The organism is Weissella tructae, assembly GCF_000732905.1.
GTDB classification, from domain to species: domain Bacteria; phylum Bacillota; class Bacilli; order Lactobacillales; family Lactobacillaceae; genus Weissella; species Weissella tructae.
Map to the genome: position 1 here is coordinate 980415 of NZ_CP007588.1, position 115343 is coordinate 1095757.

The 115343-nt window shown below is 41.5% G+C and carries 111 protein-coding genes, 9 tRNA genes, 3 rRNA genes and 1 pseudogene (2 of these 124 cut by a window edge); 11 read left to right on the forward strand and 113 right to left on the reverse strand.

Features of this window, described 5'->3' with window-relative positions; genetic code table 11:
• Positions 1-129: the final stretch of a YfhO family protein gene (locus tag WS08_RS04735; protein WP_009496233.1), read on the forward strand. The gene continues 2679 nt to the left of window position 1, outside the view; only the last 129 of its 2808 coding nucleotides appear in the window; its start codon lies beyond the left edge, outside the window; the stop codon is at positions 127-129.
• Between the two features lie 46 nt (positions 130-175).
• On the opposite strand, the gene WS08_RS04740 is transcribed toward WS08_RS04735, so the two are convergent.
• The 13 genes from WS08_RS04740 to WS08_RS04800 all read right to left on the reverse strand — a co-directional run bounded on the left by WS08_RS04740 (position 176) and on the right by WS08_RS04800 (position 7967).
• The gene (locus tag WS08_RS04740) at positions 176-478 is read right to left on the reverse strand and encodes a hypothetical protein (protein WP_009496226.1); all 303 of its coding nucleotides are present in this window, start codon (positions 476-478) and stop codon (positions 176-178) included.
• A gap of 82 nt (positions 479-560) precedes the next feature.
• A tRNA-Pro gene (locus WS08_RS04745) sits at positions 561-634 on the reverse strand.
• 45 nt (positions 635-679) lie between these two features.
• Positions 680-763: transfer RNA gene (locus tag WS08_RS04750), tRNA-Leu, on the reverse strand.
• Positions 764-789: 26 nt separating this feature from the next.
• A tRNA-His gene (locus tag WS08_RS04755) sits at positions 790-863 on the reverse strand.
• Between the two features lie 2 nt (positions 864-865).
• Positions 866-939, reverse strand: a tRNA-Trp gene (locus WS08_RS04760).
• 22 nt (positions 940-961) lie between these two features.
• Positions 962-1035, reverse strand: a tRNA-Asp gene (locus WS08_RS04765).
• 4 nt (positions 1036-1039) lie between these two features.
• A tRNA-Val gene (locus tag WS08_RS04770) sits at positions 1040-1112 on the reverse strand.
• Between the two features lie 6 nt (positions 1113-1118).
• Positions 1119-1235, reverse strand: a 5S ribosomal RNA gene (gene rrf, locus WS08_RS04775).
• Positions 1236-1328: 93 nt separating this feature from the next.
• Positions 1329-4232: ribosomal RNA gene (locus tag WS08_RS04780) — 23S ribosomal RNA — on the reverse strand.
• Between the two features lie 268 nt (positions 4233-4500).
• Positions 4501-6075, reverse strand: a 16S ribosomal RNA gene (locus tag WS08_RS04785).
• The 16S, 23S and 5S rRNA genes sit together here with 6 tRNA genes alongside, the layout of an rRNA operon.
• A 396-nt stretch (positions 6076-6471) precedes the next feature.
• A complete protein-coding gene (locus WS08_RS04790) occupies positions 6472-6855 on the reverse strand; it encodes a hypothetical protein (RefSeq protein ID WP_009496075.1) in 384 nt (127 codons plus the stop codon).
• A gap of 19 nt (positions 6856-6874) precedes the next feature.
• Complete coding sequence (locus WS08_RS04795) at positions 6875-7261, reverse strand: CvfD/Ygs/GSP13 family RNA-binding post-transcriptional regulator (RefSeq protein WP_009496076.1); 387 nt, start codon at positions 7259-7261, stop codon at positions 6875-6877.
• A 118-nt stretch (positions 7262-7379) separates the two neighbouring features.
• Positions 7380-7967 carry a peptidylprolyl isomerase gene (locus WS08_RS04800; RefSeq protein ID WP_009496077.1) on the reverse strand — a complete coding sequence of 196 codons (588 nt, stop codon included), beginning with the start codon at positions 7965-7967 and terminating at the stop codon, positions 7380-7382.
• Between the two features lie 134 nt (positions 7968-8101).
• Here WS08_RS04800 and WS08_RS04805 point away from each other — a divergent pair, with 134 nt between their 5' ends.
• Positions 8102-8770 (forward strand): VTT domain-containing protein, encoded by a 669-nt coding sequence (locus WS08_RS04805; RefSeq protein ID WP_009496078.1) that lies wholly within the window; start codon positions 8102-8104, stop codon positions 8768-8770.
• A 54-nt stretch (positions 8771-8824) separates the two neighbouring features.
• Here WS08_RS04805 and rpoZ read toward each other — a convergent pair whose 3' ends face one another.
• The 54 genes from rpoZ to WS08_RS05075 form a co-directional block, all read right to left on the reverse strand.
• Positions 8825-9046: a DNA-directed RNA polymerase subunit omega gene (gene rpoZ / locus WS08_RS04810; protein WP_009496079.1), complete on the reverse strand. Its 222-nt coding sequence runs from the start codon at positions 9044-9046 to the stop codon at positions 8825-8827.
• A gap of 2 nt (positions 9047-9048) precedes the next feature.
• Positions 9049-9660, reverse strand: coding sequence for a guanylate kinase (gene gmk, locus WS08_RS04815; RefSeq protein WP_009496080.1), 612 nt, complete (start codon positions 9658-9660; stop codon positions 9049-9051).
• 80 nt (positions 9661-9740) lie between these two features.
• On the reverse strand, positions 9741-11435 hold the full coding sequence (gene recN, locus WS08_RS04820) for a DNA repair protein RecN (protein ID WP_009496081.1): 1695 nt from the start codon (positions 11433-11435) through the stop codon (positions 9741-9743).
• 18 nt (positions 11436-11453) lie between these two features.
• Positions 11454-11906 carry an arginine repressor gene (locus WS08_RS04825; protein WP_009496082.1) on the reverse strand — a complete coding sequence of 151 codons (453 nt, stop codon included), beginning with the start codon at positions 11904-11906 and terminating at the stop codon, positions 11454-11456.
• On the reverse strand, positions 11893-12741 hold the full coding sequence (locus WS08_RS04830) for a TlyA family RNA methyltransferase (RefSeq protein WP_009496083.1): 849 nt from the start codon (positions 12739-12741) through the stop codon (positions 11893-11895). The genes WS08_RS04825 and WS08_RS04830 overlap by 14 nt, the downstream gene beginning before the upstream one ends.
• On the reverse strand, positions 12732-13604 hold the full coding sequence (locus WS08_RS04835; protein WP_009496084.1) for a polyprenyl synthetase family protein: 873 nt from the start codon (positions 13602-13604) through the stop codon (positions 12732-12734). Before WS08_RS04835 ends, WS08_RS04830 begins: the two co-directional genes overlap by 10 nt.
• Positions 13604-13825, reverse strand: coding sequence for an exodeoxyribonuclease VII small subunit (locus WS08_RS04840; protein WP_009496085.1), 222 nt, complete (start codon positions 13823-13825; stop codon positions 13604-13606). Before WS08_RS04840 ends, WS08_RS04835 begins: the two co-directional genes overlap by 1 nt.
• Positions 13826-13827: 2 nt before the next feature.
• Complete coding sequence (xseA, locus tag WS08_RS04845) at positions 13828-15081, reverse strand: exodeoxyribonuclease VII large subunit (RefSeq protein WP_009496086.1); 1254 nt, start codon at positions 15079-15081, stop codon at positions 13828-13830.
• The gene (locus WS08_RS04850) at positions 15066-15956 is read right to left on the reverse strand and encodes a bifunctional 5,10-methylenetetrahydrofolate dehydrogenase/5,10-methenyltetrahydrofolate cyclohydrolase (RefSeq protein ID WP_009496087.1); all 891 of its coding nucleotides are present in this window, start codon (positions 15954-15956) and stop codon (positions 15066-15068) included. Before WS08_RS04850 ends, xseA begins: the two co-directional genes overlap by 16 nt.
• Before the next feature lie 127 nt (positions 15957-16083).
• Positions 16084-16605 carry an ECF-type riboflavin transporter substrate-binding protein gene (locus WS08_RS04855; protein ID WP_009496088.1) on the reverse strand — a complete coding sequence of 174 codons (522 nt, stop codon included), beginning with the start codon at positions 16603-16605 and terminating at the stop codon, positions 16084-16086.
• Positions 16605-17084 (reverse strand): hypothetical protein, encoded by a 480-nt coding sequence (locus tag WS08_RS04860; RefSeq protein ID WP_009496089.1) that lies wholly within the window; start codon positions 17082-17084, stop codon positions 16605-16607. The genes WS08_RS04855 and WS08_RS04860 overlap by 1 nt, the downstream gene beginning before the upstream one ends.
• A gap of 153 nt (positions 17085-17237) precedes the next feature.
• Positions 17238-18485, reverse strand: coding sequence for a peptidoglycan bridge formation glycyltransferase FemA/FemB family protein (locus tag WS08_RS04865; protein WP_009496090.1), 1248 nt, complete (start codon positions 18483-18485; stop codon positions 17238-17240).
• 242 nt (positions 18486-18727) lie between these two features.
• Positions 18728-19456, reverse strand: a complete 729-nt coding sequence (locus WS08_RS04870) for a glucosamine-6-phosphate deaminase (protein ID WP_009496091.1) — start codon at positions 19454-19456, stop codon at positions 18728-18730.
• A gap of 170 nt (positions 19457-19626) precedes the next feature.
• Positions 19627-21603: a threonine--tRNA ligase gene (gene thrS, locus WS08_RS04875; RefSeq protein ID WP_009496092.1), complete on the reverse strand. Its 1977-nt coding sequence runs from the start codon at positions 21601-21603 to the stop codon at positions 19627-19629.
• A 315-nt stretch (positions 21604-21918) separates the two neighbouring features.
• Entirely contained in the window at positions 21919-22368 is a 450-nt protein-coding gene (locus tag WS08_RS04880) for a flavodoxin domain-containing protein (RefSeq protein WP_009496093.1), read from the reverse strand.
• A 25-nt stretch (positions 22369-22393) separates the two neighbouring features.
• A complete protein-coding gene (gene mutL / locus WS08_RS04885; RefSeq protein ID WP_009496094.1) occupies positions 22394-24370 on the reverse strand; it encodes a DNA mismatch repair endonuclease MutL in 1977 nt (658 codons plus the stop codon).
• 30 nt (positions 24371-24400) lie between these two features.
• Positions 24401-27037 (reverse strand): DNA mismatch repair protein MutS, encoded by a 2637-nt coding sequence (mutS, locus tag WS08_RS04890; RefSeq protein ID WP_009496095.1) that lies wholly within the window; start codon positions 27035-27037, stop codon positions 24401-24403.
• A gap of 82 nt (positions 27038-27119) precedes the next feature.
• Positions 27120-27662: a YceD family protein gene (locus WS08_RS04895; protein ID WP_009496096.1), complete on the reverse strand. Its 543-nt coding sequence runs from the start codon at positions 27660-27662 to the stop codon at positions 27120-27122.
• Positions 27659-28834, reverse strand: a complete 1176-nt coding sequence (locus WS08_RS04900) for a nucleotidyltransferase (protein ID WP_009496097.1) — start codon at positions 28832-28834, stop codon at positions 27659-27661. Before WS08_RS04900 ends, WS08_RS04895 begins: the two co-directional genes overlap by 4 nt.
• A gap of 18 nt (positions 28835-28852) precedes the next feature.
• The gene (locus WS08_RS04905) at positions 28853-29599 is read right to left on the reverse strand and encodes a class I SAM-dependent DNA methyltransferase (RefSeq protein ID WP_009496098.1); all 747 of its coding nucleotides are present in this window, start codon (positions 29597-29599) and stop codon (positions 28853-28855) included.
• Position 29600: 1 nt separating this feature from the next.
• Positions 29601-29969, reverse strand: a complete 369-nt coding sequence (rsfS, locus tag WS08_RS04910) for a ribosome silencing factor (protein WP_009496099.1) — start codon at positions 29967-29969, stop codon at positions 29601-29603.
• Positions 29962-30558 (reverse strand): bis(5'-nucleosyl)-tetraphosphatase (symmetrical) YqeK, encoded by a 597-nt coding sequence (yqeK, locus tag WS08_RS04915; RefSeq protein WP_009496100.1) that lies wholly within the window; start codon positions 30556-30558, stop codon positions 29962-29964. Before yqeK ends, rsfS begins: the two co-directional genes overlap by 8 nt.
• Positions 30545-31168, reverse strand: coding sequence for a nicotinate-nucleotide adenylyltransferase (locus WS08_RS04920; protein WP_009496101.1), 624 nt, complete (start codon positions 31166-31168; stop codon positions 30545-30547). Before WS08_RS04920 ends, yqeK begins: the two co-directional genes overlap by 14 nt.
• Positions 31169-31188: 20 nt before the next feature.
• Entirely contained in the window at positions 31189-31506 is a 318-nt protein-coding gene (locus tag WS08_RS04925) for a YhbY family RNA-binding protein (protein ID WP_009496102.1), read from the reverse strand.
• 2 nt (positions 31507-31508) lie between these two features.
• Positions 31509-32651: a ribosome biogenesis GTPase YqeH gene (yqeH, locus tag WS08_RS04930; protein ID WP_009496103.1), complete on the reverse strand. Its 1143-nt coding sequence runs from the start codon at positions 32649-32651 to the stop codon at positions 31509-31511.
• The gene (locus WS08_RS04935; protein ID WP_009496104.1) at positions 32644-33171 is read right to left on the reverse strand and encodes a YqeG family HAD IIIA-type phosphatase; all 528 of its coding nucleotides are present in this window, start codon (positions 33169-33171) and stop codon (positions 32644-32646) included. Before WS08_RS04935 ends, yqeH begins: the two co-directional genes overlap by 8 nt.
• Before the next feature lie 120 nt (positions 33172-33291).
• Positions 33292-34449 (reverse strand): D-alanine--D-alanine ligase family protein, encoded by a 1158-nt coding sequence (locus WS08_RS04940; RefSeq protein WP_009496105.1) that lies wholly within the window; start codon positions 34447-34449, stop codon positions 33292-33294.
• A gap of 68 nt (positions 34450-34517) precedes the next feature.
• The gene (locus tag WS08_RS04945; RefSeq protein WP_009496106.1) at positions 34518-35501 is read right to left on the reverse strand and encodes a DUF2785 domain-containing protein; all 984 of its coding nucleotides are present in this window, start codon (positions 35499-35501) and stop codon (positions 34518-34520) included.
• Between the two features lie 119 nt (positions 35502-35620).
• Positions 35621-37453 (reverse strand): APC family permease, encoded by a 1833-nt coding sequence (locus tag WS08_RS04950; RefSeq protein WP_009496107.1) that lies wholly within the window; start codon positions 37451-37453, stop codon positions 35621-35623.
• A gap of 175 nt (positions 37454-37628) precedes the next feature.
• Positions 37629-39257 (reverse strand): chaperonin GroEL, encoded by a 1629-nt coding sequence (gene groL, locus WS08_RS04955; protein ID WP_009496108.1) that lies wholly within the window; start codon positions 39255-39257, stop codon positions 37629-37631.
• A 75-nt stretch (positions 39258-39332) separates the two neighbouring features.
• Positions 39333-39608, reverse strand: a complete 276-nt coding sequence (locus tag WS08_RS04960; RefSeq protein WP_009496109.1) for a co-chaperone GroES — start codon at positions 39606-39608, stop codon at positions 39333-39335.
• 131 nt (positions 39609-39739) lie between these two features.
• Positions 39740-41659 (reverse strand): ABC-F family ATP-binding cassette domain-containing protein, encoded by a 1920-nt coding sequence (locus WS08_RS04965; protein ID WP_009496110.1) that lies wholly within the window; start codon positions 41657-41659, stop codon positions 39740-39742.
• Positions 41660-41720: 61 nt separating this feature from the next.
• Positions 41721-42989, reverse strand: a complete 1269-nt coding sequence (locus tag WS08_RS04970; RefSeq protein WP_038566683.1) for a bifunctional folylpolyglutamate synthase/dihydrofolate synthase — start codon at positions 42987-42989, stop codon at positions 41721-41723.
• Between the two features lie 151 nt (positions 42990-43140).
• Positions 43141-45810 carry a valine--tRNA ligase gene (locus WS08_RS04975; RefSeq protein WP_009496112.1) on the reverse strand — a complete coding sequence of 890 codons (2670 nt, stop codon included), beginning with the start codon at positions 45808-45810 and terminating at the stop codon, positions 43141-43143.
• A gap of 325 nt (positions 45811-46135) precedes the next feature.
• The gene (locus WS08_RS04980) at positions 46136-46753 is read right to left on the reverse strand and encodes a LysE/ArgO family amino acid transporter (protein ID WP_009496113.1); all 618 of its coding nucleotides are present in this window, start codon (positions 46751-46753) and stop codon (positions 46136-46138) included.
• A gap of 141 nt (positions 46754-46894) precedes the next feature.
• Positions 46895-47350, reverse strand: a complete 456-nt coding sequence (locus tag WS08_RS04985; RefSeq protein ID WP_009496114.1) for a universal stress protein — start codon at positions 47348-47350, stop codon at positions 46895-46897.
• 76 nt (positions 47351-47426) lie between these two features.
• Positions 47427-47705 (reverse strand): hypothetical protein, encoded by a 279-nt coding sequence (locus WS08_RS04990; protein ID WP_009496115.1) that lies wholly within the window; start codon positions 47703-47705, stop codon positions 47427-47429.
• A 15-nt stretch (positions 47706-47720) separates the two neighbouring features.
• Complete coding sequence (locus WS08_RS04995; protein WP_009496116.1) at positions 47721-47918, reverse strand: hypothetical protein; 198 nt, start codon at positions 47916-47918, stop codon at positions 47721-47723.
• 22 nt (positions 47919-47940) lie between these two features.
• Entirely contained in the window at positions 47941-49227 is a 1287-nt protein-coding gene (locus tag WS08_RS05000) for a replication-associated recombination protein A (protein ID WP_009496117.1), read from the reverse strand.
• Positions 49228-49250: 23 nt separating this feature from the next.
• On the reverse strand, positions 49251-49697 hold the full coding sequence (locus WS08_RS05005) for a YueI family protein (RefSeq protein WP_009496118.1): 447 nt from the start codon (positions 49695-49697) through the stop codon (positions 49251-49253).
• Positions 49698-49837: 140 nt separating this feature from the next.
• Complete coding sequence (locus tag WS08_RS05010; protein ID WP_009496119.1) at positions 49838-50047, reverse strand: hypothetical protein; 210 nt, start codon at positions 50045-50047, stop codon at positions 49838-49840.
• On the reverse strand, positions 50044-51609 hold the full coding sequence (locus WS08_RS05015) for a peptide chain release factor 3 (protein ID WP_009496120.1): 1566 nt from the start codon (positions 51607-51609) through the stop codon (positions 50044-50046). Before WS08_RS05015 ends, WS08_RS05010 begins: the two co-directional genes overlap by 4 nt.
• A gap of 111 nt (positions 51610-51720) precedes the next feature.
• Positions 51721-52467 (reverse strand): hypothetical protein, encoded by a 747-nt coding sequence (locus WS08_RS05020; RefSeq protein WP_009496121.1) that lies wholly within the window; start codon positions 52465-52467, stop codon positions 51721-51723.
• A gap of 97 nt (positions 52468-52564) precedes the next feature.
• On the reverse strand, positions 52565-53116 hold the full coding sequence (gene ntdP / locus WS08_RS05025) for a nucleoside tri-diphosphate phosphatase (RefSeq protein WP_009496122.1): 552 nt from the start codon (positions 53114-53116) through the stop codon (positions 52565-52567).
• Positions 53117-53203: 87 nt separating this feature from the next.
• A complete protein-coding gene (locus WS08_RS05030; RefSeq protein WP_009496123.1) occupies positions 53204-54016 on the reverse strand; it encodes a RecX family transcriptional regulator in 813 nt (270 codons plus the stop codon).
• 60 nt (positions 54017-54076) lie between these two features.
• Entirely contained in the window at positions 54077-54751 is a 675-nt protein-coding gene (phoU, locus tag WS08_RS05035) for a phosphate signaling complex protein PhoU (RefSeq protein WP_009496124.1), read from the reverse strand.
• Between the two features lie 52 nt (positions 54752-54803).
• Positions 54804-55562, reverse strand: a complete 759-nt coding sequence (pstB, locus tag WS08_RS05040) for a phosphate ABC transporter ATP-binding protein PstB (RefSeq protein ID WP_009496125.1) — start codon at positions 55560-55562, stop codon at positions 54804-54806.
• A 10-nt stretch (positions 55563-55572) separates the two neighbouring features.
• Complete coding sequence (gene pstB, locus WS08_RS05045) at positions 55573-56400, reverse strand: phosphate ABC transporter ATP-binding protein PstB (protein ID WP_009496126.1); 828 nt, start codon at positions 56398-56400, stop codon at positions 55573-55575.
• A 14-nt stretch (positions 56401-56414) separates the two neighbouring features.
• Positions 56415-57305, reverse strand: a complete 891-nt coding sequence (gene pstA, locus WS08_RS05050) for a phosphate ABC transporter permease PstA (protein WP_009496127.1) — start codon at positions 57303-57305, stop codon at positions 56415-56417.
• A 5-nt stretch (positions 57306-57310) separates the two neighbouring features.
• Entirely contained in the window at positions 57311-58228 is a 918-nt protein-coding gene (gene pstC, locus WS08_RS05055) for a phosphate ABC transporter permease subunit PstC (protein ID WP_009496128.1), read from the reverse strand.
• Positions 58229-58230: 2 nt separating this feature from the next.
• On the reverse strand, positions 58231-59109 hold the full coding sequence (locus WS08_RS05060) for a phosphate ABC transporter substrate-binding protein PstS family protein (RefSeq protein WP_009496129.1): 879 nt from the start codon (positions 59107-59109) through the stop codon (positions 58231-58233).
• Between the two features lie 108 nt (positions 59110-59217).
• Entirely contained in the window at positions 59218-59493 is a 276-nt protein-coding gene (locus WS08_RS05065) for a hypothetical protein (protein WP_009496130.1), read from the reverse strand.
• A 50-nt stretch (positions 59494-59543) separates the two neighbouring features.
• Complete coding sequence (locus tag WS08_RS05070; RefSeq protein ID WP_009496131.1) at positions 59544-59804, reverse strand: hypothetical protein; 261 nt, start codon at positions 59802-59804, stop codon at positions 59544-59546.
• A 17-nt stretch (positions 59805-59821) separates the two neighbouring features.
• Positions 59822-60088, reverse strand: a complete 267-nt coding sequence (locus WS08_RS05075) for a hypothetical protein (protein ID WP_009496132.1) — start codon at positions 60086-60088, stop codon at positions 59822-59824.
• 184 nt (positions 60089-60272) lie between these two features.
• Here WS08_RS05075 and WS08_RS05080 point away from each other — a divergent pair, with 184 nt between their 5' ends.
• Entirely contained in the window at positions 60273-60605 is a 333-nt protein-coding gene (locus tag WS08_RS05080) for a heavy metal-binding domain-containing protein (protein WP_009496133.1), read from the forward strand.
• A gap of 62 nt (positions 60606-60667) precedes the next feature.
• Here WS08_RS05080 and WS08_RS05085 read toward each other — a convergent pair whose 3' ends face one another.
• The 16 genes from WS08_RS05085 to WS08_RS05160 all read right to left on the reverse strand — a co-directional run bounded on the left by WS08_RS05085 (position 60668) and on the right by WS08_RS05160 (position 77505).
• The gene (locus WS08_RS05085; RefSeq protein WP_009496134.1) at positions 60668-61435 is read right to left on the reverse strand and encodes a TIGR01457 family HAD-type hydrolase; all 768 of its coding nucleotides are present in this window, start codon (positions 61433-61435) and stop codon (positions 60668-60670) included.
• A gap of 2 nt (positions 61436-61437) precedes the next feature.
• On the reverse strand, positions 61438-62046 hold the full coding sequence (locus WS08_RS05090; RefSeq protein ID WP_009496135.1) for a YutD family protein: 609 nt from the start codon (positions 62044-62046) through the stop codon (positions 61438-61440).
• Positions 62047-62051: 5 nt separating this feature from the next.
• Positions 62052-63425 carry a bifunctional metallophosphatase/5'-nucleotidase gene (locus WS08_RS05095; protein WP_009496136.1) on the reverse strand — a complete coding sequence of 458 codons (1374 nt, stop codon included), beginning with the start codon at positions 63423-63425 and terminating at the stop codon, positions 62052-62054.
• Positions 63426-63456: 31 nt separating this feature from the next.
• A complete protein-coding gene (locus WS08_RS05100; RefSeq protein ID WP_009496137.1) occupies positions 63457-63912 on the reverse strand; it encodes a hypothetical protein in 456 nt (151 codons plus the stop codon).
• Positions 63913-63915: 3 nt separating this feature from the next.
• Positions 63916-65004 carry an aminopeptidase P family protein gene (locus WS08_RS05105; protein WP_009496138.1) on the reverse strand — a complete coding sequence of 363 codons (1089 nt, stop codon included), beginning with the start codon at positions 65002-65004 and terminating at the stop codon, positions 63916-63918.
• 71 nt (positions 65005-65075) lie between these two features.
• Positions 65076-66185: an enolase C-terminal domain-like protein gene (locus WS08_RS05110; protein WP_009496139.1), complete on the reverse strand. Its 1110-nt coding sequence runs from the start codon at positions 66183-66185 to the stop codon at positions 65076-65078.
• An 89-nt stretch (positions 66186-66274) separates the two neighbouring features.
• A tRNA-Ile gene (locus WS08_RS05115) sits at positions 66275-66348 on the reverse strand.
• Between the two features lie 31 nt (positions 66349-66379).
• Positions 66380-66452: transfer RNA gene (locus tag WS08_RS05120), tRNA-Lys, on the reverse strand.
• Between the two features lie 65 nt (positions 66453-66517).
• Entirely contained in the window at positions 66518-67315 is a 798-nt protein-coding gene (menH, locus tag WS08_RS05125) for a 2-succinyl-6-hydroxy-2,4-cyclohexadiene-1-carboxylate synthase (RefSeq protein ID WP_009496140.1), read from the reverse strand.
• Entirely contained in the window at positions 67308-68981 is a 1674-nt protein-coding gene (gene menD / locus WS08_RS05130; RefSeq protein WP_009496141.1) for a 2-succinyl-5-enolpyruvyl-6-hydroxy-3-cyclohexene-1-carboxylic-acid synthase, read from the reverse strand. Before menD ends, menH begins: the two co-directional genes overlap by 8 nt.
• On the reverse strand, positions 68971-70137 hold the full coding sequence (locus WS08_RS05135) for an isochorismate synthase (RefSeq protein WP_009496142.1): 1167 nt from the start codon (positions 70135-70137) through the stop codon (positions 68971-68973). The genes menD and WS08_RS05135 overlap by 11 nt, the downstream gene beginning before the upstream one ends.
• A 15-nt stretch (positions 70138-70152) precedes the next feature.
• A complete protein-coding gene (locus WS08_RS05140; RefSeq protein ID WP_009496143.1) occupies positions 70153-71343 on the reverse strand; it encodes a DUF2075 domain-containing protein in 1191 nt (396 codons plus the stop codon).
• A 105-nt stretch (positions 71344-71448) separates the two neighbouring features.
• Positions 71449-73329: an LTA synthase family protein gene (locus tag WS08_RS05145; protein ID WP_081855550.1), complete on the reverse strand. Its 1881-nt coding sequence runs from the start codon at positions 73327-73329 to the stop codon at positions 71449-71451.
• 197 nt (positions 73330-73526) lie between these two features.
• Complete coding sequence (locus WS08_RS05150) at positions 73527-74855, reverse strand: APC family permease (protein WP_009496145.1); 1329 nt, start codon at positions 74853-74855, stop codon at positions 73527-73529.
• Positions 74856-75000: 145 nt separating this feature from the next.
• Complete coding sequence (locus WS08_RS05155) at positions 75001-76296, reverse strand: 2-hydroxycarboxylate transporter family protein (RefSeq protein ID WP_009496146.1); 1296 nt, start codon at positions 76294-76296, stop codon at positions 75001-75003.
• 36 nt (positions 76297-76332) lie between these two features.
• Complete coding sequence (locus tag WS08_RS05160; protein WP_009496147.1) at positions 76333-77505, reverse strand: multidrug effflux MFS transporter; 1173 nt, start codon at positions 77503-77505, stop codon at positions 76333-76335.
• Positions 77506-77687: 182 nt separating this feature from the next.
• Between WS08_RS05160 and WS08_RS05165 the strand changes: the two genes are divergently transcribed.
• A complete protein-coding gene (locus WS08_RS05165; protein WP_009496148.1) occupies positions 77688-78101 on the forward strand; it encodes a GtrA family protein in 414 nt (137 codons plus the stop codon).
• A gap of 85 nt (positions 78102-78186) precedes the next feature.
• Here the strand turns inward: WS08_RS05165 and WS08_RS05170 are convergent, their stop codons facing one another.
• The 4 genes from WS08_RS05170 to deoC form a co-directional block, all read right to left on the reverse strand.
• Positions 78187-79233 (reverse strand): 2,3-butanediol dehydrogenase, encoded by a 1047-nt coding sequence (locus WS08_RS05170; RefSeq protein WP_009496149.1) that lies wholly within the window; start codon positions 79231-79233, stop codon positions 78187-78189.
• 317 nt (positions 79234-79550) lie between these two features.
• Positions 79551-80258, reverse strand: coding sequence for a purine-nucleoside phosphorylase (gene deoD / locus WS08_RS05175; RefSeq protein WP_009496150.1), 708 nt, complete (start codon positions 80256-80258; stop codon positions 79551-79553).
• Between the two features lie 16 nt (positions 80259-80274).
• Positions 80275-81474: a phosphopentomutase gene (locus tag WS08_RS05180; protein ID WP_009496151.1), complete on the reverse strand. Its 1200-nt coding sequence runs from the start codon at positions 81472-81474 to the stop codon at positions 80275-80277.
• A gap of 101 nt (positions 81475-81575) precedes the next feature.
• A complete protein-coding gene (deoC, locus tag WS08_RS05185) occupies positions 81576-82259 on the reverse strand; it encodes a deoxyribose-phosphate aldolase (protein ID WP_009496152.1) in 684 nt (227 codons plus the stop codon).
• 435 nt (positions 82260-82694) lie between these two features.
• Between deoC and celB the strand changes: the two genes are divergently transcribed.
• Genes celB through WS08_RS05205 form a run of 4 tightly spaced genes read left to right on the forward strand, consistent with a single transcriptional unit; the run spans position 82695 to position 85752 of the window.
• Positions 82695-83996: a PTS cellobiose transporter subunit IIC gene (gene celB, locus WS08_RS05190; protein WP_038528529.1), complete on the forward strand. Its 1302-nt coding sequence runs from the start codon at positions 82695-82697 to the stop codon at positions 83994-83996.
• 18 nt (positions 83997-84014) lie between these two features.
• Positions 84015-85139: a DUF871 domain-containing protein gene (locus tag WS08_RS05195; protein ID WP_051747849.1), complete on the forward strand. Its 1125-nt coding sequence runs from the start codon at positions 84015-84017 to the stop codon at positions 85137-85139.
• A complete protein-coding gene (locus WS08_RS05200) occupies positions 85115-85438 on the forward strand; it encodes a PTS sugar transporter subunit IIB (RefSeq protein WP_009496155.1) in 324 nt (107 codons plus the stop codon). Before WS08_RS05195 ends, WS08_RS05200 begins: the two co-directional genes overlap by 25 nt.
• 2 nt (positions 85439-85440) lie before the next feature.
• Complete coding sequence (locus tag WS08_RS05205) at positions 85441-85752, forward strand: PTS sugar transporter subunit IIA (protein ID WP_009496156.1); 312 nt, start codon at positions 85441-85443, stop codon at positions 85750-85752.
• Between the two features lie 62 nt (positions 85753-85814).
• On the opposite strand, the gene WS08_RS05210 is transcribed toward WS08_RS05205, so the two are convergent.
• The 18 genes from WS08_RS05210 to miaA form a co-directional block, all read right to left on the reverse strand.
• Positions 85815-86498 (reverse strand): ABC transporter ATP-binding protein, encoded by a 684-nt coding sequence (locus WS08_RS05210; protein WP_009496157.1) that lies wholly within the window; start codon positions 86496-86498, stop codon positions 85815-85817.
• A 1-nt stretch (position 86499) separates the two neighbouring features.
• A complete protein-coding gene (locus WS08_RS05215; protein ID WP_009496158.1) occupies positions 86500-87429 on the reverse strand; it encodes a FecCD family ABC transporter permease in 930 nt (309 codons plus the stop codon).
• 15 nt (positions 87430-87444) lie between these two features.
• Positions 87445-88335, reverse strand: a complete 891-nt coding sequence (locus WS08_RS05220; RefSeq protein ID WP_009496159.1) for an ABC transporter substrate-binding protein — start codon at positions 88333-88335, stop codon at positions 87445-87447.
• Position 88336: 1 nt separating this feature from the next.
• Positions 88337-89077: an NEAT domain-containing protein gene (locus WS08_RS05225; RefSeq protein ID WP_009496160.1), complete on the reverse strand. Its 741-nt coding sequence runs from the start codon at positions 89075-89077 to the stop codon at positions 88337-88339.
• An 8-nt stretch (positions 89078-89085) separates the two neighbouring features.
• Positions 89086-92214: a leucine-rich repeat domain-containing protein gene (locus tag WS08_RS05230; protein ID WP_038566689.1), complete on the reverse strand. Its 3129-nt coding sequence runs from the start codon at positions 92212-92214 to the stop codon at positions 89086-89088.
• Positions 92215-92800: 586 nt separating this feature from the next.
• Positions 92801-93250 (reverse strand): hypothetical protein, encoded by a 450-nt coding sequence (locus WS08_RS05235; RefSeq protein WP_009496162.1) that lies wholly within the window; start codon positions 93248-93250, stop codon positions 92801-92803.
• Positions 93251-93472: 222 nt separating this feature from the next.
• Positions 93473-94690 carry a D-alanyl-D-alanine carboxypeptidase family protein gene (locus tag WS08_RS05240; RefSeq protein ID WP_100223542.1) on the reverse strand — a complete coding sequence of 406 codons (1218 nt, stop codon included), beginning with the start codon at positions 94688-94690 and terminating at the stop codon, positions 93473-93475.
• A 304-nt stretch (positions 94691-94994) separates the two neighbouring features.
• A complete protein-coding gene (rpmA, locus tag WS08_RS05245; RefSeq protein WP_009496164.1) occupies positions 94995-95306 on the reverse strand; it encodes a 50S ribosomal protein L27 in 312 nt (103 codons plus the stop codon).
• A 28-nt stretch (positions 95307-95334) separates the two neighbouring features.
• Complete coding sequence (gene rplU, locus WS08_RS05250; protein WP_009496165.1) at positions 95335-95637, reverse strand: 50S ribosomal protein L21; 303 nt, start codon at positions 95635-95637, stop codon at positions 95335-95337.
• A gap of 245 nt (positions 95638-95882) precedes the next feature.
• The gene (locus tag WS08_RS05255) at positions 95883-97235 is read right to left on the reverse strand and encodes an MFS transporter (RefSeq protein ID WP_009496166.1); all 1353 of its coding nucleotides are present in this window, start codon (positions 97233-97235) and stop codon (positions 95883-95885) included.
• Positions 97236-97459: 224 nt separating this feature from the next.
• On the reverse strand, positions 97460-98029 hold the full coding sequence (locus tag WS08_RS05260) for a YdeI/OmpD-associated family protein (protein ID WP_009496167.1): 570 nt from the start codon (positions 98027-98029) through the stop codon (positions 97460-97462).
• 108 nt (positions 98030-98137) lie between these two features.
• Positions 98138-98211, reverse strand: a tRNA-Arg gene (locus WS08_RS05265).
• A gap of 64 nt (positions 98212-98275) precedes the next feature.
• Positions 98276-98794 (reverse strand): hypothetical protein, encoded by a 519-nt coding sequence (locus WS08_RS05270; protein ID WP_009496168.1) that lies wholly within the window; start codon positions 98792-98794, stop codon positions 98276-98278.
• Between the two features lie 3 nt (positions 98795-98797).
• Complete coding sequence (locus WS08_RS05275; RefSeq protein ID WP_009496169.1) at positions 98798-99823, reverse strand: hypothetical protein; 1026 nt, start codon at positions 99821-99823, stop codon at positions 98798-98800.
• Position 99824: 1 nt separating this feature from the next.
• Complete coding sequence (locus tag WS08_RS05280; RefSeq protein ID WP_009496170.1) at positions 99825-100694, reverse strand: hypothetical protein; 870 nt, start codon at positions 100692-100694, stop codon at positions 99825-99827.
• A 138-nt stretch (positions 100695-100832) separates the two neighbouring features.
• Complete coding sequence (glnA, locus tag WS08_RS05285) at positions 100833-102179, reverse strand: type I glutamate--ammonia ligase (RefSeq protein WP_009496171.1); 1347 nt, start codon at positions 102177-102179, stop codon at positions 100833-100835.
• Positions 102180-102225: 46 nt separating this feature from the next.
• Positions 102226-102567 (reverse strand): MerR family transcriptional regulator, encoded by a 342-nt coding sequence (locus WS08_RS05290; RefSeq protein ID WP_009496172.1) that lies wholly within the window; start codon positions 102565-102567, stop codon positions 102226-102228.
• Between the two features lie 65 nt (positions 102568-102632).
• Complete coding sequence (gene miaA, locus WS08_RS05295; protein WP_009496173.1) at positions 102633-103556, reverse strand: tRNA (adenosine(37)-N6)-dimethylallyltransferase MiaA; 924 nt, start codon at positions 103554-103556, stop codon at positions 102633-102635.
• A gap of 85 nt (positions 103557-103641) precedes the next feature.
• Here miaA and WS08_RS05300 point away from each other — a divergent pair, with 85 nt between their 5' ends.
• A complete protein-coding gene (locus WS08_RS05300; RefSeq protein WP_009496174.1) occupies positions 103642-103824 on the forward strand; it encodes a DUF3042 family protein in 183 nt (60 codons plus the stop codon).
• 109 nt (positions 103825-103933) lie between these two features.
• On the opposite strand, the gene WS08_RS05305 is transcribed toward WS08_RS05300, so the two are convergent.
• From WS08_RS05305 to WS08_RS05330, 6 genes and pseudogenes are all read right to left on the reverse strand, one after another.
• Positions 103934-104329, reverse strand: coding sequence for a rhodanese-like domain-containing protein (locus WS08_RS05305; protein ID WP_009496175.1), 396 nt, complete (start codon positions 104327-104329; stop codon positions 103934-103936).
• Between the two features lie 78 nt (positions 104330-104407).
• The gene (locus WS08_RS05310; RefSeq protein WP_009496176.1) at positions 104408-105394 is read right to left on the reverse strand and encodes an ROK family glucokinase; all 987 of its coding nucleotides are present in this window, start codon (positions 105392-105394) and stop codon (positions 104408-104410) included.
• A gap of 141 nt (positions 105395-105535) precedes the next feature.
• Positions 105536-105741 (reverse strand): annotated as a pseudogene (locus WS08_RS05315) (YqgQ family protein).
• Positions 105742-105771: 30 nt separating this feature from the next.
• Positions 105772-106482: a rhomboid family intramembrane serine protease gene (locus tag WS08_RS05320; RefSeq protein ID WP_009496178.1), complete on the reverse strand. Its 711-nt coding sequence runs from the start codon at positions 106480-106482 to the stop codon at positions 105772-105774.
• A complete protein-coding gene (locus tag WS08_RS05325) occupies positions 106475-107035 on the reverse strand; it encodes a 5-formyltetrahydrofolate cyclo-ligase (RefSeq protein ID WP_009496179.1) in 561 nt (186 codons plus the stop codon). Before WS08_RS05325 ends, WS08_RS05320 begins: the two co-directional genes overlap by 8 nt.
• Positions 107036-107135: 100 nt before the next feature.
• The gene (locus WS08_RS05330; protein ID WP_009496180.1) at positions 107136-109202 is read right to left on the reverse strand and encodes a peptidoglycan D,D-transpeptidase FtsI family protein; all 2067 of its coding nucleotides are present in this window, start codon (positions 109200-109202) and stop codon (positions 107136-107138) included.
• A gap of 152 nt (positions 109203-109354) precedes the next feature.
• Here WS08_RS05330 and WS08_RS05335 point away from each other — a divergent pair, with 152 nt between their 5' ends.
• Positions 109355-111982 (forward strand): YfhO family protein, encoded by a 2628-nt coding sequence (locus tag WS08_RS05335; protein ID WP_009496181.1) that lies wholly within the window; start codon positions 109355-109357, stop codon positions 111980-111982.
• Positions 111983-112071: 89 nt separating this feature from the next.
• Complete coding sequence (gene greA, locus WS08_RS05340) at positions 112072-112557, forward strand: transcription elongation factor GreA (protein ID WP_009496182.1); 486 nt, start codon at positions 112072-112074, stop codon at positions 112555-112557.
• Positions 112558-112696: 139 nt separating this feature from the next.
• Here the strand turns inward: greA and mltG are convergent, their stop codons facing one another.
• The gene (gene mltG / locus WS08_RS05345; RefSeq protein WP_009496183.1) at positions 112697-113818 is read right to left on the reverse strand and encodes an endolytic transglycosylase MltG; all 1122 of its coding nucleotides are present in this window, start codon (positions 113816-113818) and stop codon (positions 112697-112699) included.
• Between the two features lie 61 nt (positions 113819-113879).
• A protein-coding gene (gene pheT, locus WS08_RS05350; RefSeq protein WP_009496184.1) for a phenylalanine--tRNA ligase subunit beta crosses the window boundary here: on the reverse strand, positions 113880-115343 show its 3' portion. It continues 951 nt past the right edge of the window; only the last 1464 of its 2415 coding nucleotides appear in the window; its start codon lies off the right edge, out of view; the stop codon is at positions 113880-113882.

The following is a 115343-nucleotide window of genomic DNA, read 5'->3' on the forward strand; positions in this document are numbered from 1 at the left end:
AATAAGATTGAAATCACATATCGCACGCCTGGACAACGTATAGGACTTGTCTTATCGTTACTCGGCCTTACGATGTTTATCACACTCATTATCTATGAATATTGGTTCAAATATAAGAAACACATGTAAAGACTAAACAAAAAAAGACTAGCACTTATGTGCTAGTCTTTTTTATTTAAATGTAATCTAAAACAAACCATTCGGCCATAGTGACCCAAACGTCCGTCTTCTTCACATAAATCATATAGGCTGTGATATCTTGCAAATTATTACGTTCACCGTCTAGCGGTGACCAATAAGTATCATCTGCGCGCTTTAATACATCCCATACTTGATATGTTTGTTCCGTTCCATCACTGTCGCGGACACGGAATGGTGTTTCTAATTTGAATGTCTTTTCTCCCACTACTGGGGCAGCCACACCTAAATCTACTAATAATTGTTGGTAGGACTCATTTTGAATTGCATCTAAACTCATTGCTCACACCCCATTACGCTTTTGTACTCATTATACTCGATTTTTGAGTAATAAAAAAACACTCATTTCTGAGTGTTCATGATCGGGACGACAGGATTCGAACCTGCGACCCCCTGGTCCCAAACCAGGTGCTCTACCAAGCTGAGCTACGTCCCGAATTTTATTTAAAAGAAAATGCCCATTTCTGGACATTTCTTTAAGTGCCGTCGGTGGGAATCGAACCCACACTCCCTTGCGGGAACTGGATTTTGAGTCCAGCGCGTCTACCAGTTCCGCCACAACGGCATGTGTTGGCTTGAATATTACAAAAGGGCGATTGACGGGACTCGAACCCGCGCATGCTGGAACCACAAACCAGTGTGTTAACCAACTTCACCACAACCGCCATGGCAGGGATAGAGGGAATCGAACCCACACCGACGGTTTTGGAGACCGTTGTTCTACCGTTAAACTATATCCCTAAAATGCTTGTAATATTCAAAACGGTCACAACGGGACTCGAACCCGTGATCTCCTGCGTGACAGGCAGGCGTCCTAACCACCTAGACCATGCGACCAAAGTGGACGTTACAGGGATCGAACCTGTGACCCCCTGCTTGTAAGGCAGGTGCTCTCCCAGCTGAGCTAAACGTCCATATATGCATTGCGATGTCCTATCCTCGCAGGGGGCGATCCCCCAACTACTTTTGGCGCTATTGAGCTTAACTTCTGTGTTCGGTATGGGAACAGGTGTGGCCTCAATGCCATCATCACAACACGATATTTTCAAGACTTACGTCTCTCAAAACTGAATAATATGTAAATTTTACTTCACTCTTTAATTGAGCCTTAACACCACGTTTTGTTCAACTTGGTTAAGTCCTCGAACCATTAGTACTAGTCCGCTCCATGCGTCACCGCACTTCCACTTCTAGCCTATCTACCTCATCATCTTTGAGGGGTCTTACTTCATAAAGAATGGGAAATCTCATCTCGAGGCGAGTTTCACACTTAGATGCTTTCAGCGTTTATCTCATCCGTACATAGCTACTCAGCGATGCTCCTGGCGGAACAACTGATACACCAGAGGTACGTCCACCCCGGTCCTCTCGTACTAAGGGCAGCTCCTCTCAAATTTCCTACGCCCGCGACGGATAGGGACCGAACTGTCTCACGACGTTCTGAACCCAGCTCGCGTACCGCTTTAATGGGCGAACAGCCCAACCCTTGGGACCGACTACAGCCCCAGGATGCGATGAGCCGACATCGAGGTGCCAAACCTCCGTCGATGTGGACTCTTGGGGGAGATAAGCCTGTTATCCCCAGGGTAGCTTTTGTCCGTTGAGCGATGGCCCTTCCATGCGGAACCACCGGATCACTAAGTCCTACTTTCGTACCTGCTCGACTTGTAAGTCTCACAGTCAAGCTCTCTTGTGCCTTTACACTCTACGAATGATTTCCAACCATTCTGAGAGAACCTTTGAGCGCCTCCGTTACCTTTTAGGAGCGACCGCCCCAGTCAAACTGCCTGCCAGACACTGTCTTCCATCGCGATAAGCGATGTGAGTTAGAGTGGTCATACAACGAGGGTAGTATCCCACTGATGCCTCCATCGAAACTAGCGTTCCGATTTCAACGGCTCCTACCTATTCTGTACAAGCTGCACAAACACTCAATATCAAGCTACAGTAAAGCTCCATGGGGTCTTTCCGTCCTGTCGCGGGTAACCCGCATCTTCACGGGTCTTTAAATTTCACCGAGTCTCTCGTTGAGACAGTGCCAGATCGTTACGCCTTTCGTGCGGGTCGGAACTTACCCGACAAGGAATTTCGCTACCTTAGGACCGTTATAGTTACGGCCGCCGTTTACTGGGGCTTCAATTCGTACCTTCGCTTGCGCTAAGCACTCCTTTTAACCTTCCAGCACCGGGCAGGCGTCAGCCCTATACGTCATCTTACGATTTTGCAGAAACCTGTGTTTTTGATAAACAGTCGCCTGGGCCTATTCACTGCGGCTCAGCTTTCGCTGAGCACCCCTTCTCCCGAAGTTACGGGGTCATTTTGCCGAGTTCCTTAACGAGAGTTCACTCGCTCACCTTAGGATGCTCTCCTCGACTACCTGTGTCGGTTTGCGGTACGGCAGGTAAACACTAACTAGAAGCTTTTCTTGGCAGCGTGACATCACAGACTTCCCTACTTTATTTCGGTCCTCATCATCACTTGTCCTTGGAAGAGCAAGCATTTAACTCACTCTAAGACTTATGATTTAACCCAGCATATCCATCAGCTGGGATCTGTTAGCCTTCTGCGTCCCTCCATCGTTCAAACATGTTCACCTGGTACAGGAATCTCAACCTGTTGTCCATCGACTACGCCTCTTGGCCTCGCCTTAGGTCCCGACTAACCCTGGGAGGACGAGCCTTCCCCAGGAAACCTTAGTCATACGGTGGACAGGATTCTCACCTGTCTTTCGCTACTCATACCGGCATTCTCACTTCTATGCGCTCCACCAGTCCTCACGGTCTGACTTCATCGCCCATAGAACGCTCTCCTATCGCGCCACTTACGTGGCACCCGTAGTTTCGGTGGTGTGTTTAGCCCCGGTACATTTTCGGCGCAGAATCACTCGACTAGTGAGCTATTACGCACTCTTTAAATGGTGGCTGCTTCTAAGCCAACATCCTAGTTGTCTATGCAACTCCACATCCTTTCCACTTAACACACACTTAGGGACCTTAACTGACGATCTGGGCTGTTCCCCTTTCGACAATGGATCTTATCACTCACTGTCTGACTCCCGGACATACGTGATTGGCATTCGGAGTTTATCTTAATTTGGTAACCCGAGATGGGCCCCTCACCAAAACAGTGCTCTACCTCCAACACGCTTCATTCCGAGGCTAGCCCTAAAGCTATTTCGGAGAGAACCAGCTATCTCCAAGTTCGATTGGAATTTCACCGCTACCCACACCTCATCCCAGCATTTTTCAACATGCACGGTTCGGGCCTCCAGTGCGTTTTACCGCACCTTCACCCTGGACATGGGTAGGTCACCTGGTTTCGGGTCTACAACAACGTACTCAAGCGCCCATTTCAGACTCGCTTTCGCTACGGCTCCGGTCTTTCCACCTTAACCTTGCACGTTATCGTAACTCGCCGGTTCATTCTACAAAAGGCACGCCATCACCCATTAACGGGCTCTGACTTCTTGTAGGCACATGGTTTCAGGAACTTTTTCACTCCCTTCCGGGGTGCTTTTCACCTTTCCCTCACGGTACTGGTTCACTATCGGTCACTAGGGAGTATTTAGCCTTGCGAGATGGTCCTCGCGGATTCGACCGGATTTCACGTGTCCGGCGTACTCAGGATCCTGTACGGGAGGTTATTTGTTTTCGCATACGGGGCTATCACCCTATCCTGCTCAGCTTCCCAGCTGATTCTGCTAACAAACAACTTTGTAACTCCACAACGACAGTCCTACAACCCCAATGTGCAAGCACATTGGTTTGGGCTCTTCCGTTTTCGCTCGCCGCTACTGACGGAATCGATATTTCTTTCTCTTCCTGTTGCTAATGAGATGTTTCAGTTCACAACGTCTACCTTCAACCTGACTATGTATTCATCAGGTGATAACTTGCATACACAAGCTGGGTTCCCCCATTCGGAAACCCCCGGATCAAAGCTCACTTACAGCTCCCCGGGAATATCGGTGTTAGTCCCGTCCTTCATCGGCTCCTAGTGCCAAGCATCCACCATGCGCCCTTAATAACTTAACCTATCAACTTACGTTGATGATTCAAGTTTGAGTATGTGGCTCAAGGCCACATGCGATTTAAACTAATTTAAAAAACTCAAAAAAATTACGCGGTGTATTTTTTTCGGCTCAATTTAATTAAATAATTAATTTGAAATGAATTTAAAATTTACAATATTATTCAGTTTTCAAAGAACTAAGTCTCACAACTTACGTTGCTATTTGAGTGTAAACCACTCAAAACTAAATATCGTTTCAATGCGAATGTGTAGGTTTCCGATTTTCCTTAGAAAGGAGGTGATCCAGCCGCAGGTTCTCCTACGGCTACCTTGTTACGACTTCACCCTAATCATCTATCCCACCTTAGACGGCTGGCTCCTAAAAGGTTACCTCACCGGCTTTGGGTGTTACAAACTCTCATGGTGTGACGGGCGGTGTGTACAAGACCCGGGAACGTATTCACCGCGGCGTGCTGATCCGCGATTACTAGCGATTCCGACTTCATGTAGGCGAGTTGCAGCTACAATCCGAACTGAGACAAGCTTTAAGAGATTTGCGTACCCTCGCGGGTTAGCGACTCGTTGTACTTGCCATTGTAGCACGTGTGTAGCCCAGGTCATAAGGGGCATGATGATTTGACGTCATCCCCACCTTCCTCCGGTTTGTCACCGGCAGTCTCACTAGAGTGCCCAACTGAATGCTGGCAACTAGTAATAAGGGTTGCGCTCGTTGCGGGACTTAACCCAACATCTCACGACACGAGCTGACGACAACCATGCACCACCTGTCACTTTGTCCCCGAAGGGAAAGCGCCATTTCTGGCGTGGTCAAAGGATGTCAAGACCTGGTAAGGTTCTTCGCGTTGCTTCGAATTAAACCACATGCTCCACCGCTTGTGCGGGTCCCCGTCAATTCCTTTGAGTTTCAACCTTGCGGTCGTACTCCCCAGGCGGAGTGCTTAATGCGTTAGCTGCGACACTTAGGGCGGAAACCCCCAAACATCTAGCACTCATCGTTTACGGTGTGGACTACCAGGGTATCTAATCCTGTTTGCTACCCACACTTTCGAGCCTCAACGTCAGTTACAGTCCAGAGAGCCGCCTTCGCCACTGGTGTTCCTCCATATATCTACGCATTTCACCGCTACACATGGAATTCCACTCTCCTCTACTGCACTCAAGTCATCCAGTTTCCAAAGCACTTCCACAGTTAAGCTGTGGGCTTTCACTTCGGACTTAAAAAACCGTCTGCGCTCGCTTTACGCCCAATAAATCCGGATAACGCTTGGAACATACGTATTACCGCGGCTGCTGGCACGTATTTAGCCGTTCCTTTCTGGTAAGATACCGTCACACACCAAGCAGTTACTCTTGATGCTATTCTTCTCTTACAACAGTGTTTTACGAGCCGAAACCCTTCATCACACACGCGGCGTTGCTCCATCAGACTTTCGTCCATTGTGGAAGATTCCCTACTGCTGCCTCCCGTAGGAGTATGGCCGTGTCTCAGTCCCATTGTGGCCGATCAGTCTCTCAACTCGGCTACGCATCATCGTCTTGGTGAGCCATTACCTCACCAACTAACTAATGCGCCGCGGGACCATCTCTTAGTGATAGCAGAACCATCTTTCAAGTAGCAACCATGCGGTTGCTAGTGTTATGCGGTATTAGCATCTGTTTCCAGATGTTATCCCCCGCTAAGAGGTACGGTTCCCACGTGTTACTCACCCGTTCGCCACTCACTGCAATGTTCATCGTCATATCAGAGCAAGCTCTTCAAATCAGTTGAACCACAGTGCGTTCGACTTGCATGTATTAGGCACGCCGCCAGCGTTCATCCTGAGCCAGGATCAAACTCTCAATTTGAAGTTTGAGTATAACTCAATTTTTTTGTTGTTTAACAGATGTTAAACGAATTTACTAGCGAATTGACTTCGCAAATGTTTGGACCAACTAATAGTTGGTCGACCTACACATTTGTTACATCGAAACGATATTCAGTTTTCAATGATCTACTTCGTTGTTTCGTTTGACTGACGTCCCCCTGAGACAACTTAATTATCTTACCACCGAGAAGGTGGTAATGTCAACGCTTTTCTCAAAAGTTTTTTAAAACTTTTTTGAGAAGCGATTGAGCAAATGACTTGCGCCCCTAAGGGTTGGCTTGTCTTGCTTGCCCCTGACAACTCGTATTATATTACAGACCGTTCATTCAAATGTCAACACTATTTGGCAAATTAATTTAAAAAAAGCAAAAATTCGTTAATCTAGGCTCGTAACACCTGACATATCAACGTTTTCAAGCAAAGAATGAGCTTGTCTTGCATTCATAAATTGTAATCCAACCGCACGTAGACGTTCAAAGTCTAATACAGAAATATCAACTGGTTCGAACGTAAACAAAGAAAATGCATCTGAATTGTCATGTTGACCTTGCTCATGCCAAACCGCCAATTCGCCTAATCGTAAGTTATCGACATCAATACCTAGTTCTGATTTCATCCCCGCCAATAATGATCCTAACGCAGTGTCTCCTGCTTGACGATGTAATTTCACAGTATAGAAACGTGATTCGGGCGTATCAGTCACCAAGAAGAAAGATTGATCGCCTCGCGTAAAGATAATGGTACCCGCAACATATGACATAAGTTATTCTCCCTCTTATTTAATCCAATCGTTCTAAACTTTCCTCTATAGAAGCATTAATGTTCTTCTCAATCGTCGCAAAACCAAAGTCATTATGTTGGTTTGTCCAGAAATGATGGTATCCCTGATCATTTGGCTTATATTCTAACGTAAGTGTTTTTAAGCGTTCTTTATCCACAACACTACGTTGTGAAAGAGAGAGTTTATGATTGTACTCGTCCACGTCTAAAATCATTACTTCTATGTGTTGTCCTACAGTTAGTTCATCACTTACTTGCTTAATGAAAGCAGAACGACATTCAGATATATGAATAAGTCCCTGTTGTGCTTCATCTAATTGTACAAATGCACCATAAGGTTGAATCCCCGTCACAACCCCTTGGACAATATCTCCAATTTTATACATGTTTAGTGTTCTCCTTTCTATAAATCATAATTGTTAAGTATGTATCATTAGACGCTACCCCTAGCGTCATCCCCAATATATGTATCCAGATTCCACAATAGAATCTGGGGTATTAGCATTACGCTTCAGTAATCGTAATGTTTTCGATCTTAATATCTTCTAATGGCTTATCAGCATAGTCAGACTTGGCGTTCGCAATTTTAGATACGATGTCCATTCCTGTCATAACATGTCCAAAGACAGTATGCTTTCCATCCAACCAAGGTGTTCCACCCATTTCACCATATGCTGTGATAACTTCATCAGGGAATTGTCCCTTCATTTGCTTCAACATACGACCAGGTACACGTGTTGCTTCAACGATGAAGAATTGTGACCCGTTTGTGTTTGGTCCAGCATTCGCCATTGATAGTGCACCACGTAGGTTAAAGGCGTCTTCAGAGAATTCGTCTTCAAACTTCTTACCATAGATAGAAGTTCCACCCATTCCAGTCCCTGATGGATCTCCACCTTGAATCATGAAGTCCTTGATCACACGGTGGAAGATTGTTCCATCGTAGTAACCATCAGCAGCCAATTCCAAAAAGTTCTTTACACTCTTTGGTGCATCTTCTGGGAATAGCTTGATTTGGATATCCCCTAATGTTGTTGTCATTGTAACCACAGGACCGTTTTGTTCTTCTAAGTTTAATTGCTTTAGTGTCATGTTAGCCTCCTATAAGACTTTAAGTATTTAATAAAACGTATTGCGTTCATTATAGCATAACGCACAGTAACAAATAAGTTGTGGTACACTACTAATTAAACGTAGATATATATATACAGAGGAGAACGCACATCATGATGCAGATCATTGATATTTTCATTAACCTCGACAAGCATCTTACTGAATGGGTAAACGTATTGGGACCTTGGTCATACGCACTTCTATTTGGTGTTATCTTTGTCGAAACAGGACTAGTTATCTTTCCATTTTTACCAGGTGACTCACTATTGTTCGCCGCAGGAGCTATTTCAGCCTTGCCCGGATCTGTTTTGAATCCTTGGGTATTAATGGCCTTGTTTTGGATTGCTGCCGTTACCGGAGACAGTCTTAACTTCTTCTTAGGACGTAAAATTGGACTACCGCTTGTCCAACATCCTCTATTAGGTCGTTTCATTACTGAAGATAATCTAAACGAAGCACATGAGTTCTTCGTTAAGTATGGACCAATGGCAATCATCTTTGCTCGTTTCCTACCAATTATTCGTACACTTGCCCCATTCACTGCAGCGATGTCTAACTTCTCATACCGTAAATTCGTTATGCTAGAAATGTTAGCTGCAACAATTTGGGTCATTGTTGCTGTTGGAGCTGGATTCTTCTTTGGACAAATTCCATTTATCCAAGAACACTTCTCACTTGTTATCTTCGGTATTTTGTTTGTTACAGCACTACCAGTTATTATTACTGGTCTACGCTCATATATCGTTAAAAAGCGCGAAGCTAAGTTTGCTTCAAAAGACTAATCTTAATTAAGTAAACAAAAAACCGCCATCATCAGATGGCGGTTTTTTTATTTGTTATGCTTCAGCATCCAAATCAACAGGTGTGTTATCAATAACAACGTTTCCTGCTTCAATTTCTTCAAAAGCTTGCCCAATAGGCTTAACTGAATCGAACTTTGGCAATGTTGGCAATGCCCCTTGTTCCAATTCGTGCGCACGCTTGGCACCAAGTGCAATCAACTTGTAACGTGAATCAACTTGTTCCAACAACTTATCAACAGATGGGTATAGAATCATAATTATAGCTCCTCAATCATTGCAATATATTCTGGAACAACACGTTCAACACGCAATCGTTCCACCTTAATGATGTCTTTAATACGTTGTACCGCTGCTGGCACTTGATCGTTAACCACAGCATAGTCATAACGTTGCATCATCCCAATTTCAGCCTTCGCCGCATTAACACGGTTATTAATGACTTCCATTGATTCTGTTCCACGACCAATCAGGCGATCTTTCAATGCCTTCAAATCAGGTGGTGTTAAGAAAATGTACGCCCCTTCAGGCATCTTTTCCTTAACTTGTACAGCACCCTGCACTTCAATTTCAAGTAATACATCTTTACCTGCAGCTAGCGTTGCATCGATATATGACTTGGGTGTTCCGTAGTAATTACCAACATATTCGGCGTATTCCAACATCTCACCTTGTTCAATGCGTGCTTCAAATTCTTCACGCGTTACGAAGAAATAATCTTCGCCATCGACTTCACCTTCTCTGGGTTGACGGGTTGTCATAGAAATTGAGTATTGGAAATCAATGTCTGCTTCTTCAAACAATGCTTTCCGTACCGTTCCTTTTCCAACGCCTGATGGTCCAGACAATACAATCAAAACACCACGCTTCATGGTCAAAACTCCTCTTCCAACAAACTATATAATATCCCATTGTACTTGTTTTAAAGACGGGACACAACATACAGATTTATTTAACTCTTTACATTACGTCGTTGAACTGCTCGATCAATTAAGTCTCGGGCATTTGTTTGTGCCGCTTCCGTTAACTCATCCCCTGATAACATACGGGCCAATTCATCAACTCGAGCATCTTCGTCTAAGAAATCAACGGCTGTTTCGGTACGCCCATCAATCACATCCTTGTGGATAAAGACATGATGATGTGCCACCGCAGCAACTTGCGGCAAATGTGTAATTGTCAAAACTTGTGAATGACTTGCCATATCTGCAATTTTATCAGCCATAGCTTGGGCCACACGTCCAGATACACCAGTATCTACTTCGTCAAAGACAATTGATGTCACACCTTGTTGTCGTGAGAAAATCATCTTCATTGCTAACATCATACGAGATAACTCACCACCTGAGGCAATCTTGACCAAAGGTTTAGCTTGTTCTCCTTCATTCGTTTGAATATAGAATTCGACTTTATCTTGACCATCCCCTTGCAAATCATCAAGTGGATCAATATGGACTTCAAAACGAGCCTTACTCATGTGCAAATCTTGCAATTGCTCGTGAATAAGTGTGACTAAGGTCTCTGCTGCCTCGGTACGTGCTTTACTTAATGCTTTAGCCGCAGTACGTGCTTGCTCTTCAAGTTCTGTCACTTGTTCAGCAAGTTGATCAGCGGATTGTTGGTCACCACCCATTTCAGCTAATTCTTGTTCAACCTTATCTTGGTGGACAAGAACATCTTCAATCGTGGCCCCGTATTTTTGTTCTAGGTTATGAATCAAATTCAATCGATCATTTACGTACTGTAATTGTTCTTCATCAAATTCCAAACCATCACGGACTGAATCAATTTCACTGCTAACATCACGAAGATTATAGTACACTTCACGCATTGATTCAGCTAGCTTAGTATAGCGTGGTGATAATTCTTCAATGTCTTCCAATGAACTTAACGCAGTTCCCACACTTTCTGTTCCATTATTTTCCCAATCACCCGTCAACACCTCACTTGCTTTAGATAAAGCTTCGAGAACATCTTGGAAATTAGTCAATTCTTGGTATTCAGCATCCAGTGTTTCTTCTTCACCAGCACGTAAATCAGCCGCTTGTAATTCATTCGCTTGGAACGTCAACGTATCTAAACGTTGTGCCCAAGCCTGTTCATCACTTTGGCGTTTTTTCAGCGCACGTTTCAAACTTTGATACTCAGTAAACAAATCTTCATATCGTTTTTTCAATGGGCCAATAACATCGCTACCAAACTCATCTAACAAACTCAAATGCTTTTCGACTTGCATCAAATCCTGTGTATCGTTTTGTCCATGAATATCAACTAGATAACGGCCTAGTTCTTTTAATGTCGTCGCATTAATCAAACTACCATTCACACGGATAACATTTCGTCCACTACGATGTAGTTCACGGTGAATCAACAATTGGCCTTCATCAATTTCAATCCCATTCATCTCTAACAGGTCTAATAAGTCAGGTTGCTCGTTAATTGTAATCAATCCCTGCAGAACAGCTTTATCTGCACCTTCACGAATATACTCTTGTGAGCCACGACCACCTGTCAGCAAACCAACGGCATCGATAATAATTGACTTTCCTGCCCCTGTTTCACCAGTTAGCACAGTCATCTCAGGTTCAAAGCTAATATTTAGTTTCGGAATAATTGCAAAATTTTGAATCGATAATTCTTGTAACATCACAACTCCTCTCTAGTATTAGTCACGGTCATCCATCATTTGGTTCATAAAGTGTGATGCATCAACAGCATCCTTCAAAATCAACAAGACGCCGGTATCGTCACCAATAATACCAAACATTTCTGGCACATTTACTTCTTCAAGTGCAATCTTTAAGGCCGGTCCTGATCCAGGCGAAACCTTAATCATGACCATATTTCCTTGCACCGTATAATGAGTCGTTGCTTCATGAAGAATGTGACGCAACTGACTACGATAATCATCGTGTGACATCGTTGCATACGTAAAGCCACCTTCTGATAAAGGCACTTTTACTAATTGCATGTCTGCAATATCACGCGAAACTGTCGCTTGTGTCACCTGCCAACCAAGTTCATTTAGTTGTTGTACCAAATCTTCTTGTCGACGAATTTGTTGTTGCGTAATTAAACGAAGAATCTCTTGTTGTCGTTCTTGCTTATTTTTCGCCATCCTTAGACTCCTCACGACGAGCATTCAATTGCGCATGTGCGTCTTGTACAACTTGTTCGCGTTCTTGTTCTGTCAGCGTTGTTGCCCCATCATCCAAGACCAAATCTGCAATAAATTCAATATTTCCAGATCCACCCTTAATTGGTGAGAAGTCCAAACCAGCTAGACTAAATTCGCTTTGTTGGGCTAGATCTGCCACTTTATGAATCACAGCTAAGTGTGTTGCGGCATCTTTCACAATGCCATGCTTTCCCACTGCTTCACGACCAGCCTCAAATTGTGGCTTAATCAATGTTGCAACGTGTCCACCAGGCGTCAAGATTTCAGATAGCGGTGGCAAAATCAAGCTTAGTGAAATAAATGACACGTCAATCGTAGCCATTTCTGGTTGGCCAGACGTAAAGTCATCACGCTTTGAATAACGGAAATTTGTGTTTTCCATAACAACAACACGATCATCTGAACGTAACTTCCAAGCTAATTGGTTCGTTCCAACATCCAACGCATAAACTTGCTTCGCTCCATTTTGTAAAGCAACGTCAGTAAATCCACCTGTTGATGATCCAATGTCCAAAACAGTCTTGTCTGTTACATCCAAACCAAACACGTCAATCATCTTAGCTAGTTTAAAGCCTCCACGAGAAACATATGGCATTGGTGCACCCTTTAAGTGCAATTCTGTTGTCACTGGAATTTTTTCACCAGGCTTGTCTTTACGTTCTTCTTTATCACCCAAAACTTCACCGGCCATTACCGCACGTTTTGCTTGTTCTCGTGATTCAAACAATCCTTGTTGGACTGCTAGAATATCAACTCGTTCTTTCTCTACACCCATTGTTTCTCCAATGCTGGTTTAAAATATTCTAAAAATGATTCTAGTAGCGCGACATTCGCATGGCTATTATAACGGACTACCGCTAAGGCATCACGTGCCAAACCAACTTGTTCAGCGAGCGCATCTTGTGCCCCTTGAACCCCCAACAAAGTTGGGTATGCTTGCTTACTTTCATCATCATCTTGTGCTAAATCATCTAAGTCATCTTTAATTTGGAAAGCAAATCCAAAGGCACTTCCAAAATCATCCAATGCATTTAATGTCACTTGGTTCGCATCGACCAAGATACCACCCGCAACTAATGCATAACGAATCAAGGCACCTGTCTTCAAACGATGTACACTTTCGGCCGCTGATAAAGTAATTTCATCTTGTCCTGTGTAAATCATATCCAAAACTTGACCACCAACCATTCCGTTAGGTCCGCTGGCTTTCGTTAATCCTAATGTTAATTGATTTTTTTGAAAATCAGATAGAACTGAACTTTCATTAATCCATTCATATGCCAATGGTTGTAAAGCGTCTGCTGCTAAGATAGCCATTGCTTCACCATAGACAATATGGGTTGTTGGTTTACCACGACGCATATCATCATCATCCATCGCTGGTAGATCATCATGAATTAAACTGTATGCATGGATTAATTCTAAGACATTTGCCTCTGTTAAATAACGTTCTGGATTGCGACCAAAACTATCAATCACAGCTAATGTCAAAAGTGGGCGTAATCGTTTCCCACCGTTCATCACTGCATAATTCATGACTTCATGTAAATCTGGATTTTTAACACTCACTTTTAGGTCTTGTGTTAATTGTGCATTAATCTTGGGCACCCAGATTGACTGGAAACTCGCTAAGTTCATTAATCTTCCACCTTGAATTCCGCAACCGTACCATCATTCTCGATGATTTTTGCTAGGCTCTTATCAGCTGTTTCCAATGTCTTTTGTAACGATTGACTCAATTGGACACCAACTTCAAATTGCTTCAACGCTTCTTCCAGAGGAACATCCCCTTTTTCTAGTTGCATCACAATTTGTTCTAAGCTTGCTAAGTTTTCTTCAAAACTTTTTTGTTCAGCCATCTTTATTCTCCTGTTACCTTGGCACGAATGACACCATCCGTCACTCGAATGTTTAAGACATCATTTTCTTTCACTTGTTCGACGCTTTGCACAACAACATCTTCTTGTGTCACAACACTATATCCTCGACCTAAGACAGCCAAAGGACTTACTAAATCTAATCCCTTAAACGCTTGTTGGGCTTGGTATTGTTTACGTTGCACCAATTGTGTCATCGCTTGTGTTAAACGTGGTTCTAGCAAAGCAAAATGATGTTGATTTTCACGCAATTGTCTCTGCATATTTTGCGTTAATTGTTGATTCGCCACATCGACACGTTGTAGATATCCTTCATACAAGCGTTGTGGTTGCGTCAACACGTAACTTTGCGAAACACGTGCTAATCGATCTTGATTTTGTTTAATTTGGCGTTGCATTTGTGCAACTAATCTTTGTTGGTATTGTTGAATACCTAACCAGACGTCAGCTAACGGAACCGCCGTTGCTAATTCAGCGGCTGCTGTCGGCGTTGCTGCACGTTGGTCAGCTACAAAATCAGCAATCGTCGTATCTGTTTCGTGTCCAACAGAACTAATAATCGGCATCTTCATTTGCAACATTTTCTGTACAAGTCGTTCATCATTAAACGCCCACAAATCTTCAATTGATCCACCACCACGCCCCATGATAACCACATCGGCGCTTGCATCTGCATTAACGGCTTCTAATTGTTGTAATAGTGACGATACAGCACCATCCCCTTGCACAACAGCGGGATATAAGACAATTTCTGCAATCGGATAACGACGTTGCACCGTTGTTATGATGTCACGGATAACTGCACCACTAGGTGACGTGATCACGGCAATCTTTTTAGGAAAGCGTGGAATCGGACGTTGTAATTGTTGAAAAACACCGTCGGCTTCTAATTTACGCTTCAATTGTTCATAGGCTTGATACAAGGCACCCACACCATCTGGTTCTAGCCGGTCAATAATCAAACTATATGAACCATTGGGTGCATATAGATCCACATGCCCAATCGCATTTACTTTCATACCTGCTTCAAGTTCAAATGGTAATTTTTGTGAGACAAATTTAAACATTGTCGCATTAATAACTGCACCATCATCCTTTAATGAAAAGTATTGATGTCCTGGTCGCTTACGATAATTCGATACTTCCCCAGTAACATGTACTTCTTTCAGATGTGGATCGGCCGTAAATTTACGCTTCAAATATTTAGTTAGCGTACTGACCGTTAAATATTCTGCCATGCATCCTCCAATTCGATTGCATGATGTTGTGCTGCCAACTCAACTGTTGTTTGCATCAACGTTGCAATCGTCATTGGCCCAACACCACCAGGTACCGGTGTAATTTTACCAGCCACCGCTTCCGCTGACTCAAAATCAACATCACCAACTAATTTACCATCAGCCATACGATTAATTCCGACATCAATGACCACTGCGCCAGGCTTTAAGTCCTTTCCCGTCACAAGTCCTGGTACACCTGTCGCAACTACGACAACATCTGCCATAGCCAACAAAGCTTCACGTTCTGCCTCTGGTGTATAGCGATGCAATAGACTTACCGTAGCATCTGCATTTTCCAACAAGGCAAACATTGGACGACCAACCAAAACAGAGCGGCCAATAACTACTGCATGCTTATGCTTTAAATCAACATTTTCAAATGCCAACATCGTCATAATTCCACGAGGGGTGTTCGCAACCGGATAATAACCTTCACGGTCCGCATATAAACGTCCGACGTTAATCGGATGGAACCCATCGACATCTTTTTCAGGAGAAATGGCATCTTGGATACGCTTTTCATTCATGTGTGCAGGCAATGGACTTTGCACCAAAATGGCATCAATCGTTGCATCTGCATTTAATGCTGCAATTTGTTCAAGCAAAGCTTCTTCAGTCATATCACTGTCGTATTTAAACGTTTGCCCAGCGATACCTACCTTTTCTGCGACACGTCCTTTATTACGTACATAGATTTCACTAGCTGGATCATCACCAACTAAAATAACCGCCAAACCAGGTGTCACACCTTGTTCTTTCAAACGCTCTGTTTGCGTGGCGACTGCATCACGCAAACGAGCTGCAATTGCTTTTCCATCAATTATGGTTGCCATTTTCCACCTCACAAAATATTCATTATTATTGCATAATTTTACCACAGATTACGAGGACATACCATCAGCCACTATGCCCTAATTCAAACAAAAAACCGTCTGCCCTATCGGACACACGGTTTTTTCATTAATTCTTTTTGAAGTAGTGATACGCATAGATGAACAGTGTACCTGTAATCCCCACAACAAGGAAATTAACCCATGCTGCTGTTAACCCTTGCGTTAGAACATAGCCCCAACGTGACTTGTAGACCAAATAGTCCCCTAATGGTGCAATCAATCCCCATACTAGTAAATTAGCAATTCCTTGCCAGACATTAAATTGCATGACACGTGCTAACGTAATCGGATTCTTCAATAAATTCAAGCGTTGCGTAATCAAACCCAACATCAAACCGAATACACCATCTGCAACAATCCATGTCCACCATACCGTCGTATAGCTCAAACTATCTGATAAAAAGTGCGCCATAAAAGCCACAATCGGTGTTAATACAGCACCAAAAAATAGTGAGAATACTGTCAAAACAGCATAACCTAACGTGACTTGTGTATTCGCCACCCCAGCATCAAAGCTTAGGAATTGTCCAACGAGCACAACCGCGATGATTCCTACGATGATAGCAATACATTTTTTTACAAATGTCATTATGCTTCTCCTTCAGAATCCGTTGTGTCATCTTCTTCCGCTACTTCAGTCGTATTGATTAAGACAATCTTTTCATCAAAGTACGCAGCAATACGTGCAGCCACTGAATCAAAGTCATCTAGCGCAGCAGTAACAGACGCTGCATAATCGATACGTAGTCCTGATTGTGATACCGCAGGATGTTCCACAATCATGTATAGGTTAACATCTGCTTCTTCATTGTTAATCACAATCTTTTTTACCGCATTCGCATAACGAATCGGCAAATTAATCAAGTTTGTTTCAACACTTAATTTAATTGGTTCATCACCACTGATAATCATTTCGGCTGAAACTAGTTGATCTGCTTCTAGTGTTGTTTGAATGAATGCAAAAAAATCATCTAAATTGATTGTCGCTTCATCGGCTGCTGTAAAAGTCTTAGTTGTTACAGCTTCATTTTCTAGTGCCTCAATTAAGGCATTCCCTGTTAATTGCATGTCTGCACTCACCATCTCTTCTTTAATGCATTTAGTTTAACACAGTTCATCTATGACCACTATGAGAAAAAATATAAAAAATGGATAGCCCAAATCCAAGTCCTTGACCTGGTGCGCTATCCATTTTTCTATATGATTGGTTTTCAAATCTAATTAGGCACGTCCCAACAACTTCTTCATTAGCTTGTATAGACGATACTTCATGCGATTAATTGGATATTCAAATTCTCCAACAAGTTGGTCAGCTGTTCCATTAAATTCAGTCTTAAAACGGAAGACCCCATCTGACCCATCAAATTCACCACTGATACCATAGAAATTATGTGTCGGAATGTTCTTTGCAATGGCTTGACGCATCATTGTATCTTGAATCAAATAAGGTGCATAGTAGTCACGGTATTCATCATACATTCCTGAGAACATGTATGCCATTTCTTGTGGTTGTTCAACAAACAATGCACCCGCAACAATAATAGGTTCAGTAGGTACATCCCCATTAAACAATTCATCTACACGCTTCATACGCTTGATGTGCATGTTCTTTTGATCAGTAAATTCGTTGAATTGTCCGCGATTCTTCTTTGTTTCCTTAACCGCTAGACGTTCAGCCAATGTATTGATTTTAATGTCTAATTGGTCAATCGTTGCTTGTTCTTGAGCCAAGTAGTTCGGAAAGTCAATTTCAGCTACTGTAAAGTGAGCATCATCCCCATAAGTGTTATACAACACTTCGTAGAATGATAATTCTTTATCATCAAAACCACGACGTTCAGCGGTATCCGCTGTTAGCTTCTTAAACTTGTCTAATTCTTCAAACGGCAATTCACGGAATGTGACCCCAAATTGCGCATTTTTCTTCAAATAGTACTTAACGTCTGGTTGGTAACTTCCGACCAATGTCTCCAAGTCTAACCCACGTAGGTCCTTAGAATATTGCCATGGCATGCTACCATCAGTACTCATACCCTTTTTAAATGGCATGTGCTTAGCACCATGCTTTTCTAACACAGCAATCAAATCATCAGCCGGTTCTGTAATGGCATTACCATGGTTATCAAAACGTTGATAAACCACATTTGGAGAGAACTTGATGTACAAACCATTGAATTGCTTTGCAAATGATGCAAGTCCCTTCAAATACATGTCCAAAACAGCTGTATCTTTATAGTTTAGCAATGGACCGTGATTCACAGATGCCACAGTTCCACCATTAATCCCATCAAAAGTTACAATAGATCCTGCAACAATCGTATCATCGATATCTTTGACACCTAGGATATGCACGTTTTTGTTACGTCCCTTTAATAACTCGTATTGTTCTACTGATTGCGTCATTGACCCTAATGGGGATTGCTTTTCAAATGCTGCATATTCTTCTTTTGTTAGTTCAATAAATTTCATGCTATCTCCCATCATTAACCCTGTCGATCATTTTTAATTCGTAAATTCATTGGATTTACGCTTTGATTTTAAGTTGTTATATCTTGTTCACCATGGTGCCATGCATCATAGCTATACCCGCTATTATAGCATATCTACACCTTTCAAAACATTTTTCCAACTGCGAGTCCTATAATATCCTGATAACAAAAAAACAGCCTTAAGTTAGTCACCTAACTTAAAACTGTTTTAGATTGAATAGCTTAGGCCATTACAATGTTGTCGCGGTTCTTCAACTTAGATGAAGATGCAGCGTCAACGATAACTGTAACATCCTTGTGTGCTTGCAAAGCACTTGCTGGCATGTCTTCAGTCATTGGTCCTTCGATCATTGCGGCAACAGCATCAGCCTTAGCTTCACCGTAAGCAACCAACAAGATCTTCTTACCCTTCATGATGCTTCCGATACCCATTGAGTAAGCATCGCGTGGTACATCATTGATGTCGTCGAAGAAACGTGCGTTAGCTTCGATTGTTGATTCAGTCAAACCAACTTCGTGTGTCAATTCGTCAAATGGTGTTCCAGGTTCGTTGAAACCGATGTGTCCGTTTGCTCCCAATCCCAACAATTGTAGGTCGATTGGTTGGTTATCGATAATATCTTCGTAACGCTTAACTTCTACAGCAGCATCTTCGGCCAAACCATTTGGTACGTAGCTTTCGCGGAAAGGCTTCTTGTTAAACAAGTGTTGGTTCATGAAGAAACGGTAGCTTTGGTCGTTATCTCCTGACAATCCAACATATTCATCCAAGTTAATTGAAACCTTGTCTGAAAAGTCCAAATCTGATGCAGTGATTGCATCGTAAATGCTAATAGGTGTTGACCCAGTTGCTAGTCCGAAAACTTGTGCGTTGTTTTCCAAAGCATCCTTGAAAATGCCGAACCCAACTTGTCCACCTTGTGCTTGGTCTTTAACTTCAATAATTTGCATAATATTCGCCTCCGCGTTTTTTGGTATATACCAATTATAAACGATTGGACTAGCCCATTTCAAGACCTAAATATAAATTATTCTATCGGTAGATGAATGCATATTAAAAAGCAAGCAATCGTCACAACGATTACTTGCTTTTTTCATTCATGAATCGCGCTATATCAGGATTATTCCCCGATCATTGCCTTTTCAATCTTTTCTAATGTTTGTGAGTGACTTGCAATGTCAGCCAACAAGTTTGCTTCAAATGTATCAACATTTTCCGCAACCATGTCCTTTGATCCGAAACGACGGATTGTCACTGAGTCATTCTTCACTTCTTCATCACCGATAACCAATGTGTATGGAATCTTTGATGTTTGTGCATCACGAATCAAGTAACCCATCTTTTCGTTACGATCGTCATACGCGGCACGAATACCTTGCAAGACCAAACGTTCCTTCAAAGCTTCAGCGTATGCACCGTGAGCTTCACGGTTAACTGGAATAATACGTACTTGTTGTGGTGCCAACCATGTTGGGAAGGCTCCCTTGTACATTTCAGTTAGGTACGCAGTGAAACGTTCCATTGTTGAGATGATTCCACGGTGAATCATAACAGGACGGTGCTTTTCACCATCAGCTCCGACATAGTTAACATCGAAACGTTCTGGTAACAAGAAGTCTAGTTGGATAGTTGAAAGTGTTTCTTCTCCACCCAAAGCTGTCTTAATTTGCACGTCCAACTTAGGACCGTAGAACGCAGCTTCTCCTTCGGCTTCGAAGTAATCCAATTCCATGTCATCCATGGCTGTCTTAAGCATACGTTGTGCCTTTGACCACATTTCATCGTCATCGTAGTACTTTTCAGTATTTTCAGGGTCACGGTATGACAAACGGAAACGGTAGTCAGTGATATCGAAGTCCTTGTAGACATCAACCATCAAAGTCAAAATCTTCTTGAATTCGTCTTCAATTTGGTCAGGCATCACAAATGTGTGTCCGTCATTCAATGTCATTTCACGTACACGTGACAATCCAGTCAAAGCACCTGACTTTTCGTAACGGTGCATCATTCCAAGTTCTGCAACACGGAATGGCAATTCACGATATGAACGTGGCTTGTGCTTGTAGACTTGGATGTGTGAAGGACAGTTCATTGGACGCAATTCCAAGAATTCTCCATCTCCCATGTCCATTGGTGGGAACATGTCATCACGGTAGTGATCCCAGTGTCCTGATTGCTTGTACAAGTTCAAGTTTGAAACAACTGGTGTGTAAACGTGTTGGTATCCGTCAGCCAATTCACGATCAACGATGTAACGTTCTAGTGTACGACGAATAGCAGCCCCATTTGGCATCCAAACAGGCATTCCTGCCCCAACTTCTTGTGATGTAAAGAATAGGTCTTGATCGGCACCAATCTTACGGTGGTCACGTTCCTTAGCTTCTTCACGACGCTTCATTTCTTCATCCAAATCAGCTTGTGTCCAGAATGCAGTTCCGTAAATACGTTGCAACATTGGGTTTGAAGATTGTCCACGCCAGTAAGCACCCGCAACAGATGTCAACTTGAAGACCTTGATCCAGCTCGTTGATGGTACCAAACCACCACGGTCCAATTCAACGTGTTCTCCTTGAACAGCAATAGAGATTGCTTCGTCTTCAGGCAAGTCTTGAATCAATTCAATCTTGTATGGATCATCCTTAAACATTTCCAATGCTTCATCACGAGTAATCACGCGTGAAACGATTGGCAAGTTTTCTGCAACAATCTTCTTCATCATCTTTTCGATTTCAGGGAATTGTTCCGCAGCGATTTGTCCATCAGCCTTATCTGTGTCGTAGTAGAAACCATTGTCGATAAATGGTCCCACTCCGAAATGTACGTCTGGGTAAAGACGGTTAATTGCTTGGGCCAACAAGTGAGAGGCTGAGTGACGCAAAATATCTAGTGCTTCTGCATCTGACTTTGTAATCAATGAGAATTCACCATCCTCAGTAATCGCATCGTTCATTCCAACGTAACGTCCGTTCAACTTCGCTGAAACTGACTTCTTAGCCAATGACTTAGAAATACCTTCGGCGATTGTTAGAGGTGTTACGCCTGATTCAAATTCTTTGACCGCTCCATCAGGGAACGTCATTTTAACCATTTCTGCCATGATAATCTCCTTAAAATATTAATCAATTTTTGAATTAGAAAATAAAAAGCGCCCCGTCACAAAATGTGACGGGACGCTTACTCACGTGGTACCACCCGAATTCATCCACTAATCGTGGACCTTAAGTGCCCTTAACGCGAGCGTACGAAACTGGTTTGCCAGTTCACTTAGAAGGAGTATCTTAATTAGCATATGGCTCATTCACAACAACTAGAGCTTTCTGGACATAGCGGCTTAATTAAAACATGTCTTCATCAACGTTTTCTAATGTCATTATTATAACAAATGAAATCGTAAAAAGAAAGCGCAATGCCATTACGCTTTTGTCGCGATTAATGCCTGCACCATTTCTGCCAGATGCACAGCATCTGTTGCATCTGGATTCAAATTGACTTTGACGTTCTCAGCACCACGTTGTGCCTGTGTTTGCGCTAATTGTTTGTCAAATTCGTCAACCGCAGTACAAAAATCATCGCCATAGAAATCATCCCCTGACCCTGCAACGGCATATGTTAATCCGCTAAAGTCCAAACCGACTAGGTCTTCATAAAAATCTAAGGCTTCTTCAGGTAAAGTCCCCAAATCAAATGTATACGGTACAACAACTAAAAAGTCAGTTTCTGCTGGATTAATGCTTAACGCATCGACCAATGAAATATCCTCTTTAATTGTTTCGATATTTGCAGCGCGTAATTGCGCCACAATAATATCAGCCACAGCTTCATTATTCCCCGTAATTGTGGCAAACATAACTCGTGCCTTCATAGACAGCGCTCCTCTCTAACCCCGTTTAGAATGGGTGCTCATCATATTCCGTCCAGCTGGTGTGGCTGTCTTGAATGCGCTTAAACATTTTCTCCATATCTGTCATAGACAATGTCACAACAGTTGGTCGTCCGTGCGGACAATTATATGGATTTTGCGTTTCGGCTAATTGTACTAATAATCCACGTGCTTCAAAATCATTTAATGACCAGTTCGCTTTGATTGATCGCTTACATGCCATCATAATTGCTGTTTTCTCACGGAACTTTTCTAAGGTCAAATGTTCATCACGTAAATACCAATCTAGCATTTCACGAATCGTCGCCTCTTCATGCCCCTTGGGGAACCAACCTGGATGTTCACGTAAGACAAAGGTATTAACCCCAAATTCTTCTAACGTTAACCCAAGTGAATCTAATTCAGCCAAATGTCCTTGTAACTTTAAGGCATCCACCGCTGAAAACGATAAGACGATTGGTACCAATAATTGTTGCTTTTCCAAGCCGATTTTACCGATTTCAGTTCGGAATTGTTCATACTTAATACGTTCTTGGGCCGCATGCTGGTCAATCATATATAGACCGGCTTCACCTTGTGCAAACAAGAAAGTCCCATGCATTTGTCCAATGTAACTTAATTCTGGGAATGCGTCTTTGTCTTCTGCCTTATCAACCGCCCACAATTCTTCTTGAGCCGCAATACCAACTACCTGAGAATCATGACCAGCAAACGGACTAGCTTCATGCGTTGCGTAGGTATCCGCAAATGAGGCAACTTTATCTAAATCTTGTTCATCAGTAATCGTTACCGCAACAACATCTTCATCCGGTGTCACACTTTCAGCTACCACTTCTGGCATCACATCCGCAGTCGTTTCCACTACTTCTTCAACTGTAACACTAGGCATATCGTCTGCTGTTGTCGCGCTAACCTTAGGCGTTGCTTCTCGTAAGGTTAAATCAGCACCTAGGACAGTTTGATTCATTAAATTATCCAGACCATCTGGAATCAAATTTTCACGACTCAAACGTTCTGCAATTGCTTCTCTTACCAAATTTACAAGTTCTGTTTCTTTTGAAAGACGCACTTCATGTTTCTGTGGATGCACATTCACATCGACCAATAGCGGATCCATTTGAATATCAATAACCGCAATTGGGAATCGACCTACCATCAATTTAGAACCATATCCTTTAATGATGGCATTGGTTAATTGGTAATTCTTCACATAACGACCGTTAATCAAGACCGCCATATATGAACGATTTGCACGTGTTAATTCTGGTAATGATGTATAACCCGTAATTTTGAAATCTAAGTCTTCTGCCTCAAAATCAACCATCTTACGCGCTTGTTGTGTGCCGTAAATAGACGCAATCACTTGCTGTAAATTGCCATTCCCAACCGTACGCATAATCTCTTTATCACCATGTCGTAAACGTAATGAGACTTCTGGATGACTTAAGGCAATGTGATGTAAGACATCGGTAATTTGCGCCAATTCTGTTGACGGACTCTTCAAATACTTTAGGCGGGCGGGCGTGTTAAAGAACAAATTCTTGACTGTAATATCTGTTCCTTGACGTCCACTAGCACTCGTATGTTCTTCTAAAATCCCACCTTTATAACGTACTTGTGAACCGTGCTCACTATCAGCTTGCGCAGTTACTAAAGTCACTTCACTAACAGAGGCAATTGACGGCAATGCTTCTCCACGGAATCCTAAAGAATGCACACGGAAAAGATCATGACGTGTCGTAATTTTAGACGTCGCATGTCGTAAAAACGCTGTTTCAACATCATCATCTGCAATTCCTTGACCATCATCAATCACACGGATTAAATCTGTCCCGGCCGCTTCAACCAACACGTCAATGCGTGTCGCCTTTGCATCAATGGCGTTTTCAACTAATTCCTTTACAACAGATGCAGGTCGTTCAATAACTTCTCCCGCAGCAATCTGATTTGCCAAAACATCTGACAAGGTTGCAATCTTCCCCATGGTATTCCCTCCTTCATTTTCGTTCAGTCATTATTTTAATTTGGCTTGCCATTCATTTAGCTTGATTAAGGCTTGTAATGGCGTTAAATCTGCCAAATTAATCGCCTTAACTTCATCAACGACACCTTGTACCTCAGTATCTGGCATCGCAAACAAATCAAGTTGCGCATCAGTTTCAACTGGTGCCACATCCGCAGCTTGTTGCATCTCGGCAACGTCTGTTTCAACCGCTGCAACGATTGGTAGATCAACCACACCTTCAGATAATATTGGCGTCATGACTTTTTCGTCGGCTTCTAAGGTCGCTAAAATGTCACTTGCACGCGTAATCAATGTATCTGGTAAGCCTGCCAATTTGGCAACATTAATTCCATAACTTTGATCAGCGGGTCCAGCCAAAATTTTATGAGAGAAAATCAATTGTCCATTTTCTTCTGTCGCCCCCACATGAATATTCTTCAGATGCGGTAATTCTGTATCCAAACTTGTTAATTCATGATAGTGGGTTGAGAACAATGTTTTTGCCTTCGTATGCGCATGTACGTGCTCAATAATCGCTTGTGCCAGCGCCATTCCATCATACGTTGCAGTTCCACGACCCAGTTCATCAAACAAAATCAATGATTGTGGCGTTGCATATTGTAAGGCCGTGTTTGCTTCAGCCATTTCCACCATGAAAGTTGAATTACCTGAAATCAAATCGTCGGCCGCACCAATGCGTGTAAAGATTTGATCAAAAATGGGTAACGTTGCACTATCAGCCGGAACAAATGACCCAATTTGAGCCATCACAACTGTCAATGCCAATTGACGCATGTACGTTGATTTACCAGACATGTTAGGTCCTGTAATCAATTGAATGGTTTCGTCTTCACGCATCGTAATGTCATTCGCAACATAACTTTGGTGTCCCAAAACCTTTTCCACCACAGGATGACGTCCGTTTTTAATCGCAATCATTTGCTTATCAGCCAACGTTGGACGGACAAAATCATAACGTTCAGCGACATCAGCCAAAGCTTGCAAAACGTCTAATTCCGCTAACGCACCCGCCAACTTCTGTAGTCGCTTAATGTTTGTTTTGATTGTTTCACGCACTTCACTAAATAATTGATATTCCAATTCACTAGACTTGGCTTCGGCCTCTAGAATCAATTGTTCATGTTCCTTTAGTTCAGGCGTAATAAAACGTTCTGCGTTAACCAATGTTTGCTTACGGTTGTAACGGTCTGCTTCTAACTTGCCAACATTCGCCTTTGTCACTTCAATATAGTAACCAAAGACTTTATTGTACCCAATCTTTAATGAGTTAATCCCTGTTGCTTCACGCTCACGAGCTTCAAGATCAGCCAACCATTGCTTACCATTTTGCAAGACATCACGGTAACCGTCTAATTGTGTATTGTGGCCATCACGAATCACACCACCGTCTTTCAAACCAATGGGTGGTTCTTCCATAATGGCTTCACTAATCAAGGTTTCTAAGTCAGTAACTGGGTCTAATTGTTGCACAACAGTCCCAAAAATAGCCGTATCCATTGTGTTTAGACTGTCTAACAATAGCGGTACTTGTCGTAATGAATTACGCAGTTGCAATAAATCACGCCCATTGGCCGTTCCATATGCCACACGTCCTGCTAAACGTTCCAAGTCATAGACTTGCTTCAAACCATCTTGAATCTGGGCACGATTAAAGAAATCGGCCACAAAACCACCAATTTTATCGTAACGTAGCGTCAACGTATTTTTATCCAGCACAGGTTGTTCTAACCATTGCTTCAATAGTCGACCACCCATGGCTGTTTTCGTTTCATCCAACAACCAATATAGCGTCCCGTTACGTTGACCTGTACGTAGATTCGTCGTCAATTCTAGATTGGCACGTGAATTACGGTCTAATTTTAAATACTGCGCAAGCTCATAGCTTGTCGCAACTTTCAAATGATCTAATGCTCGCTTTTGCGTCGCAAATAAATATGCCAACAAAATTTCAGTGGCTGATTTTTCAACCTCAACTGTTAGGCCTTGTGTTAAGTATGAAATCTCAGCGTTTGCATCAGCTTTTTCTTGATGTGATGTCAAAATACCTAAGTTAGTTAAATTCGCTTGAAAGTCATCTGGCAATGTAATGTCGGTTACGACTTCCTTGGTTTCTAGACGACTTAATTCATTCAAGACATTCGTTACTGAAACAACTGTAGTAGCCTTCAGTTCACCAGTAGCCAAATCTGTATACGCCAATCCATATTGGTTTTGTGCATTCATCGTCACACTGACCAAATAATTGTTGTCCTTCGCATTATCAGCGGTATCCTTCATACGCGTTCCAGGCGTGACTAATTGCACGACATCACGTTTTACCATACCTTCTGCTTCTGCTGCGTCTTCTAACTGTTCAACAATGGCTACTTTATATCCCTTATCAACTAAGATATCAATATAGTTTGGCGCCGCATGATGCGGTACCCCTGCCATCGGAATTGGGTTATCTGATTTTTTATTACGTTGCGTCAATGTCAACTCTAGAAGTTGTGAACCCAAGACGGCATCGTCATTGAATAATTCGTAAAAATCACCTAGGCGATAAAATAAGAAAGCATCTGGGTATTGTGCCTTAATCTTATTATATTGCTCCATCATCGGTGTCGTTTTAGCTTTTGCTACCATCTTGCATTCCTCCATTCACGTACGCAAAATAACTGTGTGATTGAAAAAACGCTCATTGGGATTATCCAATCAGCGTTTAAGATTACTTGTCGTCTGTTGCTGCGAACAAGTCTGCTAATCCTGCTAATGGTGTGTTACTTTCAGCATCATCAGCTTGATTTTCGTAGTCTTTTTCAGACAATACTGCCCAGTTATTACCGGCTGGCATTTCTTGTCCTTGTGCTTCTTCTTCAGTTAGCACTTGCAAAGGAATGTTTACAACAATGTACTCAATAACCGCTTCTTGGAAATCAATTTCCTTATCAACAACCATAACTGATTGTTCTTCTTCGTAACGATCCATGTGTGTTGTATCTTGAATGTAAACTTCGTCAATATCAAATGTCAAAGGTACATCAACTAATTCCAATGAACGTGTTGATGGTGTTGTCACCGTTACGTTCACGTTGGCATGTACAATAACATCATCTCGGTCAGCTTGAATGAAACCGTTCAATTCTACAGGGGTCACATCTTTAATAACGTCACCAAAATCTGCCATCAAACGCTCTTTCACATCAAGAGTTTCAGTGAAGTTTTTTACTTCATCTGTGTAATTTTGTAAATCAGAAAAACGCCATTTCATGATTCGGTCTCCTCATAAAAAATTGGTTGCCTACGTACATCTTGTGAAAATGATTGGTAGGCTATTTGTTGTGCACAATACTGATAAAGTTGGCCAGCTCGGAAGTCCAACTGTAGTAAATCTGTTAAATCATCTTTACCAACACGATTTAACGTTGGTAACGTAATCGATTCACGTTGCTGTTTCACATACTGACGCCCTTTACCATTACTACCTAAGAGTCTTAGATAGGGGCGTGCTTGTTTCATTTCTTCTGTTGTAATTTGTAATAAGGTATAAAGCAATGTTCGTTGTAAACGTGCTTGTGTGTAACGTTTACTTTTAAAGGTCGCTTGAAAATCATCCCATGTCACCATTGGATTCGTTTCAATCAAACGCTTTAAACGATATGCCAACCCATCGTTCAATTGGTAAATCAATTCCAATTGTTCCACAGGTGTCGTCAAAACTTTATACTTCAACAAATCAAACCACTTATCTGACCAAGCGTACGTCTCGGGTCCTTCAGATAACCAGTCCGCCGCTTGTGGTGAAACATACGCTGATACATCTTCACTTGCTGATCGCAAGGCAGTTGCACTCGCAATATGCCCGCCTGGTAAGCTTGCATCATGATAACCCGCTTTTACCCGTTGAATAGGCGTCAATACCATCTCATCCGCCCAACCTAGTGCAATGGCCGCATTTGCATACGCAAAGCCTAGTAAGTCATTCGGATTTTCTAAACGAAAACCAATAATCGTTTCCAACACATCATTAAATTGCGTGGCATACGTTTGACGGTAATCTTGCTTAAAATCGGCATGATCAACCAGTTGCTTGTGGGCTACTTTTGCTAAGGCCATGAAATCTAGCTCTGCATGTTCAGCGCCAAAGACAATCTCACGAACACCTAAATCATACAAAATGGTCAATGCCCCTTCAGCAAATATATGCGCTGGTTGTACGGCAAAGGCAAATGGCAATTCATAAACTAAGTCGACACCACCAGCTAACGCAAGTTCTGTCCGACGCCATTTATTGAAAATTGCCGGTTCACCACGTTGGACGTAGTTCCCACTCATAACCGTTACCACAACATCCGCATTCGTCACCTGCCGAGCTTGTTGCGCATGATAAGCATGCCCATTATGGAAGGGATTATATTCAGTTATTAAGCCAACTGCTTTCATAATCACTCCTCCACATGTTTACGCTTTTGTTGCACTAAAGAACCAGCGTGGTGCTTGATCCAAGTCTTCACTACGACCAAAGTCACTTGTAACCTTCACATCTTTAAAGCCAGCTTCTGCAAGTAGCTTTAGATATGTTTCCAGTGGGTACGTACGTTCTGTATGAATCTCTTGGATTTGTTGGTAACCATCAATTTCTTCGTTATATACAAAGAATGTCAGTTCATGTTCCACTGTATGCTCAGCGTCTTCAACCCCAAATGATGACCACATAAAGGCCGTTTCTTCATCATGCCAGTTGTACATATATCCTGGATAAATCACATCAGTTTGTTCTGGTGTGATGACATCAAAGATAAATTGCCCATCGGTATCCAAATGTTGTGCAACTTGTTGGAAAGTTGCCAATGTTTCAGCTTCATTTGCTAGATAGTTAAATGAATCAGCGAAACATGTGATTGTCCCAAATGTACGTTCTAAAGCAGACCATTCACGCATGTCTCCTTGTACAAGTGGCAAATCAACTTCGGCCTTGCCTGCATGTTCAGAGGCAATCGTTAGCATTTCTTCTGACAAATCAAAATTCATGATGTCAGAGAAACCTGCTTGCTTCAACATAATGGCTAATCGACCAGCTCCACCAGCTAATTCTAGCAATGGGGCTTGTGGATCTTTGATTTCTTGCTTGGCATAAGCAAACCAGTCTTCGTAAGCTGTTTCATCAAATAGTTTGTCGTATAGACGGGCAAATGTTTGATAATTCATCTTAGAATTCTTCCTCAACCAACCATTCAGAGATGTTGATTTCTGGTGCTTGTCCCCACAACTTTTCAAGGTTGTAGAAGCCACGAATTTCACTCTTAAAGATGTGAACCAATAGGTCACCGAAGTCTAGCAATAGCCATTGCCCTTCTTGACGTCCTTCTTGACGTGTCAATGGCACACCAGCTTCAGCCATCTTATCGATAACTTCATCAGCAATCGCCAATACTTGACGTTCTGTTGGTGCATCTGCGATTAGGTATGTGTCAGCGATAAAGCTAATTCCACCCAAATCCAAGGCAAGGATGTCAGCTGCGCGCTTTCCATCAACAGCCTTTACGGCAACTTCTAATTGTTGTTTTGCATCAATCATGTTTAGTACTCCAGACATTGTATGTTTGTAAAGTTCCCGGATAAACCGGCAACTTCTGTGTAATTAAATAGTTAAGCGTGTGTTGTGTTTGCCACCCCACACTAGCAGCTAAATCAGTAAACGCTAATGCGCGTACTTCTTCAACTCCCGGAAAAGTACGGCCTGATTCAATATAATCGGCCATATACAGTATTTGGCTAAGTGGTGACATATAGGCACCACCTACAGTATGTTGTTGAATTGCAGTCAAGATACGCGCATCATGAATGTGCAATTCTTGTGCAACCAAATAGGCACCAACAACACCATGCCAAACATTATTCCCCCAAGCCTTTACCTCGGGATCTAAATGATGCTCAGCGATCACATTTAGAAAGTCCGTATCTGGTCTTTCTTTCGCATAATCATGCGTCAGTGCGGCAATCGACGCTAATGTTTCATCGATGTCATACTGCTTTGCCAATTCTAATGCCATTGTTTCTACACGTAACACATGCGCGAAACGTTTAGCTGACATTTGTGGTTCAACCTGCGCAATTAAATCCGCGCGGCTTCCTTCGAAGTATGGCATTAAATCATGAGTTTTCATCTAGATATAATCCTTTCTTGAAGATATACGCCGCAACCATATCCGGTACCATGTAACGAATACTGTTGTGCTTTGCCACACGTTGACGAATCTCAGTTGAACTAATTTCTAACTGAGGCACATCGACCCATTGCACAGGATAAGGTGCTTCTTTAACAACCCCAGGGCGGTTAACCCCAACGAAGTGCACCAAGTTAATCAATTCATCAATGCGGTACCAAGTTGGCAAATATGCCACCTCATCCCCACCAATGATGAAATAAAAATCCGTATCTGGATTTTGTTCACGCAAGGCAATAATACTGTCGTATGTGTAACTCTTTCCACCACGTTGAATTTCTAACATCTCCAAGGCGAAAAGGTGATTATCATGGACAGCTGCCTGTACCATCGCTGCTCTTTCGAGAGGATCAATCGCAACTTTCGTATCAACATGCGGTGGTAAAGCATTGGGCATGAAGCGTACTTCATCCAATTGTAATTGGTGAACAACTTGTTCCCCAATCATCAAATGACCCAAATGTGGTGGATTAAATGTCCCACCTAAAATACCTACGCGCTTCCGCGGTGCTGTTTGCACAGTCGTCTGTGTTTTTACTTGTACTGCCATGGTGCCCCCCTCTGAATCAATTAGATGGCGCGAACCTTTGTTGAGTAGTGACGACGGTCCTTGTCAGCTGATTCTCCAAATAGAACTAAAGTGTGTCCAATTGTTTGTACAACTTGTACGTCGTAAACATTTTCTTCGATGAATGCCTTCAATTCGTCAACAGTCACGTCTGAGTTTGATTGGATGTTAACCTTGAAAAGTTCGCGCTTGTTGATTGCGTCTTCAATTTGTTCCAACCAAGCTTCAGTCAATCCTTGCTTTCCGATACTGAATAGAGGTGTCATGTCGTGTGCTGATGCACGTAGGTAGCGCTTTTGCTTTCCGCGTAGTTCAATCATAATTAAATCATAGCCTTTCGAGTCAAAACAGATACACCCTTAGGGGCCCAACCGGCAACAACTGCATTAGCTGGTACAGTAATCCAACCAAGTCCGTCGATGACGATATCTGTCTTTTGTGTTGTTTTAAATTCATGGCGTTGCAATGGTGGCAAATCTGCCAAATGCTCAGCTGAAGGTGGTGCTAATAATTCACCAGCGTGCTTAGCGTAGAAGTCTTCTGCCTTCTCCAACTTTGTACGGTGAATCATCAAGTTGTTATCAAAGTAAGCTGTAAATCCACCCTTTGCCCCTTGCACGTAATCAAAACGTGCTAGTGCACCCATAAACAATGTTTGTTCAGGGTTCAATTGGTAAGTACGTGGCTTTAGTTCCTTTTGTGGTGTGACATACTTCAAGTCCTTTGGAGACAAGTAATGTGCCATTTGATCTTGGTGAATAATACCAGGTGTGTCGATAATCGCGCTATCGTCATCCAAAGGAATTTCGATACGGTCAAGGGTTGTTCCTGGGAAACGAGATGTTGTAATCACATCGTTTTGATCACCAGTAACGTCCTTGATGATTTGGTTAATCATTGTTGACTTACCAACATTGGTTACCCCAACCACGTATACATCACGACCTTCACGGTACTTTTCAATCAAGTCCATCAAAGCCGGCAAATCATCACCTGTACGGCCAGATGTTAGTGCAATATCAATTGGACGTAGTCCAGCGATGTTTGCTTGTTGACGCATCCAGTCCTTAATCTTGCTACGCCGCAAAGACTTTGGCAAAACGTCAATTTTGTTTCCAACCAACAAGATTGGGTTCTTACCAACAAAACGGTGAATTCCAGGAATCAATGATCCTGAGAAGTCAAAGACGTCCATTACGTACACGACCAATGAATTTGTGCTACCAATTTGGTCCAACAAACGACGGAAATCGTCATCTGTCAAACTAACTGGTTGAATTTCATTGTAGTGACGCAAACGGAAACAACGTTGGCACAAGATTTCTTCGTTTTCGAAACCTTTGCGCAAAGCTGACATTGGTGTGTAACCCAATTCTTCTGATTCAGTTGTTTGAATTAATGCCCCACAGCCGATACAACGTAGTTCGTCTGCTAGGTATTCTTGTAGTTCTGCATCACTAATCAAGTTCTTGCCTCCATATAAGCTCTGGATGTGCTGCAAGCATACGCTTCTTCACACCCTTTTCAAAAAATCGGTTAATTTTTGTATTCCATTGGTCAGTTTCCAAAATAGGCTTAACCAAAATACTACGCATACCAGCATTGTTAGATGACCAAACATCTGTTAGTAATTGGTCACCGACCATTACAACTTCATCTGCTGATAAGTTCAAATCTGTCATGGCTTCCTTTAACCCACGTGTAAGTGGCTTAAATGCACGAGAGACAAATGGTAATGATAGGGGCTCAGCCACACGTGCAACACGTGGTGCCTTGTTATTTGACACAATCACAACGGGAATTTCCGCTTCAGCCATTTCTGCTAACCAACGGTGTAGTTCGGGCGTTCCATCAGGATTATTCCACGCAATTAATGTGTTATCTAAGTCTGTTAATACCGCCTTAATCCCTTGCGTACGCAATTGTTCAGGAGTTAAGTGATAAATCGCATCCAACATCCAAGTGGGTGTAAATTTCTCAGTCATATTATTTCCTAACTTAACTTTAGTCTTATTCACTATTATACGCTAAAACACGCCCAACTGAAACCCGCAGAGAAAACAGAAAAGACGTTGCTCATTAGGGCAACGTCTTCTTCGTGTTAATTAATCAGTGGCACGTTCAGCGTTAATGTTCTTAGTTCCGACCTTTTCTTCACCAAGAGCAACGAAGTCGTATGACAACTCAGCGTTACGTTCGAATTCAGCCAATCCGTAAGCAATGATTTCATCAATCAATGCTGAGTAGCTGATTCCTGAAACTTCCCACATTTGTGGATACAAAGAAATGTTTGTAAATCCAGGCAATGTGTTTGGTTCTCCCAAGTATGGCACACCATCTTGATCAACCATGAAGTCCATACGTGTCAAACCAACAAGACCAAGCGCCTTGTAAGTTGCAAGGGCCATTTCAGTAATTTCAGCTTCCAAGTCAGCATCCAAAGTTGCTGGCAATTCAAATGTCATTCCTGAAGCGTCCACGAACTTGTTGTTGTAGTCGTACCAAACGTCTTCACCAGCATCAGGTAGGATAATTCCTCCGATACGTGATGCACGTGGGTTTTCATTACCCAAGATTGAGATAAACACTTCACGTGGTGACTTCAATCCGGCTTCAACAAGTACCTTGTAGTCGTATTGTAGGGCATCGGCCAATCCTGCAGCGTATTCTTCTGCATTCTTAACACGGTGAATACCAACAGATGAACCTTGCTTAGCAGCCTTCACAAACAATGTGCTTGTTCCTAGCTTTTCAACAAGTTCTTCGTATGTGTAGTCATCCTTAGTTTGGTCTGTAAGCAACACGTACTTTGTGTTACGAATACCAGCTTGGTTCAACACACGCTTTGTCAAATCCTTGTCAAAGGCCATGGCTGACGCCGCAGTTCCTGGACCAATGAATGGCTTTTGCAATAGACGGAACAATGATTGCAATGTTCCATCTTCACCCAAGTTACCGTGGACAACTGGGTAGAATAGATCGATTTGATCCATTGCGCCCAAGTTGGCAATTGGTGCCAATGGGTTTGTCATATCCATCTTTTCCATTGCAGCTGCAACGATTGGATCTTCATCTTCACCTTCAAAGACACGCAAAGAGTCTTCTGGGTTCATAATGATTCCTGCCTTTGAAATCAAAAAGACAGTCACATTGTACTTGTCCTTATCCATTGCTTGATAAATATTCCAAGCTGAACGCTTTGATACGTCGTGTTCTGATGAGTTCCCACCAAAGAACAATGCAATATTCAACTTTTCTGTCATGTTCGCACACTCCCTCTATAGCTGTGTAATTTGTGTTACTGGAAACTAAAGTATACCATAATTTCACATTAAGCGAGTATGTTCTTCGCTTGATTTAGGTATTCTCGGATTTCTTCAGGCAATTTTTCACGAACTAATAGGCCTTGTAAAAAATGTTTTTGATTACTTAAACGTGTCCAACTCACTTCGTCTTGCGCTGCTCGCTGTAATACCAGGCTCTTACGCCACTGCTTCAATAAATTCAACGCATAGTCGACGTAAATTTGGTCTAAATTCAGTAAATTAATCCAATACGTCACGAGACGCCAATCTTCACCAGTGACCATTGCATATGGTTGACGTTTTAGCGCCTCGACCATTAGGGTCAATAAGAAAATTTTATCCGCTCGCTGGACTTGCTCATTTAAAGCTGTCGCATCTAAAAATTGACCAACTTGCAGATATGTTTGGGCCAATCCTTTATCCGCAATCATGCCACGATTATCACGCTCTAATGCCATATACAAAGCAAAACGTTCGATAATTTGCGTCTGTAGTAAGACTGGCAAATGCTTTTGATATTGGCGTGGTCCCCAAAAGAAAATAACTGCCAATAAATTGACCGCTGCAGCACGGGTAAATACTGCATCATTTGGTGCTTCATCAATGTGGGCAAATAAATAATCATCGCGACTAATTAAAAATGCCACACGTTTCACTTGGTCCCAACCGAGTACGCCACCTTGAATTAATTCGGTTAAAAGTGTCAACGCACCCGCATCGCGAATAAAAAAATCTTTCGCATGCAAGCCTTTTACCAATAATTCCAATTCATCGTCTGTGACGTCCTTTTTTTCTTCTGTGCGCAATGCAATCATCAATTCAGTCAATTCATGTTCGTCGTCCGGGCGCATCCCCACAATACGACTTGTTTGTGTGCGATCAATTGTGTGGTCAATTTCGTCTAGCCAACGTCCCAAGACATCCCCTAATGAATTGTACAATTCACCTGTTAAGACACGTTGACGTAATCGACTAACTTCTTGCCGTAATTCACTATAGTCTGTTGCCATTATGCCCTCCTCATATGTTTTCATTACATCTATTGTACACAAGGTCGAGACACGACAAAAGCCCCACACAGATAGTATGAGGCTTTTTATGGCATCAAAATGCCGTTATCTCTTTTAGATTAGTGTTTCAAGTGGTAGTAGTAAATTGATACGGCCACATCGCGACTCGCTAATGCATTATGCAGACGCATACTATTTTGATTGTGCAACGCATTTTGCCAACCATGACGGGGCACAAAACTTGGAATCAAAATGGTCACTGAGTGATTTCGCTCTTTGGCATTCTTAGAAATTTCGTCCACAAAACGAACTGCTGGTTCAGTGATTGAACGGTATGAAGAATGGATATCAACATAGCGAACATCTGGAAATTCCTTTTTAAATTTCACACCTAAATCGCGTTCTTTTTGTGGATTAGAATCAAAGGAGACGTGCATCGCAATGACTTGGTCCCCAATTGATTTCGCATAATCCACGGCACCCACTGTCACCTTAGTCAAATTAGACACCAAAATAACAACTGTGCTTCCTGAATAACGATGACGTTCAACACGTTCCTTAGCCATGACACGTAATTCATCCGCCACATTCACATAGTGGAGATGAATACGCCAAAAGATTCCCATCAATACTGGCATCACAACTAGGTAAGGCCAGATAACATCAAAGCGTAATAAGAACAATGAAATGACTAAGATTCCAGAAATTAACGCCCCAATAAAATTGACAGTCATCTTCAAGCGCCAATGTCCTTCACGCTCACGTAACCAATGACGTAACATCCCTGATTGAGACAAAGTAAAGGGAACGAAAACCCCAATGGCATATAAGGGAATTAATTGTTCCGTTGATCCTTGGAAAATCAAAACTAGCGCTATCGCACCTAAAGCAAGGGATACGATTCCATTTGAATAGCTCAGACGGTCACCCTTATCTAGGTAAATATGTGGCATGTACTTGTCTTTCGCCAAATTGTAGGCCAATTGTGGAAAGGCAGAGAAACCTGTATTTGCGGCTACTGCTAAAATCAAGGCAGTCGCTAATTGGAATAGATAGAATAAGACACCATGGCCGAAGGTAACCATTCCAATTTGAGATAAGACTGTTACTTCTTCACGCGGTACAATTCCATACCAATATGATAAGAAGGTAATACCCGCGAAAAAGAATGCTAAGATTAGCGCCATAATTGATAATGTGGCAGCCGCATTCTTGGCTTTAGGTTCTTTAAAATTAGGCACCGCATTAGAAATGGCTTCCACTCCGGTCAAGGAAGAAGAACCACTTGAGAATGCACGCATAAACAAAACAATCGACGCACTTCCAAAGCTTGTTCCTACTGCGGCTGTCGCATTATAAGTTACTTGACCGGTCACAATGTTATACAACCCCATCCCAATCATTAACACGACCATCGCGATAAAGAAGAAAACTGGAATCGTTAGGAAACCAGCCGATTCACGAACACCACGCAGGTTCAATGCCATCAATAGCAAAATCAAGCCAATGGCAATTAACACAGAGTATGGACGCAGTCCTGGTAGCGCTGATGTAATGGCTTCGGTTCCTGATGCAACCGATACGGCCACCGTCAACGTGTAGTCAACAAGTAATGATCCTCCGGCCACTAACCCTGCTTTTTGGCCCCAATTTTTGGCCGTAACACGATACGCACCACCACCACCTGGATAAGCATGAATGATTTGTCGGTACGATAGTGTAATCGCCGCCAACAACAACAACACTAATCCGGCAATTGGTAATTGCCACCACAGTGCAACTGTTCCTGCCATCAACAAGGCAGTAATGATTTGCTCGGTTCCATATGCCACAGATGACAGTGCATCAGATGACAACAAAGCCAAAGCTTTTCCGCGACTTAATTTTTGCGATCCTTCATCGAGCGTCTTCAATGGTTTCCCAATGACAAGACGCTTAAGATAACGCCACATGGTTCTCTCCTATAATCTTCCTAAAAAATATGTGTTGCTTACTTACTAACGGTCATTTTAGAACCATTACTTCGGAAAGTCCATTGTTTTAAACATTGTTTTTTCGCTTTCTTGCAAAATAAAAGACAAAAAGGCTAGCTCAATCACTTGAACTAGCCTTTTTCGTCTATTTTTATTACATCATTCCGCCCATACCAGCCATGGCTGCTTGCGCAGCTGCATCACCGTTATCAGCCTTTGGTTGTTCAGCAACAACTGCTTCAGTCGTCAACAACAACGCTGCGACAGAAGCCGCATTTTGTAGCGCAGAACGCGTTACCTTAGTTGGGTCCACGATACCAGCTTGAATCATATCAACCCAAGTATCATCCCCAGCATTGTAACCAATTCCTGGTGTTTGTTCCTTCAACTTGTTCACAATAACTGATCCTTCCAAACCAGCATTTTCAGCAATTTGACGAACAGGTTCTTCCAAGGCACGCTTAACAATGTTAATACCCGTTTGGATGTCACCAGTCTCTGACAAGGCGTCTACGGCTGTAATGGCGTTCACCAATGCAGTTCCCCCACCGGGCACGAAACCTTCTTCAACGGCCGCACGTGTCGCATTCAAAGCATCTTCAATACGGTACTTACGTTCCTTCAATTCTGTTTCTGTAGCTGCCCCAACGTTAATCACGGCAACACCACCTGCTAGCTTAGCCAAACGTTCTTGCAACTTTTCACGATCAAAGTCAGATGTTGTTTGGCTGATTTGCTTCTTCAACATGTCAACACGTTCAGCGATCGCATCCTTTGCCCCAGCACCTTCAACAATTGTTGTTGCATCCTTGGTAACATTTACCTTAGCTGCTTGTCCCAATTGTGCCAAAGTTGCATCCTTCAAACCTAGACCAAGGTCATCTGTAATAACAGTTCCCCCAGTTAGGATGGCAATATCTGCCAACAAGTCCTTACGACGGTCACCAAAGCCAGGTGCCTTCGCCGCAACAACGTTGAATGTTCCACGCATCTTGTTCAAAACCAATGTTGGCAAGGCTTCCCCAGCAATATCATCCGCAATGATGAATAGGGCACGTCCTTGTTCAACAACACTTTGCAATAATGGCAAGATATCTTGAATGTTGTTGATTTTCTTATCAGTAATCAAGATGTATGGATTTTCAAGTGCTGCTTCCATCTTATCTTCGTCAGTAACCATGTATTGTGACAAGTAACCACGATCAAATTGCATACCTTCCACAACATCCAATGTTGTTTCGATACCCTTTGATTCTTCAATCGTAATGACACCGTCGTTACCAACCTTGTCCATTGCTTCAGCAATCAAATCACCAACTTCAGCATTAGCAGCTGAAATAGACGCAACTTGCGCCACTTCTTCCTTAGACGAAACGGTCTTAGACATTTCGTGCAATGCCTTTACAGCTGTAGCGGTTGCTGTTTCAATTCCACGACGAACGCCAACTGGATTAGCACCAGCTGTTACGTTCTTCATCCCTTCGTTCACAATGGCTTGGGCCAAAACAGTCGCAGTTGTTGTTCCATCTCCTGCAATGTCGTTTGTCTTTGATGCAACTTCGGCAACTAACTTAGCACCCATGTCTTCAAAGTGGTCTTCTAATTCAATGGCCTTCGCAATTGTAACACCATCATTTGTAATGGTTGGTGCACCATATGCTTGTTCTAAGACCACATTACGTCCCTTAGGACCAATTGTTGTCTTAACTGTGTTCGCTAACTTGTCCACACCGATTTGCATCTTTGAACGTGCATCTTCAGCAAATTTAATATCTTTAGCCATGTCTTTTCCCCTTTTATATTCTGTTTTTTATCTTTTTAAATGATTTATATTTAAGTCGCTTAATTGCTGTTTGGCTTAAAGCACACCAATGATGTCCTTAGCATGCAAGACCAATAGATCTTCGCCATCAACAACAATTTGTGTCCCAGCGTATTGATCAAACAATACTTCATCACCAACCACAATTCCTTGTGGTGCAGTCAAATCACCCATTGTGTGCTCAGATACTGCCACAACAGTTCCCACGATTGACTTTTCTTGTGCATTTGAGGCTAACAAGATACCACCCACTGATTGTTCAGTTTCTTGCGCCAAACGCAAAACAACACGATCTCCTAAAGGCTTTAACATAATGATGTCCTCCACAATTTTTTATTAGCACTCTCGTTATCTAAGTGCCAATTCAACATAACTATCATATCATATTTAGCGCAAATAAAAAAGCATCCCACTCGATTAGGATGCTTTTTTATCGGAACTGCTTAAAACTCTTCCAAGGTCATTGAAAGCTCAGTCCAACGCTCTTCTAATTCTTCATTTTCTGTGTTTAAACGGGCACTTTCTTCAGACAATTGCGTCAATTGATACACATCTTGCGCCAATTCAGGGGCATTCATTTCTGTATCGATTTCAGCTAAGCGTGTCTCAATTGCGGTCATTTGCTTTTCAACGTCTGCTAATTCACGTTCCAGCTTGCGTTGTGCTTTCTGACGTTCTTTACGTTCTTGATTACTCAAGACTGCTTCAGATGGTTCATCTACTGCCACTGCTTCTTCGGCTTGCTTATTGGCAACTCGCTTTTCTAGATAGTAGTCATAGTCCCCATCAAAGAAAGTTGTGCCATCGGCTGTCAATTCAATAATTTCAGACGCAACTGAATTAATAAAGTAACGGTCGTGCGAAACAAAGAAAATAGTTCCATTGTATTCGTTCAAAGCTGTTTCCAACACTTCACGAGAATCAATATCCAAGTGATTCGTTGGTTCGTCCAGAATCAAACAATTTGCTTTTTCTAACGACAATTTTGTCAGCAATAAACGCGCACGTTCACCACCTGATAGTGATGACACTTTTTTATCAACGGCTTCACCACTGAACATAAATGATCCTAGAATCGTACGGACGTCCTTTTCAGGCATCAATGGATGGGCATCCCAAATTGTGTTAATCACTGTCTTGTTTTCATCAAGGACTTGTTGTTCTTGATCATAGTAACCAACCGTGACACTTGAGCCAATACGCATTGTGCCACCCAACAAAGGCAAACGATCTAGCAAGGTCTTAATCAATGTTGATTTTCCAACTCCATTTGGCCCAACTAAGGCGACCGCATGTTGCTTATCAACTTCAAGGTTCACATTCTTAGCCAATATTTCCGTTGGCCCATAACCAATTTTTCCGTCAGCCATACGAATCACTTCATTACCTGAGTCTTCTTCGGCCGCAAACGTAATACGCGCAACACCCGATTCATTTTGTGGTGCTTCAATCTTTTCCATGCGCTCCAATTGCTTACGACGTGATTGCGCACGCTTCGTCGTTGAAGCACGGACAATATTCTTTTGCACAAAGTCTTCTAACTTAGCAATCTCTTCTTGTTGCTTATCGTAAGCTTTTTGTTCACCAAGAATCTTTTGGGCTTTCAATTCCATAAAGCGACTGTAGTTTCCAATGTAGTGATCCAATTGACCAGAATGCATGTCATAAATTTCGTTAACGACACGATCTAAGAAATAACGATCATGGGAAACCACCAACAAAGCCCCATTATAATTTTGCAAGTATTGTTCTAACCAAGCTAATGTTTCCATATCCAAATGGTTAGTTGGTTCGTCTAAAATCAACAAATCAGGCGTTTCTAACAATTGCTTTGCAATTGCCAAACGTGTACGTTGTCCTCCAGACAATGAATCAATTTTACGGTCATAAAACGACTCATCAAAACCAAATCCATGTAAGACACTACGAATCGTGGCTTCATAACCATAACCATTTTTCTCTTTAAAATCATATTGCATTTGGTCATAATCTGTTAACAAACGTTGATAGGCTTCACCTTCATAATCTGTCACATTAGCCATAGCCGTTTCAACTTCACGCATTTTAGTTTCTAATGCAATCACGTCGGCAAAGACTTCACGCATTTCATTGTACACAGACAATGTTGAATCTAGACCTGAATTTTGTGCCAAATAAGCCACACGTAGTCCTTTTTTACGAGATATTTCACCTTCATCCGGTGTCGTTTCACCCGTAATCATTTTCAATAGCGTTGACTTTCCAGCCCCGTTACGACCAACTAGACCGACACGCCCTTTATCTTGAATTTGCATCGAAAGGTGTTCAAAGAATGTCACACCGTTAAAGCGACGCGTTACATCACTTGCTTGTAAAATAATCATTTTTTCATCCTATATTTTTATATCTTATATGTTTCCAATTCATTAACTAACTGGTCACGCCTTATTTGAACTGTTGTCGTACTTCCGAAACGAAATACAAAGAGCCCGTTATCACCGTCATATCCGTTTGCGCTTGTAAGCTCTTCAATGCTGTTTGCCAGTCATCCCCCCATGTTAATCGTGGATGCGTAAATGGTAAGCCAGCAATCGCTTGTCGGCTTCCTGGCGCTGTAAACGGCACAACAACAATTTTCAGATTGGTTTCCGCTAATAAATGGCGTAGCATTTGTTCGAAATGTTTATCAGCTAATGCGCTAAAAACAATCCCAACGGTTTTATCACCGTATGAGCTACGCAGTGTTTGAACCAAGGCATCAATCCCAGCGACATTATGGGCCCCATCTACAATCACCAAAGGATGGTCTGCCACAGTTTCAAATCTAGCGGGCCAAATGACATGCCGTAAGCCTTCTTGAATCGCCGCATCTGCAATCGTAACCCCTAACATCGGCGCTACTGTTTGTACGGTTTTAATCGCCACAGCCGCATTACCAATTTGATACTGACCATTCAGGTTTAACTGCACCGGTAGCTTATGCTGATCTATCACATACGTTAATTGATGATCTACTGTCCTCATGCCAAATGATTGACCGTAAACATATAGATCACTATCACGCTTCTGAGCAATATCTTGCACAACCGTTAACGCCTCTTGTGGTAAATCCCCCACAATCACTGGCTTACCCGGCGCAATAATATCGGCTTTTTGCTGGGTAATTTCAGTAAGCGTATCCCCTAACACATGCATATGATCATATGACACCGAAGTGATCACAGCTGCTAGTTTATCGGCGATAATCTGGGTACTATCCCACATCCCACCAATCCCAACTTCTAAAATCACCACATCTACAGGCATCTGTTCAAAGTACATAAACATCAAGACCGTTACAATTTCAAACTCAGTTAATTCAAAACCAGGATGTGCAACATCTTGCGCACGCACTAATGGTTCTAATCTTTGCACCAAGGTTAATAATTGTGCATCTGAAATTGGCCCGTTATTATCTTGAATTGTTTCATTGAATCGTTCGATAAACGGCGAGCTGAACAAACCAACTTGTAGGTTAGCAGCACGCAAGATGCTAGCCATCATTTGACTTGTTGAGCCTTTACCATTTGTTCCGGTGACATGAATATATTTTTGTTTGTGTTCAGGATGATTCAGGGTCGCCAAAATAAACCCCAACCGATCGAAAGTTGGTGTTTTGGTCCATTTATGACGCCCATGTATAAAGGCTAAAGCTTGTTCATATGTCTCAATCATTAGCTCACTCATCCCATTTTGATACTTCAATCGTATCATGAATGTTAAGAAACCTAAATGACCAATGTCAAAGCTTTATAACGGTATACAAAAACACCCACTATCAAATGATAATGGGTGTTTCCAACTTTTTAGCAGTTGATGTTATTGATTAACCACGCGCTGCTTCAAGTTCTGTCAAACGTGCTTGTGTCGCTGCCAACTTAGTTTCCCAGTCAGCTAACTTTTCACGTTCAGCCGCAACAACGGCTTCTGGTGCTGAACCAACAAACTTGTCGTTGTTCAACTTACCAGTACTACGCTTTACTTCACCAGCAAACTTCTTTGCTTCACCTTCAAGACGTGAAATTTCTTCAGCAATGTCAATCAATTCAGCCAAAGGCACGTAGATTTGCGCCCCTGAGATAACTTGTGACATAGCCAATGCAGGCGCTTCAATTTGCGCACCAATTTCTAATGTCTTAGGCTTTACAAAACGGTTGATGTAATCAGCGTTTTCTTGGAAGATACGTTGCAAACTTTCATCTTCTGTTTGAATCAAAATATCAATTTCAGTAGACATTGGTGCATTTGCTTCTGTACGGATTGTACGTACAGCCGTAATCAAATCAACCAAGCTTTGGAAATCAGCTTCTGCCTTTTCATCAGCCAATTCAGCATGGAATTCTGGGTATGCTGCCGCTGTCAATGATTCTTCAGTTGGCACTGGCATATCCAAGTAAATTGCTTCTGTTACGAATGGCATGATTGGGTGTAGCAAACGCAATGTTTGGTCTAATACGTAAGCCAAGACTTGTTGCACAGTCTTCTTAGCGGCTGCATCATCCCCATTCAATGTTTGCTTCGTCATTTCAATGTACCAGTCAGCAAAGTCATTCCAGATGAAGTTGTACAAAGTACGTCCAGCTTCACCGAATTCAAACTTCTCAAAGTTCTTTGTCACGTTTTCAACTGTTTGGTTCAAACGTGACAAAATCCAACGATCAGCCAAAGACAATGCTGTACGGTCTTCTGGCAACTTTGCTTCTGTATCAGCATCCAAGTTCATAATAACGTAACGAGACGCATTCCAAATCTTGTTAATGAAGTTCCATGACGCATCCATCTTTGTGTATGAGAAACGAACATCAAGTCCTGGTGTAGACCCAGTTGCCAAGAACCAACGTAATGCATCGGCTCCATACTTTTCGATAACGTCCATTGGGTCAATTCCGTTACCCAATGACTTAGACATCTTACGTCCGTCTTCATCACGAATCAAACCGTGAATCAAAACATTGTTAAATGGACGACGACCTGTGAATTCCTTTGATTGGAACATCATACGTGATACCCAGAAGAAGATAATGTCGTATCCTGTTACCAATGTGTTAGTTGGGAAGTAACGGTTAAAGTCATCTGCTTCTTCATTTGGCCAACCCATTGTTGAAAATGGCCACAATGCTGATGAGAACCAAGTGTCCAAAACGTCATTGTCTTGTTCCCAGTTTTCGATGTCTTCTGGCGCATCCATACCAACATACATTTCCCCAGTTGTCTTGTGGTACCAAGCTGGGATTTGGTGTCCCCACCATAGTTGACGTGAAATAACCCAGTCATGAATATCTTCCATCCAACGTGTGAATGTGTCTTCAAAACGAGCTGGGTAGAAGTCAACACGGTCTTCACCTTGTTGCATAGCCAAAGCCTGTTCAGCCAAAGGCTTCATCTTCACGAACCATTGTGTTGATAGACGTGATTCAACCGGTACACCTGTACGTTCTGAATGTCCCACTGAGTGCGTAATTGGTTCGATTTCAAGCATGAAATCACCAGCTTGCAAATCAGCTGAAATAGCTTCACGTGCTTCAAAACGGTCCATACCTTCGTACTTACCAGCACGTTCATTCATTGATGCATCATCATTCATTGTGTTGATACGTTCAAGATCATGACGGTTACCAACAGCAAAGTCATTAGGGTCGTGGGCTGGTGTAATCTTCACCATTCCTGAACCAAATTCTGGATCAACGTATTCATCCGCAATAATTGGAATTTGACGTCCAACCAACGGTACTGTTACCAATTGACCAACCAAATTCTTGTAACGTTCGTCACTTGGGTGAACAGCAATCGCAACGTCTCCAAACATTGTTTCAGGACGTGTTGTCGCGATTTCAATGTAGTTCTTACCATCGTAAGCAACCCCTTCTTCAACGAATGGGTACTTCACATGGTAGAATGCGCCTTCATCATCTTCGTGGATAACTTCAATATCTGACAAAGCAGTACGGGCCTTTGGATCCCAGTTAATGATGTATTCACCACGGTAAATCAAATCCTTTTCGTACAATGTCACAAAGACCTTACGAACAGCATCTGACAAACCTTCATCCAACGTGAAACGTTCACGTTCGTAATCCAAAGAAAGCCCTAGCTTTCCCCATTGTTCGTGGATTGTTTCAGCGTATTCGTTCTTCCAATCCCAAACTTGTTCTACGAACTTTTCACGACCAAGGTCGTAACGTGAAATCCCTTCACCAGCTAGTCGTTGTTCAACCTTAGCTTGTGTTGCGATTCCGGCGTGGTCCATTCCTGGCAACCACAATGTGTCAAATCCTTGCATACGCTTTTGACGGATCAACATGTCTTGCAATGTTGTGTCCCAGGCGTGTCCTAAGTGCAACTTTCCAGTCACATTAGGTGGTGGGATAACGATTGAATAAGGACGAGCCTTATCGTTACTACTTGGGGCAAAGCGGTTATCAGCCAACCACTTTTCATAGCGACCCGCTTCAACGGACGTCGCGTCATATTTACCAGGCATTTCAATTTCACGCATTGGTATTCTCCTTTATGGGTTATCAATTATCAACAATATTTAAAACAAATAAAAAGCCCCAATCATGTATAAAAATATACATAATCAGGGCGATTGAATTCGCGGTACCACCTGAAATTAGGAAATCCTATCTCATTAGAACTTAACGCGTTCTCACGTCATCAACTACAAAAACTCAGTTCATCGATGAAGCCCACTAGGTACTACCATGCTATCTTAATGATGTGCTTTCACTATCCACATTCGCTGAAACATTAATTTGATAACATCGCCTCTAGTGCATTGCTATCCTTTAATTTTAAGGCTTTCACCCTAAAAAATCAAGTTAGCCCCAAATCATTTGTGCGGCTCCTACCAACAAGTAGATTCCGTAAGCCATCACGATTAATCCAGACACCATGTTCACAATGACAAAGGCCTTCTTTGTTAGCTTGTTCTTAAACAAATTAACCACCAATGTAATCACAATAAACCATGTTGCTGTCGCAATTAGCACACCAATAATAAATGGCCAAACATCTTCTGCTGGTAACTTTGCACGCGTTGCACCAAGCATCAAACTACCATCAACCAATGCTTGTGGGTTTGCCCAAGTCACGATAAAGGCCGTAATCAATGCTGACTTTGGTGATAGTGAGGTCCCTTGCACACCCATTTCAACATTGTTTGCTGAACGTAAAATTGTCCACCCAATGTAAAGTACTAACAAACCACCAACGATCATCACAATTAACTTCAACAATTCGTTTGAATTAATTAACGCACCCATTCCAAAATATGCCGCTAATGAGAAGGTTGCATCCGCAAACCACACAAATCCTACATACAAAAAGGCGCGACGCAATGTATTGTTCATTGCGTTATTAAAAACATACAAATTTTGCATACCGATTGGTGCAATAAACGCAAATCCAATCGCCATACCACTTAATAGTGCCAACATGATTAACTCCCCCTGTCCTTTTACTTTTAGTTAACAATGTTACTAATTCTACACTAATTTGATAGCTATTAGTATGATTATGTTAAATTTCGTTACGCACAAAAAAACAGCTACTGATAAATATCAGTAACTGTTTCTAAATTAAGCTTCTTCGGCACGAACAATCAATGTGTCAACCTTAGCAGTACGTACAACGTAATCTGCAACAGAACCAATCAACAAACGTTCGATTGTGTTCAAACCAGTTGCTCCCAACATAATCAAATCGATATCGTATTGCTTTGGTGCTTCTTCAGCAATAATTGCCTTTGGTGAACCATATTCGATTGTGTATTCGACATTTTCCACACCAGCTTCACGTGCTTCAACTAGGTAGCGGTCCAAAGTTTCCTTTGCTGTCTCCGCTACTTGGTCAATCATCGTTGTTTGGAAATCTGTCACACTTTGGAATGAACGAGTGTCGATAACGTGCAAAATGTGCAAGTGAGCATCTGAACCATTACGTAGTGCAACTTGTACTGACTTCTTGAATGCCGCTTCTGATTCCTTAGAACCATCAACCGGTACCAAAATGTTGTTGTATGTTAGTGCTGTCATAATAACTTCCCCCTACATCCTCTTGATATACATATTATACCACACAACGAATGTAAGCGTTTCAAATTATTTGAAATTATTTTGCAAATAATTTTTGTACTAACACCCAACCAAAAATTGGCATCAAGATTGAGCCCAGAATCAACCCAACCACTGGCCATCCAGATTCAGGACCAAAGTCCAACAACCACCACGCTGTCAGTAACCCAACTCCCGCAAATAGTGGTACGAAGATATTACTAAGACGTGTTGATGTTTCCACATCCAATGTTAGGATGCTTGTCTTTTGCAGCCATAGGTAAATTGAAATCCCTAACATCAATGCAATAAATACATAATATAAAACACTAATCATGTGACCTTAGTCTCCTTATTTCACCATTTGTACAATCAAATCAATCACGTTCACAATTGCCATCAATGAGGCAAAACATCCAAAAATAACATAGACAAATGCCCCAATTTTACGGTTACGGTGATTACGTGTATATCCTAGATAGAAACTTGTCACAGCTAGACCGACAAACAACAAGATTAACAATCCAATGACCAATAGCGAACGTTCCATATTTAAATCCTACTCTCTTTTGTTATGACTTCAATTGTTCTTTTTGCGCCTTTTTCAAGCTTTGATAACGTTGCGCATACGTTTGTTCCACTTGAGAATTCCCAGCTGGATTAAAGTATTCACGTGCCATCAAATTGGTTGGCAAATATTGTTGGGCAACCCAATCATTTGGATAGGCATGTGGATATAGATACCCAACACCATGTCCCAAATCAGCCGCACCTTTATAATGACTGTCTTTCAAATGATCTGGTACATCATACGTCTTACCAGATTGAACATCTGCTAATGCCATATCAATTGCTTCAATAGCAGACGCTGACTTAGGCGCTAAGGCTAATTCAATCGCCGCATTTGCAAGCGGAATCCTTGCTTCAGGGAAACCAACTTGTTCTGCTGTTTGAATTGCCATAATCGCCCGTTGCGCCACAACCGGCGCCGCTAACCCAACATCTTCATATGCAATGACACGCATACGACGTGCGATACTTTGCAAATCACCACCAGTTACTAACCGCGCTAAGTAATGTAATGCCGCGTCGGCGTCACTACCGCGAATAGACTTTTGTAAGGCCGAAATGACATCATAATGACCATCGCCGTCCTTATCCACTGACAACGCTTTACGACGGACTGTTTCTTCCACAACCTGTAAATCAATCTGCACGATACCATCTTGATCTGGCTGTGTAGACTTAACGGCTAATTCTAAGCCATTTAAAGCCGCCCGCAAATCACCATTCGTTGTTTCAACTAAATGCAATTTCGCTTTATCTGTAATGGATACGTTGAAATTCCCTAAGCCACGATCCTTATCAGTTAATGCACGGTCCAAAGCTTGGATCATATCATCAACAGATAATGATTCGACCTCAAAAATTTGCGTTCGAGAACGAATCGCAGGATTAATTGACAGGTATGGGTTTTCCGTCGTGGCACCAATCAAGATAATCTCACCACTCTCTAAATGTGGCAACAAAAAATCTTGTTTGGTTTTATCTAAACGATGAATTTCATCTAATAATAAGACAACGCCACCACTCATACGAGCTTCTTCCGCGACAATCTGTAAATCCTTTTTACTATCTGTCGCAGCATTCAACATGCGAAAGGCATATTGGGTTGATCCCGCAATCGCACTGGCGATACTTGTTTTCCCAGTCCCTGGTGGTCCATACAAAATCATCGATGATAGCATTTTTGCATCTACCATGCGACGCACCACTTTCCCCGGTCCGACGAGATCTTCTTGTCCGACAATTTCATCAATAGTCCGAGGACGCATACGATAAGCTAATGGTTTTTGCATAAGCGTTCCCCTTTCTTTATCCCTTAAAAGAAACGTTGGTACCATTTCTTTTGTGGTGTCTCTGTTTCATTCGTTTTTTCCTCAATTACTTGAGGGGTTTCAATCATATCGGCTAAATTAATCTCCGTTTTGTGAACAGCGTGATCTGCGACCAAAACTGCCACAACATCACTTTTTGCCGAAGCACTGTCCGTAACCATTGAAAACTCTTCATGGTGTTTCTTAGCCAATTGAATATATGGCATTAATTCATCTGTCTCTAAATGACCATTTAACTTCCAAACTGCATCTGGGTAGCGTGTCAAAATTTCATCCCATAGCGTCATCATTTCTGGATCATCAAGTGTATCCTTCAATTGCATCGCGTAAACACGTTCACGATATGCCCCCAAATAATGATTCTGTTCGTCGGGATTAATCTTTGGTGTCCCATATAATGCATTCTGTAAGTGTGGATCCATTTCCGGCATGCCAATTCTCCTCTTAATTCAATAACTCTTATTTTAACATAATCGACTTAAAACATTTTACAAAACCCGTTGATAGGTCGCGACATTGACGTCATAATCGCCAATTGAAAAGAAAAAGGTTGGCACTAAGTGCCAACCTTTTATCCCCAAATTAAAACATAAAGTCCCATAACAAACACAATCAACATGTATAGGCCAAACAGTACATGCCACACGTTAGATGCCTTTGGATGTTGGCGCATAAGCCAATGTCCGACAAAGTAAATTAATGTTGGCAAGACCATAATGATACCAAATAACTTTAAACCTGCTAACCAAGTTGTTGATGCGACCGAAAGGGTCAACATCATAGCTTAGCCTCCAATTGTACATCTGGATACTTATCACCGAACCAACGTTCAGCGAAGTGGTTTTCAAACAAGAAGACAGGCTTTTCATGACGATCACGTACCAATAGGTTACGAGATGATGCCATACGTGGGTCCAATTGTTCTGGGTTAACCCAACGCGCAATCTTGTTACCGATTGGCTCTAGGACAACTTCAGTGTTGTATTCATTTTCCATACGGAATTGGAAGACTTCGAATTGCAAAGCACCCACGGCACCCAAGATGTAATCTCCTGAATCCCATGCTGTGTACATTTGAATCGTTCCTTCTTGCACAAGTTGTTCAACACCCTTGTGGAAAGACTTTTGCTTCAAAACGTTCTTCGCATTCACTCGCATGAATTGTTCTGGTGTAAAGGTAGGTAGTTCTTCGAACTCAACCTTCTTCTTACCACCAAAAATGGTATCTCCAATTTGGAAATTACCCGTGTCATATAGACCGATAATGTCTCCTGGTACAGCATTTTCAACGTTTTCACGTGTGTCAGCCATGAATTCCGTCACATTAGACAAACGCAACTTCTTACCAGTACGTGATAATGTAACATCCATACCACGTTCAAATTCACCAGACACAATACGCACAAAGGCAATACGGTCACGGTGATTTGGGTTCATGTTCGCTTGAATCTTGAAAATAAATCCTGAGAATTGCTTATCATCTGGATCCATTTCACCACCATCGGTTGTCTTTTTTGCTTCCGGTGCTGGTGCATATTGCATGTATGTTTCAAGGAATGTTTCCACCCCGAAGTTCGTCAACGCTGATCCGAAGAATACAGGTGTTAATTCACCCTTCAAAATCGCTTCTTCAGAGAATTCATTTCCAGCATCAACCAACATTTCAACTTCATCACGTGTTTCAGCCCAGGCTGGTGTTTGTTGAATAGGGTTTGGTTCAACCAATTCTGAACCATCTTCATCCAATGCTAGGAAACGTTCTCCTTCAGGACGGTAAACTTCAACACGATTGTGGTACAAATCAAACAACCCTGACAAAATCTTACCTGATCCAATTGGCCAGTTCATTGGGTATGCTTGAATCCCCAATGTGTTCTCTAGTTCATCCAACAAATCCAAAGGTGGACGACCGTCACGGTCCAACTTGTTGAAGAATGTAAAGATTGGAATATGACGTTCCTTAACGATTTCAAACAACTTCTTTGTTTGTGGTTCGATACCCTTAGCTGAGTCAACTACCATGATAACCGAATCCACGGCCATCAATGTACGGTATGTGTCTTCAGAGAAATCTTCGTGGCCCGGCGTGTCCAAAATGTTGATACGCTTACCTTGGAAATCAAACTGCAACACAGAAGACGTTACCGAAATTCCACGCTTTTGTTCAATTTCCATCCAGTCAGACTTGGCAAAGTTTCCTTTACGTCCCTTAACCGTTCCTGCTTCACGAACAACTCCACCAAGCAACAATAGTTGTTCAGTAATCGTTGTTTTACCCGCGTCCGGATGCGAAATAATAGCAAAGGTACGGCGATTTTTTAATTGTTCTTGAAATGCTTCCATGTTTAGTTCGCCCTTTTTTAATTTAACTTTTTCTTAATTATCTTAACAATTCAGTATAACGAAAAAAACACCCTGGTTCAAGACCAGGATGCTTTTAGATTGGTGAGTAATCTACCACTTCATTGAATTGGCAACGTCTGCAAGAGACTTCGTACCATTACTTGCGTTAACGGTTTGAATCAAGTTTTGTACCTCTGTGTCCGGTACATAATCAATGTTAATCCCTTGTTCAGCCAAACGCGCACGTGCTTCTGATACTGTCATCTTACCTTCAGCGATATTAGCGGCTTTTTTATCTGCATCAACTGCATTGTTTGACTCAGTCTTATTTGATTCAGATGGTTCTGTCACTTCACCTTGAGGATTATTTGTATTGTCGTTTTGGTTACTATTTGCTTCATTTATTGCTTCTGATGATGACTTTTCTGATGTGATGTCAGATCGTGAACCATCCTTGTTTTGCTCAGCCTTCTTCTTTGCATCGTCTAATTGCTTCTGCAAATCCACTTGCATCGCCTTAATTTCTTTATCGATGACAGGAACTGTTACTTCAAGTTTCAAGGCACCCTTTAAGATATCCAGTGCACCTTTTTGATCATGACCAGCAATCTTTTCAGCGTTCATCACCGCAACTAATTGTTCATCAGCTGCGGTTGTCATATCACTTTTCTTAATTTTAGCTGCATCTTTATAAGCTGTCTGTGCATCTTTCCATTCATGTTCTTTCACATGCTTCTCAGCCATTGTGATAGCTTCATTGTATTGCTTGTCTGTATTGTTATTCATGACTGCGTAAACGCCACCAGCACCTAGAATAAGCACTAATAGCGCGCCAATAATTGTCAGTATCTTCTTCATTTTGCAGCCCTCCTTTTTGTACTTTCAGTATATCAAACATGTGAATTATTTGTTAGATAAAAAAAAGACGACCTATAGGTCGTCTTTTTTAACAACTTTATCGATTATTTCGTCGCTTAATTTCTAAATAGCGACGATACCACAAATCAACATATGCCTGTGAAAACGGCCCACGTTCTTGCTCAATCCAATCGACTAAAATTTTGACATGTTCTTTCAAAATGAAATCAATGTCCGCTGGATATTGCCAACGCGCTTTGTGTACTTCATATTCATCTGCATCTAATAAACGACGTTCACCATCTGGAAACACTTTGACATCAAGGTCGTAATCAATATATTTAAGTGCTTCTTTATCTAAGACAAACGGTGAGGCCAAGTTACAGTAATATGAGACCCCATTTTCACGTAACATTGCCACAATGTTAAACCAGTATTTTCGATGAAAGTATACAATCGCAGGTTCACGAGTAACCCAACGTCGGCCATCATCTTCAATCACCAATGTATGATCATTCAGGCCGATAATTGCATTTTCACTGGTCTTCAACACCATTGTGTCACGCCAGGTACGATGGAGGCTACCATCGTGCTTGTAGCTCTTAATCGTAATAAAGTCGCCTTCCCTTGGTAGTCGACTATCTTTCATTATCAGAGCCCGCTAAGCCTTTCTCCTATTTAAAATCTTCCTTTTTATTGTACCTGAAAGCGCCACTAATGTATATTCTTTGCCCTGCTATTCGTTGTCTTTTTCACGTTCATACGTTCTTAACCAGCGATCAATCGCATCCAATTGATACCCCTTGCGGTACAAAGCTTGTTTTACACGCTTCGTAAATTCCCAACCAGTGTATTGCATGTAGCGATTCACAACCTTTTGCGCGTCACGGTCTAACTTATCATTTTCACGTTCCATGTCTAAATCATGCTCGGCAAAATAATTCGTTAACGCTTCTTTAATCAACCGCTGATCAAAGCCGTCCTGAATTAACTTTTGTTGTGTTTTTTGTTTCGCTAAATACATAGCATAGCGATCATATTTCATCAGTAACCGTTCTACTTGTGTTTCAAGATGCATTTGTTGCGTCTCATCATCATAAGCATCCACGGCATCTAATATTGTATTTTGATCAATGCCCCATTGCTTCAACTTAAACTGCACACCTTGGGGGCCTAATTTTCCAGACCGCATCACCCCAGCCACATAACCTTCCGCAAAAGCGGTGTCATCAAGCACTTGGGCTTTTTCTAAGCGCATTAAGACTGTCTCAATCACATGCACAGGAAAATCTGCTTCCTTTAATTTCATCGCAACTTGTTGGCGTGAACGCAGCTGCCCAGTCGCGTAAATCAAGCCTTTTTGATAAGCCAATTGTTCATATTCAGCTGCTTCAACGGCTGCTAATTGTTCATCATCCAGCGTAGTTCCCTTAAACAGATTGAACTGAATTAAGATTTTTTCATCAACGGCAAAGCCATAATCATCATCCAAGTAGATATTATAACGACCCGGTCGTTTTTGTTGCGTTACCCGTGTAATTGTTCGCATCTCAGCTTCCTCTATCTTTAACTATAACAAAAAAACGCCACTTTCGTGACGTTCCGTTGCTTACAAGTATGATGATGTTCCAGGGTTCAATTCAACAATCTTTCCTGTACGCTTGTAAATAATCCATTCCGCAATATCAGTAACGTAGTCTTCTGTACGCTTCAAGTATCCGCCAACCACAATGTAATCTGTTGCTGCGGCAACAAATTCTGGGTCTTCCTTCATTGCTTGAATTGACTTGTTACGAATTTCAGCCATTTCTTCACTAACATGACCAGCTTCAGTGGCCATTGATTCTGCACCTGCGATGTCATCGTTGACATAGAAGTCCAAAACCTTACGAACCATCATGGCAACTTCCTTACCAACTTCACCAATCAATGTTTCAATTTCAGGAATACGCTTTGTACCCTTCATGTGAATTGTTGAGATGGCAATGTTACGTGAGTTGTCACCAATACGTTCAAGAACTGACACAGCCTTCAAAATCGTCACGATTTCACGTAGGTCAGTTGTAACGGGTTGGTACAAAGCAATCATTTCGAATGTCTTCTTTTCGATTGCGATTTCACGGTGATTAATGGCCTTATCACGGTCAATAATCTCTTGTGCCTTTTCACGATCGTGATCAAGGAAAACTTGCACAGATTCTTCCAAAGTTTCTGAAACAAGTAGTCCCATTTCCTTAAACGATGTATCTAAATCAGCTAATTCTTCATCAAACATGCGACGCATATTGAATCCCTCCCAAATTTCTCCTTATTGCTAAGGTGCCGTATTTTAAATATTATCCAAAACGTCCTGAAATGTAATCTTGTGTTTCTTGACGAGCTGGGTTCATAAACATCTTCTTTGTTGCATCCGCTTCAATCAAATCACCATTCATAAAGAATGCTGTACGATCTGAAATACGAGATGCTTGTGACATTGAATGTGTCACGATAATCATTGTGTAGTCATCACGCAATGACAACAATGTGTTTTCAACCTTGTGAGATGAAACTGGGTCCAAAGCGGCCGTTGGTTCATCTAGCAACAAGATATCAGGTTCAGTTGCCAATGCACGGGCAATTGACACACGTTGTTGTTGTCCACCAGACAATGACAAGGCTGACTTATGCAAGTCATCCTTAACTTCATCCCAGATAGCGGCTTGACGCAAAGACATTTCAACCTTTTCGTCTAAGATAGCCTTATCTGTTTGGCCAGAAATACGCATTCCAAATGACACGTTATCGTAAATTGAGAACGGGAATGGATTTGGTTGTTGGAAAACCATTCCGACACGCTTACGTAGTTCAACCACGTCCATGCTTGGTGCATAGATATCTTGTCCTTCAAGCGTAAATGTTCCATTAACAGTTACGTAGTCAGTCAAATCATGCATACGGTTAATCGTACGTAGGTAAGTTGACTTTCCTGAACCTGAAGGTCCGATTAAAGCGGTAATCCCATAACGATCGTAATCAAGGTTAATCCCATGAAGGGCTTCCTTTTCACCATAGTATAGGCGGACATTTTCTGTTTTTAAAATTTTATCGCTCATGCTAGTCCCCTTATCCAAAGTTTCCGTTGACGTAATCAATTGTCAATTGCACCTTAGGGCGAGTGAAGATCTTACGTGTTTCATCATATTCAACAACCTTACCCATGTGGAAGAAAGCTGTGTAGTCTGAAATACGCGCTGCTTGTTGCATGTTGTGCGTCACGATAACAATCGTGTACTTATCCTTAAGCTCAAGCAATGTATCTTCAATCTTCGCAGATGAAATTGGGTCCAACGCTGACGCAGGTTCATCCAATAGTAGGATGTCTGGCTTCATCGCAATTGCACGAGCAATTACCAAACGTTGGGCTTGACCACCTGACAAAGCCAAAGCTGACTTATCCAAGTCATCCTTAACTTCATCCCACAAAGCAGCTTGCTTTAGAGATGATTCAACAATTTCATCCAAGTATTCCTTATCGCGAATACCATGTTGCTTCAAGGCAAACGTAATGTTCTCACGAATTGACTTGGCAAATGGATTTGGACGTTGGAAAACCATTCCAATGTGACGACGCATTTCGTAAACGTCGACTTCCTTAGAATTGATGTCCAATCCACGGTACATAATCTTACCTTGCACGTCGGCAACATCGTCATTCATACGATTCAATGAACGCAAGAAAGTTGACTTTCCTGATCCTGAACCACCAATCAATGATGTAATCTTGAAACGTTCAAATTGTAGATCTGCATCTTGCAAAGCAAGCTTTGTTCCGTAGAAAACTTTTAGTCCATCAGTTGTAAGGGCGACTTCTTGATTATCATCCATGCGGTAGATGTTGCTAGTTGGTTGTTCCGCATTCAGATTTAAGTAATCTAAGTTATTTTCACTCATGTCAAAATCCTCTTTTACTTGGTTGCTGTTAGACGCTTGAATAGGTAATTACTTAGGTAACGTGCTAAGAAATTAAATAGCAAGACAGCAATGATAAGAACAGCTGAGGCACCAGCTGAAACAGCAGCAGCGTCAGGCATGATTCCTTCAGAATTAATCTTCCAGATATGCACGGCTAGTGTTTCTGCAGGACGCATAATGTTCAATGGACTTGAGATATTGAATGGGTTCCAATCTGTAAAGTCCAAAGCAGGTGCTGATTGTCCAGCTGTGTAAATCAACGCAGCGGCTTCACCGAACACACGTCCGGCTGACAAAACAAGTCCTGTCACAATTGATGGCAAGGCAGCTGGCAAAATAATGTGACCAACTGTTTCCCAACGTGACAATCCAAGGGCAGCCCCTGCTTCACGTTGAATGTTAGGCACTGTACGTAGTGAATCTTCAACGGAACGTGTCAACAATGGCAAGTTAAAGAATGTCAAAGCAATCGCTCCAGACAAAATTGAGAAACCAAGATTGAATTGGACAACGAAGACCAAGAAACCAAACAAACCAACAACAACAGATGGCAATGATGACAAGATTTCGATTGATGTACGAATCAAACCTGTCACACGACTCTTTGGGTTTGCGTATTCATTCAAGTAAATTCCAGCTCCCAAGGCAATTGGGAATGAAATCAACATTGTAATGATTAGCAAGTACATTGAGTTAAATAGTTGAATTCCAATTCCACCACCGGCTGAGAAACCAGTTGAAGGTGATGTTAGGAACTTCCATGATAGATGTGGTAATCCTTGAATCAAAATGTATCCTAGCAAAGAAGCTAGAATCACAATAACAAAACCAGAAATTCCAAACAAAACTCCAGTTGCGATTTTATCTGCACGTTTAGCATTCATAATGATTACATCGCTCCCTTCTTAGCAATTGCACGAATAACTGAGTTAAAGAATAGTGACATCAACAATAGGATTAATGCCAAACTCCACAACGCATTGTTTTGAAGTGATCCCATAACCGTGTTTCCAATTCCTTGTGTCAACACTGATGTTAGTGTTGCTGCTGGAGAAGTTAGATTATGTGGCATCAAAGCAGCGTTACCAACCACCATTTGTACGGCCAAGGCTTCACCAAAGGCACGCGCCATTCCAAAGACCATCGCAGTCAAGATACCTGGTGTTGCACCACGCAAGATAACCTTGTAAATCATTTGCCAACGTGTTGCTCCAAGAGCTAACGCTGATTCACGATAGTGACGAGGCACAGCCTTCAATGTATCAACAGTCATAGATGTAATCGTTGGTAGAATCATAACGAAAAGGACAATCGCCCCTGACAAGATTCCAAATCCTGAACCACCAAATGTATTACGCATAAATGGCACCAAAACTGATAACCCAATAAATCCGTAAACAACTGATGGAATTCCAACCAATAGTTCTGTAACAGGTCCCAAAATCTTAGCACCACGCTTAGGTGAGATTTCAGTCATGAACAAAGCTGTTCCGATGGCAAACGGTGTTGCGATCAATGCAGCAAGCAATGTAACCAAGAATGATCCAACGATCATTGGGGCAGCACCAACAAAAGGTACGCCATTAGCATCTTTTTGACCTGGGGCCCACTTAGTACCCGTTAAGAAATCCCAAAGATTAATCTTATCAACGAAGAAAGTGGCCAATCCCTTAGATGCGACGAAATAAAAGATTGAAACAACAACGGCTACAATCAACAACAAGGCTGATAGTGATACGATGCGTCCAAATTTATCACGACGGCTAGCTTTAGATTCCTTTAACAAGGACTCGCGAATTTCGTCCATCATTATTCTCCTTTAACAGCGTGTACATTTCCATTAACATCACGTTCAACTTCCATCTCGTGAATTGAAATGTATCCTAGTTGTGGTACAAGTGTTCCTTGAATTTTTTCTGAATTTAAGTGTTCAATGAACTTTTGGACACCGGCACGTGGTTGTCCCTTCGTGTACACATGTTCATATGACCAGATTGGCCATTCACTTGTCTTAACAGTGGCTTCTTCTGGCTTAACACCATCCAAAGTTGGTACTGAAATTGAGTTATCCAAGTACGCAAACGCAGCGTATGAGATTGCACCTGGTGTTGTTGCCACGATTTGACGTGTCATACCTGATGAATCTTGTTCTTGTGCGTCCATTGATTCGTGTTCCTTAAGTCCCCACTTCTCAAATGTTAGACGGGTTCCTGATCCAGACACACGGTTAACAACAACAACTGGCAAATCAGCACCGCCGATTTCCTTCCAGTTCTTGATCTTACCTGTAAAGATATCAATCAATTGTTGTTGTGTTAAATTGTCAATTTTATTTTCTTTATTAAGCATTGGAGCGATTCCTACGACAGCGACCTTGTGGTCAACTAGCGCACTCGCATCGATTCCTTCTTTTTCTTCCGCAAACACGTCAGAATTTCCCAAATCGACAGCTCCTGATTGAACCTGTGCTAACCCGGTTCCAGTTCCACCACCTTGCACGTTAACAAACGTCCCTAAATGCTCATTGGCGAAGTCTTCACCAGCAGCTTCCACAAGTGGTTGTAGCGCGGTTGAACCAACCGCAGTAATGTTCTCACCACCATTTTCGTCACGTGTGACATAACCCCACGTCAACAAACCTCCAATGGTCGCAAGAATGGCAATAATGATAAACCAACTACGTTTCATAATTGAACGTCTCCTATCAATTTTTACTACATTATTAATTATCTAAGATATATGTAAAATAGTCATCACAGTTGTGTAAAGATTTCCATTACAAAGCAACAAATAACCTTACACGGCACCGAACGTTGTTGCCCACGCTAGCATTAAGACGGTTGCAGCGTTCAAACCTAAAATCAGGCTATATAGGATACGTTGACGCTTAGTTAAATCTTGTGTCAACAATTGCACCCCGAAGAACACAAAAATCATCAACATTGCCAAGATAATCAAACTTTGGCGACGAATCATCAGTTGTGACAACATCACCACAATCAAGGCAACGTTATACCACAATGAATTTACCACTGGCGCCAAGACATTGGCCCACTTTTTTAAATTACTCACACAAAACTCCTCATTCGAATGTGTCCGTTATTCTATGAATAACGACTAAATTAACCAAAGAGAGCTACGATATGTAACCCCACAGAAAACAACACTAAAACTAACAATATGTAATAAAACACACGCATGCGCTTGCTATGATTACCTGCTACTAAATTGGTGAACACCATCATCAACACCAATAGTGATGAGATTAACACCATCGGATCCACAAATAGTTGTGCTAACACAACACCCGTCAAAAGAATTAAAAACCAGACTGAATTCACAATCGGTTCTAACGCATATGCTAATTTATTTACCCACTTCATCTATGCCCGCTCCTCGTTTAAGCAAACCATGCTGCAATTTCCAAAACAATCATCAAGGCATATAGACCTAAAATCACGTAATAGAAAGTACGTTGTTGCTTCGTTAACGTTACTGTCAATAGATTTACCATCACAAGTAGTAGTACCAATGTCATTGATAAAAAGGTTGTTAATGGCGTACGGAAAAAGAATTGTGACAAAATAACGCCACCAAAAATAATCAAAAACCAAACGGTTTGAATATATGGCTTAATCGCAAAAGCAAATTTTGTTAATAACTTCAAAATGTATTCCTCGTTTTCTTAAATGACGTCAATCATACAAGTATACTATATTTTCACAAGCAAGACGTGCTTATATCGCGCTTTATACGCTTTAATTATCCTAAATTTAAGGTTGTTTTTCGTAAAAATTGCTATAATTCAGCATTATAACAAACGATATTTATCATCCTGAAAGGACTATATTATGTCAGATATTTTAGTTGTCACAACTGAACAAGTACCAAACTTCGACATCATCGAAACTTACGGTGAGGTATTCGGGCAAACAACCCGCTCTCGTAACATGTTCTCAAGTTTCGGCCAAGCCTTTAAGTCCGCAACCATTGGTGGCGAAATTAAAGGTTATACAAAACTACAAAACAGCGCCCGTGATGAAGCCATTGAACGTATGCGTATCGCAGCCGCTGAACGTGGCGCAAACGCTGTTGTCATGTTCCGCTTTGACAGCAACTCAGGTGCTATCGGAGATTCCGTTAACGCTTATGGGACGGCTGTCAAAATTGCACCACGTGCTTAATCAATAAACCAATCGCAAAATAAAAAGGAGCTATCAGCTGATAGCTCCTTTTTTGTATATCATTAGAATTCCCATTCATCCAAAGCATTCACAACATGCGTTGGTTGAACTGGCTTTTCTGCTACTTGTTCAGGTGTTGATACCCCTGTGTAAACTAATAGCGTGTCCATTTCAGCGTTAATTCCTGCCAAAATATCTGTTTGATAATTATCACCAACCATAACAACTTGGTTTGCCTTTAAACCTGTACGCTTCAAAGCTTCTTGCATGATAATTTTTTCTGGTTTTCCGACAACAACTGGTTCTTGTTGAGTTGCTGTTTTCACAGCCGCAACAATTGTCCCCGCCCCTGGTAATAGACCACGTTCATTTGGTAAATTCGTGTCCACGTTGGTTGCAACAAAGGCAGCACCATTTTGAATTGCTAGTGTGGCATGCATGAGCTTGTCATAGTTAATATCACGATCTAACCCAACCACAACGACATCCGCAGTACCTTCAGTCACCAATGTTAGTCCTTTGTTTTCAAGCGCTGTCTTCAATCCGTGTTCACCAATCATCATGACACGTTGATAACCTTGACCTGCAACATAGTCTGCTGTGGCCATAGCACTTGTATAGATGTCTTCAGGTGTCGTGACAATCCCATGTTGTTCTGTCAAAAATGCCGCAACTTCTTCTGGCGTCTTTGTTGAGTTATTTGTCACAAATAGATATGAACTATCTGATGCCTTAAGCTTTTCCATAAAGCGCTTGGCTGCTGGAAATGATTCAGTTCCGGCATAAATGGTACCATCTAAATCAATAAAATAAGCATCATACTTTAACATAACTACTTTCCCTTCTTTGCTGCTGGCTTGTCAGTCTTACGGTCACGCACTTCAAAATGACGCTTTTTACGTGTCCCTTTGACTTTCACTTCTGGATTTTTACCTGCATTTGGTTTCTTGTTTTGCGCTGGACGTTGTGATTCCTTCACCGCCGCACCTTTATTCTTAGAAGAATTTGAACCACGACGTGAACGATGACGACGCTTCGGTCCTTCATTCGTATCGATATCTTCTTGTACCTCATGTGGTTCCAAGTTTTCTAAGACAAAGTAAGGCGCCCCAAAATTCACTTCTTCGTAAAGATAATCTTCCAAAGCTGTGATTTGTTGGTTACGTGGAATACCAGTAATCCCCTTATTGTAGAAACCACGCAAACGTAATTGATCCGCTGCAATGTCCCCAACAATAAAATTGTACTTTTCTAAAAACTCACTAAAACGCGCAGCTAATTTTTCATCATCATACGCATCGCGGTAATTCACCACTAATTTATAACTGCGTTCGTTAATTTGTAACTTATCAAAATCATCCGCGGCATGGATAATTTGCGTCGCAGCTTGGCGTTCAGCAAATTGTGCTTCAGCCAACTCCTTCATTCTTTCACGATTCATTTCTATTACTCGTTTTCTATCTTATTTTTTAGGTAGCTGCCAAATGTTTCGCGTAGAACTTGATCATACATCATTTCATTTTCACCCGCGATTTCCAATGTTGGAAAATACGGCACAAACAAGTAATGATCTAAACTACCAATTTGATACGGTCGTTCTAAGTCGATTGGTTCATCATGGACATAATAGCGATTATCATGCCATGTTAATCCATCGAATACTATTGTACCAAATTCGCCACCGCGAAAGCCCATCCCCTTTTGACGATGCATACGCAAGAAGGCTTTATTCTTATCGACTTCTTGCGCTAAGCGAATTAAGTCACGCCCTAACAAGGTCGTACGCATAGGATGAATGGCATGTGGCAACATATCATGGAGCGTTTTTTTCGTGACCATACCGGCTGGCAGATCAGTTAAAAATAGACCCGTTGATAGCATCGCAATCTCTGTTTGGGTCGCTTCTTTAATAGCAGCTAATCCTAAATCAATCACGCGATGTTCATCATGCACACCTGTTGTATACGTTCTTGGCATTTCTGCAACCACTTCATGTGATAACTTATCATCCCCAAGGGTTTGATAGGCCTTAATTTCTGAGCCGTCTTCAAACAAGCGAGCCATCTCACCAACTGGATGGACAATTGCTTTGGTTTCAAGCCCTGCATCTGAAAACGTTAGTGTCACTTCACCAACGTGATCACCATGTCGGCCAGCAGCAGCCAATAATGTCGACCCAATGCGTTCACCTTCTGGCAACACATGATGCGTATGAGCACCTAAAATCACATCGATTGCCGGAAAGGCATGGGCAATATCGCGATCCGTTGGCAAGCCCAGATGTGACAACAAGACAATGGCATCATGCGTTTCATGTAGCTGCGGTATCCATTCGTTCAAGGTCTCCATCACACCGGCTGGTTCCCAACCTAATAATGGTAATGTCCGAATAAAAGGAGCTGTTAGCGCTAATACAGCAATCTTTTGCCCTTGTTTCGTTGTCAGCGTCTTGGTTTGTTCCGCCCAAAGAGGTGTTTGACCTGTTCGTTCATCCGTCACATTCGTAATCAAGACTGGAAAGTTAGCCTTTTCATATAGTCGATTTAAGGCATCATGATTCATCCCTAAATCTTCATTGTTTCCAATCGTTACAGCCGTATAGCCACCCTCATTAAGTAATTGGACATTGGCGCGTCCCATTGTCGCATCCGTTAACGGATGTTCACGGTCTAGTGCGTCGCCAATATCAAATGTAAAAGAGGTGATACCAGCGCGCTTCGCTTTACTACGCGTCCCATTCAAGAAACGTCGGATTTGTGGCCAACGTTCCAGATGTGAATGCATGTCATTCGTGTGTAATAGCTGTACTTCTTCGCGCATACGATATCCCCCTTTCTTTTACCGTTATAGGCTAAATAAGATGTCCATGTCCCAAACTTTGTAACCAAGCTTCAAACTCAGCTAAATTATCTGGTTCTGCATTAGCCCCCATATATTGTTGCCAGGCTTGCATTTCATCATCAAAGAAACGCAATCCCCATTCATCAGTTGGACCCATACGGAGTGATTGCATTTCCGGCACCCATGTTGCCGTTAATTCATGCAGATGACGTTCGATATTCACCCATTGCAAAGACACGTCTTGACCTAAATGTGCGTAACGGCGCAACATTGGATCCGCACGCAATGTCTCTTCATTGGCTGGCATAAAGTTAATAGCCATATCCGCAATATCAAAACGTGGTGCATTTAATTCTTTATTAATTGACACAACAAACGCTTGATTATCGTCTAACTTTTTCCCATATACGTAATCAAACCCTGTTTTTAAATTCCCATGATAAAACTCAAAATATGCTAATCCCATTATTTACTTCTCAATCACAATTAATTCTGTTGAAATACCAGCAGTTAGATTTTCGTATCCATCTTCTGTAACCAAAATTTCGTCCTCAATACGAACACCACCTTGATCAGTCAAGTAAATACCCGGTTCAATCGTCAACACCATGTTGGCACGAACTGTGTCAGCTGCGTCGGCACGCGCTGATACAACTGGACCTTCGTGAACATCCAAACCGATACCATGACCAGTTGAATGACCATATGCTTCACCGTAGCCAGCAGCATTAATAATGTCACGGTCTACAGCATCTAATTCAGCTAATCCAATCCCAGCAACCGTCGCAGCAACTGCGGCACGTTGTGCTTCTAGGACAATCCCGTAAACCTTCTTCATTTCATCAGTTGGTTCACCAAAGGCAATTGTACGTGTAATGTCGGATGTGTAACCATCTACGAAGTATCCGAAGTCAATGGTTACCATGTCACCAGTTTCAATGACCTTGTCAGAGTAGATACCGTGTGGCAATGCACCACGGTATCCTGACGCAACAATTGTGTCAAATGATGGCTTGTCTGCGCCGTTTTCCTTCATAATGGCATCCAAACGGTTCGCCACTTGACGTTCAGTCATACCAACATGTAGTTCTGGCAACAATTGATTGAATGACTTTACCGCTACTTCAGCTGAGCGACGTAGCTTAGTTAATTCTGCTTCATCCTTAACTTCACGAATCAATTCCAACAAGCTAGGTACTGGTGCAATATCAACCCCATCAAAGTTTTCATCTAGGTAATCAAAATCACGGAAGGCAATGCTGTCTTCAAATCCCAACTTACCAATTTGGAAACGCTTAGCGGCTGCCATGGCAACACCCCAGTAATTACGCGTTACCAACAATTCGATACCTTTTTCTGCCAAAACAGCACGGTATTCATCTTCATAACGATCATCAGTAATCAATGCAATGTTTTCAGGTCCTACCAAAACAAGACCGTCTCCAGTCCCACCTGTAAATCCTGTTAAGTAGTTCATGTTTGTTCCATCTGTAATAATCAAACCATCTACGTTTAATGGTTCAAACATTTGGCGAACATTTTCTGTACGTGTCATCATAGCAAATCCTCCGGTCGTTTTTTTCTATTATATAGCAAAAAGCACCTTGATGTTCATCAAGGCACTTATCTTTATGGCTTTTGTAACAACTTTATCGTTTCCGTTGGTCCAACTTGGTGCGCTAAAATAGCAGGCCAATTTAATGTCACACCAATCCCAGGTCCTTTTGGAATCTGAACATGTCCTGCTTCAAAGGTTAGATCATCTGCTACAATATCAGTCACAAAATAACGATTGCCTTGTGAGATGTCAGCTGGATATTGTGGTGTTGGTATATAACTCGCCAAGGCAGCATCTACTGCCCGCCCCAGACCTGAAGCCAACATACCCCCAATCCAAGGAAGTTTTTCTTGTTCTAAAACTATATCAATTGCTTGTTTAGCCGCCTGAATGCCACCTAATTTTCCCTGCTTAATGGTATAAGCTGGTACCTGTGTTTCGGCCAACCACATCTGCACATCAGCGATACTATTGAGGTGTTCATCCAAACTCAATTTTAACGGTAATAATGCTTGAGCTTCTGCGTCATAGGTGGCAAATGATCCTTGCTTGAATGGTTCTTCAATTAAATCAATTCCTAACTTCTGCAATTGTTTTAAGTAATCTTTGGTCGTAACAGAATCATCTAAGCTCGCATTAAAATCTAAAGAAAACAATTGATCAGGATATATTGCAATAACATCCCCAATCGCCTCGAATTGTTGGTTCGCTTGCTTAAGTTTAATGCGGCGATAACCGGCTTTTTGTGCCTGGTCGATTTCTCCCATCTCATCAAGTCCTAAGGCAATCCCTACTGGTGCGGTTTCTGTATGTTCCCCTAACATATCAGCTAACGACCGGTGCTCATATTTCCCAACTGCATCCCAAAGGGCCATTTCAATCCCAGCCCGTGCAAATTGGCCATCATTAGGTAATTGCACCAACAAATCTTCAAGTTTTTCTCCTTGAATGCCCACAAGTTGCGCAACATGCGTTTTTAGCCAGCCTAACGCGTCATTTTGACTTTGCGGTGCATATTCACGATTTGCGAATGCTTGCACTTCACCATAACCAACATAAGCATCATCAATGGTTATCGCAATTAATATCAACGGGCGTTGATCGGTCACATCATGCGCTGTTTTAAAAGGATTTTGTAAGGTTAAAGCCAACTGACGATAGGTAATCTGCGTAATCTGCATGGGACGCTCCTTTCTGTGAGAAATAGAAAAAATCTAAATAAAAAGCCATCACAAAGCCGATAAATCGGATTGTGACGGCTATTCGTTAGTGTTCCTTCAGGGACTCGAACCCTGGACCGGACGGTTATGAGCCGTCTGCTCTAACCAACTGAGCTAAAGGAACGCAATAAATACATTTTAATCAAACGATTAAATGTCCCCTCAGGGGCTCGAACCCTGGACCCAAGGATTAAAAGTCCTCTGCTCTACCAACTGAGCTAAGGAGACAAACCGTATTTATTGCAAAATAACAAACTCAATTATACATGAAAGCCTAGGCAAATGCACCTTATTTACCAATCAGACTCTAGGATTTCCGTATAGGTTTCAGGCGCCTCGAGATGCACATTATGCCCCACCTCAGGCACAATTATCTGACGACTCTGTCGAATGGCTTTATCTAATCGTTGCCCCAAGTCAGTAAATTTAGTGTCCAACGCTCCTGTAATAACCGTTACTGGCATGGTTAACTGTTCTAAATCTTCCCAGTAATTTGGCATGGTTCCTGTCCCAAACGCACGTAATGAATTCGCCATATTAACTGCGACTTGGTTAAGCCGTTGTTGCCGTACCGACATCTGAATCGTTTCAGTCACCTGACTTTGCGTCGCAAACAAAGGGAGTTGCTCCCACATCGCGACAAAATCTGGTAAGCCATTTTTCTCAAGACGTTGCGCTAGCTTTTCATCTTTTTGTTGGCGTTCTACTTGTTCATCGATACTTGGCAAACCAGCTGTACCGCTTTCTAGAATCAATTGCTTGATCATTTCTGGATACGTCATCGCAAAGCTCAATGCTAAACGGGCCCCCATCGAATAACCAACCAAATGAACTTGTTCCAGATTTAATGCATCAAACAATTGTTTTAAATCACCAATCTGTTGCGAAACAGATAAGCGTTCAACGCTTACGGTTGGTGCCGCCATACCAAAGCCAAGCAAATCAATATAGACACACGTGCCTTTCGGCTTAATGGCTGAAAACTCGTGTTGGCTCCCTAGAAAACCATGGAAAAAGACCCAAGTAGGCTGCCCATCCCCTTCAATCGTGACTTGATAAGGATAGTCGTTAATTGTGACAACTTTATTCATGATGTGCCTCTTGTAATGAACGAATACGCTCACTGTGCGCAAAAACATTTTCTGCACGATCAGTTTTTATTTCAATTAGACGTAACCCATGCCATTGGGTGTCAACCAAACGGGTTAAGTCAGTCAGGTCTGTGACCAAATGATATTCAGCGTCATACAAAGCCGCAATCTTAGCAATATCCAAATCTTGTCCAGTACCAAACATCTCTTCAAAGTAGTCATCAGCTTGTGATTGCGGTAAGAATGAAAAGATTCCCCCACCGTTATTGTTGGTGACAACTAAGGTTAGATCAATGTCATTTTGACGCGCTAACATTAGCCCATTCATGTCATGGAATAAAGTTAAGTCACCGATCGGCAACCAGGTAGGTTGTCCATTCAAGGCCATCCCCACAGCTGACGCAATCGTCCCATCAATCCCATTCGCGCCACGATTAGCCATGGTTGCGACGCTGGCGGATGGTTGCCAATAGTTATCAAAATCACGAATCACCATTGAATTGGCGAGGAATAATTGTGCATCCACCGGCAATTTTGATAACGCTTGTGCCACACTCATTTCAGTCAATGTTGATGGTTCTTGAACTGCTGATAAACGCCCTTGTGTAGCTTGCCAATCAGCCAAGAACCTTTTGTCACCCACAACATCCATCGTTAATAGATCCTGCAGAATCGTCATGTCATCACCCACGATATTCATGGTTGTATGACGTGAATGGTCATGGCCTACATGTTGCGTCCCCACTTGAATTTCCAAGACATCTGCTGTGTGCAACCATGGTAATAGACGACCAGAGACTGGTGTCCCACCAAAACGAATCACCACGTCAGGCACCATATCTGTGCTAATGGCATCAGCCGCCAACAAGGCATCAATTCCAGCAATCATATGCGCTTGCCCACGCACACCACTCAAAACATCAGCGATCACTGGTACATGCCACTTCTCCGCCAATGCGGCAAAGCTTTCTGTCTGCCAAGCTGTTTCAGCCGGTCCAGCTAGAATCATCACCTGTTTGTTCGTTAATACCGGCATCAAAGCAGCGACATCAGTGTGGGTTGTCCCTGATAGAAATGTTTGGACTTGCACATCAGGCCATTCAGTACCCAAATCAGGCATCAATGGCTTACGTAAAGGCAAATTAATTTGAACTGGTCCTGCTGGTTGCGTTACTGCTTGGTGTACTAATTGTTGGACTTGATAATCAATATAGGCACTCACATCCGCATGGTCATCTTGCAAGGTCAATTGCATGGCGGCCTTCACGTGGTCACCATACATGCCCACTTGTTGCATCGTTTGTGGTGCACCCACATGTTGTAATTCTTGTGGACGATCTGTCGTCAGAACAATCAAAGGCACATGTGATAGACGCGCCTCAGCTAAGGCAGGCAAATAGTTCGCCGTCGCTGTTCCAGATGTCGCTAATAAGGCGACTGGTGCTTGTTGTGTCTTTGCCAAGCCCAAGGCCAAAAAGGCAGCATCACGTTCGTCTACCGCAATATGGACTTCCACCGATGAATTAACATGGCGGCTGTATTCAGCCAACAATAAAGCTAATGGCGTTGAACGTGAGCCTGGTGACACGATAAAGTGTTGGACACCTTGTTGAACAAGACTTTGAATTAAGTGTTGCACATGTGTTGTTAGTGTTTTATTTACCATTAATTTGCTCCTTCATGACTGACAACATTGGTGTCATTTTCAGATTGATTTCAGCCCATTCTTGCTGAGCATTAGAAGCAGCCAAAATACCAGCCCCGGCGAATAACGTTGCCGTCTGATTAGCTAATACCATGGCACGAATACCAATCACAAATTCCCCATCCCCATTCGGCCAAATCATACCAATAGGTGCGGCGAATAGACCACGGGCTTTATCTTCCACCGTCGCAATTGTCTGCATCGCCCATTGCTGTGGCACACCACCTAACGCTGGTGTTGGATGCAAGACCTTTACAACATCCAATAAATGCTTATTAGCGTGTAAGTGACCGGTAATTGGTGTGTACAAATGTTGAATTTGTGGGGTTTGTAATAAGATTGGTTCATTTGACCAAGTCACATCAGCCATCGGCGTTACTCGTTTAACAATTTCAGAGACGACCAATTCATGTTCATGTCGATTCTTCACATCTGCTAACAAATCTTCACCCAAGGTCTCATCTAACGCTGGTGTTTCACCACGTGGTGTAGATCCCGCTACTGCAGCAGTCGAAAATTGCCCATCTTTAACAGAGACTAGTCGTTCGGGTGTCGCAGATAAGAACAACGTGCCATTACGCTTAAACGCGACATGGTAGCTAGTCTTTTGTTGGTGATTCAAATCAATCAGCAATTGCGCCTCGTCTAACGGACCATCAAAAGTTAGTTCTTTTTGCGCACCCAACACCGTTTTTTCTTTCGTTGCATCTTCTTTCATGATGGTAATCACATCATCAACACGATTTACCCAGTCTGTTTCAGTTTGCTCTGACACAATCTGACGTTGTGTGAGTTCTTTCAACGTAATTTGAAGTGTACGTGCAAGGTAGCGAACATCCCCATAAAAGGTTTCTGTTTGACAATCAATCACGACTTTAGGCGCGATAAATCCTGCTAGTAGATCACGTTGATTAGCTGGTATCTGCTCATCAAAAGAAAATCCACCAAACACAGGCACATCTTGCGTAGCTTGCCAGCGCTTCAATGCATCTAAGTCTGTCGCATCACATGTGTCTGCAATCCCAAATCCCATCAGTGTCGTTTGACGGTCGGCACTTTCCCAATATACGGCATTGTCATCTTGGGCAAACCATTCAAAGTAATCTTCTAAAATCATTTCGTTCTCCTAACACTAAAGCTTCAGTAGTCGCTCTCTTAATTTTGGATCAGCGGCCGTTAAATACATGCCATGAATCCCACGCGTCACTAAGACATGCAAGGCATTCATCATGTAGGCTTGTTCTAAACGTGCAATATCAGCGGGATTCGTTACGTCATTTCGACGCTTATAAATCTCACGATGTGTCACTTTATCTGGATTAATAACAATGCTGTCTGAAACATCATCATATTCATATGCTGGACTTAATATAACCCCGACATAATTTAAATCAAACCCTTGGACTGTGTAAATAGAGCCGACTTCATGAAGGGACTCAGGTCGTTCAGCCCATGGTGTTTTTTGTGGATCATATTCATCCCAAGGCAAGTCAAAGCCATCCATATAAACATTATGCTCATCAGCATGACGTCGCACAAAACCGGTTGTGGCCACGACGCGTGACAAGCCTAGTTCAGCATCGCGTGCTTGAATCTGTTTAAATAGCTCGTCTGCGCGATTATACATGCGGACATCATAACCACCTAAGTCGTTAGGTATTGGTCGTAATTCCCCATTCCCTAACTGCGTTAACCACGTATTTAACGCCACAGAGCCTTGTACACGATGTTGGTAACCTAATTTGAATGTCTTCACGTTTGTGTCATTTAGCTGCGCACGCAACAACTCAGGGCTCCACATCATTTTGCTTTGCATAACCTGTTTAAAATCAAACACGACGACCACAACTTTAGCACGCTTCACAATTTCTGCTAATTGATTATCCTGCATAAATTTAATATATGGTTCAGACTTAGATAACAAAAGATGTCCTTCATCAATCACGACCACATCTGCGATTTCATTCGTCTTATCTAGTTGATTGATTAAACTAGTTGGTCGTACATAGTCTTTTTGGCGTAGTTCTGGAATACGCATACTCATCTCTTGGTAAACTTTTAATAATTCAGGATGATTTACCGCAAAATAGTTTTTCGTATTAGTGTATGCGCCTGCGTTTGATCGTGCACTACTTTGAAGCTTACGAAACAAAGCTGTCAATAAGACACTTTTCCCAGTTCCAGCGGCGCCTTCAACCACCGCAACATGTGTTTTCTTAGCCTTTAGACCAGTTTGAATAAAAGATTCTAGTTCCTTTAAGTCCTTCACCTGTTGGGTTGTTAACTCTGCCACATTAAATTTTTCAAAAATCGTATTTGTCATATTCCAAGTATACCGTATTCTAACTCTTTTGACTGAGGAAACAAAAAAGGAAGCAGTCGAATGACTACTTCCTTTTCTTTAAAACAATTAGTCATAACTGACCGATTACTTCTTCTTTGGCAAAATATGTCCGTAAGTATTGTTGAAGTTTTCCACTTGTGGAATCATCACGTGTGATTCGTGGCCTTCTTCTGAAACAAATTCAGTTTCGTAGAATGGGCTCTTACGTTCCATCTCACGGTTAAAGTAATCAACACCGTCACGTTCTAATAACGTTGGTGTCTTTGAACTCAAGTCAGTTCCTAATCCCAGACGATCACCCTTAATATCAACACCCATGTTTGACAGAATTGTTGGGAAATAATCAAATGAGGCATATTGACGATTTGTTGTCTTCATCTTTGTGTCTTCTTGCGTTCCATTCAAAATCAAATTGAAAGTTGTACGGTGGTAACTAGGATCAAAGTCCTTAAAGAACTTCTTATCCATACTCAAGTGATCACCAGTCAAAACAATCGTTGTATTTTCGTAGAATGGTTGGCTTTGAATCCAACGCACAAACTTTGTTACTTCAGCTTGTGAATGGAAAATAACGTTGGCATATTGTTGATCAAACGGTTCTGCCATCCCCTTTTCCTTGTAACCATTTTGGAAATGTGTATCTGCATTTTCCATCACAAAACTAAATGGTTCAGGTTGTGCGGCAAGTTCCGTTAATTCTTCTTGCGCATATTGATACAACTTCTTATCTTCAAATCCCCAGAATTCTTTATAGTTTGTTGGGATTTTACCATTCGCACGTGCGTAACTGTAATCATAAATCTTATGGTCACCGTGTGTCTTGTAGTAAGTAGTTAACCCACCAAAATCAGCATCGGCCCCAAACATCACTGTTTGGTTATAACCTTGTGCGGCTAAAATATCACCCATGTTTGTGGCACCTGGTAGGAAGCTACCTTCCTTACCATAGGCGTTTTGAGTTGAAACTTTTAGAGGCAATCCAGCAGACATGTTAACCATACCAGCAACAGACCAGCTTGATCCATATGTTTGTTCTGGTCCACCAAACTTTGTTGAATCAGAGAAATGCACCCCTTCTTCAGACAACTTTTGTAGATCTGGCATCAAATTAGTATCCATATTTCCGCCATCTTTCTTGGCTAGATATGAATTTTCATATGATTCTAGATAAATATGCACCAAATTACGCTTTTGTTCTGGGAACTTCAACTTAGTCTTGTCAGGATCAACATAGTTATCCTTAACATATTCTGAACTTGTCCAAATTGAACGATACAAACTTGTTACACGCAACTCGTGAGCAGCATAGTACAAACCAGCACCAACAATTGACACTAACAGGGCTAGAATCATTCCTTTAACCCATTTAGCGGAAACATGCCACTTAACTGCTTTAAGAGACCAGTTTCCCCACAACAAGCGAATACCTGTCATTGTAGCGATTACCAATAAGACAATCGGACCATTCCACAATGAATCTGTCACTGATGTATCTGCACCATCAGTTGTTGAATTCAATTGGAAGGCCAATTGTTCTGGTGTAATCTTTCCAAATGTTGTCAAAAACCAAACCGCACCGACTGAGATAAATAAACCAGCCGCAATAAATAGGCTAACAACCGCATAGCTGCTGATTTGCTTCTTTGACAATGCTCGTGGTTCGGCAACAAAACCAAACTTAGACTTGCGACCAATGTAACGAATCACTAAGTAGACGCACATCAAACCAAGAGCAAATAGCACGTAGTTTATTAATTTCATCATTGAAGGGTGTCCAAAAATTTGTTGAACATACTTCGTTTTGTGTAATCCAAAACGGATTACTAGTAGGGTCACACCATTTAGCATCACTGTGTACCACAGATATGCGATACCCAAACGCCAACCCTTTAATTGTGGTGAGAATTCACGCACAACTGCAAAGGTCATGGCTGCACCTAACAATAAACATAATAGTATAAACATGATTATCCTTTAGTTCCTTTATTCTTTTTACTGGTGTTATATCCAGTTATATGTATAACAATAGCCGTCTATGCGCATATTGTTCGAATCACTTTCCTAGTATATCAAAATTATGACCATTTCTATGCCTAAATCAAAATTATTTGCAAAATAAAAAACAGCTATCTCCTGAAGAAAGGAAATAGCTGTTTAAATACTTAGGCACGCTTACTCATAAAGAAGTAAACTGGCAAACCAAGTAATGTTAATGATAGTCCGATCATAGCTAGTGAGAATTGTGTAATCAATGTGATAATCACAATGAACAAACCACTCGCAATCGCAATGATTGGAATCACTGGGTATAGCGGAACCTTATATGGTCGTGGCAAATCTGGTTCAGTACGACGCAAGATGATCACGGCTACGAATACCATTGTGTAGAACATCCAGATAACGAAAATCAACATGTCTGTAAGCATGTCGAATCCACCCATGAACATCAATCCAATTGACAATGTTAGTTGGAACAAACCAGCTACAAATGGAATTTGGAAACGGTTCAACTTTGATAGTTGTGCTGAGAAAGGTAGCTTCTTAGCTTGCGCCATAACGTATGGCAAACGCATTCCAGTCAAAGTGTATCCATTCAAAGTTCCAAAGATTGAAACCAAGATACCAACTGTGATCAACTTACCACCCATTGGGCCAAAGATAACTGATGCAACGTCCATCGCCGCATTTTCATTTCCAGCCAAAGCACCAGTAGATAGCGTACGAACGAACACAAGGCTAACCAACATGTAGATAGCTGTAATTCCGATCAATCCACCCAAGATGGCACGTGGCAAGTCACGTGATGGGTTCTTCATTTCACCAGCGATGTTACCAACGTGGATCCATCCATCGTAGGCATACATCGTTGCTAGCAATCCAGCTCCAAGAGCTGTAATGAATCCACCAGTTCCTGCTCCCGCTTCAATTGGGAACAAGCTAACTTCAACATGACCAGGTTGCAACAATCCGAAGATAATGATTAATGCCAATGGCACTAACTTAAAGACCAATGTAATTGTTTGGAAGCTTCCAGCAACCTTTGATCCCAAGAAGTTAACCAATGTCACAAAAACTAACGCGGCAATTCCAACAGGCACAATCATGTTTGTTCCCAAGTGGAACAAGTTCACAACTTGTGTTCCAAAGATTACCCCTTTGGCTGCAATACTAGCTGGGAAGTAAATAATTACTTGTGCCCAACCTAGTAAGAAACTCCATAGCTTCCCATATGCACGTTCGATATAAACTAGCATTCCACCAGTTTCTGGAATTGCAGCAGCTAGTTCAGCACCCGTCAAACCGGCTGCGATACTAACTAAACCACCTAATAGCCATACCAACAATGTCATACTTGTTGACCCAGTTACTTCAGCGACGTTTGATGCTTTAAAGAAAACTCCTGCTCCGATAACAGTCCCCATGACTGTTGAAATGGCAGGAATTAGAGTCATCGTACGGTTCAATCCTTGCGGATTAGTCGTATTACTCATGTTTGTATCCTCTAATTCGTTTAAATTTATTTGTCTGATTACGCTGCTTAAACATCAGTCGTAATTTTGAGTACCGCTCATTATAGCACTTAAAAAAAACATAAATAAAATTATTTGTTAATATTCCTTACACCTTCAGTTTGCATTACGTAAACAATGCAATGTAACCCCCTGCTATAACTAGGGTTAGCGAGCCGCCTAATCGATTTCCCATCTGGGCAAATCCCATCAAATTTAATCGATTAGAGGCACTTAGGACGGCTAGATTACCTGTGCCACCCATTGAATTATTAACTAAACCTGCTACAACAGACGATTCCAACGGATATAGTCCCATTAAGTAGCCCAAGCACCCTGCCACGATGGTGATTGTCAAAACACTCACAACGACTAATAAGACTAACTTCCATGAAATAGTTGCAAAGACAACGTGTAAATCTAATTTGGTTAGTCCAACCCCTGCTAAGACAGCATGTGTTAGATTTTTGGTAATAATTTGGCTAAAGGCTACCGCCGCATCTTCATATTCTACTGACATTCGACCAGAAAATTTAATAATCATCACAACCACAATGATAAATGCATAACGATTAATCACTGGACATACGTAATGTAAAACCGTTCCAATCATATAGATGGTTAAAATAACCATCAAGCCAATTCCAAAATTTTGGGCATTCGCATTATCGACCAGCGTTTTCTCATGTAATCGATTAAAGTGGCGACGCAATAAATTACCCTGACCATCTAATTTTGTACCTTGCGCCCTGTTTGTAACCCAACCAGAAACAATAATGGCAAAAATATTTCCCAATATAACAGCCGGTAAAATTGTTGATAGATAATCACGGCTTGCACCAAAAGTTGATGCATATAGTTCAGACAAGGGAATTGCCCCAGCGCTAATACCACCGCCCATAATTGGGAAAGCAACATATAGCATGGCTTTGTTGATATCAAACCCAAGGACATAAGCCACAAAGGCTAGAATCAGTAACGTACTCATAATAGATAGAAAAGCGACTGGCAAAAAACGAATCGCAACTGGCCCAATCACATGGCGACTAATCCCTAAAATCGATCCAACAATCAATGAAATGATAAAAAAGTCGATAAATTTACTGTCACTTAACCATAGCTCAACTGAATCAACTAAATATGCCGGAATTGCGCCCGTCATCGCGAGTAACGATGTCCCTACTAACGTAAAGACCGCACCCCCACCTAGATATTGGTTAAAAAATGGAATACTTGACCCAATCGTATACAGCAAGTTTCCCGTCACAAATACCAAGAATAGATTGCCCAACAAATTAGTTGGATAAGCGCCTACATGAATCAAAAAAATCATTAAGCTAATCATAATGGCGTACATCAATAGACTAATACCATCAATTTTATAAGTTTTTAGTGTATTAGTTAATTTACTCAGTGCTACCATAGTTGCTACGACTCCTTTATTCACATCACTTATTTTTTATGGGCGAGATTTTAAGTACATCATCGTTCCCAAAACTTGGACAACTGCAATCACAATAGCTAATGGAATCAATGAGTCTGCGCCCATCAAACCAACTAATGGCGAAACTAATCCCCCCATTGCATAACGCATCAAACCTAGAATCCCAGATGCCGCTCCGGTTCCTGTTTGCACATGTTGCATCGCAATTGATGTTGTCAAACTGCTGACACCTCCAACTGGTGCCACAATTAAGAAGAATGCCAAACACATCAGTAAGACATGGTTAGATAACACGACATTCAACCAAACTAAACTACCACCCATCAATGAGATAATCACAAATACCCCTAAGGCATGATATTCGCCCATCTTAGCCGCTAATTTCGCTGAAATATGCGCCGCAATTAGAATCCCCAGCCCATTAATGGCATACACAATCGAAAATTGTAAAATGCTTAAATCATAGATGGTTTCCAAAACAAATGTTGACCCAGCAATGTAAGCGAACAAACCAGCCATCATAAATGCTTGGGTCCAGGCCATAAACATAAAGCCTTTGTTTGACCACAATGTCTTGAAGGTTTGCTTCGGTGTCATTTGTGCGTGACTATTATCAAATTCTGGGGCAGTTTCAGGTAAGCTGGTATAAATAGCAACCCATAATACTGCGCCTAAAACGGCCAACACAATAAATGTCATTTGCCAGTGTGATAACGCAATAATTACACCACCAATGACTGGTGCCACAATCGGAAAGACACCATTAATCATTTGATTTAATGCGACATTACGTGTTAATTGCAAGCCTTCAAACGAATCCGCAATCACTGCTAACGATAGAACAATCCCAGCGGATCCACCTAAACCTTGAATAAATCGGAATAAGATCACGCCATAAATATTCGGTGTCAAAATAATCCCCACCGTTGCTAAAGTGAAGATTCCCACACCAACCAAAAGGGCTCGTCGACGACCAACACGGTCAGACCATGGGCCAATAATAATTTGTCCAATTGCCAGTCCAATTAAGGATGCGGTAATCGTCAATTGAATCATCGTGGGCGTTGTATTTAGATTTTGTTGCATCTCTGGTAACCCAGGTAGATACAAATCTAAAGACAGTGGTCCAAATGCACTCAAGATTCCCAATAAAAATAATTGCAATGCTCCTAATTTTTGTCGTGCCACAAGCAGTGCCTCCTATTCCATTCTAAATGTTTACATTGTCTTTCATTATTTCACATTTACACCTTAAACAAAACCATCCATTGATTTTTCCTGTATTTCTCTTAAGCCTAGCGCCACATATTTGTTAGAAGTGTTTGACTTTGGTATACTCAACATAAATATTATAGAAACAGGAAGTCATCATGCGCCAACTTATTGATAAATATGCTCACATCATCTCATATCTTTTTTGGGGAGTCATGACGACCCTGATTAGTCTAGGTTCATACGCTCTGTTCTTGGCTGTTTGGGATATAAACTATCAAGTTAGTAATGTCCTATCTTGGATCATTTCTGTAACCTTTGCCTTCTTTGTGAATAAGTACTTTGTTTTCCACTCAAAGACTAGCGGATTCAAAACACTTCTTAAAGAAGGGATTAATTTCTACGGTGCCCGTCTAGGAACACTGGGAATGGAAATCGTGGTGCTTTGGATTGGGGTCAGCGTGTTAAACGGTGATGCTTATCTATGGAAGCTAATTGTTCAAGTCCTGATTTTGATTGCGAACTATCTGGCAAGTAAGTTAATTTTCAAAAAGAACGAAATGGACGCATAATCCTTTCGTCCCCCACGAAAAAATAAAAAGAAGGTGAACGCCTGTCGTTCACCTTCTTTTTTATGTCATTTTTATTTCGTCATGCTTATTTTGACAAATCAACCAAAATCTTAGCTTGTGACTTGTCTGTTGTTAGTGATTCGAATCCCTTAGTGACAATGTCATCCAAGACAATTTCGTCAGTAATAACTGGCGCAACATCTAGTAATCCTTGGCTAACCAAATCAACTGTTTGTTGGAATGATTCACGTGAGTAAGCAATCGTTGTTGTTAGCTTAACTCCTGAATTCATCAATTGCATTGGGTTGAATGAGATTGGCTTTGCAAAGATTGACACGATAACTGATGTTCCGCGTGGCTTTGTGCTGTCAATTGCTTGTTCAAATGTTGCTTGAACTCCGGCAACTTCGAATGATACGTCCGCACCACCTGGGATGATTTCCTTAATAGCGGCCACAGTATCTTCAACCTTGGCTGGGTTGATTACATCTGTTGCGCCCATTGCCAAGGCCTTTTCCAAACGAACATCTGATAGGTCCACAACCACAATCTTAGTGGCTCCAGCAGCCTTCGCTGCCGCAGCGACTAGTACACCAATTGGTCCTGAACCGAAGATAACAACCTTTTGTCCAAACTTCAAACCACCTTCTTTAACAGCTTGCACCGCTACGGCAGCTGGTTCGATTGTGGCGGCCAAACGAAGTGAGAAGTCTTCTGGTAATGGGTAGATGTTCACTTCAGGTACGTTAACCAATTCAGTGAATCCACCATCAGTACTCAATCCCAAGAAGCTGTAACCATCGTAAACATCAACATCATCTGCTGAATCCATGTGGGTAACAGTTGGGTTAACTGCGACATGATCTCCAACCTTAACCTTTGTCACATCTTTACCAACACGTTCTACCACACCTGAGAACTCGTGTCCCATTGTGATTGGTGCTTGTCCACCAGTCAATGCATCCATCTTTTCAACAGGAATGAAAACGGGTCCTTCCAAATATTCGTGCAAGTCACTTCCACAAATACCAGCATAGGCCACCTTAACGACAACTTCGTTGTCCTTCGTTGGCTTCAATTCTACGTCTTCTACTCGAACATCCTTTACACCATGCCATACTGCTGCTTTCATCATTAAGCCCCCCATTGACTTTGTCTTGTTTATATCTCTCTACACTTCATATTTTAAACTTTTAAAATCAAAAAGCAAGCATAAATGTTACTTTTTTCACATTCTTTTTATACGCCACCTTTTTTCACGAACAAAGCCCCTAAAAACAAAAGAACACCGTCAAACAGGACGATGTTCAGATTTTAAATTAAAAATAGATTGTTCAAAACAATATATGACGTCATCTAAATGATGATTAATTGTGTTTTAATTCACGATATAACCACCCTGATACGATCAATATTTAAAGTGATTCAACCGTTCAAAATCCCCTGCCTTTATAGCGTCAACGCCGTTTCCAAAGCAACCAACATCATATCCTTGAATGATGTTTGACGCTCTTCTGGTGATAGGGCTTCATCACGGTAAATATGGTCCGAAGCGGTTAAGACATCCAAGGCACGGAAATGTAATTTCGCACCTAGTAAGTAAAGACCAGCCGCTTCCATTTCTGTTCCCAATACGCCGTAATCCTTTAGCTTATTCATATCAATTTCATCGTTATAGAAACGATCTGCCGCAAAGATATTACCCACTTTAACTGGAACATTCAATTCCTTGGCCTTATGAAAAGCTGTGTCCAATAAGGCAAAGTCTGGCGTTGCTGACCAATAAATACCTGGTCCAAACGTTTGCGCAATGACCGCTGAATCAGTTGACGCACCAGATGCTAAAACAACATCCCCCAATTCGATATCATCAGCCATCGCACCAAATGAACCCACACGCATAATGTTCTTCACACCGTAGACGCTGACTAATTCATTCACATAAATAGACATAGATGGAATTCCCATTCCTGAACCTTGTACCGAAACGCGGTGTCCCTTGTAAGTTCCAGTGAATCCCAACATGCCACGAACATCATTCACTTGCACAACATCTTCCAAAAATGTGTCCGCAATATACTTGGCACGCAATGGATCTCCTGGCAACAAAACTGTTTCGGCGTAGTCACCTACGTTGGCGTTGATATGTGGTGTCATTTTGATATCCTCCCAATTATTTCCCGTTTGTTAGTTCCGTTAAAAATGATGTTCCGGCAGGCCCACCTGCTACACCAAAATTAGCGAGTATTGTTTGTCCCAAGTCCGCAAATGAATGCCGGACACCTAAGTCATGACCGACCACCATACTTGGTGAATAGGCCAACAAAGGTACTTGTTCACGCGTATGATCAGTCCCCTTAAAGCCAGGGTCGTTCCCATGATCAGCTGTAATCAACAACAAGTCATCCGCGTGAAGATGCTGCAAAACATCACCTAGTCGTGCATCAAACGCCATTAAGGCTTCCCCCATCCCTTGAGGGTCACGACGATGACCATACATGGCATCAAAATCAACTAAATTAGCAAAGACGAAACCACTAAAGTCCGTTGCCACCCATTTATCGACTTGATCCATCCCATCCATATTTGATTCAGTGTGTACCCCTTCAAGAATACCTTCACCAGAAAAAATATCATTTACTTTCCCAATACCAACCACTTGAACCCCTGCATCTGACAAGCGGTTCAAATCTGTTTGGCCTGTTGGCTTCAGCGTAAAGTCATGACGATTCGCTGTACGCTTAAACGATAGACTATCCGCTCCAATAAATGGTCGGGCAATAATTCGTCCAATCATATTAGGCGCTTGATTGACCAACTTTCGGGCGTATTCACAAATACGATATAACTCATCTAATGGCACCACATCTTCGTGGGCTGCAATTTGCAAGACAGAATCCCCAGACGTGTAAATAATTAACGCGCCTGTATCAACTGCTTCTTGTCCATAATCACGAATGACATCAGTCCCAGAATAGGGGCGATTAACCAATAAAGGTCGCCCTGAAAATGCGGCTAATTCATCCATAATTTCAGCTGGAAAACCATTCGGATAGGTTGCTAATTCCGTTTCAACCGGCAAGCCCATCATTTCCCAATGACCATCCATACTATCTTTTCCTGCTGATGTTTCTTGCATAACGCCAAAATCTCCAATTGGAGTCTCAACGGGTGCTACGCCCATAATTGGCGTAGGACGTGCAATATTCCCTAACCCTAATTTTTGTAAATTAGGTAATTTTAAATTTCCTTGAAAATGTGCCCCCACATGTCCAAGTGTATCTGATCCGACATCTCCATACTTCGCTGCATCGGGCGCAGCGCCAATTCCTACTGAATCTAACACAATACTAAAAACACGCTTATAAGCCATCGTTTACTCTCCCTTTTAACAGAAAACGTTCACATATAATTCTCAAGTCAGTGTAGCAACGCTACGTCTCGGCTTGCTTTTAATTTTGTTTCATTGGCTGTTTAATAATCGCCAGTATAATCTTCTTCATTCATAATCGCGACAGAAGCACTGACACCTAGACGACTTGCGCCAGCGTCAAGCATAGCTAATGCTTCTTCTCGTGTATGGATACCCCCAGAGGCTTTCACCCCTAAGTCAGGACCCACAGTTTCACGCATCACTTTAACATCCGCAATCTTAGCACCACCAGTTGAAAAACCAGTTGATGTCTTAACAAAGTCTGCACCACCATCACGTGTCGCTTGACTTGCCAACACAATTTCTTCTGGTGTTAACAAGGCTGTTTCAATGATGACCTTTAGAATAGCGTGACGGGCATGAGCTGCTTCAGCTAATTGATGAATTTCATCAGTTACCATGGCCACATTACCGGCCTTTAATTCACCAACATTAATCACCATGTCAACTTCAGTTGCGCCGTTTTCAATCGCATCAATTGTTTCCGCTACTTTAATTGCTGTTGTATTTGCTCCCAAAGGGAAACCAATCACTGTACAGGTGGCGACATCAGTTCCCTTTAATGCCTCCGCGACAGTTGCTACCCAATAAGGATTAATACAAACAGAAGCAAAACCATAGGTCTTTGCTTCTGCTGCAATTTCTAACACTTGTTCTCGTGTTGCATTGGCCTTCAATAGGGTGTGATCCATTGTGCCTGCTAGGTCAGTTAGTGTCATTGTCATAACGCAATCTCCTCATAAAATATTAAGTTATTTTGAGATTGCCCTAGCCCTCAAATTATCGACAGTCTCCGCGCCACACCACTGTCACCCGCTGCGGTATTTGCAACCGCTTACAACATTGATTTTAAAGACATGTTGGCTGTTTGTCAATTAAAAATAAAAACGCTTTCATTTCATCGACGAACCGGCAAACCATTGAAAAAATATCAGCTAGTCCAACCTAAATGGTATAGCAGAAAAAACAACTGAATATAAGTAATCTCCCCACCAACGTAAATCGTTTTTTCACAATATCAAACACCCTATTCTGGTATATCTATACCATTAAAAAAACCATAAAATAACACTATCTTTTTGTTTTGAAAGCGATTACATTAAGTGTGTATCAAATAGGAAAATATGTCTTGGTTCATTGTTTTTGCGGAGGAAACAGATATGAATGATAAAGTTACGCAGTTTTTAGAAAAGTATTTACAGCCTGTTGGGGTTAAGTTAGCGGCCAACAAACCATTAAATGCGATTCGTGATGGTATTGCCTTGAGCATGCCCCTGGTTATCGTTGGATCAATGGCTTTGTTGATTGCCAACGGATTCTCAATTGAACCCTTTAAAGAATGGTTAATTAGTACCGGTATCTTTGATTGGCTAGTTAAGATTGTGAATTCTAGTTTCGGTTTGATTGGTTTAGTCGCCTCATTTGGTATTGCTTACCGCTATGCTGAATCACATGGTACAGATGCCTTGTCAGCCGGAGTCTTGTCATTGGCAAGCTTCTTCTTGATTACACCTGATTTGATGGGTGGCGCTGAAGGCTTGCAGACAGGAATCGCCTACAGTTACCTAGGTGCTGGTGGTTTGTTCGCTGCTATCTTAGTCGCCTTAATCAGTACAGCCATCTTTAACTGGTTCGTGAGCCATAATATTCGAATTAAGATGCCTGACGGTGTGCCACCTGCTGTCTCAAACTCATTTGCGGCGTTGATTCCAGGTTTCGCTATCTTGGTCTTCTGGGGACTTGTTTATGCCGGAATGCAAATGACACCATTTGAAAACGTACACCAAATTCTACAAGTTTTGTTAGGACAACCATTGAGTGCCTTTGGTGGTTCATTGGCCGGTGCGATTGTCGTGACTATTTTGACATCACTACTATGGTTCATCGGAATCCACGGTGGTAACATCACTGGTGCTGTTATGAGTCCCATTTGGCTAGCCTTGATGGCTGAAAACTTGAGTGCTTACCAAGCAGATGCAAATGCAGTTATGCCACATATCGTGACACAACCATTTATGGACTTCTTCGTTTACCTTGGTGGTGGAGGTGCCACATTAGGATTAGTTTTGGCTATGTGGATCGTCGCTAAGTCTGCCCGTTACAAGACGCTTGAAAAATTGATTACACCACCTGGAATGTTCAATATTAATGAACCAACAATGTTCGGTGTGCCAGTTGTTTTGAATGTTAGCCTAATTATTCCATTCGTGATGGTACCGGTTGTAAATGCCATCATCACCTATACTGCAATGGCAACCGGTCTTGTCCATGCGACTGTCGGAGTGGTTGTTCCTTGGGTAACACCACCAATCATTTCTGGTTTCTTGGCTACTGGATCACACATCTCAGGAGCCCTACTACAAGTTGTTTTGATTATCATCGACGTACTACTTTACTTGCCATTCATGCGTAGTATTGACCGCGCTGAATACGCACAAGAATTAGCAGCCACAGAAAACTAACAAAAAGAGGAATTCGATATGCATGAATTAGGTATCTCGATTTATCCATCGCAGTCATCTTTTGCTGACATGCGTGATTATTTAAACACCGCTCATGATTTAGGTTACAGCCGTATCTTCACCTCACTCTTAGAAGTTACCGGCGATACGCAAGAAGTGGTCGACAAGTTTAAGCAAATTATTGCCCACGGGAATGACTTACACATGGCCACAACCATTGATATCAATCCCCGTTTGTTTGATCAACTAGGCATCACCTACGATGACTTAAGTTTCTTTCACGAACTTGGTGTCGCTGCGATTCGTTTGGATGAAGGCTTTACTGGCTATGAAGAAGCCAAGATGACCTACAATCCATACAACATTAAAATTGAAACGAATATTTCACGTGGCCAACACTACATTGATATGGTCTGGGACTTTGGGCCTAATCCACGTAATTTAATCGGATCACATAATTTCTACCCACAAGTTCGAACAGGATTAGAGCAAGGCTACTTTGTGGAGACGACATTACGCTACAAGCAATACAATCTAGAAACATCAGCCTTTATTGATGGTGATACTGGAAAATTAGGCCCTTGGCCAACGTCTGACAAAATGGTTTCAATGGAAGCACAACGTCAAATGTCACCAAGCAGCCAGGTCCAACTACTGAAGCAATTAAATGTGATTGATAATTTGTTCATTAGTAGTTCATTACTAGATGCCACTGAATTAGCGGCGATCCGTGATGCGTATCTAACGCCCTATCCTGTTTTGGAAGTCACTCTAGCCGATGACATTTCGCAACTCGAAAAGAAAATTGTGCTTGATGAAATACATCTCTATCGTGGGGATTATTCAGGTTACATGATTCGTTCAACTCAGCCTCGTATTACCTACGCTGCAGAATCAGTGCCTGCCCACAACACCCTTGATATTCATGCTGGTGATATCATCGTCGGTAACGATGGCTTCGGACAATACAAAGGTGAAATGCAAATCGCACTAAAAGACTGGGAAAATGACGGTCGCGTCAACATCGTAGGGCATGTGTCCACTGAGAACCTACCCGTTCTGGCAAGCATTAAGCCTGGCAAACATTTACTCTTACTCAACAATAAAGGAGCCTTATCATGGCAGAAAAAGTTATTATGTTAGCGTGTGCTGCGGGGATGTCTACATCACTGATGGTACAAAAGATTCAAGAAGCTGCGACGGCTGAAGGTAAAGATTATGAAGTGTTTGCCAAATCAACCGCTGATGTCGAACAACAATTAAACTCTGATAAGATCCCAAATGTTGTTTTACTTGGCCCTCAAGTGTCTTACCTAAAAAATGACATCAAGACAAAGACAGATGCCAAAGGAATTCCCATGGACGTCATGCCGATGATGGACTACGGCATGATGAATGGTGTCAATATTTTGAAGTTTGCTGAAGATCTAATGGAGAATTAATCATGGATGAAAAGTATATGCAAGTTGTGATGGGAATCATCATGCATGCTGGTAATGCCAAAGGGTTAGCTCATGAAGCCCTATCCGCGGCTAAAAGTAGTGACATGCCAGCTGCCCATGAATTTATGAAGCAAGCAGATGCTGCGCTATCTGAAGCTCATAACGTTCAAACTGACCTACTAACCAAAGAAGCACAAGGTCAACACACTGAGGTTAATCTATACATGGTCCATGCCCAAGACCACTTGATGAACGCCATTACGTACAAGGATCTCGTCCAAGAATTTATTGAACTATACGAAACACGATTATAAACAAATAAGCCCGACACAAAACTCTCTCCTTTGTGTCGGGCATTTATTTAGTTATTCCTTATTTATTTCGGTATGATTAGCTGTTTACCATCATGTGCAACAATCGTTAAAGGTAATTTAAAGGCGTTTGACAGTACTCTTTCATCCAATAAGTCTACCACTGGCCCCGTCATTAATTTTTTATCGTCATTGAGCAACCATATATTTTGACTATAGTGAAAGGCTTGCGTTAAATCATGCAAGACCATCAAAACGGTAAACCCCCGTTTCTTTTGCAACGTCGTTAACGCGTTTAAAAATAATTGTTGGTAATGTAGATCTAGATAAGTTGTTGGCTCATCCAATAAGAGTAATGTTGGCGCTTGATGCAGGACATAACCCAACCACACCAACTGTCGTTGCCCACCTGATAAATGATGGACATGGTCATTTAATAAATCAGTTAGTTGTAATAAGGCTAATATTTCATCATCCAACGCTCCACGCTTAATCGTCAGTAATTCACGCACGGTTAATGGTTCAAACAATTCATTCGTTTGCGCCAATAAAGCCAGATTATCGGGGATGTTCGTTATTACCCCCATATCCGGTTTAATGGATTGCGTCACAAGTTTTAAGAGTGTTGATTTACCAATCCCATTAGGTCCAATTAGGGTCGTAATTTGATGTGGGATTAACGTCGCATTAACGTCGTTGAAGATTGTTTTGCCATCGATTGTGTACGACACATTTTGTAATTGCATCATCTTAAGATCCTCGCTTCATTAGGAGCACGATGAATAATGGACCACTAATCGCCAACAATACTGCACTAGCTGGCAATTCGGTTGGCGCCATAACTGTTCGCGCCAGTGTATCCGCGTTTAACAGCAATAGGCTACCCCATAAACTCGTCGGGATAAGTAGGCTTTGCGCTTTTGCGTCCGGAAAGAATGTCCGTGATAACTGCGGTAAAATTGCACCAAAAAAGAAGACAACTCCCAATAAACTAGTAACAACCCCGCTCCAAAGACCAACAATGCCCAACACAAGATAAACGAGCTTGTGTTCGGGGATATTAAGCAAACGTAATTGCTCTGTTGATAGTGCAAAATACTTTAAATTAGGCCAAATCATGATAAGGACTATCAATCCCAATAGCAACAAGACGAACAATTGTCCGACTTGTGACCAGGTCACTGTACTCAATGATGGTAACGGTACACCAAAGCCATCCGTTGTTAATTGCGTCAACGATTGAAATGTCATTGCCGTAGCAATCCCAACTAAGATAAGACGTAAAGCTGAACTTTGTTTTGGCGTGTACATTCGCCAAATAAAAAGTAATCCGATACCAAAAATACCAGAAATCAGAACATTCGCCTTCGTTAAAATTGGTAACAAAACAATTAGACACATCGTCAAAAATTGTGAACCATTCATGATTCCAATAATTGATGCATCCACTAGACGATTACGTAAAACAAGCTGCAATAAAATACTACTCATGCCAATCATCGCACCACCTAAGATGGCCACAATAACTCGCGGTAACCGATAATTAATCAACATCTGCCAAACGTCAGCTTGTCCTTGTAGTAAGGCAGTCGGTGATAAATACGTGCTTCCTAACAATAAAGCCGCCCCGATACTCATTAAAAGGGCGGCTGTCAGGATGCCATTATATGCTTGACGCATAAGCTGGTCTCCTTCTTAATTTTTTTGTGTTTCTGCTAACCAATCTTGAATTTGTTTAAATGCTTTTGGCGCATTCATATTTGCCGTCATACTAAATGTTGGTTCTTTGGCTTGATAGACATGTTGCTCTTTGACTGCTTTAATTGTCTGCCAATTAGCTGATTTAAATTCTGCTTGGAAACTCTCGAAGACAGAATCCTCCATCGCATGGGCCATCGTAATAATAACATCAGGTTGTTCTGTCGCAATTTGTTCGATGTTTGGTTGCACATAATCACTCTTTGCTTGGCTAGTTGTGATGACATTTCCACCAGCTCGTTCAATCAAATCACCGACGTAACTATACTTGGTCCCCGCTAAGAATGATCCACCGGGCATCCCCATTAACAAGAGCACCTTCGGATGGTGCTGTGTTGTTGTGTCTTTTAAATCAAGTTTAGCTTTTAATCTTTTTGCTTCAGCAGTCTTACCATAGGTTTCCCCTAGGTAAGTCAGACTATCTTGTAAGTCACCGACCGTCTTAAAATCTAGGATTTCAGTCCGAATATGATCACTCGTTAACTTTTGTTGATAATCATCGACTAAAGCCGCATCCACATACACTGCATCTGGTTTTAACGATGCAATTTTTTCAATGTTTGGTGAAATATGATTTCCCACTTGTGGTAAATCTTGATAACAGTTCGGAACATTTTGTTTCGCCCCCGGTGTCGCAACACCAACCACTTGGTCGATACCTAATTGGTCAAAGACTTGTGTTTGCGCATTGGTAGTCGTGACCACCCGATTAAGAGTCGTCCTGTCACTTTCATCGTTAGTCACTAAGATCAACCATACCCAACCACCAATCAAAATCAACAATAAAATCAAACACATAGATAATAGTCGTATTTGTATTTTTGACATCTTACTTCTTCCTTGATGTGTACCAAATAACACCAACGGCCACTAAAATCCCGCCTAATAAACCACCAACAGTCGTGATAACCATTTGCTTTACAAGCTTCCCATTATCATTTTGTTTTTTAACTGGCTTACTTTCAGATTTTTCTTTCGTAGCGTGTTCGGTTGAGGCGACACTCTCAGCGCTGGTCCGTTCACTTGTCTTCACAGCTGATTGTTCAGTTTCACTTTTACTGTCCACGTTAGTTGTTTCTGTATTTTGCTTCACTGATTCTGCCTGTGCCGTTACTGTTTTTGTATCTAGCACGATGCTGTCCGCAGCTAATTGCAAGCCAACATTGTAGGTGTGGTGATAATTGATATTATCAACATCAACCTTGATAACGGCCGCATGACGCTCAGTGACTGCATTTGTCTGGTAAGAATACGTAATCGTCTGTGTATCGCCATTATCCGTTTTTGAAACATTTGCAGGCGCACCATCAATACTGATAATTTGAACTGGATAATTGCCCAGATTCTTATTTGTCGTGACCGTTGAAGTCACAGTGTATAAACCATCCCCGTTTGATGTAACACTCGCCGAGTTTGAAAAATACGATGCCGCATAAGAGGTATCATTGGTCCCATCTTTTAGAACAGACAAAGGCACAGTTTGCTCAGCAGCATTCATAGATAGCGGCATCATCAATAACATCCCCAATGATACCAAAAGCCCCATCATAATTTTTTTCGTGATATGCATGCCTTTACCTACCCTTTAAAAATGATCCAACCAAGCGTTGTCGCAATGAAACCTAACAGAACGGAAATAATTCCGCCAATGACAAGCACCATATTATTCATGTGGTTTGATTCTGCATCATTCGGTTGTGATTCTTGACTAGCGTTGTCAGCGGCCAAATTAAGCCCTTTATCTAACTTATCGTTGTCTTTAGACTTAGCTTTTGTATCTGTCCCTGACTTGTCAGCAGCACTGTTATCATCGTTTGCTGTCTTTTCTTGATCCGTTAATTGGCGGGTTACTGGTTGTAACATTTGTGGCACAGGTGTCCCAACCGTGTTAGTTCCATTTGTTCCTAAGGCAGTCACATGATTACTTGTGCTTGCAACACCACTAAACCCTGGCGTTAAACGTAGTGAGAATGGTTGTGATTCCTTAATAATACCTGGTACGTCGACGTCCACGTGACCAGTAATCACTGAATCCAACATTGATGTAGGCAATGTGACTGTGTACCCATTACCCGAACGTACCGTTGCTTGTCCTGCAAGTGTTAGGCGCGTAATCATGTTTGCTGAGTTAGCCCCATTCGCAAAAATCGTAATCGTCGCTTGATCACCATTAATCACAACGTGAGCCACATTCAACATGTAATCAGCCATCACAGAGCTTTGGCTGGTCCCTTGCTTTAGGAATTGTGCTGTGTAGTTGTATTGACTGTTATTGTTACGGGAAACATTCTTCATCCCTACAATACGCCCATTTTCAGCATTTGATCCCTTAGACTTTGATTCCACATGCTTTACTTTTGTGTCAGACTTTCCAGTTGGTTGTTTCTTATCCACATGCTTACTTACTTGACGTCCATCTAAACGTAGTGTGAATGGTTGATTTTCATTGAATTCACCCATACCAGGAATGAAGGTTGAAACACCCACAAAGCCAGCCAATTCGATTGACGCCTTAGTTTGCAATTTTTCTTTACCTAAATTGAAATAGAATTTATTACCATCACGTTTGAAGTAGTTCTTACCATTCAGTGATAGATTCTTAATCATTTCAGCTGACTTACTATCAGCCGCACTAATCACAACATATTGTTGTCCATCTTGGTAATACATTTCGGCTTTATTTGTCATATATTGTGCCATGACAGATTTTTGAGCCGTTCCTTCTTTCAAATAATGCGCCTTATAAGTAACGACTTCTTGCTTGTTTACAGATGTATTCGGCTTTTTATTAGATCCATCATTTTTTGATGCACCATTTTTATCCTTATTCCCATCTGGTTGCTTATTTTGATCAGGCTTCTTGTTTCCATCTGGTTGCTTGTTATCGGTATCTGGCTTTTTATTACCATCAGTTCCATTATCTTTACCAGAGTCTTTATCATCGGTGTTTGTATTCCCACCATTGATCTTAAAGAACACATCATATTTATGGTCATACTTCATCACATCAGGATTAATCTTAACGTGCATGTTTTCTTTAAATGGCTTACCAGCAAGTTCTTCATCCCCTACTTGGAAGCGGTATTCCAAAGTATAACTTTCACCAATTAGTTTGGTTGATACCTTTTCACCCTTTAAGAAGGTAATACTTTCTGCACCATATGACTTAGGAACCACGACTTTGATCAGTAATGCTTTTTTCCCATTCTCTTGTGTTTCAATCAATGCATCAGATTGCACAAAGTTACTAGCAACAGATGTCAAATTGCTTCCATCACCTTTAAATACTGAGATATTAACAGGTAATTTTTCTGGTGTCTTATCTGCTTCTTTAGGTTTGATTGGTTGTGAGATAGTTCCTGAAAAACGTACCAGACTATCGTTAGCATCACCTGCCCAAGCCATGTAGACGGCTTCATCTTTATCAACGTTGATATCACTTAATTTGATACCGCCATCAACCATTTGTAATTGCCCATCAGATTGTAATGTTACAGGTAATCCATTCCCTAGACGTGATTTCACAACGATTGGGACAAGATCGATACCCTTTTGCTCATTCACAGCCATGGCTGGTAAGGTCACAGATTGATACTTAGCATTCACCCAAGTTAGTTGTGACAGATTTTGTAATGGGCTTAAATCAAAGATTTGATTACGTAACATTGTCAAAGAACTCAAATTAGGCATGTTCTTTAACACTGAGATATCTGACACCCTGTTGTTTGAGAAACCTAACGTTTGTAAATTAGTTAATCCAGCTAATGGCGCTAATGACGTCACACCATCTTTACTGAAATCCAAGGTCGTCAGATTCGTCAATTGACTTAGACTGCTTAGATCTGAAATTTGGTCATTAAAGTCAATCGCCAAACTTTCCATGTCTTTCATACCCGCAAAAACAGTCATTTGCTCATTTGATAGACCCATTTGTGAGAAGTTACCTTTTTTCAACTTCGTCAGAGTCTTCAAAGAACTAATATCTGAACTACGGTTATTTCCAACATGTAAACGTTCTAGATTAGTCAGATGGGAAATCGGTTCAAAATCTGTGATTTGATTTGAATTCACTTCCAAGCCAGTTAACCTAACCATATTTTTGACGCCACTGACATCCGTCAATTTATTACCAGCTACCCCTAGGAAGCGTAGATTCGTCAATTGGCTCAAATCTGGTAGCTGCGTTAATTTGTTGTTTTGCATCTCTAAGGTTTCTAGAGTTGTTAAATGACTAATTGCGGCCATTTTTTGTGGCTCTAATCCATAATCATTACCAACTAGATTTAATTCCTTAATTGCTGTTGTCTTTAAAGGCGCAAGGTCAGGGATATCCTTAGTTTTATTAAATCGTAAACTCAAAAATGATAAGTTATGTACTTGTCCTAATGGCTCCAAGCTGCTGATTGCATTTCCTGTTAAATCAAGCCACTTCAGGTTTTTTGCTTCCTCTAATCCACTTAGATCCGTTACGCCAGAATATGTTAAGTTCAAGCTTTCAATTTTCAACAAATTGTTTTTTGTAAGTGGTACATCAGGCCCTAAGCTCTTTTGTAGTTCATTACGTAAATTGTCATCTGGAATAGATACGGCTATGTCTTGATTAATTTCGTCCGCATGCCCTTGTATAGTCGTTGCATCAAAAATCATTTCCCCACTAACCCCAAAGAGCATTGTACTCATGATTGTTATTGCCAGTTGTTTTTTCATACTTCCCCCTAATAATTCACTAAACGAATTTAGCGTATGTTCTCTGTACACACGATATGTAACGCGATAAGTCCGAATATAATGTCATCAAAAATGATTTATTTTTCATTGTGCATGAATACGTCACATTTCATTTTATGACCGTCGTATTTATTTAGTTCATGCCCATATTGCACATCAAAAAGACTAACATCCCCGAAATAGTTCTATAATTCACAATATAACAAGTACACTTTACACCCTAATCCATATAAATAAAAGCTTTTTTGTAAGTGGACAATTACCGCTAAACAATAGTGACACCGTGTCACTTCTGCATCTTCAATCCCTTTATCCATTGCCAGATATATCAACACCTTTTAATTATGATATATAATCCATTGAATTTTTTATAAAAAATTCACAAACTAACAACATTAAAACTTAACACTTTCTTAATATATTTATTTTGCATTCAAATAAGATAGTTTCCTAAAAAAACGTCAACATGCAGATTATATTCACAAACAAAACAAAAAATAGACCTCAGCGGAAAGTGTCTTTACACTTCACTCCGAGGTCTATTCCAGAATTAATATTGAACTGATTACTTCTTATCTTGAATGATTAATAAGTCATTCTCACCAATGTAAATTGATGTTTTATCACCAGTCTTGTTGTCCACAACAGTTACATTGCGTCCTTCATGATCAAAACCGAAGTTACCAGTCATTTCAAACGTTTGTTCACCCTTGTAGTTTTGAATAATCAAATGGCGTTCTTGATTTGGGTTATATTCTAGCGCCATTTCTTTGGCTTTCTTATTGTATGACGCTGAATTTTTGTAATTATGAACATATGAAGAGACACTTAATGCCCCCACCACTAACAAACCAATAATACCTAAAGCTCCGACTAAGTTAGCCATACGTTCTTTCTTCTTGTTTCCACGTCCTAATAAGAACATTAAAACACCAACTAATAAAATCACAACTGGTAATGCCCATAGCGCTAACCAAAGATAGTTTGATAGCGGCGTAGGTTGAATATAAAACATATAATCCCTCTTTCTAAATCCCCATTAATATTAACGTGTCTTGTACTTAGCTAGCACACTGCACTACGTCTCTAATCATCATACCTTATTTAGGGACTATTTATATAGACCTGTACCTAAAATACCACTCAGACCATCACACAGCCTTTTTCAGCGATAAAAAAAGCCGTTACTATTTCTAGTAACGACCCTCTGCCTGACTGAATGAGACATCACACCTATTTAATGTACAATGCCTCGCCAAGTACGCACAAACCAATTAGCTTTACTAACATCTTCATCTGACTGTAAATCAATCTGATCAAACTCTGTCAGTAAGCTATCATTATCTGAAAAATTCCATGAGGCATGTCCGACATTTTGCCCAGCCTTGTATGGGACTTCACTCGTCAAATTGGCATCCTTTAACACAGGCTCTGTTTCTTTTTTACCAAGCAAGTAGGCTTTTTCGGTTCCTACCGAAACACTAACACTACCTGTTTCTGCATTTTTATCAGGAACATCAGCTAACCTCGTCCCCTTTTGAATTGTTTTGGCATCCAATGAATCATAGGCTTGTTCCCATAGCTCCTTTGAACTCGTAAACACTTCCTCTTCATCCACGTCTACAGGTGCATTCAACACAACAGACAACACAGGAACGCCCTTAATCGTTGTTGTGCTAACTAAACTCTTACCTGAATCAGGTAATGATCCTGTCTTTAGTCCTTTAACTGTGTAGTCAGTATCTGACAATAACTTATTCGTATTCTCCAATGTTTCAGCGTCTTCGCTGCCCTTTGGGAATTTGGCAGAAGTTTGACTTGTCAGGTCTAAAATCTCTGGATAATCATGTAATAGATGTCCCGCAACCACTGCAGTTTCGCGTGCAGACAAACTATTTGCATCATCTTCCACGAATCCCGTCGGTTCAAACGGCCCTAACGCACCAACTGGCAATCCAGTTGAAGACGACCAATTTGCATCTTTGATGCCCCAACTCGCTAATTTCTTATTCGCCATCGTATTATATTTAGCAACATCACCCGCCACCAAATCAGCCAGAATAACCGTCGCACTATTACTTGAAGGTAACATCATCGCATTCATGATGTCCTTCACCGTGTATTTTTCATCTTTATGTAATGGTACGTTAGATACTTCTAAATCTTGACTATATTCTAGTAATTTAGGATTGAGTTCAATCTGTTGATCCCAACTTAAATCACCTTTTGAGACAGCTTCTTCAATAAAGTACGCTACTAACATTTTTGATAGCGATGCAATCGGAAGACGTTCTTCACCATTTTTATCCGCAAGCACACGGCCAGTATTTAAATCTACTAACAACGCTGCTTGGCTTTCTATGTCTGGTGTAAAAACTGCAGCACTAACTGAGATTGATCCTAATACCATCCAAAAAGCAAATAAACTCACGAGTCTCTTTTTGAATCTTTTCATTATATTTTCCATCCTAATCTTTCAAATCCTATACGATTATACACGTTTATCAGCGGATTAGGTGGCTTATTACTTACTTTCCGTTTATTCCCACGGAAGAGCCCTCAGGTGCCACAATATCATCATTATTTTTAATCAATTCATTCCAAATCGTTCATATGGGACATTTACCAGACCTTAGTAGTACTTTCTTTATATTCATCATTTAAGCATTATTTTTTATATTTGTGGACTGATTAGTACCAATATAGCAACAAAAAAGCCTCTACCACATAAGTGGTAAAGGCTTCCCATCAAATAGAAATTACTTTCCGATGATTTCGTTGTACTCTTCACGAGAGATAACAGATACTTGGCGCTTGTCACGGCCCATACGACCGAACTTAACCACACCATCTGTCAAAGCGAACAATGTGTCGTCGCTTCCACGTCCAACGTTTACACCTGGGTAGATGTGAGTTCCACGTTGACGGTAGATGATTGATCCTGCGTTGATGCTTTGTCCATCAGCGCGCTTTGTTCCTAGACGACGCCCAGCTGAGTCACGACCGTTGGCAGATGATCCACCACCCTTGTGCTTTGAGTGCATCGTCAAGTTGTTCAAATTCAATTGCATTTGCATGATTTAAATCCTCCTTAGATGCCTAGGCGATAGTGTCAATGACAACCTTAGTGTAAGGTTGACGGTGACCTTGCTTAGAATGTGAGTGTTTCTTTGGCTTGTACTTGAAAGTGATAACCTTCTTTTCCTTACCTTGCTTCTCAACAGTTCCTGAAACTGAAACGCCTTCAACGTAAGGTGCTCCGAATTGACCGTCAATGAAAACGACCTTATCGAAAGTAACCTTTTCGCCTGCTTCAGCGTCCAACTTTTCGATGTAAATTACATCACCAGCGGCAACCTTGTATTGCTTACCACCAGTCTCAATGATTGCATATTCTGCCATGAGTCTGTAGACCTCCATTTTTTATTGATGTCATTTCTGACTAACTTAGACTCATCGTGCCCGCGGGGAAACCCCTCTTAATACAGACGACGAATGGTTGAAATTTGTGAGTTCCACAAACACAACGTTGTTTATTATAAACCAATTTACAGATTAATGCAATCTTTCTCATATATAGGTAAGCTTTTTACCTAAAACAAAAACCATTCCCTAAGAAATGGCTTTGCATCAGTATCTCTTACTGTCTAGTGAACAGCATCTTGTTCTTCGCGTGCAATCACTTTACGTTCATTCATTGACAAGAATGTCAACAATAGAACAGCTGCGGCTGCGGCTGTAAATAGGACGTAATTTGATGCTTGCCAACCGTAGATTGATACCAAGATACCAATCAAGGCAGTTGCTAATGTTTCCCCAACCATGTATTGGAAGAATCCCATAAATCCAGTTGATGATCCAACCGCGAACTTAGGCACAGCTTCGTTAACCATCAATCCAACCAATGTTAATGGTGCGTAAATCAATGTTCCCATGATAAACAAGGCAATGATGATGTATGTGTGGTTCATTGTTGTAAAGTAAACGAACAAACATCCAGCTAGTCCAACCACACACGCCAAACTAACAAGGGCGCGACGACCCTTCAAAAAATCAGAAACCATTCCCAAGATAATAACCCCTGGTACAGCAGCTAATTCAAACATTCCAATCAACCACTTGGCTTGATTAGGATCAAATCCCTTTTCATCACGCAAGTAAGTTGGAATCCATGACATGATTCCAAAACGAATCAAGTACATTGACATTGATGTTAGTGTAATCGCCCAAACAATCTTGTTTGTTAGGATGTACTTCTTGAAAATTTGTGGAATTGTCAACGTTGTTGTTTCTGATTCAACAACCTTACCATCAGCAATAACTTCATCCCCTGCGTATTCACTAATGCTTGGCAATCCAACTGATGTTGGACGGTCAGATCCAACAATCAAGATGAAGGCTGCGATCAATAGTGATACAAATGATGCTGTGTAGAAGACGGCTGGCAATGAACCAGCAAACAAGAAGGCAGACAATTGAACAATAGCCACACAGACAAAGGCTCCAGCATTGTGCGCTGATGACCAAATTGAGTAGATTGTTCCACGATTCTTACGACCCCACCATAGTTGTACTAACTTTTGACAGGCAGCGGCTCCCATTCCTTGTGTAATTGAAATCATCAACATCAATCCAACCATGATGTAGAAGTTTCCAGTTGAACCCAAGAAAATGTTTAGGATTGATGACAAAATCAATCCAGTGGCTAGGTATCGATTAGGATTACTCTTATCACTCAACGCTCCCATGAAAAGCTTAGAGAATCCATATCCCACACCGAAGGTTGATAGAATCAACCCCATTTGTGCCAATGATAGGTTGTATGTTTCCATAATTGCTGTTTGTTCTGTGGTAAAGATCAAACGGATAACATAGTAACCAATGTACCCAATACATGTGGCCAGCAACACACCTAATTGATGCTTGCGGTATGACCCTGCCACCTTATCCGGCGCAACCTTAACCGCAGCATCTGGTGCTGGCTTCAAAAAATTAAACATATACTCATTCCCTCCAATTTTTGACTACCTCATTTGTAACCGTTTACATTATCACGCTATAAATGGTATACGTCAAGAAAATAATCTTAAGTTTTATTATATTTTTTAAAATCTAAAAATATATCATGTTGTTAACAAAAACATGCAATACCTTTACAAACACAGCTACAGCAAGTCTTACCCTCATTTCCTGGTCCATAAACTCATGTCAGGTTTCTTTTTATTTACTGTTCCCACAGGCGTCCATTATCATGCCATTGACCAATCATTTTGTTCTCATGCAAGGCAGAAATGAATTTTTTTAGTCGTTTTGTATAGACTTCTGGCGTATCGCTAACACTTTGAATTGTATCAATACGAATACGTGTATAGAGCTCAGGTAAAGCGGTATAGTTTTGATACACTTCATCATCCGCGGTAATAGCTGTCCAAATATCATCATTGATCTGAAATGCTTGTACATCCATCTCAGGCAGAACCTTTCGCCCAGCATCAGTCATCAATCCTAGTTTTTCTAACCGTCGTACCCGCTCTTTATTCAATTCAGTCCAGTTACTACGCTTTGATCGTGGTGATAAACGTTGCACGGTTTGTGTATCACTCAATTTCTTTTTCGTGCTATCTACCCAGCCATAACAAAGGGCGGCTTCTACTGCATCTAAATACTGTAACTTGTCCGTTTCCGGCTTAATACTAACTGTCACCCAACAGACTGTTTCTGATTCAGCATGGTCCGCCAACCAAGTCAAAAGTTCACTTTGATTTTTAACAGTTAATAAATTTTCAATTTCCATATTTCCCAACTTTCTATTGATATTGTATTTTTTCAAAACGTCAGTTGATAACAAAAAACCACCATCAAAATTGATAGTGGTTTCAAGGCATTTGAATATTTGCATCGATGTACCTGGTGGGGTTCGAACCCACAATCGCTCGGGTAGAAACCGAGTGCATTATCCAGTTATGCTACAGGTACTCCTTAGAATGCATGTGTAAAACACTGCCTTTCCATTGTAGCCTGATTTCATATGGGATACAAGTTAATCATTATCCATTTGTAGCGTTTTACATACCGCTAGATGTAGATCTTCTGGCATGATCTGCAATTCAACTAGACCCAGCTTCAAAAATGAACGCCATGCATGTGAAAAATCACTCTGACGCTTTTGATGATAGCTATTTAGTAACATCGTTTTGATGCCCATAAATTGGTGGCCTAATTGACGTTGTGGGAAACGTGAAAACTTCGCTAAGTCTTCATCTTCCATCACCATCAAATGCGTCCATTGCATTTGATTTGCTGCTTCTAAGAATAATGCCATTGCATCAGCATAAGCCTGAATGGTATCAGTTTCTGATACCTCACCAGTCGTTGTAGATGCAATTGTGGGTTGATATGCCCCCACCTTAGTCATTAACTGACTAAGTGCTACATCTAGGTTCAAATACACGTTCAACGGCACGTCATCGCGTTTTACAGGCATTTCCCACTCATAGCTCATATCAGCATGCAAAGTTCTTGCAGCACGTAAATACGCGGCAAAATCTAAACTTGTCATCTATTAGTCCTTCTTAGGGTGCAGAATTTCAACAACAACCTTATCCGCTTCAACTTCAGGCATCACTTCGGCGACACTTGGGTTTTGCGCAACAGAGAACAAACGACTAATGTCATGTCCCAATCCAGTTTGCTCAGCGAACAATTCTTCATCATACGCTAGTTCAAATTCTTGACGTTGACCCATGTACCAAGCTGCCAAAAAGTCATTTTCTAGGAACAAGTCCATAATTGAAACGGCATCTTCGCCATCCAACACTTGGATTGACCATAGCTTTTCTTCCCCAGTTTGGAACAGACGTAATTCAACGTTATCCGCTAGGACCATCACAGCTTCATTACCCACACGTTGCAAAACGTACGGTGTCGCTGCTGATTGGACAAATAAGTTATCCAAAACGGCTGCTGTGTTTTCTGTTTGCATGACACCATAAACATATTCGTTCGCTGTTTCCAAGACATTGTAGTCTACTGCGTAACCTAATGTTTCTTCCATGTAGCGCGCCCAGTCTAATAGCATCTTTGTGAAGATCGTACGATCCTTAGCATCCCCCAACTTATCAATCAATAAGTCAGCCAATGCATGGGCGTTGAACTTAATTTCACGACGTTCTAATGACCAGTAGAACAAACGCAATCCTGTACGTACTTCAGTAAATGCTGTTCCTCCACGTTCACCTTCATTTGGCACAAATGCAAATGCAGCTGTTGCGCCAAAGCCAGGGAATGTCAAATGCATCTCTTCGTGTGCTTCGGGCAAAATCATGTCGTAACCTTCAATACCTGCTAATGACATGAAGCGGCTCAAAGCTACCAAATACCAATCAGCGTGTGAGTATTGACGTGGCACTGTCACCCACACCGTTTCTAGCTTAGTTTGTGTTAAAAATTCAGCTAGTGTTTGTAGTTCTTCAGGTTGGTGCTTAACAGTTAAATCGCGTGCCGCTGTATTAAAGTGATTAATTAGCGCTAAATCCGCATCAATACTATCTTCGTATTGAATCAAGCGGTCTTGTAAACGATCTGTCATGTTAGTTACCTCCTTCTGAACGTAGGGCCTTCAAATAGTCACCATATAATGTGTTGATTGCCGTTTCAAATTGTGCGAAATCACCAAAAGTATCATCAATTGCACGTTGTTCATACAACAGAATTGTATCTTCCTTTGAGTATTCCAAAATCTTCGCATTGTTTTCAGCAATTACTGCTGGCACTTCATCAGCCTTGGCATCCAAAGCATCTAACTTAGCCAATTCTTCAATCACTTCTTCACGTTCGTCAGCGTTACCACGACCTAAGAAGAAGCCATTCTTTTCGCCCATATCTTCTAGCTTACGTTCTAATTCACGACGTTCAGCATTACGTGTTTCTTGTGAATCTAGCAACTTTTGGTGAATTTCATTTGTCTTTGTTGTTTCTTCGATTGATGCTGCATGGTAACGTTCATCGTTTGCGGCCATTTCAACGGCACGGCTCAACATACCATAGGCTTCATCATCAAAGATAAAGTTTACTGCCAACGGATCTAGAATTCCAAAACGACGGCGTCCCCACCAGTTACCGAAATACATTTCAAATACACCTAGATGTGTTTCTTCATAATAGAAGAAAGGGAATTTTTCAGACAAGTAAGCAATTAACTTCGTTGCCAAATAGTGTCCCATATCGTGGTGCATGTTGTTTACCAACCAAGGCAAATCAGCATCATATTCTGTCACTTCCACATTGTTCAATTCTAATTCAAAGCGACGTTGGTCTAGTAATTCGTATACCTTCAAGTCATCCTCTGCAGCAATTGCTGCTTGGACAGCTTGAATATAGTTGATTTTAGTATTAAATTTTTGGTTGATGATAGCATCGTTGTTCGCTACCTCAGACGTTAAGTACGGAATCTTTTCCATGTCCATTCCCTCCTTCACAAGGGTCATATTCTATTTTCAAACTAATACTATCATAGCAGAAAAAACAAAAAACAGGCTTATCTTTATCGGGAGATAGGCCTGTCTTTAGACTTTCATATAACTTACTTTACATTTATTTTAGTATTGGTCCAAATACGTATCCAATTCCCATTGGGAAACAGCTTGACGGAAGGCCTTGTATTCCAAGCGCTTAGCATCTGCAAATGTACGCGCCATGTATGGTCCAATCGCATCTAACATGACAGTATCTTCTTCAAAACTCATCACCGCATCCAACAATGTATCTGGCAAATCAGTAATTCCCGCCTTGCGACGTTCTGATTCATCCATCAAGTAGATGTTTTGGTCAACTGAATCACGTGGTTCAATATCACGGCGAACACCATCTAGTCCTGCACCCAAAACGGCTGCAAAGGCCAAATATGGGTTAGCTGTTGGATCAACTGTACGTAATTCTAGACGTGTTGATTGTCCACGAGAAGCTGGTACACGCACCATTGGTGAACGGTTTGAACCAGACCAAGCAACATAAACTGGCGCTTCAAATCCTGGTGTCAAACGCTTGTATGAATTAACCGTTGGATTCGTAATGGCTGTGTAGTTCGCAGCGTGTTCTAGCAATCCACCTAAGAATGCATAGGCAGTCGCTGATAGTCCATCGGCACCTTGTGCATCAAAGAAGACATTCTTACCTTCCTTGAACAAAGACATGTTAACGTGCATACCGTTTCCGTTAATACCCGCCACTGGCTTTGGCATAAAGGTTGCGTACAAACCATGCTTACGTGCAATTGTCTTAACAATCAACTTAAATGTTTGGATGTTATCCGCTGCATCTAACGCATCGGCATACTTGAAGTCCACTTCATGTTGTCCAGGTGCCACTTCGTGATGGGCCGCTTCCACTTCAAATCCCATCTTTTCCATTTCTAGCACAATTTCACGACGTGTGTCTTCACCCATGTCAAGTGGTGCCAAGTCAAAGTAACCACCCTTGTCATTCAATTGTGTTGTTGGGTTTCCGTATTCATCCAGCTTGAACAAGAAGAATTCTGGTTCTGTTCCCAAATTAAAATCATCAAAACCAGCATCATTCATTTCACGCAATACACGCTTCAAATTATTACGAGGATCACCTGCGAATGGTTCACCATCAACAGTGTAAATATCACAGATCAGACGTCCAACCTTACCACCACGACTGTCTGTCGCCCATGGGAAGATTAAGAAAGTTGATACATCTGGATACAAGTACATGTCTGATTCTTCAATACGAACGAATCCATCGATTGAAGATCCATCAAACATCATCTTGTTATCTAGAACTTTTTCCAATTGTGACACAGGAACTTCCACATTCTTGATTGTTCCAAAAACGTCCGAGAATTGTAGACGCAAAAATTCTACGTTCTCACTCGCAATAATTTCTCGGATGTCATCCTTCGTATAATTCTTACGTACCATAATTTCTCCCCTTTAATTCACAACATCATCACATTCTATTTATCTACTAAAATTGTGCACGATCTGAAAAGCGTCCAATAGATAGCATTTCATCAGCCAAGAAGCGTCGTAGCTCTTGTTCTGATTTATGGGCTTCTTTTTGCTTTTGCTTGTGCTCAACGGCGCGGATTTCTGCAATGCTATATCCAGCATCCATGTAATCTGCAATTTCAATTAGACGATCAATGTCGTCTAATGAATAACGTCGTTGCTTACCCGCGCCACGCGAAGGCTCGATAAGCGCTTGTTGGTCATAATAACGGATTTGACGATCCGATAGACCAGTTAACTCACGCACAGCACTAATCGTTAAGACTGCTAAGTCTCGTCGTAATGTTCGTTCACTCATCATGCCTACCTCCTATACATAAGTATTTTAGCATTAAATGAAAAACGACCAAGGGAGAATGTTATTTATTCTGACACGAAATCTGTAACTTCTTCTAGTATAACGTTTAACGTGTCAGGTTTTTGAACTAAGTCCTGCCAATGAATGTCTGTAAATTGATTATTGAACCAAGTTAGTTGTCGTTTTGCATAACGTCGTGATGCCATTTTCAACATTTCACTCGCATCATCTAACGACATGACACCTTCATGGTAGCCAAATAATTCTTTATATCCAATTGCTTTACGGGCTGTTGCGTCTTCTGACAAATCGTAGACACGGGATACCTCAGCCATCAAACCTTCTTCTAACATCATATCTACACGCTTATTGATACGTTCGTATAAAATATCACGGTCCGTGTTCAAACCAATGATATACGCATCATATTGACGCTTAGGTTCTGGCTGAAGACTTGAGAATGGAACACCCATTTGTTGACTAATCAATAAAGCACGCTTTAAGCGACGAATTTGGCCTGGTAAAATACGTTCCGCGCTCACCGTATCTACGGCTTGCAATGCTTCACGTAATCCCTCTTCACCATGTCGTTGCACTTGATCATCCCAGTAGGCTTCAAATGCTGCATCGGGACGTTCCTCAATTTGTGATAACGGACGGTCGCCCAATAAAGCCTGCACATAAAATCCAGTCCCACCAACCAAGATAGGCACCTTACCACGGTTTGTAATATCTGTAATCGCCGCTTGCGCCATTTCGACAAATTTAGCCGCTGAATAATGTTCTTCTGGATTGGCAATGTCAATTAAATGGTGTGGCGCTTGGGCTTGTTCTTCATGTGTGGCTTTAGCCGTTCCAATATTTAGCTCACGATAAATTTGCATTGAATCACCTGATACAATTTCACCATTGACTGCTTTAGCGATTTCTAATGAGAGACTTGTTTTACCGACTGCGGTTGGTCCGACAATCACAATTAATTTTTGCATATCTTATCCTTTTATATTATTTCATTCAAAATTATTATGTGAATATGTTAAAATGAGATATTACATCATAACGGAGGATTAACACATGAACAATTTTGGTAAGGGTGTTTTAGCTGGAGTCGTGGGAACAGTGGCAGCTGCCATTGCGGCTGGTGTAGCTTTTCATGAAACTGCTGTAAAGCCAGTTGAAGAAATCGAAGCAAAGTTCGACGAAACAGAATTCAAGTCAGCTCGCAAGGCTGCACATTCACACGGATCTCGCTACTAATCTAGCATCCATCTTAACATAAAACGGAGACAGCACTTCATGTGCCGTCTCCGTTTTTTTATGATTTTATTTTATACTGCGATATCTAACTGATATACCAGCACTTAGATTAAACCAAGTTAGACTTTGTACGTCCTGTGTAGGCCGTAAATCCACCCTTTAGAATGTAAATATCTGAATATCCATCATTCTTCAAATCCTTAGCTAAACGAGCAGCTTGTTGCACATTACTGTCGTACAAAAAGACTGGCTTGTCCTTACGCAACGCAGCGTGGTTTTCCTTCAACATTGGGTAAGCGATGTTACGTGCTCCCAACACATGCTTTACCTTAAATGCTGCAGCATCACGCAAGTCAACAACTTGTTGTCCACGACCTTGTTCTTCAAAGTCAGCAGATTCCAACAAAGTTGCATTGTTCTTTACCAAAGAACGCATGCGGAAGTAGTTAAATCCTACCCAAATGGCGATAGAAATAAATAATGCTAATAAAATATTCAAGAACATGATAGTCCCCTTTCCCAGTAGCCAAGACTACCTTATAACCCTTATTAATAAAAAAGCGCCCGAAGGCACTTAATCAAATTAGTCGTTTGCGTTTTGAGCAGCTGCAGTTTGCAAAGCCAATGAAGCAGCTCCGTATGCACCAGCATCATTTCCCAATTGTGCCAAACGTAGTTCAGTCACATCACGAGTTGTCTTAAATGCGAAGTTTGCAAATTCCTTTTGTACACGTTCTAGCAAGAATGTTCCTGCTGCTGAAACACCACCACCGATAACAATCTTTGATGGGTTCAATGTGTTAGCCAAGTTAGCAGTTGCCAATCCAAGGTAGTAAGCAACCTTGTCCACAACTTCGTTAGCCAAGAAATCATTTTCCTTTGCCAAGTCAAAGACAATCTTTGATGTTACTTCATCACCATCATCAAGCATCTTCTTTAGCTTTGAGTCACCCATGTAGGCGTCTGCAAGATCGTGGGCCAAGTGAACAACACCAGTAGCTGATGCATATTGTTCCAAACATCCTTGGTTTCCACAAGTACATTGGTAACCGTATGGTTCAACCACAACGTGTCCAACTTCACCAGCAGCTCCGGCTGTTCCATGAATCAACTTACCTTCATGAATCAATCCACCACCGACACCAGTTCCAAGTGTCAAGAAGGCAACTTCTGGTTCGTTGTCTCCGGCACCACGCCATTGTTCACCCAATGCAGCTGAGTTAGCGTCATTGTCAATTGTTACTGTGAAACCAGTTCCAGCTTCAATTTCGGCACGAACGGCACGAGGTTCGCGCCAGTTTAGGTTAAAGGCGCCTTGAACAGTTCCATCTTCTTGGTTAACTGTTCCAGGTGTTCCCATTCCAATTCCAATCACACGTTCCTTGTCCAATTGGTACAAGTCCAAATGGTGGTTTACTGATGCGATAACATCTGGCACGATGTGGTTTCCATCATCCAAAATGTTTGTCTTGATTGACCACTTTTGTTGGATTTCTCCATCTGCAGTCATAATCGCAAACTTTACTGTTGTTCCACCTAAATCAATTCCAATTAACTTATCTTTAACCATGTCCATACCCTCATTGCATTTTATGTAATCCCTTAACCGATGTAAGGGTTTTCTTGTTTAACCACAAGGGTCATTATATCTTAAAAAACCGTGAAATAAAAGGGCTTTCATTATTATTTTCACACTTTAGTAAGTAAGTTATTAATATTCTTGTCTTTTTGTCTCAGATTCATGTTCATGTTGCAAAACCAACTTAATTTGGGCATATTCTTTGGGTTGAATCAACCAGCTCGCGCCATATTGTCAATTTCAATTGCAGCTAATTCGATGTCCCACAATCGATTTCCCAAGTGGACATAAATGTCATAACGCTTCAAAAGGTTCAAAACATCTAAAAATGTTTTCATTTGTGTTTCTTGCATCTTATCTATACCTCATTATGAAAATGTTGTTAAGCGCGTAAATGCCCCGGTTAATAAGATCAAAAACACCGTAATAATCATTAGTAACGCGATTATACGTGTCATTGTTGTATTTTTGAAGGTCATCTTGGCATAACGGCTTTGTAATAGATTACCCGTAACAGCTAACCCAACAATAAATCCACCGACATGGCCCCAAATACCAATTGTCGGGTCAAACAAACTAAACAACAGGTTCATGGCCACGAAGATTAACATTGTTTGCATTTGTTGTACCCATGCACCACGACGCTTTTCTTGTAAGCCTAAGTAAATCACAGCCCCTACCATGGCAAACGCACCACTGGATGCACCAATATAGATAACATTTAATGAGCCTAATGTAATGGATAATAGACTACCACCCAAAACTCCCAAGATAAAAATTGTCGCCAATTGAATAGACCCTAGGGTTGTTTCTAAAATCTTACCAATAAAGTAGATCACAACCGTATTCATTAAAATATGCATCAATGATGCATGGATGAAGCCAGCGGTTAGAAGACGCCACCATTCACCGTCGACCCCGACACCTACCGTTACTAATCCACCAAAGTCATATAGCGTTGAAAGACCGATAGTTAATCCACCAGAAACGACGACTTCAGCAATATAAATCCCAACCAACAACAAACATAAACCAATTGTCACCGGTTGTTGCTTAGCCTCTCTCATAAAATTATGCATGTCTTTCTCCTATTCTCACGATTGTATCTACTGACACATCAAATGGTTCTACGTGCCAATTTGGGGCTACAGTGATCAACTCAGTCGCCGCAATCCCCATAGTTGATATTTCTTTATGTTCCGCTAAGAACCGATCATAGTAACCACCACCAAAGCCAACACGGTCTCCTTGCTCACTAAAAGCAATTCCCGGCACCATAATCAAATCTAATTCAGTTACATCTATTAAGACATCCCCGATTGGCTCAAGCATGCCAAAACGGTGTTTTTCATACTGCGTCGTCTCATCAATCTGAATAAATTTCAACTGATGATTAGGCGCAACACGTGGTAGATACACTTTCTTCTTTTGTAACAATGCGGTCTGAATCAATAACTCGGTTGGTAATTCATTTGATTGCGATAATGTTAACGCGATATGCTCAGCATTTTGCCAAACGTTTGTTGCGGTCACTTGTCTAACGACAAATTGCATTAGCGTTGCACGTTCCTCGCTTGTCTGGTTAGCATAGTACGTTAACCCATTTTCTCTTATTTCTGCTTTGGTCTTCATACGCGTATTATCCCTCTTCACTGTACAAAAAAACTGAATCATTTCTGATTCAGTTTAACATACTACACACTAATCAGTGGATTATCTCCAAGGTTAGTATCTATTTATCAGCGTCTTTTTTCTTATCTTCACCCTTTACAGGGTTAACTTTTACGTGCTTCCAGAAAGAATCTAGAATTTCGTTCGCAATCGTTTGATTAACAATTGTTTCCATTTCCGCTGGCACACCAGGGATTACAGCGGCAATAGCCACGTCCTCACCAGGGACAAAAGCAACGATTGAATACGTCAACGTACTTGCACCGTTTGTAAATGTTTCGGCCGTTCCAGTCTTCGCATAAACCGTTGGCTTTTGCTTTTGCAAAGGACGTCCTGTCAAAAACTTACTATTTCCATTTACAACTTTTTCCATACCATCCCAGATAACCGCACGTTCTGCAGCAGTCCAGTTAATTGTTCCTAGCACTTCTGGGTCAACTGTTGTCGCAACACGATCTTGACGACCGTTTTCACGATGTTGAATTTCTTGAACAACGTGTGGACGCATACGGTATCCACCATTAGCGATGGTAGATACATATTGCGCTAATTGCATCGTTGTATAAGTGTCATACTGACCGAAAGATTCGTCCAACGCATTACCAATACGCTCACGGCTTGCTTCACCACGAACCCCAGCTGTTTCACCAGGCAAATCGATCCCTGTTTTAACACCCAATCCAAACGCATTAAATCCTTGACGCATCGTTGTAAAGATTTCTGGATCCAAACCTCCCAGGTTCATCCCTGGTGAGTAATTCAAACCACCCATCTTTAGCATCAATTGCATCACGTATGAGTTGGATGACACCATCAAAGCATCTGATCCACTCAATGGAATTGAGTTTTCACCCTTCTTGTTAAACCAAGAAGTCTTAGATGCCGTACCGGCAATATCAATCGGCGTATCAACGAACACATTGTTTTCTGGCGTAATCGTCTTCGTTAACAATCCTTGCGTAATCAACGCCGGCTTAACAACAGACCCCACAACGGCTGAACTATTAATCGTCGCCATCGCATCATCTTGTGACTTACCGTCTGAATTCGTAATTCCATTCATCGCGTAAATCCCACCAGTTGTCGGATTCATTACAACAGAATACGCACCTTGGGTTGTTCCACCCGGCATATTGTCACGTAAGATTTTTTGGACATCAGCTTGGAATTTAGAATTAATCGTCAAGGTCATGTTATCCCCAGATTGTCCGCTAAAGCGCACCTTTTCGACTGGTTCTCCATCTTTAACTGATAATTCAACTTCACGTTTTGTTCCACGCAGTGCATCTTCATAGCGCATTTCTAAGTTAGAAGTTCCAACTGAGTCATCTCGTGAATAACCTTCCGTCAACATTTGATTAATGCGATCTTCTGGCAATCCAGTTGTTGATGTTGAAACACGCCCAAGAATTGAAGCCATCAAGTCATCGTCCTTAACTCCTTGACGCTTGTAGTACAAACCAACACGTACGCCAGGCAATTCAGCTTGACGTTCTCCAATGCTGGCGATTTCTTGGTCTGTGACTCCTTCTTCCTTTAGGTAAACCGTTGACAAAGCATACGCATTCATCATCTTTTGGAAAATCATTGCCTTATTCTTTTCATCATCAGACAATTGCACGATGTCATTATGGTCATTGACGTATGTCGTCAAATCTTTCACATATTGGTCAGTTCCTGGTGCACGCTTAGTGCCACTCAATTCCTTAACCTTCTTTGCATTATCTGGATTATTTAGGTAATAAAGATTCATATTCGTTTGAGACAAACGCTTTGTATCAATCTTAATCAATGCTCCTACCGAATTAGCCAAGTCATACATTTGCTTTTCATTAATCAGCTTTGGCTTTGTAAAGGTAATCGCCTGACTTCCTTCGTTAGACACTAACTTACGGCCAGTACTGTCGAAAATCATCCCACGTTGAACACCAATTTGCTCAACACTAACTTCCGCACTGTTTACTTCATTTTTATACATGGCACTATTGGTAATCTGTAAATTCGCTAGACGGATCGCTAACAAACCAAGCATCACAATAACAATTCCCATCAGAATATTTAATCGTGTTGGAATACGTGATGAGGCTTGTCGCTTTGATCGTCCACCGCGTCGTTTTGGTGCTTGCATGGTGTAACCCCTTTAATTTGTTCTTCTTGTAATGTTGCTATTGTAGCATAATTCGCGCATTATTTTGCCGTTCGCAATTAATTCTTACTATAAATATCATTTCCAGATGTGTTTTAATGGTACTAGTGATTATTTTGTAGGAGGAATAGATTTTGGCATTTTTTAATCCAGCCCGCTGGCAACATAAAACAAGACTATTATGGCTCAGTTTTTTGTTGCCAGTCGTTTTTATGACTTTCTATTTTGCCTATCGTCAAATGGCACCGTTTGGTGATAGCACCATCTTAACAGTCGATTTAGGTCAACAATACATAGACTTTTTCGAAGCCTTTCGTACGGCCATATTACATGACCCAACTCAGATATTCTTTAACTTTAGTAAAGGATTAGGCGGAGAAATGTATGGTGATTGGGCCTATTATTTATTAAGCCCCACTAACTTCATTCTGTTATTATTCCCAAATGCTTATTTACCGGCTGGTATTCTCTGGCTCACAGTTTTTAAGTATGGACTAGTTAGCTTAAGTTTTAGTTATGCGATCTATAAATTAGGTTGGCAAAAATCATACGCAGTTCCAGTGTTTGGATTTGCGTATGCACAATCCGGTTGGTTTGTTGCCAATCAGTTAAATCTATTGTGGCTAGATGCCGCCATTCTGTTACCGCTCATTATATTAGGGATTGAATACCTTTTCGATGGTAAACGTTGCTGGCGTTATGTTTTGCCACTGACCCTATGTTTCATTAGCAACTACTACATGGCCTACATGGTCGGCTTGTTTATTGTGACCTATGCGATTTGGCGTCTGTTTATCCAACCTATCTCATGGAAAAAACGACTAAAACTAGTTGGTAAAATAACAGGCTATACGCTCATTGCAATTGGCCTAGCAACCATGTTTTGGTTACCAACAGCGTATACATTGATGGCTAGTAAAGGGCAATACATGTTACAGAATTTAACATGGACCTTTCAATATTTCCCACCTGACTTTCTTGCTAAGTTTTTCGGCGGAACATTCAACTTTGATCAGATGCCAACTGGATTACCCAACATCTTTGTCGGAAGTATCCCACTGATTACTTTCTGGGCATGTCTAACAACCCGTAAGATACGTTGGCAAGCCAAACTTGCGACAATCATCGTGACAAGCTTCCTAATTATTTCAATGATGTTCGCCCCCTTGGATTTAATGTGGCATGGTTTTCAATATCCAGTTTGGTATCCTTATCGTTTTTCATTTGTTTTTTGTTTCTGGCTTTTGTGGTTATGTGCCGCAACATGGCAACCACATTTCCGTTTAAGCATCAAACAAAGCGTTAGTTTATTTACGCTTGCGATTATCGCTTGGCTTTGGTTAGCCGTACGATATGAGGCATTGAATTTCCTAAACCTTTCACAGCTTATTATTGGTGTCGCCTTTTTCTTGATATTCTTAGTCTGCTTTACAATTCCATTTAAGCAGCTCTATTGGTCAGTACTAGTTGGTATCTTAGTCCTTGTTGAAATGGGCTCAAGTACCATTCTAACCTTGAACAATTTTTCATATCTGTCAAACAGCGAATATCAAACTTATATCAAAAATCTAAATAGCATCACGAAAGATTTACCGAATGAAAAGCATGATTTTTATCGTGTGGCACAGAGTTTTTACCGCACTAAAGGTGATCCCTTACAGGGACACTACTATGGTGCATCTACTTTTTCATCTGGTTTAGAACATCAACAAAGTACGTTCATGTCTTTGATTGGTCAACCAGAAGGTGATAATTATATTACGTATACAAGTGGCACCTTGGTCACTGACAGCTGGTTAAGCATGCGTTATTTGTTACAAAGTAACGGTGTCGAAAAAAACACGCCGGGTACCCCAGCCGCTGATGAAATTTTCCCTCGCTATGATACAAATGGCTTGTATGATTTATTTGCGACAAATACACATACACTCTTATCAGAAAATCCATTTGCCTTACCACTTGGTTTTATGACACCTGAAAATTTGGAACATCTACAATTAGAGCCAAATACACCATTGCTTAATCAAAATACGTTATGGCAAACAGCGACGACACAAAGCAAACCATTGTTCACTAAGATGGATTTCTCAAGTGCCGTTAGTCATAACACAACAACTCCAACACAAGTCACCAACGCTAGTTTCTCGCGTACAGATGAAAATAAAGGCGCTTCATTAGAGTTAAGTTTCGTCCCTTCCACTAATGACCCTTATTATCTAACGTTGGGAAATAGCGTTAACGCTGACACAACACGAATTACGGTGAACGGAACGGCGATGGGTAACATTCCAAATCACCGTCACACCATCGTTCTGCCTTTGCCAGCTGGTAAAGTTGGTAAAGTGCAAACAATCAAATTTGCCTTTAATGAACCTGATTTGTGGTTACAAAACGTGTCTTTGTATCGTTTGAACATGCCTGTATTTAAAGATGGTATCCAAGAATTAAAGCAACGACCACTACAACTGACAACCTTTTCAGATACGTCAATCACCGGTAAGGTGACTGCAACGGTAGATCAACCCTATCTAACAACAACGATTCCGTATAGTAAGGGGTGGCGTGCTACTGTTGATGGGAAAGATTATCCAATCGATCCCACGCTAGATTTCTTCATCGGCTTATCATTAGAGCCAGGTGAACACGACATTGCATTCAGTTACCGTCCACCTTGGCTTATGATTGGGACTTTGATTTCCGCACTAACTTTCCTGATTGCGCTTACAATCTATATGTATCAACGTCGCTCTAAAAAGAACTGACTTTACAGACCACGGACAACATGGTACTCTATCATGTGAAACCATACGAGTTATGAGTAAATTTTATTTATAGGGACAAGGACACACGCATGAGCGCAGATAAAGAATATCCAATGACGGCCGACGGCCAACAAAAACTGGAAGATGAACTAAACACGTTGATTATGGAAACACGTGCCGAAATTACAGGCCGTATCCAAAACGCCCGAAGCTTTGGAGATCTTTCTGAAAACTCAGAATACCAATCAGCTAAGGATGAACAAGCATTCGTTGAAGGTCGTATCAAAACACTACAACACATGCTAGATAACGCGGTTATCATCGACTCATCTGAAGTCGCATCTGATGAAGTATCTGTTGGTAAGGTTGTAACATTCAAGGAACTTCCTAACGAAGACCCTGAAACATACAGCATTGTGGGAGCCGTTGAAGCAGATCCAACTGAAGGTAAGATTTCTAACGAATCACCTATTGCAAAGGCTTTACTAGGTCACGTAATCGGAGATCAAGTTGAAGTACCACTACCAAATGGTATTGTTATCAGCGTTGAAATTCTAGCTGTGGAAGCAGCTTAATTTGAAAAGACCACTACATACGTGTAGTGGTCTTTTTTATTTTCCTATATTCAGAAACAATCATAATACATAAAAACAGGCCATGAACATAACGTTCATAGCCTGTTTTTTAATTGCTAAAATTCAAGAAACCAGATATTTATTCTGGCTTATCAAGTAATCCGATTTCATCGTTATCAGCTTGAACTGAGTCAGTCAAACCAAGATGTGCGTTGTAATCATGAGAATAGTAAATCTTACCATCCTTCAAGTTCGCAACAAAGTATAGGTAATCTTGATCACGATCCTTAGGATTCAAAACGGCTGCAACAGCGTTAACACTTGGATTGTTCATTGGACCTGGTCCAAATCCAGCGTGAACATAGTTGTTATATGCATCCTTAGTTTGAACATCCTTAATGCTCAAGTTAGCACGCTTTGTCTTCAAGGCATACTTAGTAGAAACGTCAGATTGCAATGGCATATCAATATCCAAACGGTTCAAGAAGACACCTGCAATCTTACCACGACTTTCCTTATCAACACCTTCACGTTCAACCAATGACGCAAGCGTCAACACTTCATGGACAGTCATTCCTGACTTTTCAATGTCCTTGAAGTAAGGCTTCAACGCGATGTATTCTTGACGAACCATCATGGTAACCAAATCTTCAACGGTTTCAGCATCTTGCCAGTTGTACGTTGCTGGATATAGGTATCCTTCCAAAAGATAACGAACACCCTTTGCTTTCGCAGCAGAATCCAACAATCCAGGATAATCAGCCTTCAACTTGTTAAACAATTCTTTGTCATTAACAGCTTTTAGGAAGCTCTTTTCACTAAAGTTTGTCTTTTCACCAACTTGCTTGGCAACGTCATCAATGATTTCACCTTCACGCACCAAAATAACATTCTTGTTATTTGATGGGACTGATGATCCACCTAAACGTAGTGCCAAAACAATGTCCTTAACAGGCATTGCTGGTGATAGTTGGTAGTATCCTGCCTTCAAATCTGTGTAGTTTTCGCTACTTACGTAGTTTACAAAAGCACGTTCTGAACGTAGCACACCAGCTTCTTTTAATGCTGAAGCCATTTGTTTAGGTGATGATCCTTCTTTGATACGCACTTCGCGTGTCTTATCATCTTTCGTATTTAATGCTGAGTAGTCTTTCTTATCATTTTGGATACCGTTAAAAATTGATCCTCCAACAATGAAAATAAGAACCACTACAAGCAATACCTTCATCCATCGAGGTATTTTTGCTAGAAACTTAATCATTAAACTTACTCCTCAAATATACGTAACACACTCTTTTTTTACGAGACTATTATCCCGAATTTTAGCGGATTTCAGCAGAAAACGCAACATGCAAGGCATCTGAAATGTTAGTAATCGCTGTATTAATCTCTTCGTCAACTAATGTATGTGCAGCATTTTCAAAACGCAATGAGTAAGCAACTGACTTTTTGTCATCGGCAACATTACTTCCTGTATATACGTCAAATACAGTTACATTCTTTAAGTCATTTCCACCATTTTCACGGATAACGGTAATCAAATCAGCAGAAGCAACATCACGATCCACCATAATTGCTAAGTCACGAGAAATAGCTGGGAAACGAGAGACCACATTGTATTGTGTGCCCATCTCATGGTGTTGTGCAATCTTTTCCATATCCATTTCGAAGGCGAATGTTTGGTTAACCTTGTAAGCCTTGGCAGTAACCGGGTGTACTTCCCCAATGAATCCAACAACATCGTCGTTGATGATAATGTCAGCTGTACGTCCTGGATGCATATCAACACGATCAGTATTTGGTACAAAACGTGCTGTTAGTCCCCAGTTTGCAATCAATTGTTCAACAATTCCCTTCAACGTAAAGAAATCAGCCAATTGTGCTGCTTGGTCCCAGTTACGTGCATGGAAGTTACCTGTTAACACACCAGCAACGTGTTCTGTTTCCAATGGTTGTTGATCATCCCCTTGCGCTGCAAAGACACGTCCTTGTTCGTACAAGGCTAAGTCGTTTTGGTTACGGGCAGTGTTGTATGCCACGTCATCCAACAAACTTGTCAACAAGCTACCACGTGTTGCACGACGGTCTTGTGACATTGGGTAACTTAGTTCCACTGGCGTACTTGGTGTCAACGTAAATTGGGTTGCCTTTTCTGGTGTTGTTAGCACGTATGAAATGGCTTGGTTCAATCCAAGACCTTCCAAAGTATGACGTGTGGCACGTAACAAACTTTGTGTTGGTGTTAGTTGCCCAGGTGTTGTTTCACCAGTTGGTAGTGTAGCTGGCAAATTGTCGTAACCATACAAACGCGCAACTTCTTCAATCAAGTCAGCTTGGATTGTAATATCCCAACGACGTGCTGGTACAGTCACTGTGAATACTGAGTCTGCTTCAACAAATTCAAAACCAAGACGTGCAAAGATTGCAGCGACTTCAGCTGTTTGAATGTCTGTTCCAAGTACATGGTTAATATCAGCGACACTCACTGTTACTTCTTCAGCGACATATGGTGTGTCTTGTGCAATTACTTGCCCAGCTAACACTTCACCACCAGCAATTTCAGCAATCAATGCTGCTGCATGATCCAAAGCTTGGAAAGTCATGGTCATGTCAACACCACGTTCAAAACGTTGTGATGCTTCTGAATGCAAGTTTTGGTCACGAGCTGCGTGACGAATCGCCTTAGATTCAAATACAGCGGCTTCCAAAACAACATCGCGTGTTTCTGCAGTAACTTCAGTAGATTGTCCACCCATCACTCCAGCAAACATCAATGCTTCATCACC

Bases quoted from the DNA above. Each gene is read 5' to 3' on its own strand.
- miaA (WP_009496173.1), bottom strand. From the start codon at position 103,556: ATGCAAAAATTAATTGTGATTGTCGGACCAACCGCAGTCGGTAAAACA.
- WS08_RS04940 (WP_009496105.1), bottom strand. From the start codon at position 34,449: ATGACAGAAAAGTTGAATATTGCATTGTTCTTTGGTGGGAACTCATCA.
- mutS (WP_009496095.1), bottom strand. From the start codon at position 27,037: ATGGTAGCAAAAGCTAAAACGACACCGATGATGGAGCAATATAATAAG.
- WS08_RS05145 (WP_081855550.1), bottom strand. From the start codon at position 73,329: ATGTTTATACTATTATGTTTATTGTTAGGTGCAGCCATGACCTTTGCA.
- WS08_RS05000 (WP_009496117.1), bottom strand. From the start codon at position 49,227: ATGCAAAAACCATTAGCTTATCGTATGCGTCCTCGGACTATTGATGAA.
- WS08_RS05305 (WP_009496175.1), bottom strand. From the start codon at position 104,329: ATGTTCTTGAATATTTTATTAGCATTATTTATTTCTATCGCCATTTGG.
- WS08_RS04965 (WP_009496110.1), bottom strand. From the start codon at position 41,659: ATGATTATTTTACAAGCAAGTGATGTAACGCGTCGCTTTAACGGTGTG.
- WS08_RS05200 (WP_009496155.1), top strand. From the start codon at position 85,115: ATGGCAGAAAAAGTTATTATGTTAGCGTGTGCTGCGGGGATGTCTACA.
- WS08_RS05150 (WP_009496145.1), bottom strand. From the start codon at position 74,855: ATGAGTAATACGACTAATCCGCAAGGATTGAACCGTACGATGACTCTA.
- WS08_RS04980 (WP_009496113.1), bottom strand. From the start codon at position 46,753: ATGTTGGCACTATTAAGTGGTATGGCGATTGGATTTGCGTTTATTGCA.
- WS08_RS05220 (WP_009496159.1), bottom strand. From the start codon at position 88,335: ATGTCAAAAATACAAATACGACTATTATCTATGTGTTTGATTTTATTG.
- WS08_RS05255 (WP_009496166.1), bottom strand. From the start codon at position 97,235: ATGTTTAATTTTTTGAAGCCAGCACCAGATGCTGCGGTTAAGGTTGCG.
- glnA (WP_009496171.1), bottom strand. From the start codon at position 102,179: ATGGTACGTAAGAATTATACGAAGGATGACATCCGAGAAATTATTGCG.
- WS08_RS05205 (WP_009496156.1), top strand. From the start codon at position 85,441: ATGGATGAAAAGTATATGCAAGTTGTGATGGGAATCATCATGCATGCT.
- greA (WP_009496182.1), top strand. From the start codon at position 112,072: ATGAGCGCAGATAAAGAATATCCAATGACGGCCGACGGCCAACAAAAA.
- WS08_RS05060 (WP_009496129.1), bottom strand. From the start codon at position 59,109: ATGAAACGTAGTTGGTTTATCATTATTGCCATTCTTGCGACCATTGGA.
- WS08_RS04960 (WP_009496109.1), bottom strand. From the start codon at position 39,608: ATGTTAAAGCCTTTAGGAGATCGTGTTGTTTTGCGTTTGGCGCAAGAA.
- phoU (WP_009496124.1), bottom strand. From the start codon at position 54,751: ATGCGTCGCATGTTTGATGAAGAATTAGCTGATTTAGATACATCGTTT.
- WS08_RS04985 (WP_009496114.1), bottom strand. From the start codon at position 47,350: ATGACAGCACTAACATACAACAACATTTTGGTACCGGTTGATGGTTCT.
- deoD (WP_009496150.1), bottom strand. From the start codon at position 80,258: ATGACACCACATATCAACGCCAACGTAGGTGACTACGCCGAAACAGTT.
- WS08_RS04880 (WP_009496093.1), bottom strand. From the start codon at position 22,368: ATGAAGGCACGAGTTATGTTTGCCACAATTACGGGGAATAATGAAGCT.
- WS08_RS04895 (WP_009496096.1), bottom strand. From the start codon at position 27,662: ATGAAATGGCGTTTTTCTGATTTACAAAATTACACAGATGAAGTAAAA.
- recN (WP_009496081.1), bottom strand. From the start codon at position 11,435: ATGTTACAAGAATTATCGATTCAAAATTTTGCAATTATTCCGAAACTA.
- WS08_RS04995 (WP_009496116.1), bottom strand. From the start codon at position 47,918: ATGGAACGTTCGCTATTGGTCATTGGATTGTTAATCTTGTTGTTTGTC.
- WS08_RS05325 (WP_009496179.1), bottom strand. From the start codon at position 107,035: ATGAAGACCAAAGCAGAAATAAGAGAAAATGGGTTAACGTACTATGCT.
- groL (WP_009496108.1), bottom strand. From the start codon at position 39,257: ATGGCTAAAGATATTAAATTTGCTGAAGATGCACGTTCAAAGATGCAA.
- WS08_RS04860 (WP_009496089.1), bottom strand. From the start codon at position 17,084: ATGCAATTAACAGGGAATGCCTTAATTGAGGCACTAGAAAATGAAGCT.
- WS08_RS05290 (WP_009496172.1), bottom strand. From the start codon at position 102,567: ATGAGTGAACGAACATTACGACGAGACTTAGCAGTCTTAACGATTAGT.
- WS08_RS04835 (WP_009496084.1), bottom strand. From the start codon at position 13,604: ATGAACTTAGCGAGTTTCCAGTCAATCTGGGTGCCCAAGATTAATGCA.
- WS08_RS05210 (WP_009496157.1), bottom strand. From the start codon at position 86,498: ATGATGCAATTACAAAATGTGTCGTACACAATCGATGGCAAAACAATC.
- WS08_RS05170 (WP_009496149.1), bottom strand. From the start codon at position 79,233: ATGAAAGCAGCAGTATGGCATGGTGTAAAGGATGTTCGAGTAGAAGAC.
- celB (WP_038528529.1), top strand. From the start codon at position 82,695: ATGAATGATAAAGTTACGCAGTTTTTAGAAAAGTATTTACAGCCTGTT.
- WS08_RS05005 (WP_009496118.1), bottom strand. From the start codon at position 49,697: ATGCCGGAAATGGATCCACACTTACAGAATGCATTATATGGGACACCA.
- WS08_RS05020 (WP_009496121.1), bottom strand. From the start codon at position 52,467: ATGAAGAAGATACTGACAATTATTGGCGCGCTATTAGTGCTTATTCTA.
- WS08_RS05330 (WP_009496180.1), bottom strand. From the start codon at position 109,202: ATGCAAGCACCAAAACGACGCGGTGGACGATCAAAGCGACAAGCCTCA.
- WS08_RS05100 (WP_009496137.1), bottom strand. From the start codon at position 63,912: ATGGGATTAGCATATTTTGAGTTTTATCATGGGAATTTAAAAACAGGG.
- WS08_RS05155 (WP_009496146.1), bottom strand. From the start codon at position 76,296: ATGGTAGCACTGAGTAAATTAACTAATACACTAAAAACTTATAAAATT.
- mltG (WP_009496183.1), bottom strand. From the start codon at position 113,818: ATGATTAAGTTTCTAGCAAAAATACCTCGATGGATGAAGGTATTGCTT.
- xseA (WP_009496086.1), bottom strand. From the start codon at position 15,081: ATGGCAGAATATTTAACGGTCAGTACGCTAACTAAATATTTGAAGCGT.
- yqeK (WP_009496100.1), bottom strand. From the start codon at position 30,558: ATGAAAACTCATGATTTAATGCCATACTTCGAAGGAAGCCGCGCGGAT.
- WS08_RS05030 (WP_009496123.1), bottom strand. From the start codon at position 54,016: ATGCGAACAATTACACGGGTAACGCAACAAAAACGACCGGGTCGTTAT.
- WS08_RS04855 (WP_009496088.1), bottom strand. From the start codon at position 16,605: ATGACATTTGTAAAAAAATGTATTGCTATCATCGTAGGAATCATCGCG.
- WS08_RS04900 (WP_009496097.1), bottom strand. From the start codon at position 28,834: ATGAAAGCAGTTGGCTTAATAACTGAATATAATCCCTTCCATAATGGG.
- WS08_RS05195 (WP_051747849.1), top strand. From the start codon at position 84,015: ATGCATGAATTAGGTATCTCGATTTATCCATCGCAGTCATCTTTTGCT.
- deoC (WP_009496152.1), bottom strand. From the start codon at position 82,259: ATGACAATGACACTAACTGACCTAGCAGGCACAATGGATCACACCCTA.
- WS08_RS04925 (WP_009496102.1), bottom strand. From the start codon at position 31,506: ATGATTGAACTACGCGGAAAGCAAAAGCGCTACCTACGTGCATCAGCA.
- WS08_RS05095 (WP_009496136.1), bottom strand. From the start codon at position 63,425: ATGCGCGAAGAAGTACAGCTATTACACACGAATGACATGCATTCACAT.
- WS08_RS04830 (WP_009496083.1), bottom strand. From the start codon at position 12,741: ATGGGTGTAGAGAAAGAACGAGTTGATATTCTAGCAGTCCAACAAGGA.
- rpoZ (WP_009496079.1), bottom strand. From the start codon at position 9,046: ATGATTCTATACCCATCTGTTGATAAGTTGTTGGAACAAGTTGATTCA.
- thrS (WP_009496092.1), bottom strand. From the start codon at position 21,603: ATGGCAGAAATGGTTAAAATGACGTTCCCTGATGGAGCGGTCAAAGAA.
- WS08_RS04975 (WP_009496112.1), bottom strand. From the start codon at position 45,810: ATGCGTGAAATTGAAATGCCTGGTAAATATGACGCGACGTCCGTTGAA.
- WS08_RS05015 (WP_009496120.1), bottom strand. From the start codon at position 51,609: ATGGAAGCATTTCAAGAACAATTAAAAAATCGCCGTACCTTTGCTATT.
- WS08_RS04865 (WP_009496090.1), bottom strand. From the start codon at position 18,485: ATGAAATTTATTGAACTAACAAAAGAAGAATATGCAGCATTTGAAAAG.
- WS08_RS05110 (WP_009496139.1), bottom strand. From the start codon at position 66,185: ATGCAGATTACGCAGATTACCTATCGTCAGTTGGCTTTAACCTTACAA.
- WS08_RS04905 (WP_009496098.1), bottom strand. From the start codon at position 29,599: ATGAATTATCAAACATTTGCCCGTCTATACGACAAACTATTTGATGAA.
- WS08_RS05090 (WP_009496135.1), bottom strand. From the start codon at position 62,046: ATGAATCGTGAAAGAATGAAGGAGTTGGCTGAAGCACAATTTGCTGAA.
- WS08_RS04800 (WP_009496077.1), bottom strand. From the start codon at position 7,967: ATGACACTAAAGCAATTAAACTTAGAAGAACAAAACGGTCCTGTGGTT.
- WS08_RS05240 (WP_100223542.1), bottom strand. From the start codon at position 94,690: ATGAAAAGATTCAAAAAGAGACTCGTGAGTTTATTTGCTTTTTGGATG.
- WS08_RS05235 (WP_009496162.1), bottom strand. From the start codon at position 93,250: ATGTTTTATATTCAACCTACGCCGCTATCAAACTATCTTTGGTTAGCG.
- WS08_RS04795 (WP_009496076.1), bottom strand. From the start codon at position 7,261: ATGTATAAAATTGGAGATATTGTCCAAGGGGTTGTGACGGGGATTCAA.
- WS08_RS05180 (WP_009496151.1), bottom strand. From the start codon at position 81,474: ATGGCTTATAAGCGTGTTTTTAGTATTGTGTTAGATTCAGTAGGAATT.
- WS08_RS04805 (WP_009496078.1), top strand. From the start codon at position 8,102: ATGATGCAGATCATTGATATTTTCATTAACCTCGACAAGCATCTTACT.
- WS08_RS05215 (WP_009496158.1), bottom strand. From the start codon at position 87,429: ATGCGTCAAGCATATAATGGCATCCTGACAGCCGCCCTTTTAATGAGT.
- mutL (WP_009496094.1), bottom strand. From the start codon at position 24,370: ATGGGGAAGATTGCAACCTTGTCAGATGTTTTGGCAAATCAGATTGCT.
- WS08_RS05070 (WP_009496131.1), bottom strand. From the start codon at position 59,804: ATGAAGTGGGTAAATAAATTAGCATATGCGTTAGAACCGATTGTGAAT.
- WS08_RS05280 (WP_009496170.1), bottom strand. From the start codon at position 100,694: ATGGAAAAGATTCCGTACTTAACGTCTGAGGTAGCGAACAACGATGCT.
- WS08_RS05010 (WP_009496119.1), bottom strand. From the start codon at position 50,047: ATGATGTTGACCCTTTCGGTCGCATCAACAACTTGGTTAGCAGGTTTA.
- WS08_RS04825 (WP_009496082.1), bottom strand. From the start codon at position 11,906: ATGGCGAAAAATAAGCAAGAACGACAACAAGAGATTCTTCGTTTAATT.
- WS08_RS04740 (WP_009496226.1), bottom strand. From the start codon at position 478: ATGAGTTTAGATGCAATTCAAAATGAGTCCTACCAACAATTATTAGTA.
- WS08_RS05260 (WP_009496167.1), bottom strand. From the start codon at position 98,029: ATGGAAATTGAAAATTTATTAACTGTTAAAAATCAAAGTGAACTTTTG.
- WS08_RS05310 (WP_009496176.1), bottom strand. From the start codon at position 105,394: ATGGTTAAAGATAAGTTAATTGGAATTGATTTAGGTGGAACAACAGTA.
- WS08_RS04945 (WP_009496106.1), bottom strand. From the start codon at position 35,501: ATGGCAACAGACTATAGTGAATTACGGCAAGAAGTTAGTCGATTACGT.
- rpmA (WP_009496164.1), bottom strand. From the start codon at position 95,306: ATGCAATTGAATTTGAACAACTTGACGATGCACTCAAAGCACAAGGGT.
- WS08_RS05275 (WP_009496169.1), bottom strand. From the start codon at position 99,823: ATGACAGATCGTTTACAAGACCGCTTGATTCAATACGAAGATAGTATT.
- WS08_RS05140 (WP_009496143.1), bottom strand. From the start codon at position 71,343: ATGACAAATACGATTTTTGAAAAATTTAATGTGGCAGAGTTAACAACC.
- WS08_RS04850 (WP_009496087.1), bottom strand. From the start codon at position 15,956: ATGGCAACCATAATTGATGGAAAAGCAATTGCAGCTCGTTTGCGTGAT.
- WS08_RS04920 (WP_009496101.1), bottom strand. From the start codon at position 31,168: ATGGCAGTACAAGTAAAAACACAGACGACTGTGCAAACAGCACCGCGG.
- menH (WP_009496140.1), bottom strand. From the start codon at position 67,315: ATGAATAAAGTTGTCACAATTAACGACTATCCTTATCAAGTCACGATT.
- pstC (WP_009496128.1), bottom strand. From the start codon at position 58,228: ATGGACGAAATTCGCGAGTCCTTGTTAAAGGAATCTAAAGCTAGCCGT.
- WS08_RS05085 (WP_009496134.1), bottom strand. From the start codon at position 61,435: ATGTTAAAGTATGATGCTTATTTTATTGATTTAGATGGTACCATTTAT.
- WS08_RS05080 (WP_009496133.1), top strand. From the start codon at position 60,273: ATGTCAGATATTTTAGTTGTCACAACTGAACAAGTACCAAACTTCGAC.
- menD (WP_009496141.1), bottom strand. From the start codon at position 68,981: ATGGTAAATAAAACACTAACAACACATGTGCAACACTTAATTCAAAGT.
- WS08_RS04840 (WP_009496085.1), bottom strand. From the start codon at position 13,825: ATGGCTGAACAAAAAAGTTTTGAAGAAAACTTAGCAAGCTTAGAACAA.
- pstB (WP_009496126.1), bottom strand. From the start codon at position 56,400: ATGAGTGAAAATAACTTAGATTACTTAAATCTGAATGCGGAACAACCA.
- WS08_RS05300 (WP_009496174.1), top strand. From the start codon at position 103,642: ATGAACAATTTTGGTAAGGGTGTTTTAGCTGGAGTCGTGGGAACAGTG.
- WS08_RS05105 (WP_009496138.1), bottom strand. From the start codon at position 65,004: ATGATGACACGTACAGAAAATGTTCGCCAAATGTTTGAACCATTAAAC.
- WS08_RS04790 (WP_009496075.1), bottom strand. From the start codon at position 6,855: ATGTCATATGTTGCGGGTACCATTATCTTTACGCGAGGCGATCAATCT.
- WS08_RS04935 (WP_009496104.1), bottom strand. From the start codon at position 33,171: ATGACTGAGAAATTTACACCCACTTGGATGTTGGATGCGATTTATCAC.
- WS08_RS05320 (WP_009496178.1), bottom strand. From the start codon at position 106,482: ATGCATAATTTTATGAGAGAGGCTAAGCAACAACCGGTGACAATTGGT.
- WS08_RS05135 (WP_009496142.1), bottom strand. From the start codon at position 70,137: ATGATTTTAGAAGATTACTTTGAATGGTTTGCCCAAGATGACAATGCC.
- WS08_RS05165 (WP_009496148.1), top strand. From the start codon at position 77,688: ATGCGCCAACTTATTGATAAATATGCTCACATCATCTCATATCTTTTT.
- WS08_RS04870 (WP_009496091.1), bottom strand. From the start codon at position 19,456: ATGCAAATTATTGAAGTTAAAGACCAAGCACAAGGTGGACAAGTTGGG.
- rplU (WP_009496165.1), bottom strand. From the start codon at position 95,637: ATGGCAGAATATGCAATCATTGAGACTGGTGGTAAGCAATACAAGGTT.
- gmk (WP_009496080.1), bottom strand. From the start codon at position 9,660: ATGAAGCGTGGTGTTTTGATTGTATTGTCTGGACCATCAGGCGTTGGA.
- WS08_RS05230 (WP_038566689.1), bottom strand. From the start codon at position 92,214: ATGAAAAAACAACTGGCAATAACAATCATGAGTACAATGCTCTTTGGG.
- ntdP (WP_009496122.1), bottom strand. From the start codon at position 53,116: ATGAAAGATAGTCGACTACCAAGGGAAGGCGACTTTATTACGATTAAG.
- WS08_RS04990 (WP_009496115.1), bottom strand. From the start codon at position 47,705: ATGATTAGTGTTTTATATTATGTATTTATTGCATTGATGTTAGGGATT.
- WS08_RS04970 (WP_038566683.1), bottom strand. From the start codon at position 42,989: ATGATTGAGACATATGAACAAGCTTTAGCCTTTATACATGGGCGTCAT.
- WS08_RS05225 (WP_009496160.1), bottom strand. From the start codon at position 89,077: ATGCATATCACGAAAAAAATTATGATGGGGCTTTTGGTATCATTGGGG.
- pstA (WP_009496127.1), bottom strand. From the start codon at position 57,305: ATGAATGCTAAACGTGCAGATAAAATCGCAACTGGAGTTTTGTTTGGA.
- pstB (WP_009496125.1), bottom strand. From the start codon at position 55,562: ATGAGCGATAAAATTTTAAAAACAGAAAATGTCCGCCTATACTATGGT.
- WS08_RS04950 (WP_009496107.1), bottom strand. From the start codon at position 37,453: ATGTGGCGTTATCTTAAGCGTCTTGTCATTGGGAAACCATTGAAGACG.
- rsfS (WP_009496099.1), bottom strand. From the start codon at position 29,969: ATGATTGATGCAAAACAACAATTAGAAGTTGCCGTAAAGGCTGTTGAT.
- WS08_RS05270 (WP_009496168.1), bottom strand. From the start codon at position 98,794: ATGACAAGTTTAGATTTTGCCGCGTATTTACGTGCTGCAAGAACTTTG.